Below are 112,402 nucleotides of genomic sequence, written 5' to 3'. Positions count from 1 at the left end.
GTATCGCTGGTTTAGAAGTTGAGCGTATCATTAACGAGCCAACAGCAGCAGCACTTGCTTACGGTTTAGAAAAACAAGACGAAGAACAAAAAATCTTAGTATATGACTTAGGTGGCGGTACATTTGACGTATCTATCCTTGAGTTAGCAGACGGCACATTTGAAGTTATTTCAACTGCTGGTGACAACCGTCTTGGTGGCGATGACTTTGACCAAGTTATCATCGATCACTTAGTAGCTGAGTTCAAAAAAGAAAATAACATTGATTTAAGCCAAGATAAAATGGCGCTTCAACGCTTGAAAGATGCAGCTGAAAAAGCGAAAAAAGATCTTTCTGGTGTAACACAAACTCAAATTTCATTACCATTCATTAGTGCTGGAGCTGCTGGTCCATTACACTTAGAATTAACGTTAACAAGAGCGAAATTCGAAGAGCTTTCAGCAGGTCTTGTTGAAAGAACATTAGAGCCAACTCGTCGTGCATTAAAAGACGCTGGTTTTGCTCCAAGCGAATTAGATAAAGTTATTCTTGTTGGTGGATCTACTCGTATCCCAGCTGTACAAGAAGCTATTAAACGTGAAACTGGTAAAGAGCCATATAAAGGTGTAAACCCTGATGAAGTTGTAGCATTAGGTGCTGCAGTTCAAGGTGGCGTACTTACTGGTGATGTAGAAGGCGTTCTATTATTAGACGTAACTCCACTTTCTTTAGGTATTGAAACTATGGGTGGCGTGTTCACGAAATTAATCGAGCGTAACACTACAATTCCAACAAGTAAGTCACAAGTATTCTCGACAGCTGCTGATAATCAACCAGCAGTAGACATTCACGTATTACAAGGTGAGCGTCCGATGTCAGCTGACAACAAAACGTTAGGTCGTTTCCAATTAACTGACCTTCCACCAGCACCACGTGGTATTCCACAAATCGAAGTAACATTCGATATTGATGCGAACGGTATCGTTAACGTACGTGCGAAAGACTTAGGAACAAGCAAAGAGCAAGCTATTACAATCCAATCTTCTTCAGGTCTTTCTGATGAAGAAGTAGAACGTATGGTACAAGAAGCGGAAGCAAATGCTGACGCTGACCAAAAACGTAAGGAAGAAGTTGAACTTCGTAATGAAGCTGACCAACTTGTATTCCAAACAGACAAAGTTGTAAATGATTTAGAAGGTAAAGTAGATGCAGCTGAAGTTGCAAAAGCAACAGAAGCGAAAGAAGCATTACAAGCTGCAATCGAGAAAAACGAGCTTGAAGAAATTCGTGCGAAAAAAGATGCTTTACAAGAAATCGTACAACAATTAACTGTTAAATTATACGAGCAAGCTCAAGCAGCTGCTGGTCAAGCAGAAGGTGCGCAAGGTGCACAAGACGCTGGCGCGAAGAAAGACAATGTAGTTGACGCTGAGTTTGAAGAAGTAAAAGAAGACAAGTAATTCAACTGTAAACATAATAAGTAAGATGACAAAAAGTCAAAGTCAAGCGTGCCTTGACTTTGGCTTTTTTCACGAATGAGAAGCGATGTGTGAGGATCTTAAGTTTTTCGCTTTGCATACTGTAAGTGAGGAAACTTTGTTGCAAAGCACTTTCTTTCGGTGTTAAAATTACGTTTATGTGAAAGATTCGGGGGTTGTAAATTTATGAGTAAACGAGACTATTATGAGGTCCTTGGACTTAGCAAGGGCGCTTCAACAGATGAAATAAAAAAAGCGTATCGTCGTTTGGCTAAAAAATACCATCCAGACGTAAGCAAAGAAGAAAATGCAATTGAAAAGTTTAAAGAAGTACAAGAAGCATACGAAGTGTTAAGTGATGATCAAAAGCGTGCGCAGTACGATCAATTTGGTCATGCTGGTGCAAATCAAGGATTCGGTGGATTTGGCGGCGGAGGAGACTTCGGCGGTGGCTTCGGTTTTGAAGATATATTTAGTTCTTTCTTTGGCGGTGGTGGCGGCAGACGTCGTGATCCAAATGCTCCGCGCCAAGGCGCTGACTTACAATATCAAGTCACTTTAGATTTTGAAGAAGCTATTTTTGGTAAGGAATTAAATGTGGAAATTCCAGTAGAAGATCCATGTGATACTTGTAAAGGTAGTGGAGCAAAACCAGGAACTTCAAAAGAAACATGTAAACATTGTTCAGGTTCTGGTCAAGTGAGTGTTGAACAAAACACACCGTTTGGTCGTATCGTAAACCGTCAAGCTTGTGGTCATTGTTCAGGAACTGGACAAATTATTAAAGAAAAATGTACGACATGTCACGGTTCAGGTAAAGTTCGTAAACGTAAAAAAATTAATGTTAAAATTCCAGCGGGTATTGATAATGGTCAACAAATTCGTGTGTCTGGAAAAGGTGAAGCCGGCGTAAATGGCGGACCAGCAGGAGACTTATATGTTGTTGTTCATGTAAGAAATCATGAATTCTTCGAGCGTGAAGGAGACCACATTATTTGCGAAATGCCATTAACATTTGCACAAATGGCACTTGGTGCTGAAGTGGAAGTCCCTACTGTTCATGGTAAAGTGAAGCTGAAAATCCCAGCAGGAACACAAACTGGAACAGAGTTCCGCTTAAAAGGAAAAGGTGCTCCGAACGTACGTGGATACGGTCAAGGAGATCAATATGTAGTCGTTCGTGTTGTTGTACCGACGAAATTGACTTCACAGCAAAAAGATTTATTACGTGAATTTGCAGGACAAGAAGAGCAGGATGATAGTTTATTCGGAAAGCTTAAACGTGCTTTCAAAGGGGAATAATGGAAATAAAAAATGGAGTTGGTAAATTGTGAAATGGTCAGAAATTAGTATTCATACAACAGAAGAAGCAGTAGAAGCTGTCTCTCATATTTTACATGAAGCTGGTGCTAGCGGAGTTGCGATTGAGGATCCAGCGGAGTTAACGAAAGAGCGCGAGCAACAATATGGTGAAATTTATGCATTGAATCCAGATGAATATCCGGCGGAAGGTGTATTAATAAAAGCATATTTCCCGCAAACCGATTCTTTACATGAAACGATTGCAAGTGTAAAATCATCTATTGATGTGCTTCCATCTTACGACATCGAAATTGGTACTGGAAATATTACCGTTAACGAAGTCAATGAAGAAGATTGGGCTACTGCTTGGAAAAAATATTACCATCCAGTACAAATTTCTGATACATTCACAATCGTACCGACTTGGGAAGAATATACACCATCTTCTCCTGATGAAAAAATCATTGAATTAGACCCGGGTATGGCGTTTGGTACAGGAACTCATCCAACAACAACGATGTGTATCCGTGCTTTAGAAAAAACAGTACAGCCAGGTGACGCTATTATTGATGTAGGAACAGGTTCTGGTGTACTTAGTATTGCAGCAGCAAAATTAGGTGCGTCTTCTGTTCAAGCGTATGATTTAGATCCGGTTGCGGTTGAAAGTGCAGAAATGAATGTACGTTTAAATAAAACAGATGATATCGTGTCTGTTGGACAAAATAGTCTTTTAGAAGGTATTGAAGGTCCTGTTGATTTAATCGTAGCTAACTTATTAGCAGAAATTATTCTATTATTCCCTGAAGATGCAGCAAGAGTTGTGAAGTCAGGTGGATTATTTATTACATCGGGCATTATTGCTGCGAAGGAAAAAGTAATTTCTGAGGCGCTAGAAAAAGCTGGATTTACAATTGAAGAAGTGTTACGAATGGAAGATTGGGTAGCAATTATTGCACGAAATGCGTAATATAGATTTTAGTCTATAATGAAAAGGGGAGTCTCTCACTATAAGGTGAGGGACTTGCCGTTTGTTATATGAAAAATGATAACGTTTCGTTCTTTTCGTAAGTGTTGACTTACGAAAGGAACGAAACTCTACTAAGGTGATTATATGCAACGTTATTTTGTAGAAGAGAAATATGTAAATGAGACAAGTATTCGCATTGTAGGTGATGACGTACATCATATCGCAAGAGTGATGCGTATGTCAGCTGGTGATCATATTTATTGCTGTGTAAATGGAAAAACAGCAGTATGTTCAATTGATGAAATTACCAGTGAATTTATTAATACGGCTATTGTAGAATGGGTAGAGGCGTCAAGTGAACTTCCTGTTTTCGTGACGATTGCAAGTGGACTGCCAAAAGGAGACAAGCTAGAGTTAATTTTTCAAAAAGGAACTGAGCTTGGGGCAGCTGCATTCTTACCATTTCAAGCATCTCGCTCTATCGTAAAATGGGATGCGAAAAAAGCTGATAAAAAAGTTGAGCGTTTAAGAAAAATTGTGAAAGAAGCTGCGGAACAATCACATAGAAGTGAAATTCCAGAAGTACATGCTCCAGCATCATTTAAGCAATTGCTTTCAATGAGTGGTGAGTATGATGCTTGTCTTGTTGCTTACGAAGAGGAAGCAAAACAAGGCGAGAAATCTAATTTTGCGAAAGCTTTAACGACAATGAAACCAGGTCAAAAGCTATTGATTGTATTTGGCCCAGAAGGCGGTTTAGCTGAGGAAGAGATTACAGCGCTTCGTGAACATAAATTTGTACCATGTAGTTTAGGACCAAGAATTTTAAGAACAGAAACGGCGCCGTTATACGCGTTAAGTGCTGCTTCGTATCATTTTGAATTGATGGGGTGATGATCAATGTCAACTGTTGCGTTCCATACGTTAGGTTGTAAAGTAAACCACTATGAAACAGAAGCCATTTGGCAATTGTTTAAACAAGGTGGTTATGAAAGAACAGAATATGAAAAGAAAGCTGATGTATATGTTATTAACACATGTACAGTAACGAATACTGGGGACAAAAAAAGCCGTCAAGTAATCAGACGTGCTGTGCGTCAAAATCCAGATGCAGTTATTTGTGTAACGGGATGTTATGCACAAACATCTCCAGCTGAAATTATGGCGATCCCGGGTGTGGATATTGTAGTTGGTACACAGGATCGTGAAAAGATGTTAGGTTACATCGAAGAATTCCGTAAAGAGCGTCAACCAATTAATGCTGTCCGCAATATTATGAAAACACGTGTGTACGAAGAACTTGATGTACCTTATTTCACGGATCGTACACGTGCGTCTTTAAAAATACAAGAGGGTTGCAATAACTTCTGTACATTCTGTATCATTCCTTGGGCGCGCGGTTTAATGCGTTCTCGTGATGGAAAAGAAGTTATTAAACAAGCGCAACAATTAGTGGATGCAGGCTATAAAGAAATCGTATTAACGGGTATTCATACAGGTGGATACGGCGAAGACATAAAAGATTATAACTTAGCTGGATTACTTCGTGATATGGAAGCGGAAGTAGGCGGATTAAAACGTCTTCGTATTTCTTCTATTGAAGCGAGTCAAATTTCAGATGAAGTAATTGAAGTGTTAGATAAATCTGAAGTAGTTGTACGCCACTTGCATATTCCGTTGCAATCTGGCTCTAATACTGTATTAAAACGTATGCGTCGTAAATATACGATGGAATTCTTCCAAGAGCGTTTAGATCGTTTGAAAGAAGCGTTACCAGGCCTTGCGATTACATCTGACGTAATCGTTGGTTTCCCAGGTGAAACAGAAGAAGAATTCATGGAAACATACAATTTCATTAAAGAGAACCGCTTCTCTGAGTTACATGTGTTCCCTTACTCAAAACGTACAGGAACACCTGCAGCGCGCATGGAAGATCAAGTTCCTGAAGATGTGAAGAACGATCGTGTTCATCGTTTAATTGAGCTATCTAATCAATTAGCGAAAGAGTACGCATCAGCGTTTGAAGGTGAAGTGCTTGAAATCATTCCGGAAGAGCAATTTAAAGAGGGCGACCGTGAAGGGTTATATGTAGGTTATACAGATAACTACTTGAAAATTGTATTTGAAGGATCAGAAGAATTAATTGGTAAGCTAGTGAAAGTGAAAATTACGAAAGCTGGTTATCCATATAACGAAGCGCAATTTGTTCGTGTTCTTGAAGATGATGTGAAAAAAGAATCAGCTAGCGCATAAAAAGAGCGTGCAACCGGAAACGGTTTGCATGCTTTCTTTATTTGAAGCGGTTAAGTAATAGAAGGTGGGGAGGCGTTTCATGCATCCCTGTATGAAAAAAGATGAAATGATAAAAATATAGTTGTCTTCATCAGTGAAGGATACTAGTTATTTGCATAACTTTTGAAAAGGAAATGCTTCTATTCTTCTTTTATTCTGCCAAATAGTTGACCTGAAGTGATAAAATGTATTATAATCGTAAAAGACATGCTGAAGAAGTGTTTCTTTTTGCATGCTGAAGTTAGTATGTAAGTGTGATGTTTCGGAGGGAGGGAAAGAGAATGTCAAAAACAGTCGTTCGTAAAAACGAGTCTTTGGAGGATGCACTTCGCCGTTTTAAAAGATCGGTTTCTAAAACTGGTACACTTGCTGAAGCAAGAAAGCGCGAGTTTTATGAAAAACCAAGTGTAAAACGTAAGAAGAAATCTGAAGCGGCAAGAAAGCGTAAATTCTAAGAGAGGGTGTAAGTTATGAGTCTTCTCGGTCGTTTAAACGATGATATGAAACAAGCGATGAAGAATAAACAAAAAGAAAAATTAACCGTTATTCGTATGGTTAAGGCTGCTTTACAAAATGAAGGTATTAAACTGCAACATACTCTTACTGAAGAAGAGGAAATAACAGTTTTAGCTCGTGAAGTAAAACAGTATAAGGACTCCCTCCTTGAATTTAAAAAAGCTGGTCGTGAAGACCTTGTTAATAAACTGCAAAGTGAAATTCAGATTTTAAGCGCATATTTGCCAGAGCAATTAACTGAAGAAGAACTAGTTGATGTAATCAAGCAAGTTATTTCTGAAGTTGGTGCGACTTCTAAAGCAGATATGGGTAAGGTGATGACTGCTGTTATGCCGAAAGTAAAAGGTAAAACAGACGGATCACTTGTGAATAAGCTGGTTATCCAGCTATTAGCATAAAAAAACGTCTCATTTCGTATGAGACGTTTTTTTATTGTTCTGATTAAGGAGAAACGCTATATTGCTTAAAAAGCGTTTCTGTAAGTGATAAAAACCCCTCTAGTTAAAGTTTCAATTTATTATTTCCTTGTATAATTCCGATTCTACACCTATTCTTACTTCCTTGACTAAAACTTCTTTCGCGAATAAAAGCTAAGTACCGAGCCTTCTGAAACTCAGATTGAAGTTTTATAGCTTGCTCTTCAGCATAATCCTCAAAGGTAACGAAAGAGATTCTAACTATTTTAGATTTTGCATCAGTTGCATAAAATGGCTGGATATTACTGTCGGTAACTTGTTTTATAACATTCAAAACTTCTTGACCAAAGCCGATTTCCTTTCGTATTTCCTCATTTATTAATTCATTTTTTAATGAACCCTAATATTTTTTGAAATTCATATAACAACCATCTATAAAATATTCTTACTTACAACGTAACATTCAGAGTGAAGAAATTTTCTTTTTTTTGATTTTATCCCGCATTAACGGGTAGCCCGATTGGTGAGGATTGATTATAGTTTTACTTTATCTCAGTTGTCCAATAAATGACAACTACTTATTCTATGGTCAGTATGTCACGTCCAGAACGAATTGTAACAGGTTTTTTCAAGTTTCCCACTTCTCGCTAGGCTCAATTTCTTAATGTAACTTGTACTGATATCCTGTAGGGGCGCATATTCTTGTATTAATACTTCTATTATTAAAGGTAACATCCTCTGATCCATCATTGTCCTGACAAATATGATTTCATATAGCGACTGTTTTAATTAACATGATATGAACTCTTGCAGAATATAGTTATGTTAGTGAAGTCGTTATAACACGATAGGCACTTGTGAAGAAATACATATATATGGGATGAGAGGGGGTCTTTCGAGATGAAGAAATTAGAACAAATGAAAAATTGGTTGACAAAACAAGTAGACCTACCAGTGGATGTATTAATGGATCTACCTCGGATTACTCTTGTTGGGCAAATACATATTTATATAGAAAATCATCGGGGGTTATTAGTGTTTTCAGATAAAGAAGTGCGATTGCTTTTAAAACACGGTCAATTATTAATTAAAGGACAATCCTTTGTTATTAAAACGATTCTTCCAGAAGAGCTTTTACTCGAGGGGATAATTGAGCAAGTAACATTTTTAGAAAATGAAAAAAAAGGTGATTGAAGTGAAACTTCCATTTGTGAAGTTTTTCTTCTTTATCCTGTAAAAGTTCCGTTGATAGAGACTGATTACAGTTTTACTCTGTTTTATTTTAGTACGAGCTATTTTAATGCTTCAAATAAAAAGTAGTATATCTACTTTTAGAAAGGTAGTGAAGGTGGTAAATGAAAAATAAATGGTTTATAAAGTGGCTTGGATATGTAAAAGTGCGAATTGAAGGTAGAGGAGCGGAACGGTTTGTTAATGAATGTGTACGGAGGAATTTATTAGTTTGGGATGTTAAAAAGATAGCTGATGAAACGTTAGTTTTTTGTATGTTGTTACGCGATGTGAAAAAAATAAAACCAATTTATAGAAAAAATGAATGTAAATTATATTTTATTGGACGTTATGGTTTTCCTTTTTGGAATAAACGTTTAATTAAAAACAGTGGATTTTTAATTGGTTTTTTAATTTTCTTTTTTGGTGTGATTGCAATGTCAAATATGGTTTGGAAAATTGAAATTACAGGAGCTAAACCTGAAACAGAATATATATTGATGAAAGAATTGGATAAAATGGGTATTAAAAAAGGGAAACTACAATTTCAAATGCCGAATGTAGAAGATGTACAACGCCATTTGACAGATAATATTAATGCCATTACTTGGGCGGGACTAGAAGTAAGGGGAACGACTTATCATTTTAAAATTGTTGAAAAAAACGAACCGAAGAAAGAAAAGGAACAAAGGCCGCAAAATTTAGTAGCAAAAAAAGAAGCGATTATTACAAAAACGTTTGTAGAAGTTGGAAAGCCGGTTGTACTGAAAAATGATCATGTAGAAAAAGGACAGATTCTCGTATCGGGAATATATGGTAATGAGGAAAGTCCGACGATTGTTTCAGCGAAAGGTATTGTATATGGCGAAACGTGGTATACATCTAAGGTGGATGTCCCGTTAAAGACGCAATTCCAAGTGTATACTGGTAATGTATACAATGAACATTTTCTTAAATTTGGGGATACGAAAATAAAAATATGGGGATTTCAGCATGATAAGTATAAACGCTCTCGTACTGAAAGTGTAAAGCATGATGTGAAATTATTTGGTTTTACACTGCCGATTGCATATGAAAAAGATGTTGTGAGAGAAGAGGAAGAAGCGAATCGAGAATATACAGAAAAGCAAGCGCTGAAAGTAGCGAAGGAGATGGCCGAAAAAGAACTAAAGAAAAAATTGGATGAACATGCTATGATTGTAAGTGATAAGATTTTGAGTAAAGAGGTTGAGGCGGATCAACTAAAAGTTACATTGCATTATACTGTGGTTGAAAATATTGCAGAGCCACAACCAATATCCGAATCCGATATTCAAGGAGACTGAGTAATGGCAGAACAATTAGTAGAAATGAACCAACAATTGGAAAATGCTAACGAAGCAATCGCTCTTTTTGGAGTTAATGATGCGCATTTAAAAGTAATTGAACGAGAACTGAATGTATCGATCGTAACTAGAGGAGAAACTGTTCATGTATCTGGGGCAGTTGAAACGGTGGCACTCGTAGAAAAAATCTTACAGCAATTACTTGTTGTAATTCGTAAAAGTATATCAATTTCAGAGAGAGATGTTGCGTATGCGATTCAGCTTGCACAACAAGGGAAAATTGCTCAATTTGAAGAGTTATATGAGGAAGAAATTTTCAAGACTGCAAAAGGTAAATCCATTCGTGTAAAAACAATGGGGCAAAGAAGATATATTCATGCGATGAAGAAGAATGATATTGTCTTTGGGATAGGGCCTGCAGGAACTGGAAAAACATATTTAGCTGTAGTAATGGCTGTGAGGGCTTTAAAACAAGGATATGTAAAGAAAATTATTTTAACAAGACCTGCTGTAGAAGCTGGAGAAAATTTAGGTTTTTTACCAGGGGATTTGAAAGAGAAGGTAGATCCATACTTACGCCCGTTATATGATGCTTTACATGATATTCTTGGACAAGAATATACGCAGCGTATGATGGAGCGAGGAGTAATTGAAATAGCTCCGCTTGCTTATATGAGGGGGCGTACGCTTGATGATTCATTTGTTATTTTAGATGAGGCTCAAAATACAACGGGTGCTCAAATAAAAATGTTTTTAACAAGATTAGGTTTTAGTTCTAAAATGGTTATTACAGGGGACCCTTCACAAGTAGACTTGCCAAAAGGGGTAAAATCAGGGCTATCTATAGCTGCTAATATTTTATCTGGTGTATCAGGTCTGTCATTTATTACATTAGAACAAACGGACGTTGTGAGACATCCATTGGTGCAACGTATTATTGAGGCATATGATAAAATGGAATGATCCTATTTGTCAGGATCATTTCTTTTTGTATGATAAGGTTGGCGAACGTCATATTTTTTACTATCATGAAAGATAAGGAAAATAAACTATTGGTACTAGTGTATAAAATATTGCCTCAAAGTATCGTTTGGTAGAAGAAATGAAAGCTATAAATAGTTTCACTTTATTTCTGGAGAGGAGAAGGTATTGAAATCATGTCAAGATCTCAAGAAATTTCTAAGTGGTTTCGTAATTTACAACATTCGAAAAAACTAAGTTGGATTTCTTACGTTGTGTTAGGAGCAGTGCTGTTTTTTGCGCTTATGAATAATGTAAAACCAGAACAATTAGATGTTAATATGTATTCTATTGCGAAAAAGACAATCCATTCTCCTATAAAAATTGAAGATAAAGTTACAACGGATAAAAAGAAAAAAGAAGCCGCTACAAAAGTTGAAGATCAATATACATATAAAAGTGAGTATAAACAAAACAAAGTTGATATTGTGAATGACGTCTTTGCTAAAGTGGATGAAGTGGTGCAAGAGATTAAAGCTGTTGGACCGGATGATCAAAAAAAGATGACTGATGCTGAGAAAGTGGACAAGTTAAAAAAGAAACTACCCGCTGACTTAACGAAAGAGTTATCTGATTCAAACTTACTGAATTTGATTAATGCAGATCCGAGCCAATTAGTATTAGCGAAAGATGCTGCGGTCACAGCGATTAATAGTATCATGACTGAGCATATTAAAATGGACGAATTGAAAGATGCGAAAGAACGATATGTAAGTGAGATGAATAGTGTTAATGTTGATAATGGTTTAAAAGAATCAATTAAGGCGCTAGGAAGATATGCAATTTCAGCTAACTATTTTTATGACCCAATCTTAACGAAAGAGAAGAGAAAAGCAGAGGAAGATTTAGTTCCACCTGTTTATATTCTTCAAGGACAAGTTCTTGTTAGAGAAGGTGAAACAATTTCAAGTGATGTGTATAATCAGTTGAAATTAGTTGGTTTGTTAGAAAAAGGGAACGGTTTTCAACCTTATGTTGGATTAGCGGTACTCATTGGTGTGTTACTATACTTTATGCATAAACAATTTGAATTATTTTTAAAGAGAAAAAGAGAAGATAGACCGTATGTTTTAGCGTATATTACAATTTTGTCTATCACAATCGTCTTAATGAAAATCATTAGTTTGTTTCAAAAACTTGAATACGCAGGGATTGCATATGTTGTCCCAGTTGCGATGGGAACAATACTTGTAAAACTAATGATTGGTGATCGATTTGTCTTTTTAACGAGTATGATTTTTTCTGTATGCGGAAGTATTATGTTTAATGAAGGAGTAACGAGTACATTAAATTATAGTGTAGGGATTTACGTATTGTTAAGTTCGTTATCGGTTAGTATTTTCTTGCGAGAAAAAAATCGTCGTACAATGATTTTACAAGCTGGTATACTCGTTTCTGTATTAAATGTAGTCGTATTGGCGGCGCTTTTATTATTACGTAATGGGAATTTTTCGCCTCTTGAAATTGGTACGCAATTATTAATGGCTTCACTTTCAGGGATTATATCATCCGTTTTGGCTATGGGGATTTTACCATATTTAGAAAGTGGACTTGGAATCGTATCAAGTATGAAGCTTATGGAACTATCAAGTCCAAATCATCCGCTTTTACGCAGAATTTTGTTAGAAGCGCCAGGGACATATCATCATAGTGTAATGGTAGCGAACCTTTCTGAGGCTGCTTGTGAAGCAGTTGGGGCAAATGGTGTATTAGCGCGTGTAGGGGCATATTATCATGATGTAGGAAAAACAGTACAACCGCAATTCTTTATTGAAAACCAAATGGGAATTAAAAACCCGCATGATAAATTAGATCCTGTAACGAGTAAAGATATTATAATTGCTCACGTAACGGATGGAGTAAGAATGCTCGAAGAATATCATATTCCACAAGAAATTATTGATATCGCTGGGCAACATCACGGTACAACGTTACTGAAATATTTTTATTATAAAGCTATTAAAGAAGATAAAGAAAAATATACAGAAGAGATGTTCCGTTATCCAGGTTCAAAAGCAACTTCGAAAGAATCGGCAATTGTTGGTATTGCTGATAGTGTAGAAGCTGCGGTACGTTCTATGAATCACCCAACGCCAGAACAAATTAATAATTTGGTGCAAAGTATTATTAAAGATCGACTGCAAGACGGTCAATTTAGTGAATGTGATTTGACGTTTAAGGAACTACAAATCGTTGGAAAAACGTTGTGTGAAACGTTAAATGGTATTTTCCATTCGCGTATTACATATCCGGAACCTCCGGAAGAAAAGGAGAAAGAATGAGTTTGTTAATTGATTTTATTGATGAAACAGAAGAAGTAAAAGAAGAGTATATGAGTTTAATTCGTGAAGTGTTAGAAAAAGCAGCTCAAATGGAAAATATCGAGGATGGTGCGGAGGTATCGGTGACATTTGTAGATAATGAGCGCATTAGAGAAATTAATCGTGATTACCGAGATAAAGATCAACCTACAGATGTAATATCCTTTGCCATGGAAGAGATGGGAGAAGGAGAAATGGAGATTGTTGGTGCAGAGATGCCGCGCATGTTAGGGGATCTTATTATCTCTATTCCAAGGGCGAAAGAGCAAGCTGAAGAGTACGGACATTCTTTCGATCGTGAACTTGGATTTTTGGCGTTACATGGCTTTTTACATTTACTTGGTTATGATCACATGACAGAAGAAGATGAAAAAGAAATGTTCGGAAGACAAAAAGAAATTTTAGAAGCTTTTGGATTAGGACGATGAAAAAAGGAAAACTTATAGATAGTTTTGGATATGCTATAGCTGGTATATTCTTTTGTTTTCGTCATGAACGAAATATGAAAATCCATTATTTAGCCGCAGTCATTGTTATATGCTGCGGCTTTTATTTCCATATTACGAAAATAGAGTGGATGATATTACTTATTGTAATAGGGAGTGTAATGAGTTTAGAGATGGTAAATACGGCTGTGGAAAAAACGGTAGATTTAGCGACTGCCGATATTCATCCGTTTGCAAAAATTGCAAAGGATGTTGCGGCAGGAGCGGTTTTATTGTTTGCAATTATAGCTGTTATAATTGGTGCTATTATCTTTTTACCGTATATGGTATAGTTGCATTCCGAAGCTTTTATTAAGCTTTGGAAGTGCCGTAAGGGCCTTTAATGAGAGAGTGTATCTCTTCATAGCTGTGAACAGGAAGGATGCGGGAATATGAATAGTAAACAATTAATTCTAGAAGCAATCGAAGCGCGTAAACAAGCGTACGTACCATATTCTAAATTTCAAGTAGGTGCAGCATTATTAACGCGCGATGGGAAAGTGTATCGTGGATGTAATGTTGAGAATGCATCATATGGCTTATGTAATTGTGCTGAAAGAACAGCTTTATTTAAGGCGGTTTCTGGAGGGGATAACGAATTTGTAGCCATTGCGGTTGTAGCAGATACAAAGCGTCCAGTACCTCCTTGTGGAGCATGTCGACAAGTTATGGTAGAATTATGTAAACAGGATACGAAAGTATACTTATCAAACTTACATGGTGACGTTCAAGAGACGACAGTCGGAGAATTGTTACCAGGAGCATTTTTAGCGGAGGATTTACATGAATAGAAAAGGTTATAAATCAGGTTTTGTCTCTATTATTGGCAGACCGAATGTTGGAAAATCTACATTTTTAAACCGTATTATCGGCCAGAAAATTGCTATTATGAGTGATAAGCCACAAACGACTCGTAATAAAATTCAAGGTGTATATACAGAAAATGATGCACAAGTTATTTTCATTGATACACCAGGAATACATAAACCTAAACATAAATTAGGCGACTTCATGGTAAAGATGGCGCAAACGACATTAAAAGAAGTTGATATTGTTCTGTTTATGGTTAATGCAGTTGAAGGATTTGGTCGTGGTGAGGAATTCATCATTGAGAAATTAAAAGAAACAAAACAACCAGTATTTTTAGTCATTAATAAAATTGACCAACTTCATCCAGAGCAATTACTAGAGTTAATTGATCAATATCGTAAACTACATGAGTTTGCAGAGATTGTACCAATTTCTGCGTTAGACGGTAATAATGTGGACGCTTTAATTGGGACAATTAAAAAGTATTTACCAGAAGGACCACAATACTATCCAGAGAATCAAGTAACGGATCATCCGGAGAGATTTATTATTGCAGAGCTTATTCGTGAGAAAGTACTACATTTAACACGTGAAGAAGTGCCGCATTCTGTGGCTGTTGTTATCGATGCGATTCAAAAGCGTGAGGGCGGGGCAGTTTATATAAATGCAACGATTGTTGTTGAACGTGCATCACAAAAAGGAATCATCATCGGAAAACAAGGAAAAATGTTAAAAGAAGTTGGTAAGCGAGCTCGTTTTGATATTGAAGCGCTACTTGGTTCTAAAGTATTTTTAGAAGTATGGGTAAAAGTGCAAAAAGATTGGCGTAATAAAATGTCTCAGCTTCGTGACCTAGGTTTCCGCGAGGATGAGTACTAAAATAGAGTAAAGTTGTAATCAGTGGATGGTTGGTTCATCCACTGATTATTGGTTTTTATGAACTTTGATAAATTAGGAAAAATTTTTCTCACATGAAAATGGACAAAATGGGTCAATTTAATAACAACAAAGGAAATTGGTTTATAGGCTACGCTTATTGAGAAAGGTGGATTCTTATGCTAGATTTTACCTGGAAGTTTTTCTCCAAAACAGGAAGCATTGAAACGTACTTGCTTTTGAAAGAAATGGAAAAAGACGTAAACGATGAGATGGATCAACATGAAGAGGAGCTAGCGCATCTAGACTCTCCAATTTCTTGACCCGTTTTGTTCAAACCTTGGATGGTGACGAACATGTTTCAAAAAGTTGAGGGCATCGTTATCCGTACGACAGATTACGGAGAAACGAACAAAATTGTTACAATATTCTCAAGAGAACTTGGTAAGGTAAGTGCAATGGCAAGAGGGGCAAAAAAACCGAAAAGCCGATTAGCATCTGTGTCGCAATTAATGACACATGGCCATTTTCTAATTCAAATGGGATCTGGGCTTGGAACATTGCAACAAGGCGAGATTATTTCAACTATGAAAGAAATTCGCGAGGATATATTTTTAACTGCTTATGCATCATTTATTGTTGAGTTAACTGATAAAGCAACAGAAGATAAAAAACATAATCCGTATTTATTTGAAATGTTATATCAAACGTTGCATTATATGTGTGAGGGTGTTGATCCAGAAGTATTATCATTAATTTATCAAACGAAAATGCTTCCGGTATTAGGGATGCGCCCGTACTTTGATACATGTGCGATTTGTCATCAAGAAACAGACTTTGTCGCCTTCTCCGTCAGGGAAGGCGGTTTTCTGTGCTCACGTCATGCAGAGCAAGACCCATATCGTATACCGGTAGGAGAAGCTGTTCATAAATTATTACGTCTTTTCTTCCATTTCGATTTACATAGGCTCGGAAATGTATCGGTAAAGGATAGCACAAAAAAACAAATGCGTTTAGTATTGAATACATATTATGATGAATATTGCGGAATTTATTTGAAATCAAGACGTTTTTTAGAACAACTTGATAAGTTTCAAATATAATTTTGGGCCGTATACGGTCCTTTTTACATACTTTCTTTTTCGAATAGCATATTTAGTATATAATATTTAAGAGATAGTATAACTTTTTTCGTTGTGCATTAAAGGTGGTGATTATCATAGAGCTGAATAAACGGCAAGAACATATCATTCAGATTGTAAAAGATCACGGTCCTATTACAGGGGAATCAATTGCAGCGCAATTGGGTCTAACACGTGCGACGCTAAGACCAGACTTAGCAATTTTAACGATGGCTGGTTATTTAGAAGCACGTCCACGCGTAGGTTATTTTTATACGGGTAAAACTGGGGGGCAGCTATTATCTGAAGCTGTTAAGAAAATTAAAGTACAAGATTATCAATCTAGACCGGTTGTAATTGATAAAAATGTTTCCGTATACGATGCAATTTGTACGATGTTTTTAGAGGACGTTGGTACATTGTTCGTTGTAGATCAGATGACTCTATTAGTTGGTGTTGTGTCTCGTAAAGATTTATTAAGAGCGAGCTTAGGAAAGCAGGATTTAACCTCTCTTCCGGTTAATATTATCATGACAAGGATGCCAAACATTGCGATGTGTCGTAGAGAGGATTCTTTATATGATATTGCGATGGAATTAATAGAAAGACAGATTGATGCAATGCCAGTTGTAAAAGATACGAAACAAGGTTTAGAAGTGATTGGGCGAATTACAAAAACAAATATTACACGTGCGTTTGTAAATTTAGTAAATAACGAATAAGTGTAATTTGTTTAAAGTGAGGTAATGTAATGGATAATAAAATCGTATATGTCGTATCTGACTCTGTAGGGGAAACGGCTGATTTGGTTGTTCGAGCAGCAATGGGGCAATTCCCGTTTGCTCCTGATATTAGACGTGTACCGTATGTAGAAGATACAGGGACATTAAAAGAAGTGATTTCGATTGCTAAGAGTAATCAAGCACTTATATGTTTTACGTTAGTTAAGCCTGATATGCGCCAGTATTTAGTAACAGAGGCTGCAAAAGAAGGGGTAGAGGCATACGATATTATCGGCCCTCTTATTGATCAAATTGAAGAAATTACGGGGCAAGTGCCGAGATATGAGCCAGGTGTTGTCCGTAGGTTAGATGAAGAATACTTTAAAAAGATTGAAGCGATTGAGTTTGCTGTGAAGTATGATGACGGCAGAGATGCACGAGGTATTTTAAAAGCAGATATCGTGTTGATTGGTGTTTCGCGTACATCAAAAACACCACTTTCCCAATATTTAGCTCATAACAAACGCTTGAAAGTTGCGAATGTACCACTCGTGCCAGAAGTTGACCCACCTGAAGAACTATATCAAGTGGCAAAAGAAAAATGTTTCGGTTTGAAAATTACGCCAGATAAGTTAAATCATATTCGAAAAGAACGATTAAAATCACTTGGATTAAGTGATGGAGCAACATATGCAAATATTAATCGTATTCAAGAAGAAATTGATCACTTTGAGGAAGTAATTAGTAAAATAAATTGCCAAGTAATCGATGTATCGAATAAAGCGATTGAAGAAACAGCAAATATTATTGTGAATGCAGTGCAAAACCAAAAAATGTTTTAGCACATTTACCAAAGGTGAATGTGCTTTTTTCGCTCGTGTGAAATATGATACCTATGGATTTTGTAATAGATTGTAGTGTAATGGTTATACTTATACTCCTTTGTCTTTTAGTATATTCAAGGTGTGAGTTTGTCATCCTGAAATGTAAGATGAAAAAATAAAGGGATATGTAGCGTAGTTGAAGAAAATATATTATAATAAAAAATTGTGATAAAAACCTATATTTTACGTTTAGACTTTAATTTTTCAGAATAAACTAGGGATAGGATTTACGAAAAAGACATGTAATTACGTTAAATCGACAAAATCTATACAAGAAAACGCACATTATGGAAGGATTCACAGAAGGGATGTAGAATACAGAAATATGCAAAACATCAACAACATATTAGTTGGTGTAGATGTATATCCCGTGAAGGCTGAAATTGTGCAAGTTGGAGCGGAATTTCATGTCGGAATTTTGTTTGTCGCATCATATGCTCATCCTTTAAGGAAATAGCAAGGCAATTGGATCATTGTAGATACTGAACAAAATGGAGTTGATTGTTATATGGATCAACATGAAAAAGTTACAGATCTCAAGATCAAACAGTATATGTGGCTTGCTACTCTTCTTGGAAAAAGGTGTATATGTATTGTTTCTAAGAGATACATTTGTAACAGATGAGCAAATGTATACAATTTTATATAGCAAGTATGTATATGCGATTTATGCAGATAAAGGACCTATAGGAAAGGTTCAAAATCGTTTATACAATGTAATCGGCAACACTTTCTAACAAGTTTAGAAAAATATTGTCGAATTATAAAGGAATTTTTTAATTTATATCGAATACAAAATACGACACGGAGATGGAGTTATGGGGAACAGAATTCCCGAAGAAGTTGTTGAACAGATTCGGACATCATCCGATATTGTAGAAGTCATTGGTGAATACGTTCAACTTAGAAAACAGGGGCGTAACTATTTCGGCCTTTGTCCATTTCATGGTGAGAATTCTCCTTCATTCTCTGTTTCATCTGATAAGCAAATTTTTCATTGCTTCGGATGTGGAGAAGGTGGAAATGTATTTTCCTTTCTAATGAAAATGGAAGGACTGGCTTTTACCGAGGCTGTTCAAAAGCTAGGCGAAAGAAATGGAATTGCGGTTGCAGAGTACACATCAGGACAAGGACAACAAGAAGACATATCTGATGACACTGTCATCATGCAACAAGCTCATGAATTATTGAAAAAGTATTATCATCATTTATTAGTAAATACGGAAGAGGGAAATGAAGCACTTTCATATTTATTAAACCGTGGTATTACGAAAGAGATGATTGAGAAGTTTGAAATTGGTTATGCATCACCTGCTTGGGATGCGGCGACGAAAATTTTACAAAAAAGAGGTTTATCGCTGTCTAGTATGGAACAAGCTGGCCTTCTAATAAGAAGTGAGAAGGATGGTAGTCATTACGATCGCTTCCGTGGAAGAGTTATGTTCCCGATCTATACGTTACAAGGTAAGGTGATAGCGTTTAGTGGAAGGGCGTTAGGGGATGACACTCCGAAATATTTAAATAGCCCTGAAACACCGATTTTTCACAAAAGTAAATTGTTGTATAACTTCCACCAAGCAAGACCGTTTATTAGAAAGCGTGGGCAAGTGGTTCTTTTTGAAGGATATGCCGATGTACTAGCTGCGGTAAAAAGTGGTGTGGAAGAAGCTGTTGCGACAATGGGAACAGCTTTAACTGAAGAACAAGCAAAACTTCTGCGACGTAACGTTGAAACTGTTGTTCTTTGCTATGATGGTGATAAAGCAGGGCGAGAAGCGACGATGAAAGCAGGGCAATTATTGCTAAAAGTTGGTTGCCAAGTGAAAGTCACATCCTTGCCAGATAAGCTTGATCCTGATGAATATGTGCAACAATATGGGACTACCGCTTTTGAAAATCTTGTGAAATCAAGTGTGAGTTTTGTTGGTTTTAAAATAAATTATTTGCGTTTAGGGAAAAATTTGCAAGATGAGTCTGGCAAAGAAGAATATGTGAAAAGTGTTTTAAAAGAGTTATCGTTGTTACAAGATGCGATGCAGGCAGAGTCATATTTGAAGTCATTATCGCAAGAATTTTCGTATTCAATGGAAACACTTTTGAATCAATTGCACCAATATCGCAAAGAACAAAAGGTACAGCAAAAACAAATAAAGCAGGTTGCTAAACCGTCTCAAGTCGTTCAAACAAAACCGAAGTTAACAGGTTTTGAAAGAGCGGAAAGAGAAATTATTTACCATATGTTGCAAAGTGCAGAAGTAGCTGTTCGTATGGAATCCCATATAGAAGATTTTCATACAGAAGAACATAAAGGGATTTTATATGAACTATACGCATATTATGAAAAGGGAAATGAACCTTCAGTCGGAACATTTTTAAGTTGGCTCTCTGATGAAAAGTTGAAAAATATTATCACTGATATTTCGACGGATGAATTTATTAATCCAGAATACACAGAAGAAGTGTTGCAAGGCCATTTGGAGACGCTTAGGCGGCATCAGGAAAAACTTGAAAAGATGGAGATCATCTTTAAAGTGAAACAAATGGAAAAAACAGATCCTGTAGAGGCTGCTAAATATTATGTAGCATATTTACAAAATCAAAAAGCGAGAAAATAGCTTTTTTGATAAAGTTTTAGTATAATGAATGTTTGTATCTCGCGTAAGGAGGGGAACAGATGGCTGACAAACCAGCTCGTTCTAAACAAATTGAAACTGAAATGACCCTTGAGCAAGTGAAAGAACAACTCACTGAGCTCGGAAAAAAACGTGGCGTTCTTACATATGAAGAGATTGCAGAACGCATGAATGGATTTGAAATTGAATCCGATCAAATGGATGAATACTATGAATATTTAGGTGAACAAGGCATTGACTTAGTTGGTGATAATGACAACGAAGAAGGCCCTAATAATCGCCAAATTTCAAAAACAGAAGAAGAGTTTGACCTCAATGATTTAAGTGTACCACCAGGGGTTAAAATCAACGATCCTGTTCGTATGTATTTAAAAGAAATTGGTCGTGTAGACTTACTATCTGCAGAAGAAGAAATTCGACTTGCAACGCGTATTGAAGAAGGCGATGAAGAAGCGAAACGTCGTCTTGCAGAAGCAAACTTACGTCTTGTAGTAAGTATTGCAAAGCGCTATGTAGGCCGTGGTATGCTTTTCTTAGACTTAATTCAAGAAGGTAATATGGGTCTAATTAAAGCTGTTGAAAAGTTCGATTATCGTAAAGGTTTCAAATTTAGTACGTATGCAACTTGGTGGATTCGCCAAGCTATTACACGTGCCATTGCAGACCAAGCGCGAACAATTCGTATTCCAGTCCATATGGTTGAAACGATTAACAAGTTAATTCGTGTACAACGCCAATTATTACAAGATTTAGGTCGTGAACCGTCTCCTGAAGAGATTGGTGAAGAAATGGATCTTGCTCCAGAAAAAGTACGTGAAATCTTAAAAATTGCACAGGAGCCAGTTTCTCTTGAAACACCAATTGGTGAAGAAGATGACTCCCATTTAGGTGACTTTATTGAAGACCAAGAAGCAACATCGCCTGCGGACCATGCAGCCTATGAATTGCTAAAAGAACAATTAGAAGATGTGTTAGATACGCTAACAGATCGTGAAGAAAATGTTCTACGTCTTCGTTTCGGTTTAGATGATGGACGAACTCGTACGCTTGAAGAAGTTGGGAAAGTATTTGGCGTAACGAGAGAGCGTATCCGTCAAATTGAAGCAAAAGCACTTCGCAAATTAAGACATCCAAGCCGTAGTAAGCGTCTTAAGGATTTCTTAGAATAGGTTATTTTTTAAGTTTACTTCACCATTGTGAAGTAAACTTTTTTATTTTGTTAATTTTTGTTAAAATTTAGCTATCGGCAACGATTACAATTTCTTGTAATTTATTTTACAGAATTGTCTTTTGATTTGCAAATGCTCATTTTTCGATTTTTCGATTAATTTTGTTTATTCTATACAAAAATATATGTAGAAAAGCGAAAAATATGATGAGAAACGTTAATAATTATCGAAATAATAAGCGATATGACAATAAAAAACAATAAACTGAATTTGTGGAATATTTTTAACAAGTGGTAGTTTACTCTTTTCTGATAGAGCGTTTTCAAGTACAATGGAAATGACTGAATCATCTAACTATTTAGGGGTATAGAGGGGGGAGAAGAGATATGAAACGTAATCCGCTGATTCCGTTCGCTCTTATTGCAGCATTGGGTATTATCGTTATGTTTGTATTTTCATTTCAGGGGCTAAATAAATCTAAAGAGTTAGCTGATGCAAAAAATGGCGGGAAGCCAGCACAAACGGCATCAAAACCAGAAGATATTGTGAAGCAAAGCTGTACGAGCTGCCATGGTGATCAGTTACAAGGGGCAGTTGGACCTAACTTGCAAAAAATTGGTGGGAAACTTTCAAAGGATGAAATTAAAGAAATTCTTTCGAAAGGAAAAGGCAATATGCCTGCCAATATAGTTCCAGCTGATCAAGCCGCTAAAGTAGCTGATTGGTTATCGAAGAAAAAATAAAGTTCCGTATGACAAGCCTTTTGCTTATGCAAAGGGCTTGTTTTTCTATATTTTCTAAAATACGATGAATGATAGAGCAGTGAATTGTTGTTATGGGCTTGCAACAACTACTATAAATTCATTATCATGGAGACAGACTGACAAGAGAAGGAGTAATGGAAATACATGAATGAAGTAAAGCTTTCAAAACGATTAGAAGAAGTTGTACGTGAAATACCAGTAGGATCTACAGTCGCTGATATTGGATCGGATCATGCGTATTTACCGTGTTATACAATTATAAATAATATTGCTACAAAAGCAGTTGCAGGAGAGGTCGTAGATGGACCATTTCGCTCTGCGCAAGCAACTGTAGCTGAAAGTGGTTTACAAGATAAAGTAGATGTGCGTAAAGGGAATGGATTAGCTGTTATCGCACCAGGAGAAGTAGATGTAATTACAGTTGCCGGAATGGGCGGAGCGTTAATTCGTGACATTTTAGAAAGTGGTAAAGAAAAATTAGAAGGTGTAACACGTTTAATTTTACAGCCTAATATTGCAGCGCATCATATTCGTGAATGGTTTATTGAGAATGGTTGGGAGCTTATCCATGAAAAAATCGTAAAAGAAGATGGGAAAATTTACGAAATTTTAGTAGGGGAGCGAGGAAATGTTGCAGCGCCTTACTCTGAAAATAAACAAGCTGAATTGTTTATGGGACCATTTTTAATAACAGAAAAAAGTGAAGCCTTCGTTGAAAAATGGGAAGGAGAATTAAAAAACTTCCAAAATATTTTAAAACAGTTAGAACGTGCAGCTGATTCTGAAGAAACAAAAGCGAAGCGTGGGGAAGTAGAAGCGAAAATGAAAATGATAGGGGAGGTTTTATCATGAGTAAAATTCCAAATGGCCATGAAATTATTTCTTTATTTGAAAGTATGTATCCGAAGCATTTGGCGATGGAAGGAGATAAGATTGGCCTGCAGATTGGAGCGCTTAATAAACCGGTGCGGCACGTATTGATTGCGTTAGATGTAACGGAAGAAGTTGTGGATGAAGCAATTCAATTAGGGGCAAATGTCATTATTGCTCATCATCCTTTAATTTTTAACCCGTTAAAAGCGATTCATACAGATAAGGCGTATGGGAAAATTATTGAAAAGTGTATTAAAAATGATATTGCAATCTATGCAGCGCATACAAATGTGGATGTTGCTAAGGGCGGGGTAAATGATTTACTTGCTGAGGCGTTAGGATTGCAAAATACAGAAGTTTTGGCACCGACATATGCAGAAGAAATGAAAAAAGTTGTTGTGTTTGTGCCAGTCACTCATGCAGAAGAAGTAAGGAATGCATTAGGAGACGCAGGTGCTGGTCATATCGGCAATTATAGCCACTGTACGTTTAGTAGCGAGGGTACAGGCACATTTGTACCTCAAGAGGGGACAAATCCTTATATCGGGGAAACTGGACAGTTAGAACGTGTAGAAGAAGTGCGAATCGAAACGATTATTCCAGCTTCATTACAGCGGAAAGTGATTAAAGCAATGGTAACGGCGCACCCTTATGAAGAAGTAGCATACGATGTGTATCCGCTTGATAATAAAGGTGAAACGTTAGGCCTAGGAAAAATAGGATACTTACAAGAAGAAATGACGCTTGGTCAATTTGCAGAACATGTGAAACAATCATTAGACGTGAAGGGCGCAAGAGTTGTCGGTAAGTTAGACGATAAAGTGCGTAAAGTAGCTGTACTTGGTGGAGATGGTAATAAATATATAAACCAAGCGAAATTTAAAGGAGCAGATGTATATGTAACTGGTGACATGTACTATCATGTTGCTCATGATGCGATGATGCTCGGTTTAAATATAGTTGACCCAGGACATAATGTTGAAAAAGTAATGAAACAAGGTGTACAAAAGCAATTACAAGAAAAAGTAGATGCAAAGAAACTCAATGTACACATTCATGCTTCGCAGTTACATACAGATCCATTTATATTTGTATAAGAAAAATAAAAACCGTTGCTCATGCAAGCAACGGTTTTTATTATTGTTCTTTTTTCACTTTCACGCGAGGTAATATTTTTTGTAACGGTACTTTTCGAACTCTTTCCCATGTAGCGGGATTCATTGGGTTATATTGCTCTAAGAAAGCGATAACTTCTTTCGTAATTGGCGTTGGAGTAGAAGCACCTGCTGTAACAGCTACGTTTTCTACACCTTGTAGCCACTCTAATTGAATTTCGCTTACATCAGCAACTCGATATGCTTTTGTACCCGCGATTTCTTGTGATACTTGTGCTAAGCGATTTGAATTGTTACTTTTCGGATCACCAACAACAATTGTTAAGTCTGCAACATCAGCTTGTTTAGCGACAGCTTCTTGGCGAACTTGAGTTGCTAAACAAATTTCTTTATGGAATTCTGCTGTTGGGAATTTTTTTTGAATGTCCTCCATTAAATGTTGAACATCCCATTGACTCATCGTTGTTTGATTTGTTACTAAAATTTTATCTGTTGGGATTTCTAATGTTTTTAAATCATCGGCTCTTTCGATAAGGTGAACGATGTCAGGTGCAATACCAACTGCGCCTTCTGGCTCTGGATGATTTTTTTTACCGATATAAATGACATGATACCCTTCCGCTTTCTTAGCTTCGATAAGGTCATGCGTCTTGGTAACATCTGGGCAAGTAGCATCGATTGTTGTTAAACCTTTTTCTTTTGCGCGTTGTTTAACTTCTGGAGAAACACCGTGTGCAGTGAAAATAACAGTACCAGAATCAATTTTATCTAAAATTTCTAAGCGACTTGGACCGTCTAATGTGATGATTCCATCTTCTTCAAAAGCGTCTGTAACATGTTTATTGTGAACAATCATACCTAAAATATAAATGGGTCTCGGCAATGATTTATCTAATGCGGCGTTACGTGCAATTACCATTGCATCGACAACACCGTAGCAATAACCACGAGGGGAAATTTTAACAATTTTCATATGAGTAATCCTCTCCTTCTAAACAAGGGATACTTTTGTGCATAGTCTTTTACATTATAAAGGAGGAGTGGATAGAAAACAAAGGATTGTTACACATATAGTTTTGGTTTTGTTGCTGTTTGTTGAACTGGTTCTTTCGGTAACTCTTTTTCTATTACAGGTTCAATCACTATTTTCTTTCGTTTTCGTTTCTTTTTTTGAGGTGCAGGAGGCGGACTTTCTACTTCAACTGGCTCTGTTACATTTTCCGTTTGATTTTCTTCCGTGCTTTTTCCAGAGGTGAGGATTTTAACAATGCTTGGTAGACTACGCATAATAGGACCGTACTGTTCGACGACAGGACCTACAGATTGAACGACTTGGGATACTTTTTCGATGTTATTTATCATATTAGTTGGATTTGAAATTAAGTTCGAAAAAAAACTGCCGATGCCACTGCTTGCTGTTGCCGCAGCTGTAGTTGTGCCCCCGCGCGTTTCAGTTGATTCATACATTTGAGGCGGTATCATTTGCTCAGGATATTGCTGCATGTATGGTTGATATTGTGGATGTTGCTGCGGATATTGTTGTTGGTATTGCTGCGGATATTGCTGTTGATATTGGGGCGGTGGTGGTTGCTGATGCATCATCGGTTGCCCTTCCATTTGTCGGTAAGGTGGAACCATTTGCATAAAAGGCTCGGTTGGATCGTGTTTTTTAAAAAGCTTAGCAAGAAAACCTTTCTTTTTTTGTGCCATTGGTGGTAGTTGTGGAATTGGATATGGTGTATAAGGTTGCTGCCCTGGATTCGGATACATTTGCCTTGTAGGGGATTTCGGAAACATGTGAGAAATCCTCCTTTCTTCAGTTAGGTATATACACATACAATATGCAATAAAAGGGAAGAAGGTTAGTTTTTGAAGTGAAAACCTAAACTAAAGATGGATTTTACTTGTAGATTTCGATATAATGTAGACTTGACTGATTTGTGCGCGCAGTAGAAATTTTAGAAAGAAGGTGTAACTTATGACACAACAAACTTTTACACAGTATGATTTTAAACCATTTTTAATAGATGCAGTTCGTGAACTACGCTTTACAGAGCCGACAGGAATTCAGCAGAAAATTTTCCCAGTCGTGAAAAAAGGTGTAAGTGTAATTGGACAATCCCAAACAGGTTCTGGGAAAACACATGCATACTTACTTCCTACATTAAACAGAATTAATGCAAGTCGTGAAGAAGTACAACTTGTTATTACAGCGCCTACTCGTGAGTTAGCACAACAAATTTACGAAGAAATCGTGAAATTAACAAAGTTTTGTGCGGAAGACCAAATGATTACAGCACGTTGTTTAATTGGTGGAACTGATAAACAACGTTCAATTGAGAAATTGAAAAAACAACCTCATATCGTAGTTGGGACACCAGGACGTATTAAAGACTTAGTTGAAGAACAAGCATTATTTGTTCATAAAGCAAATACGATTATTGTCGATGAAGCAGACTTAATGCTTGATATGGGATTCATTCATGATGTAGACAAAATTGCAGCACGCATGCCTAAAAACTTGCAAATGTTAGTTTTCTCTGCAACAATTCCTCAAAAACTAAAACCGTTTCTGAAGAAATATATGGAGAATCCAGAGCATATTCATATCAATCCAAAACAAGTTGCAGCTGGAAACATTGAACACTATTTAGTGCCTTCTAAACATCGTAATAAAATTGATTTAGTGCATAAAATGCTACTTCAATTTAAACCGTATTTAGCAGTTGTTTTCACGAATACGAAAAAGATGGCAGACCAAGTTGCTGATGGATTAATGGAACGTGGCTTAAAAGTTGGACGAATTCACGGGGATTTATCACCACGTGATCGTAAAAAAATGATGAAACAAATTCGTGACCTTGAATTCCAATATATTGTTGCGACTGATTTAGCAGCACGTGGTATTGATATTGAAGGGATTAGCCATGTTATTAACTATGAGCTACCATCAGATTTAGATTTCTTCGTTCACCGCGTTGGAAGAACAGCACGTGCGGGGCATTCTGGTATTGCAGTGACGATTTATGATCCAGCAAACGAAGAAGCGTTAGATAGCTTAGAAAAACAACGTCATATCGAGTTTAAACATGTAGATTTACGTGGAGATGAGTGGGCAGATTTAGGTGAGCGTCGTCGTCGTAAGAGCCGTAAAAAACCAAATGACGAACTTGATGTTATGGCAACGAAAGTTATTAAAAAACCGAAAAAAGTAAAACCAAACTATAAACGTAAACTTGCAACAGAACGTGACAAAGTGAAGAGAAAATATAGCAATAAAAAAAGATAAGGGGTTTCCCTTATCTTTTTTTAATCCCGCTAATTTAAATGAAGAGTATAGTCTGTCTAAATAGTCATATGAATTTGTGTAGTGCGTCTTTTGTGAACAAACAATTCACTACATATTTCTACAAATTATGCTATCATTATATCTATTGTATATTGAAGAGGTGATTGTATGTTAAAGATTGGATCTCATGTTTCTATGAGTGGTAAGAAAATGTTATTAGCAGCAAGTGAAGAGGCTGTTTCATACGGTGCAACAACGTTTATGATTTATACAGGTGCACCGCAAAATACACGAAGAAAACCAATTGAAGAATTGAACATAGAAGCAGGAAGAAAACATATGGAGCTGAACGGAATTGAGGAAATTATCGTCCATGCGCCGTATATTATTAATGTTGGGAATACGACGAAGCCAGAAACATTCCAATTAGGCGTAGACTTTCTTCGCATGGAAATTGAAAGAACATCGGCATTAGGTGTAGCGAAACAAATTGTTCTTCACCCAGGAGCGCACGTTGGTGCTGGAGCAGATGCTGGTATTCAACAAATTATTAAAGGGCTTAATGAAGTATTAACGCCAGAACAGACGGTTAACATTGCGTTAGAGACGATGGCAGGAAAAGGAACAGAATGCGGTCGTAGCTTTGAAGAAATTGCGAAGATTATTGATGGTGTAAAATATAATGAAAAGCTATCTGTATGCTTTGATACGTGTCATACGCACGATGCAGGATATGATATTGTAAATGACTTTGACGGCGTATTAAACGAATTTGATAAGATTGTTGGTATAGATCGTTTACAAGTACTTCATATTAATGATAGTAAAAATGTACGCGGAGCAGGAAAAGACCGTCATGAAAACATTGGATTTGGTCACATTGGGTATAAAGCATTGCATCACATTGTACATCATCCACAGTTAATGCATGTACCAAAAATTCTTGAAACACCGTATGTAGGGGAAGATAAAAAAGATAAGAAGCCACCATATAAATTGGAAATCGAAATGCTGAAAAACGGCACTTTTGATGAAGGGCTTCTTGAAAAAATTAAAGCGCAATAAGGAGGGGAAATCCCCTCCTTATTTTAGTAGTTGCTGAAATAATGTATTTACTTGTTGGGCAGTGGCAGGGGAAGTTACTTTTGCGATCTGTTTTAAGAGCTCTAGTCGCTCGTTGTTATCGTAAATATTAATATTTTTACCCTTCATAAGTAAAACGATTTGGTCAGCTTGTGCGGCTGTAATAGGAACTTCGTATTCTTTGCTATATTTTAATAACTCTTTTGTAGAAATATGATTTAATTTTTTATTAACAATTTGTTTAATGAGGTTCATCTTATTATCCTCCTTCACGCGTTCTTCTATCGAAATATATGAGCATGTAGCTTGTACATATTCGTATGGAGTTTCTTTTTTCATGAGGAAAAGAAGCGTATGTTATAATATAAGGACAAAACTACAGAAAAAGAGTAAAGGGAGGACTTATGGAGCAAAAGCAACATCGAAAAGAAAGTGTTATTCATCTCATTTATCGTTTAGTTATGATTATTTTTGGAGCAGCATGCGCGGCGGTAGCAATTGAACTATTTTTAATGCCAAATAAAATTATTGATGGTGGAATTATTGGTATTTCTCTTATATTAGATTATCTTACTCCTAACATTTGGTGGTTAAGTTTTTCTACTTTAGTCGTTGTTCTCAATATCCCATTTATGTATTCCGGTTATAAGCAAATTGGAAAAACATTTATGTTATCTTCGACATTTGGTATTGTAGCGTTAGCTTTCATTGAGTCAACGTTACATGCGGTACCACCATTTACAACAGAACCTATTTTAGCGACAGTGTTTGGTGGTCTTATTTTAGGTCTTGGTGTAGGACTTGTAATTCGTCATGGTGGATCGCTAGATGGAACTGAAATTATGGGGATTTTATTAACGAAGAAATTACCATTCTCTGTTGGTGAATTCGTAATGTTTGTGAACTTATTTATTTTTGCATGGGCAGCATTTGTGTTTGGTGTGGAACAAGCGATGTATTCTGTTATGACGTACTATATCGCATTTAAAACAATCGATACAGTAATTCAAGGGCTAGATGAAACGAAGGCGGTTTTAATTGTATCTGATCAATATGAGGAAGTATCAAACGCGATTTTGCATCGTCTTGGCCGTGGAACGACAAAGCTTGTAGCAAAAGGTGGTTACACGGATAAAGAAAAAGAAGTTATTTATGCAGTTGTAACGCGTCTAGAAGTGACGAAATTAAAGTCAATTGTGCATGAAATTGATGAAAATGCGTTTGTTACGATTATGAGCACGCAAGAGACAAATGGTGGTAAGTTTAAATCGGCTATTCACTAAAAGTTTATAGGAATATTTTTTGAAAGCAGATAATTTTTCTCTGCTTTTTGTTATATTAGTAAGGTTTCTTGAAAAAATAGATATATTTTAGGCAGATTGGTTTACAACTATAATAAGCTGTACTATAATTCAAATAGATATAAATCGGAATCATTCTGAATTAAAATAGGTGAGATGCTATGAATAATATATTAGAAATTGAAGGTTTAACATTCCGATATGAAGATCGGAATGTGTTAGAAAATATTAATTTGCAAGTTCCGAAGGGAGCTTTTTTAGGTTTAGTGGGACCGAATGGTTCAGGTAAATCAACTTTACTTAAGTGTTTATTAGGCGTTTTAAAGCCAAAAGAAGGAAGCATACGCGTGTTTGGCGTTGATAGTAAGAAGTTTAAGGAATGGAACAAAGTTGGTTATGTATCCCAAAAGGCAAATAGTTTCAATTCTGGTTTTCCAGCAACTGTTTCTGAAGTTGTCTCAATGGGACTTGTTTCGAAAAAAGGGCTTTTTCGCTTTTTTACAAAAGAGGATAAAAAAAAGGTAGAAAAAGCAATTGCTGATGTAGGGATGAGTGAGTTTCAAGGTCGTAACATTGGAGAGCTTTCTGGTGGACAGCAACAGCGTGTATTTATTGCTCGTGCGCTCGTTAGTGATCCTGAATTGCTTATTTTGGACGAGCCTACTGTTGGAATCGATGTGAAAAATGTGGAAAGTTTTTACGAAATATTAGAGGATTTAAACAAAAGGCTCGGGATCACATTAATTCTTGTTACTCATGATATGGGAGCTGTTACTGAAAAAGTAACACATGTTGCATGCCTAAACCAACATCTACATTTCCATGGAAATGTAGAGAAGTTCCGAGAGTTAGAAGATGCAGAAATGTCCGTCTTATATGGACATCATGTTCATCGTTTAGAACACGAACATGAGCATCACGGGAGGATATAATGATACAAGATTTTTTACAATATGACTTTTTACGTAATTCTTTATACGCAGGTATTTTAATTGGACTTGTTGCACCGCTAATTGGTGTGTTTGTTGTTATTCGTCGTTTATCTCTTATTGCGGATGCATTAAGTCACGTGACGTTATCGGGTATTGCAGCAAGTTTATTACTTGAAAAAACCATTTTTACAGGTGGATTTTTAAACCCCTTATATATGGGGATGATTTTCTCGATTGGTGGAGCGCTACTAATCGAAAAGTTACGAACTGTATATAAGCACTATCAAGAATTAGCAATTCCAATTATCCTTTCGGCAGGGATGGGGGTTGGAGTTATTTTCATTTCACTTGCAAATGGATTTAACACAGACTTATTTAGTTATTTATTTGGTAGTGTCAGTGCTGTAACAAGTACAGATTTAATTATTATTGGGATTGTAGCAATTGTTGTTGTTGCGACAATTATTTTATTATATAAAGAGCTGTTTCTATTATCATTTGATGAGGAATACGCAGTATCAACTGGTTTAAGAGCGAAATGGATTCACTTTATTTTCATTATATTAGTTGCTCTTGTCATTGCAGTATCAATGCGTGTAGTGGGGGTTCTTCTCGTATCATCATTAATGACATTACCAGTTGCAGCAAGTATTCGTATTGCTAAAGGATTTAAACAAACAATTTTCTTTTCCATTTTATTTGGTGAAATTGCAGTAATTGGTGGAATGTTTGCTTCGTATCAACTTGATCTAGCGCCAGGTGGTACAATTGTTATGATAGCAGTTCTTATTTTAATCGGTGCGATTTTATGGAAGAAGAAAAAAACTGCATAAAGTAGGGATAGGTATGAATCTAACAGAAGCTTTACGCCTAATGAAAGAAAAAGGATACAAACATACTGGAAAAAGAGAAGAGATGCTCAGATTATTTGCAGCACATAATCGTTATTTAACTGCGAAAGACGTTTTAGAACATATGAAAGACGATTATCCAGGGCTTAGTTTTGATACGATTTATCGTAACTTAACAGTTTTTGCTGAGATTGGTGTTTTAGAACAAACGGAATTAAATGGCGAAAAACATTTTCGTTTTACTTGTTCTATTATGGAACATCATCATCATTTTATTTGTTTGGATTGTGGGGGGACGAAAGAGATTACTTCCTGCCCAATGGATTTTATGAATAAAGATTTTACTGGTTATGAAGTAACGGGTCATAAGTTTGAAATATATGGTCGTTGTCCAAAATGTGCAAAGTAAAAGCTCGTCGGTTATGTAACTGACGAGCTTTTTTACGTAGAAAAGAAGGTTGCTCACAAATATTGTGGCAACCTTCTTTTTATTGTTCTTGTGTCTCTTTTTCTTTTTCTCGTTCAGCAGCCATTTCAGCAGCAATTACGTCGATTTCTTTTTTCAGTTCTTCTACCATTGTTTCTTCTGGTACTTTACGAACGACTTGCCCTTTACGGAATAATAATCCCTCTCCACGTGCACCGGCAATACCGATATCAGCTTCACGAGCTTCACCAGGGCCATTTACAGCGCAACCAAGTACTGCAACTTTAATTGGTACTTGAAGTGTAGAGATGTATTCTTCCACTTCGTTAGCAATGCTAATTAAATCGATTTCAATACGACCACAAGTTGGACAAGAGATAAGTGTTGCTGCATTAGACGCAAGACCGAATGATTTTAATAATTCGCGAGCAACTTTTACTTCTTCAACTGGATCAGCACTTAATGAAATACGTAGTGTATTTCCGATGCCTTTATTTAAGATTGCTCCAAGACCAGCAGCACTTTTTACAGTTCCGGCAAACAATGTTCCAGATTCTGTAATACCTAAATGTAATGGATAATCAAAAGCACGAGCAGCTTTCTCGTATGCTTCGATTGCTAAGTTAACATCAGAGGCTTTCATAGATACGATAATATCGTGGAAATCTAAGTCCTCTAAAATTTTAATATGATGTAGCGCGCTCTCAACCATACCATCTGCAGTTGGGTACCCGTACTTTTCTAAAATGTGTCGCTCTAATGAACCAGCGTTTACACCGATACGGATTGGAATACCGCGCTCTTTTGCTGCATTTACAACAGCTTCTACTTTATGGCGACGACCAATATTACCTGGATTGATACGTACTTTATCGATGCCACCTTCAATTGCTTTTAAAGCAAGGCGATAATCAAAATGAATATCAGCAACAAGTGGAATGTTGATTTGTTTTTTTATATCAGCAATAGCATCTGCTGCGCGTTCATCTGGAACGGCAACGCGGACGACTTGACAGCCGGCTTCTTCTAAACGCTTGATTTCAGCAACTGTTGCTTCAACATCATGTGTTTTTGTTGTTGTCATACTTTGTATAATTAATTCATTATTACCGCCGATTGTTAAATTACCGACTTTAACTGGACGTGTTTTTGTACGATGAGTCATTTCATTCACGAATAGATCGCTCTCCTTATAAAAGAAGTTTCTTATTTAGTCCCTCATATCAATGATAGTATACGTGATATAGGGCTATAGAAACCGAAGTACTCGGTTTCACTTTTACTATTGTATCAGCGCCTTTATGTAATTGACAAGGATTAAGTGATAGCTTATTGATATAACGGGAATTTATAAGACTTTCCAATTTGTATTTTTGTAGCAGATGTACTTTTGTTTAATTGTTTAAAGTCGTCAATGACTTTTTCTATGGAAGGAATTTTTTTCTTGTTAATTTGTTCTGTAATAGAAAGAACTGTCTCACCAGTTTTTACTTCAATTGTTTTATAAGATACATCCGTTTCTTTTTCTGTTTTGTTCGCTTTATTTTGTTGACTGTCTGTGTTTTCTTTTTTAATTGTTTGAGCAGCAGTTGTTTTTTTATATGAACTTAACATCGGTAAAGTACCGATTTTTATATCGTAATAAAATATATAACCGAGAACAAGCACGAATAGGAATATACCTAATCTCTTCATATTCTTCACTCCTTTGCTAGGAATATATGCTTGTCCAAAAAAAAAATGCCTATTTAGGCATTTTTTATTTTTCTTTCGGTTTGGGTACCTCTTTAATCGTTAAGTATAGAACGATTAAAACAACAGCGATATAAATGAACGTTGCTCCAGGTACGACGATTTTGAATAAATCCATAATCATGAAGAAAATGGTTGGGATCGTGTAGCTGTATGCAGTTAGTGTCCAAACTTGTTTATAGGATAGTTTACGTTGACCGCTCATAGCAGAACCGATGAACGCAAGTAAAGTCACGCCTACAAAAGTTATGAATAATTGGAATAGGTACACTAAGAATCCAATAACAAATAATAAAATTGGATAAATATTATCGAATAAAGAAATAAATTCTTGTAGATCTTTTTTCTCAAGAGATGCACCTAACAAATCGTTATAAGAATACGTTTGTGTTTGACCATTTCCCATAGAGACTACTTTATCTTTTAAAACAAATAAACCTGTTTTATTTTGATATTTTTCTAGGTCTGTTGAATTTGGATCAAATACGAAAAGTGTATTTCCTTCTTCTTTTTCAATAGGTTGATCAATATCGGCTTTTAGTTCGCCATTTTCGATTTTAAAATCAGGTAAATCTTTATCGATGACTTGATTTACCATGCCAACACCATCCTGGATAAAACTACCGTACAAAAAAGTTCTTGGAATAGTAGTAATTAAGCAAAGTAGCATAATATACAAAATGGTTTTACCGATTTTTTGAAAACGGAATAGCGCCATATCTTTAGGCGAGTATATGCTTTTTACGAATTGGGTAAATATGGACATAGATTCACTTCCTTTATGTATGTATAAAATCATTGTAACGTAGGAATCTAGAGAATCTCAAGATATATTATATTTACATATAGTGGAGATAACTAAATTTCTTTTATTAACTTTCTTCTTTTAAATAAGAAAAATACAATTGACACTTTTCTTTTCTATATGGTAAATTTATCTTACATTTCTTAAAGAGCATATCCGATAGGAATTCCTCTATTTGATATGTTGTTACATACATAATTGTGGACCCTTAGCTCAGCTGGTTAGAGCAGACGGCTCATAACCGTCCGGTCGTAGGTTCGAGTCCTACAGGGTCCATATCCATTTCGCATGTTTATTATGTTAGCAGGAAGCTTCCTTGTAGAAGGAAGCTTTTTTTACGGAATATATGAGCATTTTAATTGAAAAGAAGTGGGAATTTTGCTACTTTAATGATAGCAAGACAATGTGATTTATTTGTTTGCACCCTATGGCAATTAGGGTAGAATGAAGTTGTATGTCACTTAAGTGGCAATACATAAACTGGGAGGAATATAACAATGGCAAAACACGAATTACCAAATTTACCTTATGCGTATGATGCTTTAGAGCCTCACTTTGACAAAGAAACAATGAACATCCATCATACAAAACATCACAACACGTACATTACAAACTTAAACGCTGCTTTAGAAGGTCATGCAGAATTAGCTGACAAAAGCGTAGAAGAATTAGTTGCAAACTTAAACGAAGTACCAGAAGCAATCCGTACAGCAGTACGTAACAATGGTGGCGGACATGCTAACCATACATTCTTCTGGACAATCCTATCTCCAAACGGCGGAGGACAACCTGTAGGTGAACTTGCAACTGCAATTGAAGCAAAATTCGGTAGCTTCGATGCATTCAAAGAAGAATTCGCAAAAGCTGGCGCAACTCGCTTCGGTTCTGGTTGGGCTTGGTTAGTAGTAAACAATGGTGAGTTAGAAGTAACAAGCACTCCAAACCAAGATTCTCCTTTAACTGAAGGTAAAACTCCAGTTATCGGTTTAGATGTTTGGGAGCATGCTTACTACTTAAACTACCAAAACCGTCGTCCAGACTACATCGGCGCATTCTGGAACGTTGTAGATTGGAACGCTGCTGAAAAACGTTACCAAGAAGCAAAATAATCGTAATAAATATAGAAAAAGCTAGGGGAGAGCTCCTAGCTTTTTTCTATGCTTTCCTTTTACATAATTGGGCTTGTCTTTGGAAGACTAGAACATGAAGTAAAGGAGAGTTGTGTATGAAATGGAAACATATAATTGGTGACGTTGAAGTGAATCGGGATTTAGTGTTATTGCTCCTTATAGGAGGTTTATACACGCTCGCAATTTCTTTATCGAATACGTTTGTAAATATTTATTTATGGAAACAAACACAAAATTATGTGAATCTTGGCTTGTATAATTTAGCCAGCGTGGTATTACAGCCTCTCACATTTCTTGTAGGGGGAAAATTAGCGAAACGTATCGATCGCTCGATTTTATTACGAATAGGAGTAGGGACGCTCGCAATTTTTTTTATTGTTGTCTTAGTAGCAGGGAAAAGTGCTTCTCAGTATATTTTATTAATGGGGGCTCTTTTAGGAGTAGGATACGGTTTTTACTGGTTGGCTTTTAACTTATTGACATTTGAAATTACAGAACCAGAAACAAGAGATTTCTTTAATGGGTTTCTTGGACTTCTTACATCCTTCTCTGGAATGATTGGACCAATAGCAGCAGGATACACAATTTCACGTATGGAGAAATGGAGTGGCTATACTGTTATATTCTTTCTTTCATTAGTTCTATTTGCAATTGCTGTCGTCTTAAGCTTCTTTTTATCTAAAAGAGAATGTGAAGGGCGTTATGAAATCGTGCAAGTATTGAAAGAACGACGGATTGATAAAAATTGGGGAAAGATTACACGAGCTCATTTTTTCCAAGGATTGAGAGAAGGAACGTTTATTTTTGTCATTTCAGTATATGTTTATTTAGCAACTAATAGTGAGTTTGCATTAGGGAAATACAGTTTAGTGAACTCTGCTGTATCCTTTGTATGTTACTACTTAGTTGCTCGTATGTTAAAGAAGGAGTGGCGAAAAAAAGCAATTTTACTTGGAGGCATTATTTTATATGCTGTCGTCTTTTTAGTTATTTTCAATGTTACATACACGAAATTACTTATTTATGCGGCATGTATTGCAATTGCATATCCTATATTACTTGTTCCGTACGGATCAATGACATATGACGTAATTGGTAGAGCGAAAAATGCGAGAGAATGGCGTGTGGAATATGTCGTTGTTCGGGAGTTGTGGTTAAACGCCGGAAGAATCTGTTCCATTTTAAGTTTTTTATGTGCTGTACTATTCTTTCCACCTGAAAAAAGTTTACCTTACTTATTATGTATTTTAGGTGCTGGACATTTTCTTATTTATTTTGCAGTTAAAAATGTCAAATATGATGAGGGAAATGCGAGTAAAGCAAGTGTTGTAACGCAAGGGAACGCGCAAAATCAAACTGAACCAGAAGGTTAACTTCTCGTTTGTTTTATGCTAGAATAGAAAAAGATGTAAGACAGCAGTGAGGACACCTGTATGAAGGTGTCCCTTTCACATTACATAGCTGTTGGTAGAGGGGGTTTGTATGAGCAAGAAGCAGAAGCAAAATAAGAAAAAGACCCACGTTCCTTTTCGGTTAAACGTGCTGTTTTTCTGCGTGTTTTTAATGTTCTCCGCGGTTATTGTAAGGCTCGGATATGTACAAATTGTTCGCGGTGAAGAATATAAGAATGAAGTGGAGAAGAAAGAAAACTCAACGATAAGTAATCCTGTACCGCGTGGGAAAATATTTGACCGTTATGGGCGACCTGTAGTAGATAATGCAGCCGTTCGTACTATTACATTTACAAAAATGAAAGGATCAACTGCAGAAGATCGCTTAGAAACAGCGAAAAAGCTAGCAGATTTGATTGAAGTACCGACAGATAAATTAACAGATCGCGATAAAAAAGATTATTGGCTTGCTATGCATAAAGAGGAAGCTAAAGAAAAAATTACGAATAAAGATCGTCAAGAGTTTAAAGATAAAAAAATTGATGATAAAGAATTAGACGAGCGTCAGCGAAGTCGTGTAACAGAAGAAGAGATTAATCAATTATCCGCAAAAGATCTAGAAATACTAGCGATTAAAAGTAAGATGGACGGCGGATATGCAATGACACCTCAAGTTATTAAAAAGGATGCTACAGAAAAGGAATATTCGATTATTAGTGAAAACCTAGCAGCATTACCAGGTGTAGATACGAATGTTGATTGGGAGCGAAAATATACGTACGATGATTTATTCCGAAGTGTACTAGGTGGGGTGTCGACATCTGATGAAGGCTTACCGAGAGAAAGACTAGATTACTATCTTGTTCGTGATTATAATCGAAATGACCGAGTAGGAAAAAGTTATCTTGAACAACAGTATGAAGATAGTCTGCACGGTACGAAAGCAGAAGTTAGAAATGTTACAGATAAAAACGGTAATATTTTAGAAACGATTAATGTATCAAAAGGACAAAGTGGTAATGATCTGAATTTAACAATTGATATGGAATTACAAAAGCGTGTGGAAGATATTCTTGCGAAGAATTTAATGAGATTTAAAGGAAGCGAACCTCTTTTAGATCGCGCATTCGTTGTAATGATGAACCCAAAAAATGGTGAAGTTTTATCTATGGCGGGGAAACAATTAGTTAACGAAGATGGTCAAACGAAAGTAAATGACTTTGCATTAGGTACCATGACAAGTTCTTATCCGATGGGATCAACTGTAAAAGGTGCAACAGTACTTACTGGATATCAAACTGGTGCGATTCAACCAGGATCGGTGCAATTGGATGAACCAATTAAATTAAAAGGTACACCTACGAAGTCGTCTTGGAAAACGATGGGATACATTAATGACCTTACAGCTTTAAAAATGTCTTCTAACGTTTATATGTTTAAAACAGCGATGAATATCGCCGGTGTTAAATATGTGAGAGGTGGTACGTTAGATATACCTCAAAAAGCATTTGATACGATGCGTTATTATTTTGGACAGTTTGGACTTGGTGTAAAAACAGGAATTGATTTACCGAATGAATCTGCTGGTCAGATGGGTAGAAGTAGTCAACCAGGTTTCTTACTAGATTTATCAATTGGACAGTATGATACGTATACACCGCTTCAATTAGCGCAATATATTTCGACGATTGCCAATGGCGGATATCGCATGCAACCACAAGTTGTAAAAGAAATTCGTCAACCGGCAGTGAAACCAGATGAAGTTGGGAAAGTTGTTCAATCTATGGAACCGAAAGTATTAAATCGTATTGATATGCCGGAATCGCAAATTAAACATGTTCAAGAAGGATTTAGACAAGTGTATAATGATTCAGGTGGTACAGCTACAAAATACTTTACAGGTGCAAAATATAAAGCGGCAGGGAAGACGGGTACGGCGCAAACTGTGTATGGTGGAGATAAAGAGATTGGTAGAAATGCAAAAGGTGAACGTGTGGAAACATATAACTTAACATTAGTAGGTTATGCGCCACTTGAAGATCCAGAAGTAGCATTCTCTGTTGTCGTTCCATGGGTACATGATGATAAGACTGGTATTAATGGATATATTGGTCGTGAAATTATGGACGCTTACTTTGATTTGAAAAACAAGGAAGTAAATGGTGAAGCTCCAAAAGATGATAAAGACAATAAAAATAAAGAGCAAGATGATGAATAAAAAAGTTGTAAAAAAGCACACTATCTGAAAAGATAGTGTGCTTTTTTTTATGGTTTATGCATATCGTGTAATAAATGTGGACAAGTATACAACATTGAAAAAACGCGGCCGTATAAATGATACTTGTATATGATGGGATAGGGGATAACTGTTTTATAGGGAAATCATCAGAGGAAATGAATAGCTACTACTGAATTAAAATTGTACCGTATGTTGATTTTTGTGGAACTTTACAAAACTTTTACAAACAATTAAAACCGAATTAATAGTTTAGCAGTATTCTTATATCTGTAATCCTGTTATTTCCGGTTACTTCTAGGAGGAAGAACACGTGAAATGGATGCGTACACCGATTAAAGTTTTCGTATTATCAATATGGTTCCTCTGTTTTGAAATGTCTACTGCATTTGCTTTAAATGATACGGGAGAAGTGAGAGTTGATGGATCCTCAACGGTTTTTCCTATTATAGAAGCAGTAGCGGAGGAATATACAAAGGTGCATCCAGACGTGAAAATTTCCATCAGTATTTCTGGAACTGGGGGAGGATTTAATCGTTTCAGTAAAGGAGAAGTAGATATAAATAATGCTTCGAGAGTAATGAAACAAGTCGAGAAAAATGAAATGAAGAAAAACTCTATTCAGTTCACACCTTTTGAGGTTGCTAACGACGGTCTTACGATTGTTGTGAATCGCCATAATACATGGGTAGACGATATGTCAGTAGACGAGTTACGACTACTTTGGAGTGAAGATGGAAGAGAGAAGCGATGGTCACAAATTCATTCAACATGGCCACGTGAACAAGTGAAGTTTTATGCACCAGGCGTAGACTCTGGTACGTATGATTATTTTCAAAATGTCATCTTACAAAATCATCGCATTGTAAAAAAAGTCTCTTTGTCTGAAGATGATCAAGTTATTATGCAAGGGGTAATGAATGATAAACATGCCATTGCTTTTGTAGGATATGCTTATTATATGGCTAATCGAGATAAGGTGAAAGCAATAAAAGTAAATGGTGTATTTCCGACGAAAGAGACCATTCAATCAGGTAAGTATAAGCCGTTATCTAGGCCGCTACTTACTTATGTGAATAATGCATCTATCCGAAATAAAATGAATGTAGCAAACTATGTTGAGTTTATGATTCAGCATGTCGGTAACCTCGCTGAAGAGGTCGGATATGTAAAATTAAGAAAAGAAAAATACAATGAACAGCTGCGTATGTTAACAGAAATAAAAAGGTAATGTCAGGGTGGAAAGGGGTTTTCATCTTTGGCTCATAATGACAAAAGTCAAATTACATTTTCTGTACAACATTTGATTGAAAGAAATACAAAACAAAGAAAAAAAACGCAGCGAATCAATCGAATAGTGCCTTTATTACTAAAAATAATTGCTAGTGTTTCTATTGTGACGACACTTGGAATTGTTTTTACGCTCTCTAATGAAACAATCATGTTTTTTCAAAAAATATCATTATATTCCTTTTTAACGGAGAAAGAATGGTTACCATTTTTTGAAGATCCTAAATTCGGTATATTACCACTTATATGTGGAACGTTCCTTGTAACAGCAATTGCTATGTTTGTAGCAATTCCTATCGGTTTAGCGTGTGCCGTATTTTTAAGCGAATATGCTTCAAATAGTGCACGGAAAATATTAAAGCCGATGTTAGAGCTATTAGCAGGTATCCCGACAATTGTATATGGTTTTTTTGCATTAACAGTTGTTACACCGCTTTTACAAAGGATTATACCAGATTTACAGTTTTTTAATGCGATTAGTCCAGGAATCGTTATCGGATTTATGATGATGCCTACAATTGCATCTCTATCTGAAGACGCGATGAGAGCTGTGGCGAAAGGGACGAAAGAAGCTTCATTAGCACTCGGAGCGACGCGGTTTGAAATGGTAAAACAAGTGGTGTTTCCGTCCGCTTTTACAGGGATTATGGCAGCAATTATATTAGCAGCTTCTCGTGCAATTGGTGAAACGATGATCGTTGTAATTGCAGCAGGATCCACACCAAATGTATCGCTTGATCCGACACATTCTATTCAAACGTTAACAGCCTATATTGTGCAAGTAAGTTTAGGTGATGCTCCGCATGGAACGATTACGTATTACAGCATGTATGCTGTAGGCGCAACGTTATTTTTGTTTACCTTTATTATGAACATCATTTCGCAGTCAATTATGCGTCGTTTTAGGAGGATGACATAATATGCGAATGTTGAATCATAAAAAAATACAAAAAAATATGGCATCACGCTTTTTAAAAGATCGAATTTACAAATTGTTATTTTATATAGCAATTTTATTTTCAATCGTAATTTTGTTTTTGTTACTGTTTCAAATTGTTGAAAAAGGTATAAGTTATCTTTCAATAGATTTCTTTACAAATTTCGCTTCACGTAATCCGAAAGAAGCTGGTATTGCTGCAGCTTTGTCAGGGACAATATTATTTATGAGTATTGTTATACCTGTTTCTTTTATATTTGGAGTTGGAACAGCACTTTATTTAGAGCAATATGCGAAGGAATCTATATTAAAAAAAATAATAGAGATTAATAATCAAACGTTAGCAGGAGTACCATCCGTTGTATTTGGATTGCTTGGTTTAACTATTTTTGTATATGCTCTTCATTTAGGAGAGAGTATAGTTGCAGCAGCATTGACGATGAGTCTACTCGTTTTACCAACAGTTGTTGTGGCGAGTCAAGAAGCAATTCGATCAGTACCAAGTGTTTTATTAGAGGGTTCTTACGGATTAGGTGCTACGAAGTGGCAAACGATGTATCAAATTGTATTGCCATATGCTTTCCCAGGGATTATAACGGGCTGTACGTTAGCGATATCAAGAGCAATTGGAGAGGCTGCACCACTATTAGTTATTGGGGCACTTGCGTTTGCAAATTATGTTCCATTTAGTATGTTTGATAGATTTACAGTTCTACCAATTCAAATTTTTAATTGGATGAGTAGGCCACAAGAAGAATTTCAGTATGTAGCAGCAGCTGGGATGATTGTTTTGTTAGGTTTGTTGCTATTTATCAATATATTTGTTTTATGGTTACGAAATCGAAAATAAGTTGGAAGTGGATGAAAGGGGAATTCAAATGGTAGCAACAGTAGTAAATGTACAGGTGAAAAACGAAGAGGAAATCGAGACTGCGCCAAAGAAGGTAGTATTTGATACGAAAAACTTAAATTTATGGTACGGGGAAGACCATGCTTTAAAAGATATTAATTTAAGTATTCATGAGAATGAAGTTACAGCCATTATCGGTCCAAGTGGCTGTGGTAAATCAACGTACTTAAAAACATTAAATCGCATGGTAGAGTTAGTACCGATCGTTCGAACTACAGGTGTAATTGAGTATAGAGAACGCAATATATTTGATAAATCATATCCAGTTGAAGAATTAAGAACGCATGTAGGAATGGTGTTCCAAAAGCCAAATCCATTTCCAAAATCTATTTATGAGAATGTAACATACGGTCCAAAAATCCATGGTATTCGTGACAAAAAGACATTAGATGAAATTGTTGAAAAAAGTTTACGTGGAGCAGCGATTTGGGATGAGTTAAAAGATCGTTTGCACGATAATGCATACGGTTTATCTGGTGGACAGCAACAGCGTCTATGCATCGCACGCTGCTTAGCTATTGAGCCAGACGTTATTTTAATGGATGAGCCAACATCGGCATTAGACCCAATTTCAACATTAAAAGTAGAAGAATTAATTCAAGAGCTAAAGAAAGATTTTAGTATTGTTATCGTAACGCATAATATGCAACAAGCAGCGCGTATTTCAGACAAAACAGCTTTCTTCTTAAGCGGGGAAGTTGTGGAGTATACAGATACAAACAAATTATTTACGACTCCTTCAGATAAGCGTACAGAAGATTATATTACAGGTCGCTTTGGTTGATATCGTTTCAAAGCTAAGAGCAAATGCCCTCTTAACAGAGGGCATTTCTTATTTTATCTTACTGTTAATAAAGAAGTAATACTTCTCCTTATCTTAAGTTTTATTACAAGCGTAAGAGGCTATGTAGGAGATTTACCCCGCTATTTGCGGGCAGTAAGCCCCCCACCTTAAAATTTAGCGAAAGCAAAGAAGTTAGGGAGGGGATCTTGCTGCCTATCAAATCCCGATTGATGAGGGTTGATTAAAGTTTCACTTTTATATAATGGCACATAATATTGAGGGGGAAGAAAAATGGTAAGAGAACAGTTTCAAGGTGATTTAAAAGCGTTACAGCAAAAGGTGATTGAGCTTGGAGAATTAGCAAATGCGGCTTTATTGATTGCTATGGAAGGTCTGCATACAAGAGATGTAGAGAAAGCGTTAGAGGTCATTGATGGTGATTACCGCATGGATAATTTAGAAGAGGAAATAAACGATCTTGCGCTTATGCTCATTACGAAGCAGCAACCTGTAGCAAGTGACTTAAGAAGGATTTTTATTTCAATTAAAACAGCGACAGATTTAGAGCGCATTGCAGATCATGCTGTTAATATTGCAAAGGCTACAATTCGTCTTGGGGAAAAAGAAGTGGCTGTTAGTTTGCACAACCTAGATGAAATGTTTGCGGTTGCAAATGAGATGTTGCATTTAGCGTTAGAAGCATATGAACAAGAAAATTTAACTTTTGCGAAACAAATTGCTGAAATGGATGATTCAGTTGATGAAATATATGGAAAAGCAATTCGTGAGTTTATATCTTCAGTTCCGGAACAACCAGAAGCAATTACGCAAATTACACAATTATCATTTGTCGCGAGATATATTGAGCGTGTAGCAGATCATATTACAAATATTGCTGAAAATGTCTTTTATTTAGTAAAAGGAAAGCATTATTTATTGAATGAGTAGGAATGAAAGTAGGTGATGAGAAATCACCTGCTTTTTTTAGTCAAAACATGACAAAAAAAGCTCGTTGTTTCCTTTAGTTTATGATGATAAGATGTATCATAATGTAATGGAAAAATTAGTATATATGTTTGTCGTTAATAAGTATTATTTACCAATTTATAGTAAGCGCTTTCTTGTTGTTTGAAATGTACGTTTTTATAGGTTAGAAATTTAATTATATAGTCTTCTAAATGAGGATGTGTTTAACTAATCAAGTTTATGCTGCTAGTTCATGTGGGATAGGGAATATACATATGGTATATGGAGTTACTGAACATTATATAAGTGGAGGCTGAAGTATATGAAGGGGGTTATTTTAGCTGGAGGAAAAGGAAGGCGCCTTAGACCATTAACATGTAATACTCCAAAGCCGATGTTACCATTATTAGAAAAACCAGTTTTAGAATATAATATTGAGTTATTACGCCAGCATGGTATTCGTGAAATTGCAATTACTGTTCAATATATGAGTACGACCATTAAGCAATATTTTGGTGACGGTAGTAAATGGGGAGTTAACTTGTATTATTTTGAAGACTCTCCTCCGCTTGGCACAGCAGGGAGTATTAAACAAGCAGAACAATTTTTAGATGAAACATTTGTTGTGATAAGCGGGGATGCATTAACTGACTTTCAATTATCAGAAGGAATTAGGTTTCATGAACAAAAGAAAAGAATGGTAACAATGTTTGTGAAAGAAGTAGAAAATCCACTCTCATTTGGATTGGTTGTAATGAATAAAGACCAGGAGGTTACACGATATATAGAAAAGCCGGGCTGGAATGAGGTAGTATCTAATGTTGTGAATACAGGCATATATATTATGGAGCCAGAAGTCTTTTCTTACATACCGCCTAGGCAATTTTTTGATTTCAGTCATGATGTGTTTCCGTTATTGGCAAACAAAAATGTGTTATTCGCATATTTGTCAGAAGGTTATTGGTTAGATATCGGCACATTTAATCAATATCGACAAGCACAATTTGATTTGTTAACGAAAAAGTTACAAGTACCTATTCCTTATACAGAAGTATTACCGATGGTATGGATGGGAGAAGGGGTGACGATTGGTAAAGGGACGAAAATTCATGGCCCCTCTTTTATTGGAGAAGGAGCAAAGATTGGTACAGGAGCTGTAATTGAGCCATATTCTATTATTGGGAAAAATAGTATCGTTTCAAATTATTCTCATCTTCAAAAAAGTATTGTTTTTGCAAATGCCCACATTGGGAAGTATTGTGAACTATTAGAAACGACAATAGGAGAGCGTACAATAGTTGAAGATGATGTTACACTGTTTCAAAAAAGTGTTGTAGCGGATCACTGTCACATCGGAAGAAGTACGGTAATTAAGCAAAAAGGAAAACTATGGCCTTATAAGGCGATTGATAGTCATTCGATAGTAGGAGCGGCTGGTATTCAAGAGAGTGAAATGAGTGCAGGGTGGTTACAAAAAAGCCGCATTGTAGGAAGAGGGAATGTTGAAATTACTCCCCAGTTTATCGTGAAGATTGCGATGGCGTATGGTTCTCTTTTTAAAAAAGGAGAAAGTATATTAATTGGAAGTCAAGAAAATATAGAAACAACCTCTTATAAAAATTTATTTTTACATGCTATTCATGGTATAGGGATTCATACGATGGAATGTAAAGAAATGAACGAGTCACTTTTTCAATATAGTGTTCATCATTTGCAATGTGCAGGTGGGGTTTTCATTCAAGTGGAGAATGAGAATGAGATTGTTATAAAGTTGTATGGTCAAGCTGGCATGCCGTTAACGTATAAGCAGCAAAAAGAGATAGAACAAGTATATATGTCCGAATTGTTTTATTACGTGCATGAGAAAGAGATGGGGCGAAATAAGCTGGTTCATGTTTCTATGAATGAGTATATAGAAGTTATATTGGGGCATATTGATATCGAGAAAATACAGATGCAGAAGTTTCATCTTCTTATTAATAAGAGAAATGATACGTTGCAACATTTACTTATGCTCTTTCTACAAAGACTTGGTTGTACAGTTACATGGATTTATGCAAGCGAACAAAAAGATCATGTGAAAGCTTTGATGAAATCAAGTAAAGCGAATATGGCTCTTATGTTTTCTGAGCAAGGAAATCATTTCGAGTTATACGATAAACATAGTAATATTTACCAAGGTACAGATTTGGAAGAGGTCGATATTCCAGATTTCTTACTCGAATCGACAGGAAATATTTACCCAATGTCTTTGAAGTTAGGAGAATGTTATCTTCTATTTTATACGCAGGATGAAAGAAAGTCGTTTCAAGTAAGGTGGAAGCGAGATATTTTATATCGGATTGGAAAATTATTCGAGCTAATAGCATTGCAAGGAAAAACGTTTCTCAGCATAGTAGAGCAATCACCTCCGCTCTATTTACTTTATGATGAAGTGGTATGTTCATGGAATGAAAAAGGGGAAATTATGAGGAAATTATTGGATGATATAGAAAGAAAGGGAGAAGGTATATTTGAAGGAGTACAGTTCAAATATACTGAAAAAGAGTGGTCTTATATCGTTTCTGACACAAAACAACCAAAATTTTTGGTGTATTCACATGCTAGAAACCCAGTAATAGCAAGGGAAAATATGAAAAATCTTATAGAAAAAATTAGACAATATCAAAAGGTGTAGAATTTTTATTTTAAAAGTGGTATTATAGTATAGTCTGATTTAAGTTATTAGTACTGGAGGGAAATAAGAATGCGTGTGAATATTACTCTAGCATGTACAGAATGCGGAGATCGTAACTATATCTCAAAGAAAAATAAACGTAACAACGCTGAGCGTATCGAGCTTAAAAAGTATTGCAAGCGTGACAAGAAGTCTACGTTACACCGTGAAACAAAGTAAGCAGTAGGAATATTTTCCTACTGTTTCTTTTTTTATTCGATTCCTATGTTAAAAGTGATACACTATCAGCATAGAGTAAAGTGTCACTGTAAGGGGGGAGAATGTGTGAAAGCAGAGAAAGTACGTTTACGTAAACAAATAATAGAACACATGAATTCTTTATCAGAAGAACAGTATACAACTTTATCAGAACAGATTGCATTTTCGTTGTATGCGCAAAAAGAGTGGGTTGAAGCTAAAACAATTGGAATTACTCTTTCAATGGAAAATGAAGTGAATACATATCCTATTATCGAAAAAGCTTGGGAAGAAGGAAAGAAAGTTGTAGTTCCTAAGTGTAATAAAGGAACTAGAACGATGTCCTTCCGGCAAATTAATGATTTTGATCAATTAGAAACGGTGTATATGAATTTACGTGAACCGATTCCCGGGCTTACGGAAGAAGTGAATATGGATGAAATTGATCTTCAAATTGTCCCAGGCGTAGCTTATACAGAACGAGGAGAGCGAATTGGGTACGGCGGTGGCTATTATGATCGTTATCTCGTGCATTATAAAGGGAAAACGCTGTCATTAGCGTATGATTTTCAAATGGTAAAACACATTCCAGTAGAGCCATTTGATAAAAACATAGAAAAAATTATTACAGAAAAAGGAACACTGCTTATAAATAAGCTTGTATAGACAAATAAAAATTGACGAGACTTTTTCTTCTTGATTATAATAAAATATGTGAACGTTTTCTTATTATAATTTTTTATAGTAAGTGAGCATAGAGGGTGATGAAATGGTATCTATTTATGATATTCAGCAATTGCTAAAGAAATTTGGTACGATTATTTATACGGGAGATCGAATTGCAGATTTACAATTAATGCAAGATGAATTGCGTGAATTAAATCAATCACAGCTAATCGATCCACAAGACTATCAAACAGCTTTATTTTTATTGAAGCAAGAAATTCAAAAAGAGCTAAATAAGAATTAGATAAAGGTAGGTAAGCAACATGGAAGAGAAATGGTTAGTTGGTGTTGACCTTGGTGGTACAACGATTAAATTAGCATTTATTAATGTATACGGTGAAATTTTACATAAGTGGGAAATCCCTACGAATACAGGTGAGCAAGGAAAACATATTACACTTGATGTTGCGAAAGCAATTGATAAAAAGCTAGAAGAATTAGGCGAATTGAAGAGCAAATTAATTGGTATTGGTATGGGAGCTCCTGGTCCTGTACATGTGGCGTCTGGAATGATTTATGAAGCGGTTAATTTAGGATGGAAAAACTATCCGCTAAAAGATTTATTAGAAGTAGAAACAGGATTACCTGTTGTTATTGATAATGATGCGAACTTAGCAGCGCTTGGTGAAATGTGGAAAGGTGCTGGTGAAGGTGCAAAAGATTTAATCTGTATGACACTTGGTACGGGCGTTGGTGGTGGTGTAATCGCCAATGGTGAGATTGTACACGGCGTGAGTGGTGCTGCTGGTGAGATTGGACATATTACAGTCGTTACAGAAAATGCTTTCCCATGTAATTGCGGGAAGTCTGGTTGCTTAGAAACAGTAGCATCTGCGACAGGTATTGTACGTGTTGCTATGCAAAAAATACAAGAGACTAATAAAGAGAGCGTGTTGCGTTCTATGTTAGCTGAAGAAGGACGTATTACATCAAAAGATGTCTTTGAAGCACTTGGACAAGGTGATGAATTAGCAGGTGAAGTAGTAGAAAAAGTAGCGTCTTATTTAGGATTAGCTGTAGCGAACCTTTCTAGTACATTGAACCCAGAGAAAATTGTTATTGGTGGAGGCGTGTCTAAAGCTGGAGATGCGCTATTAGAACCAATTCAACGCTATTTCGAGCAATACGCTTTCTCACGTGCTGTAAAGAGCACGAAGTTAGCTATTGCAACACTTGGTAATGATGCAGGTGTTATCGGAGGAGCTTGGCTTGTAAAAAAGCACAAATACGAAGCGAAGATGATATAAGTTGTGAAATATGAAAAGAGGAAGGGGGAACCCTTCCTCTTTTTGTGTAAAATCTCGATGAAGAATAAAGTGTAAACGAATTAAGCTGCTGGTGGATACCCGTTATATAGAACAGTCATGATCGTAAACCATCCGAAAACGAGTACAGTTGCAATTGCAAAGCCGCTCGCGAAAAAGTTTTTTTCACGAAGTGTTCTAAGCGTAGCAAATACAGCTAACAGAGTGACAAGTGTAAAAATAATAACAAGGCCCATACAATATCCTCCTCTGTCTACCCATTTCTTATTATGAGTTTTTGGAATATTTACTCTTTTATATTGTACATGTTTTAAAAATGATTGTCGAGATAGCATCCTTTCTTTTCCTCAGAGAAAGAAATGTTGTATCATTAAAAGTAAGTTTTTAATAACTGGAGGAGATTTTTATATGAAATGGATACAAATGCCGTTAGGCCCATTACAAACAAATGCTTATATTTTAATGAACGATCAAAAAGAGTGCATTATCTTTGACCCTGGTCATGAAGGTGAAAAGCTCGTTACATATTTACAAGAAGAACAATTAAAACCATTGGCTGTTTTATTAACACATGCTCACTTTGATCATATCGGTGCTGTTGATGCCGTAAGAGACGCTTTTTATATTCCTGTGTACGTACATAAAGAAGAAGCAGATTGGTTAGGAGATGCAACTGTAAACGGCTCTCAAATTTTTATGATGAACCGCAGTATTACAGCAAAACCAGCGGATCATATTATTGATGCAGAAGGTACATTAACAATTGGATCATTTAATTTTGAAGTTTTTGAGACACCAGGACATTCTCCAGGAAGTATTTCTTATTATAGTAAAGAAGCGAATGCTGTATTCTCAGGAGATGTATTGTTCCAAATGAGCATTGGAAGAACAGATTTGCCTGGTGGAAGTTTTGCTGAATTAATTGGAAGTATTGAAGAGAAATTATTTGTATTACCAGATGAAACAGCGGTGTTATGTGGACATGGTCCAGAAACAAGCATTGGCTTTGAAAAAGAAAATAATCCGTTTTTACAATAAGGAGTTATTATGGGAATGGAGCTCATTTTAAGAGAATGGATGGGGAAAGAAAAGGATTATTCAATTTCATATAGTACGTATATGAACCTTGTATTGTATACGGAGGGTCATGGATATTATATGAAAGAACGTGAAAAGATTGGAAGACAAGGGGATTTTTTTACAAGTAGCAATGTATCCTCTGTTTTTGCAAAAACTTTTGCTAAACTTTTTATTCGTCTTGTTGAAAATGGTGAAGTTGCTTCGAATATTTGTGAGGTTGGTGGGGGAACAGGGAAGTTTGCCTATGATGTTTTACAAGAATGGAAGCAATTATCTCCAAACACCTTTATTAATTTAAACTATTCAATGATTGAAGTGAGCCCTTTTCATAGGAAATTACAGCAGGAGCAACTTGGCTCATTTTCTAATGTATCGTACTATACCTCCTATAGTGAAATGGGAGATTCTTTCGAGGGAATTCTTTTTTCGAATGAGTTGTTTGATGCATTTCCTGTTGAAGTAATTGAGAAAAGAAATGGTATATTGTATGAAGTACGTATTACATATACAGAGGAAGGAAACCTTTCAGAAGTATGTAGGCCGTTAAATAAAAGAATTGGTCGCTATTTATTGAAATATAATATTTATATTGCTGAAGGGCAACGTTTTGAAGTACCAATTGTTATGGAGGAGTATATAAAAGAAATTTCGAAATGGTTTCAAAAAGGTATATGTATTACAGTTGATTACGGATACACAAAAGAAGAATGGATGCATCCAGCACACCGCGAAGGAAGTTTGCGAGGATATTATCAGCATAAGCTAATGCGTAACCCACTAGCGCATCCAGGTGAAATGGATCTTACTACTCATGTTCATTGGGACGAGCTAAAGGAGATCTTTAGTATGCAAGGAATGAGTGCAGTATGGCATAAGAAACAATCTGAGTTCTTGTTAGCTGCAGGGATATTAGAACAGCTTACGAGCCATCAAGATACGAATCCTTTTTCTGAAACGCAAAAACAAAATCGAGCAGTTCGTTCTATGATTTTAAATGGAGGAGTAGGGAGTTCGTTTGATGTTGTTATACATACAAAAGATATGCAACATTTACATTTGGATCAGTATGTAACAATATAAAAAACAAGACACAGTATATACTGTGTCTTGTTTTTTAATACGACTTATGTAGTATTATATATTTCCTCTCATGATATATATTTATATTAAAGATATGAGATAAAAAATATAGAATACGTTCTTTTTCTGCGATTATTAGTCCCTAACCTAATAATACACGAACGAGTTGAATGATTGTTTCATTCTCTACTTTGTAATAAATTTCCAATCCTTTTCTTTCACTAGAAACGATTTTAGCGCTTTTTAATTTTGCTAAATGCTGTGAAATTGTAGATTGTGGCATGTTTAAGCCAGTATACATTGTAGAAACGTTGCTTGGACCGCGCTCGATTAATCCTTTTACGATACATAAACGAACAGGATGAGCTAGCACTTTTAATAATTCTGCATTACTTTCATATAGTTCTAATTCTTTTTGAAAGGTTTCTAACATGTTCTTTTCCACCTCCGTGTGAGCTATTATACCATACTATACATACCAAAAATTTAAAGAAAAGAAAATAGTTGTTGCAGAAAAAAAGTCCTAAAGTAAAGAAATTGTAAGAAAAGAGACCCGGATGTAAATAAAATAGGTAAATTAGCATGTTTTTGTAAAATGACATTTTTGGGTGAAAATTTCGATGCGTTTTAAAAATTGAAAGATATAGATATATTTGTAACACAATTTTATCATGATTTTCTTATTCTTTCAAATGAATATACGAAATTTTTAAAATAATATGACAAAGGAATTATAATGATATATATAGAATATAAAACAGGTTAAAAGAAAAGAAGCTGAATGTCATTCGCTTCTTTATGGTGATAATGAAATATTTGATTACGGCTGATAAATCTTAGGATGATCAAGTCATTAGTCATTTATTCTAAAATTCATCTTTTAGCAACGTTAAAAATCTGTGATTCCATATGTTCTCATAAAAATCAATTGTCTCTTTTGCGGACATAAAAGGATTATTCAACGTAGAGGTTGTTTTCTGTCCCATAAAGTTTTCGTATCCTAGTCCGTGGGCAAACTTAATCGTTGCATCCATACAGTACTCTGTTTGGGCGCCACAAAATTCAATGCGATTTACAGATAATTGATCTAAAATTTCTTTTAAGTTTGTTTTATAAAATGAATTTGCATGTGTTTTTCTTACAAAAAAATCTTGTTCTTGAACATCTAGATCGGTATGAATAGCCCAAAGTTCTTTCTCGGGTACTAAATCATCATCACAATGTTGAACAAAAAGGATTGGTTTATTTAATTTTCTATATGAATAAATTCTTTTATTTACTTTTTTTAGTAAGTTCTGTAAATCAAATAAATGCTCCTCGCTATAACATACGCCATTTTGTAAATCGATAACGATTAAAATATCTGCACAAGTATCCATTATTTTCACCCCTTTTTATTTCTTAATATATCAATTAATCCATTATTTAGAAATAGATGATATACTTTTATTTTTTATGGACTATAAGAAAAGAAGAAATTCAAATGAATATAGCTAAACCGCATAAAAAGAAGATATGAAAACCTAATCTCATATCTTCTTTTTCTCTATGCATTTACAGGTTCTTCTACATAAGAAAGGGCATTTTCAAAATCGGATATTAAATCGTTAACATTTTCAAGACCGACTGATAACCGAAGTAATGAATTAGAGATTCCTCTTTTATCACGAGCTTCTTGCGACAGTGCTGCATGTGACATTTTTGCTGGATAAGAAAGAATTGACTCTACAGCTCCTAAACTAACTGCAAAAACAGGCAATTTTACTTTTGATAAAAATTTGCGGAGTGCATCTTCTGACTGCAAAGTAAACGATAAGACCGCTCCAGCTGATGTTGCTTGAGATTGTTGAATATCAAATCCGAGATGAGTTTGTAATCCCGGATAATAGACATTTTTTACTTTAGAGTGCTCTTGTAAATAATGTGCGATTTTATTGGCATTTTTAGCTGAATGTTCGAGGCGTACATGCAATGTTTTTAGACCGCGAAGTACGAGAGAACAATCTTGAGGTCCTAAAATAGCACCGAATGCATTTTGTAAAAATCCAAGCTTTTGAGCGAGTTCTGAATCTTTTACTACTGCTAATCCGGCAGTAACATCACTATGACCAGCAATAAATTTTGTAGCACTATGAAGAACGACATCAGCTCCAAGTTCAAGTGGTTTTTGGAATAGTGGTGTCAAAAATGTATTATCAACAAAAGTAAGAGCCCCAATAGATTTTGCGAGTTTAGAAACCTCGCGAATATCTGTCACTTTTAAAAGTGGGTTAGAAGGTGTTTCTACATAAAAGAGCTTTGTATTTGGTTTAATGTTTTGTTTTATTTCTTCTAAATTGGTCATATCAACAAATGTATGTGAAACACCGTAACGGGAGAGTACCTCAGTTATCACTCGGTAAGTGCCTCCGTACACATCTTCTGAAATGAGTACGTGATCACCTTGTGAAAGAAGGAGGAATGCAGTGGAAATCGCTGCAATGCCTGATGCAAAGGCGAATCCTTTTGTTCCGCCTTCTAATAAAGCAATGATATCTTCAAGAGCTTCACGAGTTGGGTTTCCTGACCTGCTATAGTCATATTTTCCGAACGTATCTACATCAAACTGGTGAAAAGTTGATGTGTTATAAATAGGAACGTTCACAGCGCCTGTTTGCGAGTCGTGTTTATATTGGTTGTGTAGTAAGAGTGTATCTATAGAATAGCTCATATTCTTACACCTTCTTTTACGAGTTTAATTGCTTGCTTTAAGTCTTGAATTAAATCGTTACTATTTTCAATGCCAACTGAGAATCGAAGAAGACGATTGCATACGCCGTTTGCTGTTCTAATTTCTTCAGGAATATCAGCATGTGTTTGCGTTGCTGGATAAGTCATTAAACTTTCTACACCACCAAGACTTTCGGCAAATGTAATTAAGGATAAAGATTGTAAGAATGGATTAATCCAAGCTTCATCTTTAAGGCGGAATGAGATCATGCCACCTCTTCCTGGATAAAATACATCTGTCACCCCGTCTTCATCATTTAAATACGCAACAACTGCTTTCGCATTTTCTTCATGTTGCCTCATGCGAAGCGCTAACGTTTTCATACCGCGAATTAATAACCATGAGTCAAATGGGCTTAAAACTGCACCTGATGCATTATGATAATGAGCGATTTCCTCGCAAAGTTCCTTTCCTTTTGCAACGACAAGCCCGCTTAGTACATCGTTATGTCCCCCTAAATATTTCGTTGCGCTATGAAGTACAATGTCAGCACCTTCTGTTAATGGTTGCTGTATATAAGGTGTGTAGAAAGTGTTGTCTACAATAAGGAGTAGTCCGTTCCTTTTCGCTACAGTTGCGACAGCAGCAATATCAGTAACTTGCATTAATGGATTAGTTGGAGTTTCTATGAAAATAGCCTTCGTTTCAGTTGTGATAGCTTGCTCAATTTGTTTAATAGACTGTGTATTTACGTATCTACATCGAACATTCCACTTTTTTTCATGCTCAGAAAATAATCGATACGTTCCCCCGTATAAATCTTCAGATACAATAAGTTCGTCTCCAGAGCGGAATAGAGAAAGGACGAGGAGAACAGCCGCCATCCCTGAACTACAGGCATAACCTTGTTCGCCATATTCTAAGTCTGCGATCGCCTGTTCTAAAAGACCTCGAGTTGGATTGCCAGTTCGTGAATAGTCAAAGCCAGTAGATTTACCAATTCCTTCGTGACGATAAGCGGTTGAGAAATAAACTGGTGGATTAACCGTTCCGGTTGTAGTTTCACTGCGATTTCCGATTTGTGCTAGTTTTGTTTCGATTGTTGACATATGAAAATTCCTCCTTTTTAAATTGAAACATTAAGTGAATATAAAATAAAAAAAGCCTTCTAAGAAGAAGGCTTTCGGTTTGAATAGAGTCTTCTTCTCATCTGTCAAATCTTTCACAATTTGCTGGAATTAGCACCTTATTAACAAAATGTTAATGGTTGCTGAGGCGTCACAGGGCCAGTCCCTCTACCTCTCTAGATAAGAATGTTCGTATGAAATTTTTATTATGTTTTTAACTTTACAATAAAATATAACTGAATTGCAACTTTATTTTAAATAATTTTTATTTTTCCGCAAGTGTCATTGACTTTTACTTTTGTGCATGCTAAATTTATTAAAAAATTAACAAACATTGTTAAAAGGGGAACGCATTTCCTTTTAGCTACATAAATAAAATAATAAAGACAACTCTTATTGAGAGCGGTGGAGGGAAAGGCCCTGTGAAACCCGGCAACCTTCAAACGAAATGTTTGAAACGGTGCTAATACCTGCAAAACGAATGTTTTGCATAATAAGAGGAGGAACGATTATGTCCCCCTCTTCAAAGTGAAGAGGGGGTTTTTATATTGATAGAAATGAGGGAGAGTCGTGAAATTACTAGATTTATTATCAAAAGGAATTGTAATAGGTGATGGTGCGGTTGGGACGTTATTGCATTCACATGGTTTGCAAAGTAGCTTTGAAGAATTGAATGTATCTGATCCAGACTTAATTATATCGATTCATAAACAATATGTAGCTGCTGGAGCAGATGTAATTCAAACGAATACGTATGGAGCAAATGAGGCGAAATTACGTATGTATGGTTTAGAAAATCAAGTTACAGAAATTAATAGAGCGGCAGTAAAACTAGCGAAAGCATCTGTGACAGATAAAAATGCAATTTTAGGAACAATTGGTGGTATGAAACATATCGGAGCTGTTACAACGACTGATATGGAAAGAGAGTTTATGTTACTTGAACAGGCAGGGGCTTTACTAGAAGAACAGGTTGATGGATTACTATTAGAAACTTTTTACGATGAATTTGAATTACTTCATGCCGTTAAAGTATTGCGTAAGCAAACGAATATTCCAATTGTTGCGCAATTAGCGTTACATGAAGCAGGTACGACTCAAAATGGAAATGATGTCAATGAAATATTAAAGCAACTTATAGATTACGGTGCAAATGTTGTTGGATTGAATTGTCAACTAGGGCCGCTTCATATGACGGAAGCTTTCAAAATGATATCGATTCCTCAAAATGGCTATTTATCAGCATACCCAAATGCAGGCCTCCCGAATTATGTGGATGGACGTTACGTATATGAGGGAAGTCCAGCTTATTTTGAAGCGATGACACCGAGATTTATTGAGCAAGGTATTCGGTTATTGGGTGGTTGTTGTGGTACGACTCCAGAACATATTCAAAGTATGAAGCGCGCTGTTGCGAATATTACCCCTGTAATAGAAAAAGACACGATTCAAAGGCCGAAAGTCGTTCATACGCATGAGAAACGTTCGAAGGCTCACGTCACTCTAGCAGAGAAAGCGAAAAAACAAACAACAGTTGTAGTGGAATTAGATCCACCGAAAACGTTAGATACACAGCGTTTTTTTGAAGGAGCAAGAGCGTTAAAAAGAGCGGGAGCAGATGCTATTACTCTAGCAGATAATTCATTAGCATCGCCTCGTGTTTCTAATATGGCGATGGGTGCGTTATTAACGAAGCATGATATCCCAGTATTGACGCATTTAACGTGTAGAGATCATAACGTCATTGGACTACAATCTCATTTGTTAGGTTTATCGGCGTTAGGGATGGAAGAAGTGTTAGCTTTAACTGGTGATCCAGCGCGCGTTGGTGATTTTCCCGGTGCCACTTCTGTATATGATTTATCCTCTATTGAGCTTATTAAAATGATTAAAGAAATGAACGATGGACGTTCAATTTTAGGGAAATCAATTGGACCGGCGACAAGGTTTTCTGTAGGCGGCGCATTTAATCCTCACGTGAGGCACTTAAAAGCAGCGGTTAAGCGAATGGAACGAAAAATAGATGCTGGAGCGGAGTATTTTTTAACTCAGCCAATTTACGATATCAAGTTAATTGAAGAAGTGTATGAAGCGACAAAGCATTTGGAACAACCTATTTTTATTGGAATTATGCCGTTAGTAAGTAAGCGGAATGCAGATTTTCTTCATTTTGAGGTGCCGGGTATTACTCTTCCTGAAGAAATAAGAGAGAGAATGGATGGACATGAAACGAAAGAGGCAGCAATTGAGGAAGGGATCCGCATTTCACAAGAATTGGTCGACGCAGCGATGAAATATTTTAATGGTATTTATCTTATTACACCATTTTTAAAGTATGAAATTACAGAACATCTTGTTAAATATGTAAGAGAAAAGCAAGAAGTGAAAGAAGGTATTAATTGATGAAGTGTATAGAAGAAAAATTAAAAAATAGCATTTTAATATTAGATGGTGCAATGGGGACAATGATTCAGCAAGAGGATTTAACTGCTGAAGATTTCGGAGGAGAAGAGTACGAGGGCTGTAATGAATATTTAGTGGAAACAAGACCAGACGTTATTTTAAAGATTCATAAAGCTTATATTGAAGCTGGAGCGGATATTATTGAAACAAATACATTTGGGGCAACGAATATTGTACTAAGTGATTATGATCTGTCTCATTTAGATGAAGAACTAAATGAAAAGGCAGCACTTTTGGCGAAGCAAGCTGTTAAAGAAAGCGGGAAGGAAGTATATGTTGCGGGAGCGATGGGACCAACAACGAAAGCAATTAGTGTTACAGGTGGTGTGACTTTTGAAGAATTGATTGAGGCTTATACAAGGCAGGCACGAGGATTATTAAAAGGAGCAGTTGATGTATTACTCGTTGAGACGAGTCAAGATATGCGTAACGTGAAAGCAGCTTATATTGGAATTCAAGCCGCTTTTGAAGAACTGAAAAAAACGGTTCCTATTATGATTTCAGGAACGATTGAGCCAATGGGAACGACTCTGGCTGGGCAAACAATTGAAGCTTTTTATTTATCAGTAGAACATATGAAACCATTATCTGTTGGGTTAAACTGTGCGACTGGTCCGGAGTTTATGAGGGACCATATTCGTTCACTATCTGATTTATCGGAGTGTTACATTTCTTGTTATCCAAATGCAGGTCTTCCTGATGAAGATGGACATTACCATGAATCTCCATCTTCTCTTGCTGAAAAGGTGAAGCGATTTGCTGAAGAAGGATGGGTTAATATTATTGGTGGTTGTTGTGGCACGACACCAGAACATATAAAAGCAATGAAATCCGCGCTAGCATCTCTTAGGCCTCGTGACCATCATGAGAGAGAAGGACATGGAATTAGTGGATTAGAAGCACTGCAATATGATGAGTCTATGAGACCGTTATTTGTAGGTGAAAGAACGAATGTTATTGGGTCACGTAAATTTAAACGCTTAGTAGCAGAAGGGAAATTTGAAGAGGCTGCTGAAGTGGCAAGAGCGCAAGTGAAGAAAAATGCTCATATTATTGACATTTGTATGGCAGATCCTGATCGCGATGAAATAGAAGATATGGAAAACTTCTTAGCAGAAGTTACGAAAGTTTTAAAAGTACCGATTATGATTGATTCAACAGATGAAAATGTGATGGAGCGAGCTCTTACTTATATTCAAGGAAAAGCTGTTATTAATTCAATTAATTTAGAAGATGGAGAAGAACGATTTAAAAAAGTGACACCGCTTCTTCAAAAGTATGGTGCCGCTATAGTTGTAGGAACAATTGATGAAGACGGTATGGCGGTTAGTGCGGAACGAAAGATAGAAATTGCGAAAAGAAGCTATGAATTACTTACAAAGAAGTATGGGATACGCCCGTCAGATATTATTTTTGATGCACTTGTGTTTCCAGTAGGGACAGGTGATGAAGAATATATTGGCTCAGCGGCAGCGACTATAGAAGGAATTCGCCTTATTAAAGAAGCGTTACCAGAGTGTTTAACGATTTTAGGTGTAAGTAACATATCATTTGGTTTACCACCGGCTGGACGTGAAGTATTAAATTCAGTCTTTTTATATCATGCTACGAAAGCAGGATTAGATTACGCGATTGTGAATACGGAAAAATTAGAACGCTATGCGTCGATTCCAGAGGAAGAAAAACGCCTTGCAGATGCATTACTGTTTGAAACGACGAAAGAGACGTTAGAAGAATTTACAAACTTTTACCGAGTTGCTAAAAAGAAAGATGTCGTTGTGCAAGAAACGTTAACGCTTGATGAAAGACTAGCAAATTATATTGTAGAAGGTACGAAACAAGGATTACACGAGGATTTAAGTCTTGCACTTGAAGAAGGAAGAAAACCTCTTGATATTATTAACGGTCCGCTTATGACAGGGATGGACGAGGTAGGACGACTATTTAATAATAATGAACTTATTGTTGCTGAAGTATTGCAAAGTGCCGAAAGTATGAAAGCCGCTGTAAGCTATTTAGAGCCACATATGGAATCTAGTGATAGTGCGAAAAAAGGGAAAGTATTGTTAGCAACTGTAAAAGGTGACGTGCATGATATTGGGAAAAATCTCGTTGAAATTATTTTAGCGAATAACGGATATGAGATTATTAATTTAGGAATTAATGTACGTTCGGATCGAATTGTTCAAGAAGTACAAGAAAAGAAGCCGGACATTATAGGCCTTTCAGGTTTATTAGTAAAATCAGCTCAACAAATGGTAACGACTGCTGAAGATTTAAAAGCGGCAAATATTGATGTGCCCATTGTTGTAGGTGGTGCAGCGTTAACGAGAAAGTTTACAGATAATCGGATTTCACCATCATATAAAGGACTCGTTTGTTATGCGAGTGATGCGATGACGGGGCTCGATATTATTAATAAGCTTCAAAAAGAAGAAGAGCGTGAGAAGATGAAGCAGGATAAAAAAGAACGTCATCTTCATATCGTAAAAAAAGAGGAGAAGAAAGTAGAAATTCCAGCAGTAATTGAGCCATTACCAAAATCAGAGGTTATGGTGCCTGATTCAACAAAACGAATTGTATTACGAGATGTTCCCGCCCTTCATCTCGCACCATTTCTGAATAGACAAATGCTACTTGGGCATCACCTTGGATTAAAAGGAAATGTGAAGAAGCTTTTGAAAGAGGGAGATAAGAGAGCACATGAATTAAATGATTTAATAGATGAATTATTGCAGGAAGGACAATCTTGGTTAAAGCCGAAAGCAGTGTATCAATTTTTCCCAGCGCAAAGCGACGGACAAAACATTGTAATATATGATCCAGAAGATCATACGCGTGTTATAGAGCGTTTCACATTCCCTAGACAAGGAAAGGCTCCCTATCGTACTTTAGGTGATTATTTGCGCCCAATAGGAGATGAGATGGACTATGTTGCTTTCTTATCTGTTACGGTTGGGGAAGGAGTTCGGGATATTGCTGAAGAGTGGAAGGCGAAAGGTGATTACCTACGTAGTCATGCCATTCAATCGTTAGCGCTTGAATTAGCGGAAGGACTTGCTGAAAAAACACATATGCTCATTCGTGACCGCTGGGGCATTCCGGACTCACCTGAACTGACGATGGAAGAACGTTTCCGTACGAAATATAGAGGAATACGAGTGTCATTTGGTTATCCGGCGTGTCCAGAACTTGCAGATCAAGAAAAGCTATTTCGCTTAATTCATCCAGAGGAAATAGGTATTTCATTAACAGAAGGATTCATGATGGAGCCAGAAGCGTCCGTAACGGCTATGGTATTTTCTCACCCTGAGGCAAGATATTTTAGTGTATTATAGTCTAGAAGGGGGAGACGTATGAAGAAAATAGTCTTTACAGGTGGCGGTTCGGCAGGACATGTAACACCTAATTTAGCCATTATCCCATATTTACAGGAAGACAACTGGGATATCTCTTATATTGGTTCTCACCAAGGTATTGAGAAAACGATTATAGAAAAGGAAGGCATTCCCTACTATAGTATTTCGAGTGGAAAGCTACGTCGTTATTTTGATTTAAAAAATATAAAAGATCCTTTTCTTGTAATGAAGGGTGTTATGGATGCGTATGTAAGAATTCGAAAACTAAAACCAGATGTGATTTTTTCAAAAGGCGGTTTCGTATCTGTACCAGTCGTAATTGGCGGATGGCTAAATAGAGTACCAGTTTTATTACATGAATCTGATATGACGCCAGGACTAGCAAATAAAATTGCGCTTCGTTTTGCTTCGAAAATATTTGTTACATTTGAAGAAGCAGCGAAACATTTACCGAAAGAAAAAGTAATATATACGGGGTCTCCTGTACGTGAAGAAGTGCTGAAGGGAAATCGTGAAAAAGGTTTAGCGTTTTTAGGTTTTTCACGTAAAAAGCCAGTTATTACGATTATGGGAGGCAGCTTGGGCGCGAAAAAAATTAATGATACGGCTCGAGAAGCATTACCAGAACTTCTTAAAAAGTATCAAATTGTTCACCTTTGCGGAAAAGGTAACCTTGATGAAAGTTTACAAAATAAAGAAGGATATAGACAATTTGAATATGTACATGGAGAACTGCCAGATATATTAGCGGTAACAGATTTTGTTATTTCACGCGCGGGCTCCAACGCAATTTTTGAATTTTTAACATTACAAAAGCCGATGGTTTTAATTCCATTATCGAAATTTGCAAGCCGTGGAGATCAAATATTAAATGCAGAGTCCTTTGAAAGACAAGGATATGCCTCCGTATTATATGAAGAAGATGTAAATGTAAAATCTCTTATAAAGTATGTCGAAGAATTAAATCAAAATAATGAGAAGTATAAAACAGCACTAAAAAAATATAATGGAAAAGAAGCAATTAAAACAATCATTCAAAATATTTCAGAGGCATGATGAAATAATCATGCCTCTTTTAGTAGGGTGAAAGATTCCAAGAATTGATATTTTTATGTTACAATAAAGTGAAACTTTAATCAGTTGGGTGCATCCCACATCTAACTTCTTTACTGTTACTGAATTTTGAGGAGGGAGTCTTACTGCCCTCAAATAGCGGGATAACAAATGGGTTAATAGGGAAATTCCAATTAATGAGGCGTGAAAATACGAATGGATTAGGAGTGACTGTGTTGGAGCTAAGTCTCTATGAAAATACTGCACTTATTATATGCTTTGTGTTGTACGTTGGTAGTGTTATTGTTTATATTTCAAGGAAATTTTCGCAAGAAAGAGAGCTTGAAAAGTCGGAGATAACAGCTGAACTAGAAATGTTAGCTGATGAAAGTTATAAAAAACAAAAAATAAAAGAAGACCATGAAGCATCCCATCATTTAAACGCAAATAAGTTTTAAAGATGGGGATTTTTTTTGAAGTTGTTCTTTATTGTAGCTATAACAAATAACGCTAAAAAGGAGTTTCCCTATACATAATGAAGGAGTGTATATAAATGAATTTTTATATCGCCTCAGGTTTCCAAAATAAACATCTTGTACGTTCCGTAGCAAATGAACTGAAACATGCAGGATGGCACCATACATATGATTGGACCAAAAACGAAAAAGCAGCAAATGAAGAACAATTAAGAGAAATTGGTCAGGCAGAACAAAATGCTGTAAAAGAAGCGGATGTATTTTTACTTATATTAGATGGCGGAAATGGGAGCCATACAGAGTTTGGAATGGCGATTGCACTAGAGAAAACGATATATGTATATCATGCAGGAAGCCCGCTCCAAACAACGTTCTATCACTTGCCAGAAATAAATATTTTTGAAGGAGATGTAGCTGAGTTTGCATCTTATGTTATGAATCATATGAAATAATAGTAACTACCTAAAAGGTTATAAAAGTGATCTTTTGGGTACAGTGATGATAAGAAACGTATATAAAGGAGTACATAATATGAAATTAGAAAATGGATGGGAAACGAGCTTTTTAGAAGTCGTACAAAATAGTGAATTTAAGAAAGAGGCACTTCTTAGTCAATTGCTTTGTCAGGATAGTGAAGAAGTAGAAGAGCTTGTGGATGATTACGGCTACGAAGAACTTGTTGAACGTGAACATGATGATGAGTTAGCTGAAATCTTAGGAGAAGAACTTTTTAGTGAGATGGAACGCCAAGTATTCTTATCTTCAAACCCAGAAGAAAAATTGATTTCATTCGTCAATGGATTAGGTTTTCATGTGTTAGATTGGATCGTTCTTCTTGAAACAGAATTTGGCATTGATAGTGCAAACTTTACATCAGATGCTGTGAAGGTGTTAGAAAAGCGTTTCAGACAGTTTCCATACATAGAGGACAAGACAATTTTTGATATGACATTTGGAGAATCGATGGATGTATTAGAATCTGTTACAGGATTACAACTAAAGGAAAAGATGAACGTATAATGAAAAAAGAACGTGATTGGATCACGTTCTTTTTTTACATAATAATAATTTTATCATCTAGTTTTGTCTGCCCGGTAAGAAGTGCGTTTAAATATTCCACTTTTCTTATACAAGCTTGTATATGTCTTTCAATCTCTTGTAACTCTGCTTGGTGATGTGTTTCAATTGGATGAATTTGTACGTTGAATTTTTCAAATTGACTACTATATGTTATTTCTGCATAGCCGCTCATAATATCGGTTTCGTTATGAAATAAAAATTGCCTCGTTTTGTCACAGAATGATACATCCTGAAAGCCATATACTTTTAATGCTTCAATTACTTTTTTAATCATTTTTGTATTCATTTTTTAACCCTCTTTACGAAGTTCTACTTATATATTATAACATAAAAAATTACATAGAAAGCGCTTCCAAGTGTATTTTATTATAAACTTTACGTTTCAATCACAAAAATGAAACAAAGAAAAAATAATTGTAAAGAAGGAAGGACTCTTTTATTGTTTCGTCATATATATAGAGAAATAGTGCAATGAAAGGAAATTTTCCGAGGTGGAGATCGTATTTCCAATTTGAGCGCAGTAAAAGAGGTGAGAATTTTGAACTTTGATATTGTAGGACAAAAAGCATATATAAAAGATGGACCGCATCGGAACCGAATTGGAATTGTAAAGAAAAATGAGACAAAATTAGCATCGCAGTTTGCTATTGTAATTGGAGAACAAGTCATTGATGTAGAGCTAAAGGATATCGTGTTAGTTGGAGTAGACGTAGGACAATTTCATAAATGGTGCGAACAAAATGGTTATTTGTGAAAAGGACGGGCTGTGAGATAATGAAATATATTTGAGGAAAGAGGATATGTTATTGTATTCTCTTTTTCTATGTTTAAGGAGGCGAAAATGAAATATAAAGAACAGGAGTTTACGTTGGAGTTAAAAGAGAACATTCAATGTATGGAGAAGGAAATAGAGCGAATATCACTTAAACTGCATAAAGAGTATTCACATTTATACATAGAAAAACACATGGAATTAGATATGGGATTTGCAAGAGAAAAAGAGAATTCCTTTGAGGTGGGTTATTATTCATCAGTTGCTATAGCTATATTAGATGAAGAAAAAGAGCTGATTGGATTTCATAATATTCCAATTTGGAAATGTGAAAGAATCTTTTTAGGAATGCCAATTCAATCAAACATTTTGGGGAGTAAGAAAGTAGGGGAACTCGCTGATGAATCTTGTTATGAGATTGGGGAAGAGTTAAAAGAGCAACTAGAAGAATACTTAGAGTGATAATTCTCAAGATAAAATCTATAAAGAGGGGACGGAATAAAAAAGACGCTAACAATTGTATGTTAGCGTCTTTTTTCATTATGAAGCAATTTCACCAGTTTTTGTATCATCTTGATTGTACGTATCTTGATCTAATTCACCAAGCCATTTACTTGAAATAAGACCTGCTGTCATAGAGCCACTTACGTTAAGAGCTGTACGCCCCATATCGATTAATGGCTCAACCGAGATAACTAGAGCAACAATACCGATTGGTAAGTTCATTGTAGATAGTACGATTAAAGCTGCGAATGTTGCGCCGCCACCAACTCCGGCAACACCGAATGAGCTAATAGCAACAACAGCGATTAAAGTTAAAATAAATTGTGGTTGTAATGGATCAATTCCTACAGTTGGAGCGACCATCATTGCAAGCATTGCTGGATAAATACCTGCGCAACCGTTTTGTCCGATAGATACCCCAAATGAAGCTGCGAAGTTTGCAATTCCTTCGGAAATACCAAGCTTTTCTTTTTGCGCTTCAATATTTAATGGCATCGCACCAGCACTAGAGCGAGATGTGAATGCAAATGTTAATACAGGGAACACCTTTTTTAAATATTGAATTGGATTTAAACCAGATAGCGCAATTAATAATAAGTGGATAACGAACATTACGATAAGTGCTACGTAAGACGCTAACACGAAGTTGCCAAGTTTTAAAATAGCATTTATGTCGCTACCAGCAACTGTTTTTGCCATAAGAGCTAATACGCCGTATGGAGTAAGGCGTAAAATTAATGTTACCATACGCATTACGATTGCATATACAGCATCAAGCATCTTCTTAAATAGCTCTGCTTGTTCTGGATATTTTCGTTTTACACCTATAAAGGCAATGCCGATAAAGGCTGCAAATATTACGACAGAAATTGTTGATGTTGGACGAGCGCCTGTTAAATCAAGAAACGGATTTGTAGGTAATAGCTCTAATAATTTATCTGGAATTGTTGTCTTTTCAATAGAAGTAAATCTTTCTTCAACTAGTTTCAGACGAGCAGATTCTGCATCACCTTGTTGTAGGCCGGTTGCAGATACATCAAATCCTGCACTTGCAGCGATACCGACAGCTGCAGCGATTCCTGTAGTAAGAATTAAAATACCGATAATAAGGCCACTAATTTTACCAAGGTTTTTCGTTAACTGTAATTTTGTAAATGCTGAAATAATAGATACTAAAATAAGTGGCATAACGATCATTTGAAGTAATTTTACATAACCGTTACCGATTAAGCCAAACCAAGTATTTGATTCAATAATTACTTTAGAAGTTGGCTCATAAATAAATTGTAATATAAGACCGAATAAAATTCCGACTCCTAAAGCGGTAAATACACGTTTATTAAAAGATACATGCTTACGTTGCATATAATATAATACGCCAACTAAGATGAGCATGACTGCAACGTTAATTCCGACAAGCAGTGTATTCATGTTGATTCCCCCTAATTCCAATCTGTTATATAGAATATAAGGTAATAAAACCTATAAGTCAACTAGGAAATTCCGGAATTAAAAAAAAGATGGCAAAATGCCATCTTTTAATGTCCAGCCCCAGGCACAAGTAAGAATGTCGTGTAGTATGTAAATCCTATGAAGAAAACAGTTAAATATGCCCCAAATACGTATATATACATACGCTCTGTTAATTTTAAATAGCTTAAAAGTACGAAGAAACCTGTTTGTCCTAAAAATAGTAGTGCGGCCGGTTGCATATCCCCTACGTAAAACATAACCGAGAAAATTCCAGTCCAAAAGCCGAGAACGCGAAACATGCGCTCCATGCCATCTCCCTCCTTTTCTAAAAAAAGTAAACCTCACCTCATTATAGTTTATTTTTCTTACTATTGTAAATATTCGTTCATATAAAAAGAAGCCAATTATTATTGGCTTCTTTTTATATGAAAAATTAAATTGTTAGTTTATAATTACAAGATTTACATCCATCTAATAGACTATCATTTCGAGTTAATTCCATGTTAGGGAATAGGATTTCAAAAATCCCTTTCATCATATCTCCGTGCATGTTACAAATTTCAGTTGGATGATGAACAGCAACTTCTTTAAATGGACAATTGTGTACATCATAGAAAATTTTTGTTCCATCTGCACTTAATTCAAATGCAGGTGATAAGCCAGCTGTTGAGAAAGCTTCTTTTGCAATTTGAACTTTTTGTTCCACTGTTAAAGCATCTTCACTCACATTTAAACGTTGCATATGTTGTTGCATTAATTCAGCTCCGAATTGTTTTCCTGTTTCGTATAGCGCTTTCTCACCAGCAGCACCAAGACTAAGTAAAGAATTAAATGCGATTCTTGCTAACAATTGATAATCACGGAATGGAAATTGTAATTGGATAACATCTTCAGATAAGACATACAATCTGCTCGGTCGTCCGCCTTTTCCAGTTTTCTTCGTTTCCGATTTTAGCATATGAACATCTTCTAATTTAGATAAATGTAAACGCGCTACGTTTGGATGAATGTCAAACTCATCTGCAATTTCTTGTACCGTTACGTAACTATGTTTTTGCGAAATATATTTATAAATGTAATAACGAGTTGGGTCAGATAATACACCTGTAATTTTTAAAGCTTGTTCCATGAGGATCTCCACCTTTATCACTTTATCCAAGATAATAACATTATAATACAGATAAACATGAGTATAGGTAATTTCAGACAATAATTCGGAAATTGTTCATAATTTCACAAACATATTTTTCCTTTTTCCTCTATTGAAAATACAAAAGTCCAAATTTTTATTGCGCATGTTTTCATGCTATATACATAGTGAGGAGGGAAAAGTGATGAATGGGATTGAAATTTTTGCGAATGCAATTTTAAAAGAAGCGTGTAGGGTACAAGCGTCAGATTTACATATTGTGCCCCGGCAGAAGGATGTAGCGGTTCAACTACGTATAGGAAAAGATTTAATGACGAGACAGTGTATTGAAAAGGAATTTGGAGAAAAACTTGTCTCACATTTCAAATTTTTAGCATCTATGGACATAGGCGAGAAACGGAAGCCACAGAATGGTTCGTTGTATTTGCAAATTGATGGACAAGAAGTGTATTTACGGCTTTCAACACTTCCAACAGTATATCAAGAAAGTCTCGTTATTCGCCTTCATTTACAAGCATCTGTTCAGCCCTTATCACATCTTTCGTTATTTCCAAGTACGGCAGCAAAACTACTCTCGTTTTTACGCTATTCACAGGGGCTACTTGTGTTTACTGGACCGACTGGATCTGGGAAGACGACGACAATGTATGCATTATTAGAGGTAATTAGAAAAAAGAAAACACGTCGCATCATTACACTTGAAGATCCGGTTGAAAAAAGAAGTGACGATGTATTACAAATTCAAATAAATGAAAAAGCGGGTCTCACATATGAAACAGGATTAAAGGCTATTTTACGTCATGATCCAGATATTATTTTAGTCGGTGAAATCCGTGATGAAGAAACAGCAAAAATAGCTATAAGAGCAAGTTTGACAGGACATTTAGTAATGACAACACTGCATACGAATGATGCGAAAGGAGCAATCATTCGCTTCATGGATTATGGTATAACGAAGCAAGAGATTGAACAGTCTTTATTGGCTGTAGCTGCACAGCGACTTGTCGAATTGAAGTGTCCGTTTTGCAGAGGAAAGTGCTCAACTTTATGTAAATCAATGAGGCAAGTAAGGCAGGCTAGCATATATGAGCTACTATATGGATATGAGTTAAAACAAGCGCTTAAAGAAGCTGGTGGAGAATGTGTTACTTACAAACATGAGACTTTAGAATCGTCAATACGAAAAGGATATGCTTTAGGTTTTTTAGAAGAAGATGTTTATGTTTAAGAAAACTTGGAGTTTAAGTGATCAAGTAGTATTGTTGAAACGTTTAGGAGAATTATTAGAAAAAGGCTACTCTCTTTTACAAGCATTAGAATTTTTACAGTTTCAATTACCTGTAGAAAAGAAAGTACAATTGCAGCGCATGATTGAGGAGTTAAAAGATGGGAAAAGTCTACACGATTCTTTTCATCAGTTAAAGTTTCATCAGGACATGTTAAGTTATTTATTTTATGCCGAGCAACATGGTGATATTTCTTTTGCTTTGCAACAAGGAAGTGCACTTCTTTATAAGAAAGATAAGTATAGGAGAGACATGATGAAAATAATGCATTATCCTATGTTTTTGATGTTTTTTCTACTAATCATGCTCTTTATTTTTAAACTCATTTTATTACCTCAGGTTGAAATGGTTTATAGTTCGTTCGGTTCTAATACACCACTACTTACAGAAAAAATTTTAAGTGCAATAAAACTGCTACCTTACATTATTTTAACCGCTATTTTAACTGTTATTATTGGAGGTATTTTATACATGTTATATTTTAGGAAACTTCCACATATTAGACAGGTAAAAATTATGCTTCGTATTCCCCTCATCAAAACATTTCTTATTTTAAAGCATTCACATTATTTTGCTACTCAGTTGAGTGGTTTATTAAATGGTGGACTATCAGTATGTGAAGCTTTAACAATAATGATGGAGCAAAGATATCATCCGTTCTTTAAATATGAAGCGAGCCGGATTGAAAGACAATTAATTGGAGGAGAACAGTTACAATCTATCATTGCTAAAAGTGGGTATTACGAGAAAGAACTTTCTTATGTTATTACGCATGGACAAGCAAACGGCAATTTAGGGATTGAATTAGGTGACTATAGCGATCTTATTATGGAAAAGATGGAACGGAAAATTAAACATATGTTAGTTATCATTCAGCCTATTTTATTTACATGTATTGGAGGAATCGTTGTCCTTATGTACTTAGCGATGATTATGCCGATGTTTCAAATGATGAATTCTATTTAGGGGGCATTTGTATGCAGAATGAGGAAGGGTTTACTCTGTTAGAGATGCTATTAGTAATGGTTGTCATAACTATATTATTACTATTAATTATTCCGAATGTAGTTACACAGCGCTCATCGGTCCAAGGAAAAGGTTGTGCAGCTTACGTGAAATCTATAGAAGCGCAAATACAAGTATATCAATTACAACATAATAAAATTCCATCGTTAAAAGAACTGACAGATGAAAAGTATATTACAACTGATAAGTGCCCGAATGGCGACTCTATTCATATTTCAGATGATGGCGCAGTATCAATTAGGGCATTGTGAAACAACAGGGGTTTACTTTTTTAGAAATGTTACTCGTTTTATTTGCTATTTCTGTATTAAGTATAGTTACGTACTTTAGTGTTCATTCCTTATACGAGCGACAAAAAGTTGAACAATTTTTGAGACAGTTTTCAAATGATATTTTGTATATGCAGCAATTAGCGATAAACCGTCAAAAGCACTATACATTACGTTGGCATAAAGATAGAAATATGTATGCTATAAAAGAGTCAGGTACAAAGTATTATATCGTCAAGCGAGAGTATGAAGAAGATATACAAATTGATTTGCATACGTTTCCAAATCCGATGACATATAATCCAAGTGGAAATATTAATAGAGGTGGTACGATTATAATTTCGTATCGAAATTATAAATATGAAATTGTATTTCAGCTTGGAAGAGGGAGATTTACGTATCGTGAAATGTCAAAAAGGATCCATAATGGCTGAAATGATTGTATCGTTAAGTGTTTTAATGATGGCTGTATCGTTACTACTACCGCAAACAGTATTAGTTATGCAAGAAAGAAAAAATATACAAATTCGTTATAAGGCAACTGGATTATTAAAAAAAGAAGCAGCTATATATATGTATGGAAATGAAGACAAGCGAATAATAGAAAAGAATATAAATGGAATTGTGTATTACACATATTGGGGAGGCAATGAAGTTTGTACTATGTGGAGAGATGTGAAAGACAGAATGATGGAACAATGCTTTTATGTAGGAGAAAAAGTAAATTAGAATTTGGTTTTTCATTAATAGAAATGATTGTATGTCTGTTTCTATTATCAATATTTTTTTTGCTCTTTCCCCGCCTACATTTCATTGAAATGGAAAATAAACAGTCGAAAGGGTTAAATGATTGGGAGTGGGATGTGTATTTAGGGCAAATGCAATTGGAGTTTCGTGAAGTATCATCTGGAGAACAGCTAGCATTTGAAAATGGAGAAAGTATTTTACGATTCCGATCGCGTAATGGGAGTGAAGTATCGTATGAAAAAGAGAATAGTCGTCTTATAAGAAAGGTAAATAGGCGCGGGAGGGAAGTTGTTTTACAAAATATTGGAACGGTTTCTTACAAACTAACACCTCATGTACTCATTATAAATGTGAAAGATACTAGTGGGAAAATATATGAAGGTGTAGTTATGCGATATAGCGAAATAGGAATAAACGTATGAGAAAGCAAAATGGATTTACAATGCCTGGAACGATTATCTTTCTTATTTTATTAACTTCTTTTTTTATATACGAAACAAATATGTTGTTTACAAATAAAAAATTTTATATAGAAATAGAACAAAAGTTTTTATTGGATGAATTACTTAACCGATCTATTACAGATATAAAAAAAGATTTACAGCAAAAAGAAAAAGAAGGTACATTTTTCTTTCAGTATGAAAAGGGAGAAGCGAGTGGAAATTATGTCTTTGAAAATGATTTAATTCTCGTTACGTTGCAGTGCACACTCAAACAGGAAGCTTTCTATACGGTAGGTTTTCGGTATAGAAAAAAGGATGGGAAAATAGTCGATTGGATAGAAGGATAATATGTAAAATATATGTAAATAAATCAAGGTTTCCTATTGTAAATTAAATTGATTTTTTAGAAGAAATGGATAAATATAATGATTAAAAGTTTAAATTTTCTCAAAAAAGAGAAAGGTAGAAAGAATATGATATATTCATGCTATCCAATCATTATTTTTAGGGAGAATAGGGAAATGACAAACAACAATCAAATAGGTGAAAATAAGGAACAAACTATTTTTGATCATAAAGGAAATACGATTATGACAGAAGATAGAGAAATACACATTATTTCAAAATTTGAAGAACCTCTTATTGTCGTATTAGCAAATGTACTAAGTGATGAAGAATGTGATGAATTAATTGAAATGTCTAAAAATAAAATGGAGCGTTCTAAAATTGGTTCATCACGTGATGTAAATGATATTCGAACAAGTAGCGGTGCATTTTTGGAAGATAATGAATTTACTTCAAAGATTGAAAAACGAATTTCATCTATCATGAATGTTCCTGCGTCGCATGGTGAAGGATTGCACATTTTAAATTATGAAGTGGATCAACAATATAAAGCACACTATGATTATTTTGCGGAACATAGTAGATCAGCTGCTAACAATCGTATTAGTACGCTTGTAATGTACTTAAATGATGTAGAAGAAGGCGGCGAAACGTACTTCCCAAAATTAAATCTTTCTGTACACCCTAGAAAGGGAATGGCAGTATACTTTGAGTATTTTTATCAAGATCAATCATTAAACGAGCTTACGTTACACGGAGGAGCACCTGTAACGAAAGGCGAGAAATGGATTGCAACGCAGTGGGTGAGAAGAGGTACTTATAAGTAAAAGCGAATGTTACGTTTTGTTCTTCATAGTATAAGAACAAAACGTTTTTTTATTAAACAAAGTAGCATCTTTCGTTATAATAACAATTAATAAATGACGATTGAGAGGACAGAAAATGAAATCTATATACATAACCGGCTATATGGGAGCAGGGAAAACAACAATTGGAAAAGCGTTAAGTAAAGAACTTCAAATAGATGTTGTAGATACTGATCAAAAAATTGAAGAGAAGCAAGAGAAGGCAATTCGAAATATTTTTGCCGAAGAAGGCGAAATGGCTTTTCGGGAATATGAAAGCGAAATGTTACGTGCGCTACCAGTCCATAATGTCATTATTACAACTGGTGGGGGAATTATTGAACGAGCGGAAAATCGCAAGTGGATGAAAGAGAACGGAACTGTCGTGTATTTATATTGTGATCCGCATGTAATTGCAGAAAGGCTTCGTGAAGATACGACACGTCCACTATTTCAAAAGAAAGATATAGATGCATTTGTAACGAAATTTGAATCACGCCGAGCTTATTATGAAGAGGCTCACATTCATATCGATACGACAAATAAGTCTGTAAAGCAAATTATGAATGAATTAAGGGAAAAGATTAATGTATAAAAAAGTGGACATACTAATCAAGTAGAGGTGATGATAATATGTCTACTAATGATTATGTTCGCTTTGTGACGCAGCAGTTTGTGTCGTATATGGATGCTCCAAAAGAAGATCGAAAACAAAAGAAAGAACAACGCCGTGCTGAAAAAGAGCCATTTATGAATAAGTGGTTTGGTGTTATGCCGCTGAGTGCTGCTTTGTTTTATCGAAATGTAAAAAGTAAAAGAAAAAAATCAAGTTAAATTTTAGTCATATGTCTAGCAAAATAAAGATGCCCTAGTGTCGTAATACACTAGGGCATCTTTGTTTACTGCACGGATTCTTGTTCTTCCGTAACGGCATGTATTTTATTGTTCACCCATACAAATCCTATTCCGATACAAATAGAAATGCCCCATCCGACAGCGGTCATAATCGCTCTCATTTCACCATAGCCATCTACACCAAAAACAGAGATGAAATAAATTTTTAAAAAGCTTTTTAATATAAATTGTAGCCCGAAAAATAACGTTAAATATTGCAGTGCTGAATATATACGACTATCACGATAAAGCTCACGACTTTTATCGCGATCATGGCCTTGCAGCGCTGCAATATCTGCTGCGAAATATAACATAAGTGGTTTTTTTATAAAAATTGTACATATAACAATAATGCCGAGTACGATGTGATAATACGCATCGTTCCATAACATTCGTTCAGCTGATCCAGATAATAGATCTACCGTTGTATTAGAAATGAGTGTAATTAAAATAAAGAACCCTGTTACGTTAAACTGTTTTTCTTTTTTAAAGGTATACAGTGTATAAATAATCCCCGGAACAGAGGAAAGTAACATCGCGTAATAAGGATCGATATAAGGTTTTGCAAATTTCCAAATGAGGAATGGGATTACGAGATAAAAGACAAGATCTAATATAGCTTTTTTATTTTGATTCATACAAAGCCTCCTTAAGTCATACATATATTTTATAATATAATTTCTGAAAATTGTATAAGGTTTAATGGGAAAAGAAAAAATATATCAATTTTCGAGGGGGTAGTAGATTGAAAAAAATTGCCCCTAGCGTAGTAAGTTTTTTTAGTATATAATAAAGGAAACGCTTTCATTTTTAATTTGTTCACAAAATGGACGGAAAATCACATATTTACTATCGATATGTTGCTTTATAATGAAACTAATTAAATATACATGCATACAATATTGTGAAATAAATAACATAAATAATCTATATAAATGTAAACGTTATCAAAAGAGAGAGGTGGAGACAATGAGTAAATTTTTCTTCAATCATAATCCAGCAACAGTAGAGGATGGAAGGCTTGTTAAATATGCTGAAATTATTTATGGAGAAGGTGGCCGTTCTGTATTAGAAAATTTAATGGTGAAGGCATCTATCAGATTGCGTGATCGTTATCCGAATAAATCTGACGAGCAGATCTCGAACCTAGTAAATAAAGGCATCCATGATATGTTTCAAAAATATGTGAGCGAGTAAGAGTGGCCAATGGCTGCTCTTATTTTTTTGTATAAGGATTGTAACTCTAGCTGAAAATAAACATGTATTCTGAAAAACGTAAAAAGGAGTGGGAAAGATGAGCAATGGAATTGGACGTTCGAAAGAAAATCTTCCAACTGATGCAAATCATGTGAGCGCGAAGGATTGTGCGTATCAAAAACGCATGGCAAAGCAAAAACAACAAGAGCGTAATGAGGATAGAGAGTAACTCGAAATAAAGCTCCTTCTAAAGCAGAAGGAGCTTTATTTTGATAGAAAATGATTCGCGGTAACATAAAAGAGTCCACCGTTAATAATTTGCACTGTAATACGTGGTTCATACTGTTCTTGCAGAGCTTGTTTTTCAATTTCATAGCTCTCAGGAAGTTCGTCACTTTCTTCATAAAAACGGTTTAAAAGGTCTAAATCATGATTCCAACGCACTCTTGCTTCTTTTGCCCACGTATGGTCATCTTCTGCAATTATATTTTTTAAAGCGTCTTCTATGCGTTGTAAACCACTTTGAGGTTTAATGATGGGCGAGAGCGTAAAACAAAAATCAGGTATTTTTGGTGTAAGTTTAATGTTTGTTAATGTTTCATGAAAGTTTGCCATCATTGTTCCAGAAATGAGATGAATACCAATCGAGTGAAGGATGTCTTTTTTTCGATCACATTGATAGGAAACTTTTATATTAATACCGAGCCAAGGGTGGAGCGGTGTATGTGTTGCCCCATTATGTCTTACATCCTCATATAAACGTATGTATGAGCCTAATTCTTTTGTCGTTTGGAAAATTTGATGTAGACGTGGTGAACCGTAGTGAATAAGCTCACCATCATTTTCTTCATTTTCTGGATTTGTAATAAGAGTAAGGCGCATCGGATTCGGTACGCCTCCTGTTTTCTCAAGATAGTGCCAATAAAAAGGGCGATTCATTAATAATTTATCCATCTCAATTGTTAATTGTACATCTAATAAATGAGGAGAACGTTCTAAAATCTCACAGTTATTCGCCTCAAAGAAATTGTATAAGTAATTATGAATTTCATGTTGCTGCATAGCCCTGCACCTCAGCTTCATTTCGTTTCGCAAAGTCGATAATAGATGTTAAGTTTTCCATCTTAATTCTAATTTCACCTTCGCTTTTTGATTGCGCAAATATTTCTTGAATGTGCGCGTCGATGTTTTTCATATTAATTCTCGTTAAAATTTCATCCAGTTCACCGATAACACGCTCAAATAAATTGATTTTTTCATATAACAATTTCAAAATATGTTCTTCAACAGTGTGTTTTGTAGCTAAGTTATAAATATGAACATCATTCTTTTGACCGAGACGGTGAATACGCCCGATTCTTTGTTCAAGACGCATTGGATTCCATGGCAAATCATAATTGATCATATGGCTACAAAACTGTAAGTTAATCCCTTCACCACCAGCTTCAGTTGCAATTAATACTTGTGCGTGGTTTTGGAAAAGCTCCTTCATCCAATCTTTCTTCCCGCGTTTAAACCCGCCGCGGAATGGAACGGAAGAAATACCGTGTTGTTGTAAAAACCATTGTAAGTACATTTGTGACGCTCGATATTCTGTGAAGATAACGACTTTATCGTCAATTTCTTTTATAAGCTCAAGAGCTTTATTTGCTTTTGAGTTGAAAGGAATATGATTAATTTTGTCCATTAGCACATCGATATGTGGATCTTTTATATAATGTTCGTTTTCTTTCTGTCTTTTTTCTACATGCTTTTTCAATGAATAGTAAACAGCCTCACGACTACTACATGCTTCCCGTTTTAACGTTAACGATGAGAAAGCAGATGTGAAGGCGTCTTGTCCTCGCCAATTTTCGATATCATTATATAGAGCTTGTTCTTGTTCATTAAACTCAACAAAAATTGTACGTACATGTCTCTTCGGCCAATCGATACCGGTATTATGTCGTCTATTTCGCACCATTACTTTATTAATGAGAGCTTTTAAGTCTTCATCTGATTCGGCTGAACGATTTTTGGAAGCGTAATATTCTTCAAAGTTGGATTGATTGCCTAAATGTCCTGGTTTTAATAAAGAAACAAGGTTAAAAATTTCATCAATCTTATTTTGAACAGGAGTAGCGGTTAGTAATAAACAAAACTTCTTTTTTAATCGTTGTGCAAATTCATAGTTTTTTGTTTTATTATTTTTCAGTTTATGTGCTTCATCGATAATAATAAGGTCATATTCTAAGTTCAACACGATATCGCGATGTGGTGAACGTTTCGCAGTATCAATTGATGATACGATTACGTCAGCTTGTTCCCACGAGTAGCTTTTCTTTTGTGCTACAGCGGGAATGAAAAACTTTGTATTCAGCTCGTATGCCCATTGTGATACGAGAGAAGCTGGGACAAGTATAAGTACCTTTTTCACAAGCCCGCGGACCATGTATTCTTTCAAAATAAGTCCAGCTTCGATTGTTTTTCCAAGACCTACTTCATCTGCTAGAATCGCTTTACCATTCATTTGTTCAATTACATTTTGAGCGACTTCTAATTGATGCGGAAGCGGTGTGAAATGGGATAAATGTTTCGGTGCTTGTAGTCCATCAAAAGTAGGAACAAGTAACGATTTTTCTGTTTCATAAGCTAAGTGATATAAATCCCAGTTTGTCCAAGGACCATCTTCATCAATTCTATTTAAAAAATTGTTTTGCCACGTCCGATCTACGGAAATATCGACATTCATTACGACTCTCCCACCTTTTATAAACTAAAGTAATTATTTTTTAATGTATGATGATTTGCCTTAAAAGAAGGCATAATTATCGTTATTAAAGGCTATATGATAGACAATAATAAAGTATTAAGTCTCAAAAGCTGTATTTATTGTGTTTTAACATAAAAAATTCTAAATTATTTTTTATGCTAGAATATTGATGAAATATAGCGAATGATGTTAGGATAATGGTGTGAAATGTGTGGAATCTTTCGTATTTTATCCAAGAAAGTGATTTTTTATTTACGCTTTCATAAAAAAATATAATGAGATTCCGTATATCCTATCTTTTCAGAATGAAAATGTTTAGAAAAGGGAAGCAACTTTTATTGATTTGTCAAAGCATAAGGGGGAGAGAGCATGATTACATTACAACGTACACCGTTATTTGATGTATACGCGAAGTATGGTGGGAAAACAATCGACTTCGGTGGTTGGGAATTACCAGTTCAATTTTCAAGCATTAAAGAAGAACACGAAGCTGTACGTACAGCTGCAGGTTTGTTCGATGTGTCTCATATGGGAGAAGTTGAAGTAAAAGGTGTAGATAGTTTAGCATTTTTACAACGTGTTGTTACAAATGACGTATCTACCTTAAAGGTAGGGGGCGCACAATATACAGCTATGTGCTACGAAAATGGTGGTACAGTAGATGATTTATTAATCTACAAACGTGGTGAAGAAGACTATTTATTAGTAATCAATGCATCAAATATCGAGAAAGATTACGAATGGTTAGCAAGTCATGTAATTGGCGATGCGACAGTAGTCAATGTTTCTAGTGAAGTTGCACAGCTTGCAATTCAAGGACCAAAAGCAGAAGGCATTTTACAAAAAGTTGTGTCAGAAGATTTGAAAGAAATTAAGTTCTTTAAATTTAAAAACGATATTCTTGTAGATGGAATTCCAGCACTTGTATCTCGTACAGGTTACACAGGTGAAGATGGATTCGAAATTTACTGTAAGAGTGAAGATGCTGCAAAACTTTGGGAGAAACTTCTTGAAGTTGGAGCAGAAGAGGGCTTAAAAGCATGTGGTTTAGGTGCTCGTGATACACTTCGATTCGAAGCAACATTACCACTTTATGGACAAGAATTATCAAAAGATATTACACCGATTGAGGCTGGAATTGGCTTTGCGGTAAAAACAAATAAAGAAGCAGACTTCTTTGGAAAAGCAACGTTAAAAGAGCAAAAAGAAAACGGTGCGCCTCGTAAATTAGTCGGCATCGAAGTAATCGAACGTGGAATTCCTCGTACGCATTACCCTGTATTTATTGGTGAAGAAAAAATTGGGGAAGTAACAAGTGGTACACAATCTCCAACGTTAAAGAAAAGCATTGGTTTAGCACTAATTGATGTAAAATACGCAGCAGTTGATACAGAAGTAGAAATTGAAATTCGTAATAAACGCGTCAAAGCAGTAGTTGTTCCAACACCATTTTACAAACGTTCAAAGTAACGGGGAGAGGGGTAGATTTCATGTTGCATCGTTATCTTCCAATGACAGAAGAAGACAAAAAAGAAATGTTACAAACGATCGGCGTTCAAACGATCGATGAATTATTCTCTGATATTCCAGAGAGTGTTCGTTTTAAAGGGGATTTAAAAATTAAAGAAGCAAAATCAGAGCCAGAGCTTTTAAAAGAGCTATCTCAAATGGCTAATAAAAATGCTAACTTAAAAGAATACGCTTCTTTCTTAGGAGCAGGCGTATACGATCATTATGCTCCAGTAATTGTAGATCATGTTATTTCTCGCTCAGAATTTTATACAGCTTATACACCATACCAACCGGAAATTTCACAAGGGGAATTACAAGCAATCTTTGAATTCCAAACAATGATTTGTGAATTAACAGGAATGGATGTAGCAAACTCTTCTATGTATGACGGGGGTACAGCTTTAGCTGAAGCGGCAATGTTAGCAGCTGGCCATACTCGCAAAAAGAAAATTCTTGTATCTAGCGCGGTTCATCCAGAATCAAGAGCAGTACTTGAAACGTATGCAAAAGGTCAAAATCTTGAAGTTGTTGAAATTAATCATAAAGATGGTGTAACAGATTTAGACGTATTACAAAGTGAAGTAGATGATACAGTTGCTTGTGTAATCGTTCAATATCCAAACTTCTTCGGACAAGTTGAAAAATTAGCTGATATTGAAAAAATCGTTCATCAACAAAAATCATTATTTATCGTTTCTTCAAATCCATTATCATTAGGCGCATTAACACCACCAGGGAAATTTGGTGCTGATATTGTAATCGGTGATGCACAACCATTCGGTATTCCAACGCAGTTTGGTGGACCGCACTGTGGTTACTTTGCAACAACGAAAGCATTTATGCGTAAAATTCCAGGACGTCTTGTTGGACAAACTGTAGATTCAGATGGTAAACGTGGATTTGTATTAACGTTACAAGCACGTGAACAGCATATTCGTCGTGATAAAGCGACATCTAACATTTGTTCAAACCAAGCGTTAAATGCATTAGCAGCTTCTGTTGCAATGACGGCACTTGGCAAACAAGGTGTGAAAGAAATGGCACGTCAAAACATTTCTAAAGCACAGTATGCAAAACGTCAATTTGAAGCGAAAGGCTTCACAGTAACATTTGCTGGACCATTCTTCAATGAGTTTGTTGTAGATTGCAAACGTCCAGTGAAAGAAGTAAACGATGCATTATTACAAAAGAATATTATCGGTGGTTACGATCTAGGCCGTGATTATAAAGAGCATGAAAACCATATGCTTGTAGCAGTAACTGAGCTTCGTACAAAAGAGGAAATTGACACACTTGTAAACGAAATGGGGGCTATCCAATGAAGAACCAAGACCAAGCACTTATCTTTGAAGTGAGTAAAGAAGGACGCATAGGATATAGCTTACCCAAATTAGATGTAGAAGAAGTGAAACTAGAAGATGTGTTTGAGAGCGATTATATTCGAGTAGAAGATGCAGAGCTACCAGAAGTATCTGAACTTGATATTATGCGCCACTATACAGCACTTTCAAACCGTAACCACGGTGTTGATTCTGGATTCTATCCACTTGGATCTTGTACGATGAAATATAATCCGAAAATTAATGAGAGTGTAGCTCGTTTCGCCGGATTTGCAAATATTCATCCACTGCAAGATGAAAAGACAGTACAAGGTGCAATGGAATTAATGTACGACTTACAAGAGCATTTAATTGAAATTACAGGTATGGATACTGTTACTTTACAACCAGCAGCTGGTGCACACGGAGAATGGACAGGTTTAATGTTAATTCGTGCATACCATGAAGCGAATGGTGACTTTAACCGTACGAAAGTAATTGTACCTGACTCTGCTCACGGAACGAACCCAGCATCTGCAACTGTAGCTGGTTTTGAAACAATTACAGTAAAATCAAATGAAAATGGCCTTGTTGACTTAGAAGACTTAAAACGTGTTGTAAACGAAGAAACAGCAGCACTTATGTTAACAAATCCTAATACATTAGGTCTATTCGAAGAAAATATTTTAGAAATGGCAGAAATCGTCCATAATGCAGGCGGTAAATTATACTATGATGGTGCAAACTTAAATGCGGTATTAAGCCAAGCACGCCCAGGAGATATGGGATTTGACGTTGTGCATTTAAACCTTCATAAAACATTTACAGGTCCTCACGGCGGTGGTGGCCCAGGTTCTGGTCCAGTAGGTGTGAAAGCTGATTTAATTCCGTACTTACCAAAACCGATTTTAGAGAAAACGGAAAGTGGTTATCACTTCAACTACGACCGCCCAGAAGCAATTGGTCGTGTGAAACCATTCTATGGTAACTTCGGAATTAACGTTCGTGCATACACGTATATTCGCTCTATGGGTCCAGATGGTTTGCGTGCAGTAACGGAGTATGCTGTATTAAATGCGAACTATATGATGAGAAGATTAGCGCCATTCTACGATCTTCCATTCGATAGACATTGTAAGCATGAATTTGTATTATCAGGTCGTCGTCAAAAGAAACTTGGTGTACGTACATTAGATATTGCAAAACGTCTGCTTGATTTTGGTTACCATCCACCAACAATTTACTTCCCATTAAATGTGGAAGAATGTATTATGATTGAGCCGACAGAAACAGAATCAAAAGAAACATTAGATGGTTTCATTGATAAGATGATTCAAATCGCTAAAGAAGTAGAAGAAAATCCAGAAGTTGTACAAGAAGCACCGCATACGACAGTCATTAAACGTTTAGACGAAACGATGGCTGCACGTAAACCAGTTTTACGTTATGCAAAGCCAGCTCCTGTACAAGTTTGATTAGAATAACAAAAGAAGAACTCGCTGAGGCGGGTTCTTTTTTTGTATGGATAATTTGTCCCGCATTAACGGACAGTAAACTCCCAACTCAAAACTTAGCTGGTGCAAAGAAGCCAGGTGGGAGATAAACTGTCCGTAAATGCCCGATTGGTTCAACTAATAATCAGTGGGGATGAACAAAAATCCCCACTGATTAAAGTTTCACTTTATGCAGAAATAGTGAAGAAAATGTTAAAAAAATATATTTTTTGTTTCCTAATGGTGTAAAGGTGTAGTTTTATAGGTAGTTTTGTTGAAAAAGTCGGTTTGATAAAAGTATTTATTTTTGTTAGAATTTTATTGAAATTAAGAAGATGTGATGAGGCAAAGATTACTCATTTTTATGTATATGTGAAAAAACGAACAAGACGGGGGTGAAAGTGTGGGATATCGATGTTATAGAATGGTATACCATTTAGAAAATGGAGAAACAATTAAAGATGTAAAAGAATTTTGCTATCGAGACCAAGGAAAAGTGTTAGAAAGAGTAGCAAATCGTGTAATGGATAATAGAGAAGTGACGGCGATTGATAAACAAGGAACAATCATTTCAATAGCATGTGAGGACATTGTAAAGGTAGAACTTGATTACATAACAGAAAGTTAACCTTGAGTCATATCGAATTATTCGATAAAATAAACTGTTGAATGGTGAAGTGAGAAGAGAGGAGTTTATCATGGGTAGTACAAGACACTTTTATATGTTTATCTTAGCGTTTGTTCTTGTTGTGGCATTAACGATTTACTTAATTGTTGACAGCAGCTGGTACAACACAGTTCATCCGGCATTCCTTCTGTTTATGTATATAGGAATTGCAGTAGTAAGTTTCGGAATGAGAGACGAGATGTTAGATCGCTTTGAAAAGTGATACATATACGAAAGACCAACAGGAAAATGTTGGTCTTTTTTTCTTGGGGAAATTTCAAAAAGGCACCTTCTTCAATAACGACAATACGAGAGCAGTAGTTTATAAAAAGAAACGCTATTTGGTACATCTTTTGGAGTATGTAATATAAAGCTGAAAACGATAACGAGAATAAGAAAGAGGAAAAATAAAAATAGAATTTGCTTATGTATAGAATTTTGCATATTATCCACTCCTTTTTTAGGTAGTATGTCCAAAAGAAAGGAGTGTATGAAAAATGTTAGGAGGGGAGAATGATGAACAAAAGAAAATGGTTATATAGAATAGGAATATTTTTATTTTCAATCGGTCTCATATTAGCAAATGTTTACTCGGATATACCACCGTTATTTCCAAGTTTACATAAAAGGGTTGGTATAAGTATTGCCATAGTTGGTCTGTTTTGTCTTATCACATCTAACTTCTACAGAAAGTCTGAATGAATATAAAAAAGGACAGTTACTCTTTTTCAGAAGTACTGTCCTTTTTTAATAACTTATTCCATAGTTTGGCGATACTCCATATAATGACGATTGCAATGGAGGCGATAATGGACCAAACAATTGATATAATTTCAAGTGTCATGTTAGGAAGGAATGTGAGAATGGATAATACTTTATGAAACAATGATTCTATTATATGAAAACTTATTTGTAATAGAATGACGATACCAAGTGTGATCCATGCTAATATTTTCTTTCCTTATTCTTTCCACATGACATTTACCTCACGTTAGCTTAATAGTTTTAAGCCAACAGCGCCGCATAGAATACAGCTTAAGAAAGCAAGACGACGCCAATCCGCTGATTCTCGGAAAATGAGAATGCCTAGAAGTGCACTTCCAGCAGTTCCGATTCCAGTCCAAATTGCGTAAGCAGTTCCCATCGGTAATGTGTTCATCGCAAGAGATAAGAAGAAGAAGCTTACGCCGAAGTTAGCGATTAAAATAACTTTTGGTGCCCAGCCTTTCTTTTCAGTGGCTACTTTCATAAAGAGTACACCAATAATTTCACAAATACCAGCTAGAATTAAAAATACCCAAGCCATTTTATGCGGCCTCCTTCGCTTCTTTTTCTTCTGTTACTCGTTTTAAACCAATTACTCCGAAGAAGATTAAACCGATTAATAAAACTTTTACGATAGAGAAAGGTTCTCCGAAGATGAAAATCTCTGTAAGAACGATTCCACCAGCTCCGATTCCTGTAAAGACTGCGTATACAGTGCCGACAGGTAAATCTTTATAAGCTCTAAATAATAAGACGAAACTAATTGTAATTAATAGAGCAACACCAGCCCATTCAAGTGGTGCCTCTGCTTTTTTTAGTCCAATCACCCAAAATATTTCAATAATACCAGCGATGATTACATAAATCCATGCCATATGTCATTTCTCCTTCCTACCAGTCGTTAGGTAAAGGGCTTAAAAACGACGCATTGCAAAGGAGCAATCCGTCAGTTTGAAAGTCCGCGCCAAAATACTTTCCAAGAAGCGTCTAAACGTGTCTCAAAACGATTTAAACCTGCGTATAATAGTTCAACCATAAGACCGTCGAGTAAGCATAGAAAAGCCTCTAAGGCGTCTTTTACTTCAATGTTATGCAGCTCATCTTGTTCGCTTGCTCTTTTAAATACAGGGAATAAAAGTTTTCCGACGTTTTCAATGTGTACATTTGCTTTATTAATAATTTGTTCGCGAAATTCATCAGGCGGAAAATAAGAAGTTCGTAACCAAAACATTGATTCTTCACTTTCACCAAATCGTTTTGCATACCCTTTTAATAATTTTAAAAGCAATTCTTCAGTGGACGAATTGGAAAAGCTTTCGATATCGCCTGTGAAGCTCTGCAAATCTTTTTGAAGAGCAGATTCTAAGCATATGAAATATAGCTCTTCTTTTCCTTTAAAGTGTGCGTAAATCGATGGTTTTTTAATCCCAACTTCTTGAGCAATATTTGCCAATGAAGTTCCTTCATAGCCGTAGCGTGCGAAATGAGAAAGTGCTACAGCTTTAATGCGGTTTGCTGTCATTTTCATCCCCTACCTACCGTTCGTTAGGTTCATTATATGAGATGGGAAATATAAAGTCAATAGGTGAAGAGCTGAGAAAGAGCGTTATAAGTAACGCTCTTTTTAGACAGTCTCTCGCTCAATTAAATGGAATGAAAGTTCTTTTGCACTGCCGACAATTTGCTCGCTTTGGATCTGCTTATGGAATAAAGAAAAAGCATGTGAGCCCATTGCGAGACCGGGATGTTCAATTGTGGAAATTTCTAATGCCTTTGAAATTTCATGATTATCAAATCCAAGGATAGCAAGGTCTTCAGGTACTCGAATACCATGTTTTCGAGCCTCTGTTAATAAACCAGCTGCAACTTGATCGTTCGCTGTGAAAATAGCAGTTGGACGATTTTTCATATTTAAAATACGATGGAGTATTTGTGCTCCGTCCTGCATTGTATAGCATTGGTGGAAAATCCATTCAGGATGCAACGTTTTCCCTTCGTTACGAAGTGTATCGGCGAACGCTTTTTCGCGCTCCATGGAATTTACACTTGTTTTTCTTGCTAAACAAATTCCGATTTTTTCATGGCCTCTACTTAGTAAATAGGCAGTACCAAGACGGAAACCTTCATAATGATCTACGTAGATGGATGAAATGAGGGGATGCTTCATTTTTTCACATGAAATAATAGGGGCAAATTTTGCAAAAGGTTCGATTTGTTCCCAAGAGCTCGTTCGGGAGCAAATAATCATCCCATCAAATTGTTTCATTTTCATCATTTCAAGAACACGAATTTCTTCAATGCTATCGTAATTCGTTTGACATAAATTAATATGATACCCAGCTAATAACGCTTCGTTTCCGATTCCTTCAATAATCGTACTGAAGTAGGGGAGGTTAATGAAAGGAAGCATAACGCCAATTGTATATGTTTTCCCTCTTATTAAATGGACAGCATTTATATTTTTTGCGTAGTTTAATTCTTCAACAGCATCTAGAACACGCTTACGCTTTTCTTCTTTTACGTAAGGGTGATTATTCAGGACACGAGAAACAGTTGATATCGATACACCAGCAGTTTTAGCAATTTGTTTTATATTGGCCATATGTATCACCTCTTTCCCTTATTATAAAGGGAAAATAATAAGAAAGAAAAAATCTTGACCTGAAAAGCTTTTCACAAACTATGGTATTAATAAGACTTCTTTTTATTCGCGTAACCTTTTCACTTGGGCGTAAGAATGATAGGGGTCTTTTTTGTTTGCAAAAAGTGTTGTCAAAATGTGTGAGAATAACGTGGAAAGTTTTCAAAGGTGGAGTTTGGTGACAAAGCGAATATGAAGAGAATATCAACGCTTCGTTCGTTAAGAGAGCGATATGAAAGGGCGGAAACAAATTGAAAAAAAGAATCATTTGTTTCGTGTTTTCTAGTTTCGTGCTTAGTTCGTGTTCGTTTCAGCAAACGATGCAAGAAGAAAAACACTTTGTGGGAACAACGGGAGGAGCTATGGATCGTGTTACGGATCCTATTCCGCTAAAGGAACTTCCAAAATATTTTCCGGTGAAGTTTAAAGTTCCAACGTTTTTACCGTACGATATTACAAGTGATGTGAAGGGGGAAGTAAGAACGCTTGGGAAAAAGAACACTGTCTTAACGATTAAATATAAACAGAAAGAACCAGGTAGAAATGAGTATATTGAGTTAAATGTCGCGAACTTTCCTTATAGTTTTCCGGATCTTGTGGAAGAGAAGCGATTTCAAGAACAAATGAAACTGAATAATGGAACGTCTGCTTATTTTAAAAATAAAGATGATTATGAACGTGGTGACGAATTTGCTACGCTTATATGGAAAGAGAAAGGAATTGAATATCAACTGCTGTATCGGAATGTAGAAGAGAACGATGAAAAGGTAATCAAGCAGAATTTATTATACATTGCGAATAAGATGAAATGAAAAAACTAGCTGATTTATTCAGCTAGTTTTTTGTATGTTATTATTTCTTTTTAATTTTGCCTGTCCAAGATTTAAATCCACCTTGTAATTGGTAGAAATCTTTGTAGCCTTGTTTTTTTAAGTATTGCGCTGCACGACCTGTACGGAATCCGCTTTGGCAATATAAGTAAACAGGTTGATCTTGACGAAGTTCTTTATGGCGAAGGCGAATTTGTGATAACGGAATGTTACGTGCACCTAAAATATGCCCTGCGTTATATTCGTCTGCTTCACGAATATCGATAAGCTGTGCTTTACGGTAGCCAGCGCGAAATTCTTCTTCTGTAAGAGTTTTAATTAATTTTTTCTGATAGAAGTACATCCATACAGTGTAGCCGATAAATGCTACGATTACGGCTAATAAAATAATCCAAGTTGTTGACACGATTCTATCGCTCCCTTTTTTCTTATCCTACTTTCAATATTATAATGCCCTTATGTATTTATGCAACAGATTCATTTGCATATAAGAAGAAATTTCGTATTCTTTCACAAATTTTGTCGAATTTGGTAGACTAGAGAATGTGAAAAATAATTGGTTATATGAGGTGCAGGATGGGAAAAGAAAAATGGTGTTATATTAACTCTGGTCAATGTTCACCGGCATTTAATATGGCGTTAGATGAATGTTTATTAAATTGGCAAAGTGAAAAGAAAATGCCACCAACAATTCGTTTTTATGAATGGGAAGTACCAACATTAACAGTTGGGTATTTTCAACGTGTTGAAAAAGATATTAATATGGATGTAGTTAACGAAAAGAAATATGGATTCGTTCGTCGTCAAACAGGCGGCAGGGGTGTACTACATGACAAAGAGTTAACGTATAGTGTTATTGTGTCTGAAGATCATCCGAATATGCCGAAAACAGTTACAGAAGCGTATCGTGTTATTTCGCAAGGTTTATTAGATGGTTTTAAGGCATTAGGGTTAGAAGCATATTATGCAGTTCCAAAAACAGAAGCAGATCGTGAAAATTTAAAAAATCCACGTTCCGGCGTATGTTTTGATGCACCATCTTGGTATGAAATTGTAGTGGAAGGACGAAAAATTGCTGGTAGTGCTCAAACGCGTCAAAAAGGTGTTATTCTACAGCATGGATCGATTCCATTAGAAATTGATTTAGATGAACTATATGATCTATTTTTATTCCCAAATGAACGTGTGAAGGAACGCATGAAGAGTATGTTCTCTTCTAAAGCAGTAGCAATTAATGAATTAACAGACCGTACATTTACGATAGAACAGTTAATTAAAGCGTTTGAAGTTGGCTTTGAAAAAGGATTGGATGTAGAACTTGTTCCATATGAATTAACAGAAGAACAGTTACATGAAGTTCAAACGTTAGCGAAAGAAAAGTATGAAAGTAATGAGTGGAATTATAAAAAATAAGAGATGGCAATTGCCATCTCTTATTTTTTTATAGTAAATTAAGTACTTTTTCTACTTTGATTCCTTTATCTTGTAAAGAACGAAGGCGACTTACAACGTCCATAATTTCTTTGTCAAATGTAACGCTAATACCTTGGCTTTGTAGTTCTTCTTTTAAGCTTTCAATAGAATCATCTATGTCGATGCCAAGCTCGTAATCTTGACAAACTTCAATTGTCTTTTTCACGAGTTTAACATAATTTTCTTGTAGTTTTGAATTTGTTTCAGTCAAAGCAGGCTGCTTCGGTTTTGCAGGAGCAACCGGTGCTGTCTCTTGTTTTGTAACTGGAGTAGGGACCGCTTTTTTCACAGGCGCTGGAGTAACTAGTTCTACAGCTGCTTCTACGCTTACTGGCTTCGGTGTCGGTACCGGAGTAGGCTTAGGTGCCATAGCAGGTGTTTCCACACGCGTAACAGGCTTAGGAGCAGGCGTAATTGCTTTTGGAGCTTCTACAACTACTTCCTTTTTCAGTGCTGCTTCTACCTGTGTTTCTTCTTGCTCGGCAGCTTCTTTATTTTCTTTACTCCACATAACGCGTTCAATTTCTAGAGAAACATTGTTTTTGTTCATCGCTGTTAATGTAACTTTACCAACTTCAGCGTTTCCAGTGAAATCAACAATTTTATAAATAACACTCTTGTTCCAATCCACGTTTCCGCTCAAAAATAATTCTTCGTTACATTTCGGCGTTAAGCCCTCGATTTTAATTTCTGCGTTTACACCGTTTTCACTATATACCATAATTAGCGAAGCATTTACATCTTCGTCTGCTAACATTAGTTCACGTACCATTTTGCCGGTGCGTACTTGCGTTTTCTTCTTAACTGACATCTAATTTCTCCTCTCAAAAATTCAGTAATAATAAAAAAATCGTATAACGAAAAATAATTGCTCACGAAGATTTATGATACCGATAATAAAAGCATCACGTCAACAATTAACTTTAATTATTTTGCATTTTTCTTATTTTCTTTATGAAATTTTTCAATTTGTAAAATTAGACAGAAGAAAAAACAGCCTTTTGAAGGGCTGTTAAAAATTTGATTTTTTATATAGTAATTTATATAAAATAAAAAATAAGATAGCAATTAAAGCATTTTGCCAAAAGTTTAGATGATAAATGAGATAAGGTTGCTTTTGGAAATAAATATTTAAGAATACAGCGGAACAAAATGGAGTAGCAAATGCGAATCCAAATAGAATTCTTCTTTTCCAATTCATTTTCTGATTAAAGGAGTAACGCTTTAATAAATATAAAATAAATAGTATACCTAGTATAATTATTGAAACAGACAAAGTAGTTCCAAGGATGCTAAAAGGCGGACTTGATAATGTATTGTTTTTTTCAAAGAAAAACATAAAAAATGAAATAATTGCATTTATGCCAAACTGTATAGCAAGAAGTAAGCTAATAGAAAATCCAATTAAAGAGGCTTTTTCTAACTTTGTTTGAGTTGGTAAAGCTGATATAAGTTCATCGCAATAAGATTGTAAATTATCTCCAAAGATGCCATAAGCGTTTTTATTTTCTGCTTGTGCTTCGATGAGGTGATCTAATATTTCTAGTAACAGTTCTTCCATTTGTTGCTCTGGCACGTTAGATAAACAAAGATAAACTAACATATCGCTATAAGCAACTTCATTTTCAGGTGTTAGAAGCTCACGTTTTTTATTATTCAATTCAATCATGTCTTGTGCATTCATCCCTATCACTCCCCCTGTAATAAGTTATTTACCGTAGTTGAAACCATTCCCCAGCTTTGTTTAAATTCTTCAAGCTGCTCTAATCCTTTATCGGTTACGTGATAATATTTTCGTTTTGGACCGAGTGAGGAGGCTTTTAATGTTCCTTCAATCAATTTTTCTTTTTGCATACGTAACAATAACGGATATATGCTTCCTTCGCTTACGAATGTAAATCCGTGTTTATTTAATTTTGTGCTCAGCTCATATCCGTACACTTCTTCTTGTGAAATGATGTATAGGATGCAACCTTCTAGTACACCTTTTAACATTTGGCTGTGCATGATTTCACCACCTTTTACTCAGGTAACTTGCGTTGCAAGGTAGATGTTATCCAAATTATAACATTCAGTAACTTGCAACGCAAGTTACTGAAGTGGAAAACTTTAATGCGTGTTAATTTTTCAACGTTTCCCATACTAACGAGAGGGAGGGAAGCACATGAAACCATTTATGCCAAAACTCGTTTACTTTGAACCAAAGGCACTTGAATATCCGCTTGGAAAAGAGCTTTATGAGAAGTTTACGAAGATGGGATTAGAAATTCGTGAAACGACATCACATAATCAAATTAGAAATTTGCCAGGAGAAAATGATTTGCAAAAGTATCGTAATGCAAAGGCTACACTTGTCGTTGGAGTAAGGAAGACGCTAAAGTTTGATACGTCAAAACCGTCAGCTGAATATGCAATTCCGCTCGCAACAGGGTGTATGGGACATTGTCATTATTGCTATTTGCAAACAACACTTGGGAGTAAGCCTTACGTTCGTGTGTATGTCAATCTTGATGAAATATTTGAGAAGGCAAAGCAATATATGGATGAAAGGGCACCTGAAATAACAAGATTTGAAGCAGCGTGTACATCAGACATTGTTGGGATTGATCATTTAACACATGCATTAAAGCGGGCGATTGAATTCATTGGAGAAAGTGAATATGGGCGCTTACGTTTCGTCACGAAATATTCGCACGTTGATCATTTATTAGATGCAAAGCATAATGGGAAAACTCGTTTCAGGTTTAGTATAAATTCACGATATGTAATTAAAAATTTTGAACCAGGGACATCGCCATTTGAGGAGCGAATTGAGGCGGCACGTAAAGTAGCAGGTGCAGGTTATCCACTTGGTTTTATAGTCGCGCCACTTTATATGCATGAAGGATGGGAAGAAGGATATCGTGAACTATTTGAGCGACTGTACAATGCGCTGAAAGATATGAAGATACCAAATTTAACGTTTGAATTAATTCAGCATCGTTTTACGAAACCAGCGAAAAAGGTTATTCAAGAGCGTTATCCAAATACGAAGCTTGAAATGGATGAAGAGAAGCGGAAGTATAAATGGGGACGATATGGCATCGGAAAATATGTATATAAAAAGGATGATGCAGCAGTATTGGAAGAAACGATAAGAGGTTATATAAATGAATTTTTTCCTAATGCAGAAATACAATATTTTACTTAAGGGGGGTCTGTATGCAAATACAGATTCTTTTTTGTTTTATATATTTAGGCTCGTTTTCAACTTGTCACGTTATTCTTTCTGGTGTATCATTTTATTGATTGCTTCGTACGGAATAAGCAAAATGAACTTGGATGGAGGAAACCGATGCCTACCCCTAGTATGGAAGATTATATTGAACAAATTTATTTGTTGATTGATGAAAAGGGTTACGCCCGCGTATCTGATATTGCTGAAGCGCTTAGTGTACATCCATCCTCTGTAACAAAAATGGTGCAAAAATTAGACAAAGATGAATATCTAATTTATGAAAAATATAGAGGGCTTGTATTAACAACAAAAGGTAAAAAAATCGGAGAACGTCTCGTATATCGTCATGACTTGCTAGAGCAATTTATGCGTATTATCGGTGTGGATGAAAGTAAAATTTACAATGATGTAGAAGGAATTGAACATCATTTAAGTTGGGAAGCGATTGATCGCATTGGTGATTTAGTGCAATACTTTGAACAAGATGCATTCCGAGTGGAAACACTTCGCGGTGTTCAAAGAGCAAATGAAGAGAAAAGTAATTAAGGGGAACGTATGGCGTTTCCTTTTTTATTTCAATTCGAAAAGGATGGGAGAATTATGAAAGCAATTATTTTTGATTTTGATGGATTAATTGTGGACACAGAAACGATATGGTTTCACTCTTTCAGAGATGCTGTTCGTGAATACGGCGGGGAACTACCTTTAGAGGAATTTGCGAAATGCATTGGAACAACAGATGAGGTACTTTATACATATCTAAATGATCAATTAAAAGAGAAGTTTAACAAAAGTGTATTAAAAGAAAAAGTGGCAACTTTACATAAAGAGAAAATGAGAATACCAGAAGCTCGTGACGGGGTAAAAGAATATTTAGAAGAAGCGAAAGAAATGGGATTAAAAATCGCACTAGCTTCTAGTTCTTCTAGAGAATGGGTTATTCATTTTTTAGAAGAGCTACAAATTCGAGAATATTTTGAAGTAATTAAAACGAGAGAAGATGTTGAGAAGGTAAAACCAGATCCGGCTCTTTATCGAGTTGCAATAGAAGAATTAGGAATTAAGCCATCTGAAGCTGTTGTATTTGAAGACTCATTAAATGGATTGAGAGCAGCAGTTGCAGCGGGATTAACGTGCGTTGTGGTACCTAATGATGTGACACGGAATTTACCGTTTGAAAATCATCATCTTCGAATTGAAAGTATGAGAGAGAAAAGTTTAAAAGAAGTGCTTCAAAGTATAAAAAAAGACCGTATTTCCTAAAAGGAAGCACGGTCTTTCTTTTTGCTTTTTTTGCCTTCAATGACAGTTAAATGAGACTGTTTTCTTTTTCGTTTCAAAGTGGAAGAATTCCCTTTTTTACTTTTGTCATTAGAAGTATTTGACTTAAAGAAAGAATTGCCTAGGGGTGCTACATTTTGTTTCCCATGTTTGCGGTTCGATTGTTTTGCCGCACGCTTATATGAGCTTTGCGAATTTGCGGAACCACTGGAATTTGTAAACATCTTGTATAGCAAGTAAAAGATACCGACAACAAGTAACATGTACCCGATATTTCTTAATACACCCATGGGATTTGTAATAACAGATGAAACAAGGCCGAATATTGCCAATCCGATAATAAGCACAAATATAGCGAAAGTAAACGAACGACCGTTCATAAGGGACACCTCCTAAAAACATATATTGAAATTAGTATATTAACGATGAGGAAAGGAGTTGAACACCATTTTTAAATAATTATTGTTTGTTCTCTAAACGTAATAATTCTTCAAACGATGCAATTGCTACTTCCACTTGATCATCTGTTGGTTCTTTCGTTGTTAATAGTTGTAGCCATAATCCAGGATATCCAAGTACGCGTAATACGGGAATGTCTCGTAATCGATTTGTAAATTGCAATACTTCAAAAGAAATACCAAGTACAACTGGAATTAATAAAATTCTGTTTATAACTCGTGCCCAAAGAGGATCTGTAGGGACTAGGAAATAAACGAACATTCCAATAATGACTGTAAATATAATAAAGCTACTGCCGCATCTATAATGGAGACGAGTTTGCTTTTGAACGTTTTCTACAGTCAGAGGAAGGTTATTCTCGTAAGCATTGATTACCTTATGCTCTGCACCGTGATACTGAAATACCCGCTTAATAAGTGGGGTTAAAGAAATAAAGTATATATAGCTCAATAATAGCATGAGCTTAATGACACTTTCGACAATGATTTGCCCAGTATGAGATGGGAAAATCGGTCTCGTTAATTCAGCTAATAGTGCAGGAACTGCTGTGAAAATGACTTTACCGAATATAAAAGATAAAACGCCAACAGCTGCAACTCCTAATACCATCGTTAATTTTGATTGTTCTTCTTTTTTATTTGCAATTTGTTCATCATCTTCTGGGTGGACGTCAAATCGTTCTGAAGCGAAGTTTAAATGCTTTGCTCCATTCGCACTTGCATCCACAATAGCGGCAATCCCTCGTAAAAATGGAATTTTTTTTAGGGTAGATAGTACTTTATTACGAACGCGTGGTAATCGATAAAATTCAATCGATTTATCTTTACGACGAACCGCTGTAACAGTATATTCTCTACCGCCAAACATAACTCCTTCTATGACCGCTTGCCCGCCATATATTTGTTTTGACTCTTCTGCCATGTTAACACCAACCTGTATTTGTTTCTCTCTTATGTAGAAAAAGAGGCAATTGTCATACTGGGTTCTGTCGTTTTGAAATAAGACAATCACCGAGTTTCCTTTATTTTATCGGCAAATACAAGTAGATGACAAGGGAAAATGTTATGAGAGTCGGACATTTCTTATTCTTTTTATAGACAAATTTCGCAGGATTTAAACATGCTTCAAAATAGTTTCGGGCATACTATTGAGCGGAGGTGTCGATGTGAGTCAAGAACAATTAGGAACAAGGAATTTTGTGCAGATTGGTTTGTTTGGTGGAATCTTTTGGGGCGGGATCTGGTATTTCCTTCATATATTTTCATTCACGGAGGCGGGACCGAATTATTTCCTTTTACCATTTGCGTTTGGAAGTTGGAAAGAGGGGGTATGGGGCAATATGTTCGGAATAGTGTGTATGGGACTTCTTTCAATTTTGATCGCCTTTTTGTATAAAGCATTTTTTGCGAAGTTTGAAGGGATTATAGCGGGAATTATTTATGGGCTATTTTGGTGGGCACTACTGTTTTTGGGGATGGGTTTAATGGCTCCTGTTATTAAAAGTGCGCTCCATTTACCAAAAGAGACAATTGTGACGACAATATGTATTTTTATATTGTATGGTGTGTTTATAGCATATTCTGTTTCTTACGCAGTAAATAGCAATAAAGCAGAACAAGAAGGGTAAGAGAAGACGAACTATTCAAATAAGTAACTCCTATGTTAAAATATTGTATAGATATTTAATATTAAGGAGTTTTAAGAATATGAAAAAGTTACTCCTCGTAAACGGTCCTAACCTAAATCGCCTCGGTGTTCGTGAGGTAAATGTATATGGAAAGGGCACGCTAGCGACACTTGAAGCAGATATGAAGCAAGAAGCAGAAACAATGGGAGTGGAGTTAGAATGTTTCCAATCGAATCATGAAGGTGCCATTATCGACATTATTCATGAAGCGGAAGATATATATGAAGGGATCATTTTAAATCCGGGAGCATTTACGCATTATAGCTATGCGATTCGTGATGCCATTGCGAGCATTTCGATTCCTGTTATTGAAGTACATATTTCTAACATTCATCAGCGTGAATCGTTCCGTCATGAATCTGTGACGGCAGCTGTTTGTGCAGGTCAAATTGTAGGATTTGGTTTTTATGGCTATAAGTTAGCATTATTTGCATTAATGGAGAAATTGAGGGAGGCATAAAGTAATGGAGAAAATTGAAAGATTACGAAGTGCATTTGATGAGGCTGGCATTGACGGTATTTTGTTAACAAATGAACATAGTCGTAGATATATGGCTAACTTCACAGGAACAGCAGGCGTTGTTCTTATTTCAAAAGATCGTGCTCAATTTATTACAGATTTCCGTTACGTCGAGCAGGCAAGTAAACAAGCGGTTGGATATGAGGTTGTACAGCACGCAGGATTGATCATTGATGAAGTGGCAAAGCAAGTGAAAGAGCTTGGAATTCAAAAACTTGGTTTTGAGCAAGATACTCTTACATATAGTTCTTATTCAGTGCATAAGGAAGCGATTGATGCTGAATTTATCCCGACTTCTGGACTTGTAGAAAAGTTACGCTTGATAAAGACTGATTCAGAGATTAAGATATTAAAGGAAGCTGCACAGATTGCAGATGCTGCCTTTGAGCATATTCTATCATTCATTCGCCCGGGAGTATCTGAAATTGAAGTGTCAAATGAACTTGAATTTTTCATGAGAAAACAAGGAGCAACATCTTCTTCGTTTGATATTATCGTTGCTTCAGGTCTTCGTTCGGCATTACCGCACGGCGTGGCATCTGAAAAAGTGATAGAAACAGGAGATTTCATTACATTAGACTTCGGCGCTTATTACAAAGGATATTGTTCTGATATTACTCGTACGATTGCAGTCGGTGAACCATCTGATAAATTAAAAGAAATTTATAATATCGTTTTAGAAGCACAACTACGTGGTGTGAACGGTATTAAAGCTGGTTTAACAGGTCGCGAGGCTGATGCGCTAACGCGTGACTACATAACGGAAAAAGGATATGGTGAATACTTTGGACACTCTACTGGTCATGGAATAGGTCTTGAAATCCATGAAGCACCAGGTTTAGCGTTCCGTTCTGATACAGTACTTGAACCAGGTATGGCTGTAACAGTAGAGCCAGGTATTTATATTCCAGGTATTGGCGGCGTACGTATTGAAGATGATATCATTGTGACAAGTGAAGGTAATGAAGTAATTACGAAATCACCAAAAGAACTTATTATTTTGTAATACACAGGAGGATTTTTTTACATGATTTCAGTAAACGATTTTCGTACAGGTTTAACAATTTCAGTGGACAATGCCCTTTGGCAAGTACTTGATTTCCAACACGTAAAGCCAGGTAAAGGTGCTGCATTCGTTCGTTCTAAACTACGTAATCTTCGCACAGGTTCTGTTCAAGAGAAAACATTCCGTGCAGGTGAGAAAGTAGAAAAAGCACACATCGAAAACCGTCGTATGCAATACTTATACGCAAGCGGTGAGGCTCACGTATTTATGGATAACGGAACTTATGAGCAAATCGAACTTGGTGAAAAACAAATCGAGCGCGAGCTTAAATTCCTAAAAGAAAACATGGAAGTAGCAATTATGACTTACCAAGGCGAAGTACTTGGTGTTGAACTTCCAAACACAGTTGAATTACAAGTTACAGAAACAGAGCCTGGTATTAAAGGTGATACTGCTTCTAACGTAACAAAACCAGCTACATTAGAAACTGGTCTTGTTGTACAAGTACCAATCTTCATTAACGAAGGCGAAATGCTTATCATCAACACTGGTGAAGGTAAATACGTTTCTCGTGCATAGTAAAAAAACACTCGTGATAATTCACGAGTGTTTTTTTTATAGGAAATAGGGTAGATAGTAAATAGCTGTTACTATAAAACTGACTAAAACAAGTGAAAGAGTACCCATAATAGATGGAGTCAAAACAATTTGAAATGGTTTTATTTCGCCAGTCTCAACGCCAGTTAATGTTTTGCTTATTGCGTGATCTGTAATGTTATTTCTATGGTTACTCATAATAATTAACCACATAATTGCAAATATTGCTAAACTACCAAGGAAAAAGGTCTCTATAAATGACCAACCGACTAATAATGAAAAAAGATAAATAAGAGCTAATTCTACTACAACGGTTAAACTAATTTTCAATGCCTTCATATTTTTCCTCCTCATTCTGTAATTTCAACCAGTTTAAAAAATTTTCACGTGACACGACATGCAGAGAGCAAGGTGACCTTACTTCTTTCTCTAGTGCAGCGTGTTCGTCTGGAAACTTGTTTTCCACATGCAATGAAATATAGGGTAGTTTTTCTTGTGCTTTTAGTGAGCGGATATTATTCGTTTTAGCACCAGCAAATACGTAGGAAAGTTGTAAGTCTAAAAAGGCGATTTTAAAGATTTCTTTTTTAGCAGCCTCGTTATAGCCTTTTCCCCAGTATGGATAGCCAATCCAACTACCAATGTGAGATTGCTTTTTTTCATTATTAATATGTTTAAGTGTGGTGAGGCCAATTATTTCATTTTCTTCATTCACAATCATTCTCGATAAGGATTTCTTTTGACGCTCTTCTTCTATTGCGAAAAGAAGAAATGTTTTCGTGTCTTCGATGTTTTCTACCGTTATCCCCAATGCATTTTTTATATGTGGATCACTTGATAGCTCGAAAATCACATTTGTATAGCATAAATCTAGTGGTAATAAAGTGACGTGCTGCATGGTTTAAACCCCTTTCAAACTAAATATACCATAATATGCCATAAAATAATATGAATATTCAGATTCTAATTCAGACTTTAGAGAAAAATTATGTTTTTACTTCTGAAATAGACAACCTCTGCATATGGTTGTACAAATATATTCTTTTTTAGAATACGAAGTTAGTAACTGTTACGGGAGAAGGTGGAAGAATGAAACAGTGGCTAGCGGCAATGGAAACATCCGTGCTTGTTATGGGGGCACTTCGATTATTTTCAGGTAGTGCGGAGATATTTGCTGCTTTGCTTATGCTTTATGTGAATGATGCGAAGAAAGCGTTGTTTATAAATGGTATGTTGGCGTTTGTTGGACCTACCGTATTAATTTTAACAATGACAATTGGGATAGCGAGTGTAGCAAGTGAAATTTCTTTCTTGAAGCTCTTTTTTCTAGCGCTTGGAATTTGCTGTATTTTTATCGCATTACTGAAATAGTAAGTCGAGTATAGTGGGGAGAAGCCGATGAAAGAGGTATTAGAAGTTTTACCAAAAACGATGAAGTACTTAATTGAAGAATGTAAGCAATACGATGCTTTAGAGGAAATTCGTGTTCGAATTGGAAGGCCGCTAGAGTGTATTGCACACGGAAAGGTGTTTTTTTATGACTATATCACTACTGCAGAGGATGCTATTTACTTATTGAATAAATTAAGTCAATTCTCAATTTATACGATGGAAGAGGAATTAAAACGTGGGTATGTGACGCTTCGCGGGGGGCATAGAATCGGGTTAGCAGGAAAAGTCATTACAGAAAAAAGCGCAGTGAAAATGATTCGTGATGTCTCTTCCTTTAATATTCGTATTGCTCGTCAAAAAATAGGGATTGCTGAACCGCTTTTGCCATATTTGTATGAAAAAAGGTGGTTAAACACGATGGTAATTGGCCCTCCCCAAACGGGAAAAACGACACTTTTAAGAGATGTAGCACGTTGCATGAGTCAAGGGGTAAGTGCTTCGGAAATTCCTTCCTGTAAAGTGGGGATCGTTGATGAACGGTCAGAAATTGCTGGCTGTGTGAAAGGAATCCCGCAATATGATTTTGGTACCCGAGTCGATGTGTTAGATGCATGTCCAAAGGCAGAAGGAATGATGATGATGATTCGTTCTATGAGTCCTGATATTTTGATCGTAGATGAAATTGGCCGTAAAGAAGATAGTGAAGCAATTATGGAGGCAGTGCATGCAGGTGTTCAGCTTTTTATAAGCGCACACGGATTTTCCTATGAGGATGTTGTGAGACGTCCATCGCTCAAGGCAGTGCTAGAGCTTGGTATATTTGATAGGTTTGTGGAGTTGTCAAAAGCGAGGGGTCCAGGAACGGTTATGCAGGTGAAAGATAAATATGGAAAACCAGTGTTATCAAATAGAAAGGCTGAGGGCGTATGGTGAAAATATTTGGTGCAGTGTTAATCGTTGCGGTCAGCACCTTTTTCGGGTTTTCGTACGCTAAAAGATACAGTGAGAGGCCGAGGCAACTTAGGTTATTAAAATCAGCACTTCAATCATTAGAGGCAGAAATTATGTATGGACACACACCTTTATCTGAGGCTGCCGAGCGATTAGTTAAACAAATGCCAAAGCCATTAAATTGGATATTTCAAAGTTTCGCTAAAAAACTAGAAAGTGGAGAACAAACGGTAAGGGAAGCTTGGATAGATAGTTTGAAAGAGAATTGGAAGTTGACGGCTTTTCAACAAACCGAGTATGAAATACTGCAGCAATTTGGTGAAACGCTCGGGCAACATGATCGTGAATCACAACAAAAACATATTCGCTTATGTATTACACATTTGGAGAGAGAAGAAGAGGAAGCGAAAGCTTTACAACTGCAATACGAAAAAATGATTAAGAGCTTAGGGGTACTAGCAGGGCTACTAATTGTAATTTTACTGCTATAGGGGGGGAGAAAGGCGATGTCCATTGATGTTGGATTAATATTTCAAATCGCCGGAATCGGCATTGTTTTAGCTTTCATTCATACTGTACTAAAAGAATTGAAGCGTGAGGATATTGCAAATTGGGTTATCCTTGTCGGTTTTGTCGTCATTTTATTTCATGTTGCATTTTTAATTAATACGCTATTCGACAAGATTAAAAGTGTCTTTCTCTTCCAGTAAAGGAGGCGGTTCGAATCGAAATTATACAAATTGTCGGATTAGGCCTCGTTGCTACGTTTTTAGCTGCTGTTTTGAACCAGCATAAATCTAGTATTACATCTTTATTTATTGTGTTCGTAGGTAGCGTGATGTTTCTTATTTTAATCGATCAAATTCATTCTATTTTACAAATGATTGAGAGAGTAGCGAGTGAAGCGAAAGTTAGTAACGTCTACGTGGAAACGTTACTAAAGATTATTGGAATTGCTTATATTGCCGAGTTTGGAGCTCAAATTACAAAAGATGCTGGTCAAGGTGCCATCGCTTCGAAAATTGAACTTGCTGGGAAAATCTTAATTCTCGTTATGGCAATTCCTATTTTGACGGTTGTAATTGAAACTATTCTCGGATTTTTACCGACGGGATAAGGGGGAGTGAATGTTGAGGAGGTTTGGAGCTAAGCTGCTATTTGCTTGCTTCCTTTTCTTTTCTTTACCGGTTGTTGTACAAGCTTCTCCTGTAGAAACAAACGTCGTTGATCAACAATTGGATAAGCTCGGAATTGAAGATGTGAAGCAATTTTGGGACGGGCTTGTTACAAAATATGGAGGCTATTTGCCAGAGAGTCAAAAAGGGAGTTTTATGGAGTTTGTAAAGGGAGAAAAAGAATTCTCTCTAAAAGAGTGGATGATAGGGTTATTAAAATATTTATTTCATGAGCTTGCAGCTAATGGAAAACTGCTTGGCACACTCATTATGCTCACAATCTTTAGTGCATTGTTGCAATCACTGCAATCCGCTTTTTCAAAAAGTAGTGTAAGTAAAATTGCTGATGCTGTTGTATATATGGTACTTATTATTTTTGCTTTAAATAGTTTTTATGTCGTTATGACATATGCAAGAGAAACGATACAAACAATGGTAGATTTCATATTAGCGCTATTGCCAATTTTATTGGCGCTTATAGCGACTGGTGGCGGGGTTGTATCTGTATCTTTCTTTCATCCGATTATCATTTTCTTAATGAATACAAGCGGGCTTCTTATGAATTATATCGTTCTACCGCTTTTATTACTGGCAACGATATTAAGTATTGTAAGTACAATGAGTGATCAATATAAAGTGACGAAATTGTCCAAGCTTCTGCAAAACGTTAGCGTTGGGATTATCGGTATTTTCTTAACGATTTTTTTAGGAGTATTATCTGTACAAGGAACAGCAACAGCCGTTGCTGATGGAATAGCTGTGAAAACTGCTAAATTTGTAACAGGGAACTTCATTCCAGTAGTCGGAAGGATGTTTACAGAAGCGGCAGATACTGTTATTAGCGCATCAGGATTATTGAAAAACACAGTCGGAATTATTGGGCTCGTCATTTTATGTTTAATTGTTGCTTTTCCAGCGATTCAAATTTTCTGTATCGCATTTATTTATAAATTCGCAGCAGCAGTATTGCAACCGGTTGGCGGCGGAGCAATTATTCAATGCTTAGACATTATTGGACGAAGCATCATTTACGTATTTGCTTGCTTAGCTATCGTATCATTTATGTTCTTTTTAAGTATTACAATTATTATTGCTGCGGGGAATATTACACTTATGATGCGGTAGGAGGTGAAGAGTATGCAATTTGTTACAGAGTGGATCAGAAATATTATCGTTTTTTTGCTCTTAGCGACAATGCTTCATCTTATTCTTCCAAATTCGAATTTGCAAAAATACGTTAAATTCGTTGTAAGTCTTTTGTTAGTCGTATTAATTTTAACACCCCTTTTTAAACTATTGCAGACAGATGTAAATGAAGTAATTGCAAATTTTAATGAAGAAAAGTACGTAGCAGAAGGATCTGTAAAAAATTCAATAGATTCGAAGAAAAAAGAAATACAAGCTCTAACACGTGCATATAGTTTAGAAGAGATGGCTACCAAAATGAAAAAAGAAGTAGGAAAAGAGTTTGAGAAACAGTATGGTATGTCAGTCTCTGAAATACAAATAGTCGCAGCGGAAAGCACAGCGGAAGTAAAGTCAGCGAAAGATATTCAATCTGTTGTTGTGACGTTAAAAGAAAAAGAACGTAGTAAAAATGATGCAATCGAAACAGTAAAACCAGTTGAAATTAACACGAAAGAACCACCGAAAAAAGTAGAGGAAACGAATGTAGAAATGAAAGACTTCTTTTCAAGCAGGTGGCAACTAGAGAATAAACAAATCCAAGTTCAAATGGAAGGGAGGACAGGTAGAGTAAATGGACAATAAAGATAAAAATTCGAAGTTCTCATTTTTTCGAAACTTATTGAATGGAGATGAAAAAGAAAGTAATGAGAAGGGAAGAAAGGTAACACCTAAGTTCTTACTTGTCCTACTCATACTTGGAATTTTGCTTATGTTTTCTAGTAGTTTTTTTTCAAGTAAAAAAGAAGAAGTACCTGTATTTAAAGAACAAAAAACTCAAAACCAGGAAAAAGATGTACCAACTTTTGGACAAAAAAATAATGATAATATGTCAAATGTAGAAAAATATGAAAAAGCGTATGAACAAGAATTAAAAACTGCTTTAGAAGAAATAGCAGGAGTAAAAGACGTAACGATTAAAGTGAATTTAGATTCATCTGAAGAAAAAATTTTAGAAAAAAATACAGTGAAACGCTCACAAACAACAGGTGAAACAGATAAAACAGGCGGTAAGAGAGAAGTAGAGGACGAGTCTCTTGATGAAAAGACTGTCATTATACGTGAAGGGGATAAAGAAACTCCTGTTGTTTTACGAACAGAGAAGCCGAAAGTACGTGGTGTTCTTGTCGTAGCAAAGGGAGTGGATAATATACAAGTTAAAGCAATGGTAAAAGAAGCTGTGATAAGGCTGCTAGATGTACCGGCCCATCGCGTTTCAGTTTCACCGAAAAATTGATAGGGAGGAAATAAAGTGTTAAAAAAACAAACAGTTTGGTTATTAACGATGTTAAGTTTAGTTGTTGTACTATCTGTGTATTACGTGACAACTCCTGACAAAATGAATACAGCATCGCCGGCAACAGGTGAAAAGATTGGACAAGAAAAACAAGGTACTGATAAAGCAGTAACAAACGAAGCGCCTAAAGAAACTCCGAAAAAAGAAAATACAAGCAAGGAAACAACAAATAAAGAAACAGACAAAAAAGAAAATGCAAAAAAAGAAACAAGTAAAAAAGAGGGCAATGTATCAGTTCAATCAAGTGATGAGAATTTCACAGCTTTACGTATGCAAATGGAAGATCAGCGTAGTGAACAAAAAGCAAAATTACAAGAAGTGATGAGTTCAACAAAAGCTTCAGCAACAGAAAAGAATAAAGCGAAAGAAAATTTTGATGCCATTACGACAATGGAAACGAAGCAAGAATTACTTGAGACAGTAATTAAATCTCAAGGAGGATATCCAGATGCTCTTGTAAGAGCTGATGGCACTGATATTAGAGTAACGGTTAAAGCGGCAAAACATTCACAGAAAGAAGCAAATAAAATTATTCAACTTGTAAGAAGTGAAGGCGGATCAAAAGATGTAGGTGTGAAATTTGATCCACCAGCGAAATAAGTGAAACTTTAATCCGTAGGGATTTCCCTGCGGATTATTATCTTTTACTAAGCAAAGGGTATGCAAATAGTAAAATAGAGTATGTAAGTAAATGTGTGAATAGAAAAAAGCTATCATTTTCGATAGCTTTTTTCTATGTCGTCTTTGTAATTATTTTTACTATGTTCAACTCGGAATGGAGAAACACGTTGTGAGTAAAAGATTAATGGTTCATGGTACTGATGATTACTTTTTCCGGATTTGACGTGGATGAAAAGAACGCATGCCCAAACGATTACGGCAGGTAAAAAGAGAATGAGCCATATCATATTTCCACACCTCAACACAATATATTTTCTACACTTTGAACATACTATTCTTATATGAAGGAATGATGAACGGCGTGTAAACAAAAAAATAATATTTGGTAAAAATATGTTATTGACTATAGGTGTGGTGAAGAGTGAGGAGGGAATGGCATGTTTGCTTTGTAACGTTTTGCAAAAGTAGTGAATGTTTTTTAAGAAGTGGTCTTGCCAATTTCATGTGAAACTTGGTATTATTACTAGGTATTAAATTTTTATTGGAATAATATTTTTACAGGAATTTCGATTTATTATAAAGAAATATAAATTGGAATGTTTAAAAAATTTATCGTAAGATGGAAATAGTAAATATTTCTATTAGTTAATGAAATATATTTTCTAATAGAGTACATCGTATTTTTACAGTCAATCTAGTTTTCGTGACGAGAATCTGTAAAAACGGGACAAACAAGAGTATGGGAGTGGATTTTACATGTTTAAAATTCAAGAAGTTCGTGAATTAATTAAATTAATTGATAGCTCTAATATTGATGAATTTGAATACAAAAAAGACGGTACAACAATCAAAATGAAAAAGCGTGGTAATGAAGTTGTTGCTGTGCAAGCACCTGCAGCAAAACAAGCTATGCAACCAGTAGCGCCTGTTGAAGTTGAAACGACAGTAGCAGCAGCGCAAGCAGAAGTGCCAAAACAAGAAGAGAAGAAGGTTGTTCAAAATGAAAACCTACATAAAATCACATCACCGATGGTAGGTACATTCTATTCTTCTTCTTCGCCTGATACACCTCCATATGTAAGTGTTGGGGATAGAGTATCGAAAGATTCTATCGTATGTATTGTCGAGGCTATGAAGTTATTTAACGAAATTGATGCTGATGTAGAGGGCGAAATTGTTGAAATTCTTGTTAATAACGGACAGCTTGTTGAATATGGACAACCGCTATTTCTTGTAAAAGCGTAATAAGGGAGTCTTTGTGATGATAAAAAAAGTATTAATAGCCAATCGTGGGGAAATTGCTGTACGAATTATTCGTGCTTGTAAAGAAATGGATATTGAAACAGTTGCAATTTATTCAGAAGCAGATAAAGAGTCACTTCACGTACAGATTGCAGACGAGGCGTATTGTGTAGGACCAACGATTTCGAAAGAAAGCTATTTAAATTTGACAAACATTATTAGCGTTGCGAAGTTAACAGGCTGCGATGCTATTCATCCGGGATACGGATTTTTAGCAGAGAATGCAGATTTCGCAGAGTTATGCCGTGAATGTAACTTGATTTTTATCGGTCCAAGTCCAGAAGCTATTTCAAAGATGGGCACAAAAGACGTTGCTCGTGATACAATGAAAGAAGCAGGGGTTCCGATTGTACCAGGTTCACAAGGGATTATTAAAAATACCGAAGAAGCGATTGAGCTTGCTAATCAAATTGGATATCCAGTTATTATTAAAGCGACTGCAGGTGGCGGCGGAAAAGGTATTCGTGTTGCACGCCATGAAGAAGAGCTTATAAAAGGAATTCAAATTACACAGCAAGAAGCTAGTACCGCTTTTGGGAACCCTGGTGTATACTTAGAAAAGTACGTTGAAGATTTCCGCCATGTTGAGATTCAAATAATGGCAGATACACACGGAAATGCCATTCATTTAGGAGAGCGTGATTGTACAATTCAGCGCCGTTTGCAAAAACTATTAGAAGAAAGTCCATCACCTGCACTTGATGAAGAGATTCGCAAGCAGATGGGTGAAGCGGCAGTTAAAGCGGCGGTAGCGGTTGATTATACAGGTGCTGGTACGGTTGAGTTTATTTATGAATATAAAACGAAAACCTTTTACTTCATGGAGATGAATACGAGAATTCAGGTTGAGCATCCGGTTACTGAAATGGTAACAGGAATGGACTTAATTAAAGAACAAATTCTTGTTGCTTCAGGAGAAAAGTTATCGTTACAGCAAGAAGAAGTACAATTTAATGGTTGGGCAATTGAATGTCGAATTAATGCGGAAAACCCTGCCAAAAAATTTATGCCATCTCCAGGTAAAGTAGAAATGTACTTACCACCAGGAGGATTTGGTATTCGCGTCGATTCAGCTGTATATCCGGGATATTCAATCCCACCTTTCTATGATTCGATGGTTGCTAAATTAATTGTTCACGGAAAAACACGTGAAGAGGCAATTGCAAAAATGAAGCGCGCACTTAGTGAATTTGTCATTGAAGGCGTACATACAACAATCCCGTTCCATTTGCAATTGCTAGATCATCCTGATTTTGTAAAAGGTGAGTTTAATACGAAATTTTTGGAAGAGCATGAACTTGTGACGCAGTGATACATTAAAGGAGGTTTTTTTCATGGCTGAACATATGTTAGATATGGGTCAAGATACAACTCTTGGTAAAGTAGAAATTGCACCAGAAGTAATTGAAGTAATTGCAGGTATTGCAGCTGCTGAAGTAGAAGGTGTAGCGGCAATGCGCGGTAATTTTGCTACAGATGTTGTTGAGAAGTTAGGTAAGAAAAATCATGGTAAAGGTGTAAAGGTTGAATTAGCAAACGAAGATATTATCGTTGACCTTTATGTTGTAATGTATTTTGGTGTAGCAATTCCAGTTGTTGCACAAAAGATTCAAGACAATATTCGCCAAGCACTCTTTACAATGACAGGACTTGAGCCAAAAGAAGTGAATGTTCACATCGTTGGCGTAACATTCGAAACACAAAAAACAGAAATCGAACCAGTGTAAGAATGAAAAGGTGCCTAGTAACATAGGCATCTTTTTTATCGTTTCATTTCTTCACAAATTACAACCCTCTAATTATTATACTATTTCAAAAAATAAGAAATAAACAAGAAAATGTGTCGTTTTTCCAAAAAACGTACATTGTGATAAGATATGGAACTTGAAGTTAATCTTTTTATTATTTTTCAGCCTTGTAACCCGTGTGTGAAACGATAAATTGTGTTATTATCATTGTATTATAAGGTTGGAAAATCAATGAAAACTGTAAGAGTAAGTGAATTGACGGCTTATAAATTATAATAATATAACAAAGTATAAGGAAAGACTTGAAGCATAAAGGAGAGTTACAATGAAACGTAGGACGGCTAGAGAAAGAGCAATGCAAGCATTATACCAAATGGATATTACAGGTGAATTAGAACCGAAAGTAGCAGTGGAAAACACGCTAGATGAAGGCGAAGAAACAAATGAGTTTCTAGAGTCACTTGTAGTAGGTTTTGTAGAAAATAAAGAAGCAATCGATGAAGCGATTCGTCAAAATTTAAAAAAGTGGAAGCTTGAGCGTATTAGTATTGTTGATCGCAGTATTTTACGTGTAGCTGTGTATGAAATGAAATACATGGAAGAAATTCCACACAACGTAACAATTAACGAAGCAATTGAAATTGCTAAAACATTTGGGGATGAGGAATCTCGTCGTTTTATTAACGGCGTTTTATCTAATATAAAAGATACACTGTAAATTCTTTAAGGGGGAATCTTAAAATGGTAGCAGTAATCATCAAAGGAAATGAAGTTGCGGAGAAAAAACGAGCACAATTAACAGAAGAAGTTGTGAAGTTGAAAGAGCAAGGTATTGTACCAGGATTAGCAGTTATTTTAGTTGGAGAAGATCCAGCATCTCGTTCTTATGTGAAAGGAAAAGAAAAAGGCTGTGAACAAGTAGGGATTTACTCAGAGCTAATTGAACTTCCTGAAACAATTACTGAGGAACGTTTGCTTGCTGAAATCGATCGCTTAAATGGCGATGACCGTATTAATGGCATATTAGTGCAATTACCTTTACCAAAACATATTGAAGAAAAAGCTATCATTGAAAGAATTTCACCAGAAAAGGATGTAGACGGATTTCACCCAATCAGCGTGGGACGTATGATGACGGGACAAGATACATTCCTTCCATGTACACCGCATGGTATTGTAGAATTAGTAAAAGAAACAAATCTTGATATTTCTGGAAAACATGTAGTAGTAATTGGAAGAAGTAATATTGTCGGTAAACCAGTGGGGCAATTGTTTTTAAATGAAAATGCCACTGTCACATATTGTCATTCTAAGACGCAAAATATGAAAGAGTTATCGAAGTTAGCTGATATTTTAATCGTAGCTGTTGGACGACCTAAAATGATAACAGCGGATTATATTAAAGAAGGGGCGGTTGTAATTGACGTTGGTGTTAACCGTTTAGAAACAGGAAAACTTTGTGGTGATGTTGACTTTGACAACGTGTTAGATGTTGCGGGTTACATTACACCTGTGCCAAAGGGTGTTGGTCCAATGACAATCACAATGCTTCTTCATAATACTGTTGAATCTGCCAAACGTGCAGGTGTCGTTTGTAAATAATTTGAGTCGGCTATGAGGAGAGAGAAATGGAGAAGCAATATTTAACCGTTACAGCGTTAACACGCTATATAAAAACAAAAATAGAATATGATCCGCATTTGCAGTCTGTTTGGTTAAAAGGTGAAATTTCCAACTTTAAAAATCATAGCCGTGGCCACATGTATTTTACATTGAAAGATGAAAATGCAAGAATCGCAGCGGTTATGTTTGCGGGCCATAATCGTAATATTAAATTCAAACCTGAAAATGGGATGAAGGTACTCGTGAAAGGAAAAATCTCTGTTTACGAGGCGAGTGGTTCTTATCAAATTTATATTCAAGACATGCAGCCTGACGGAGTCGGAAATTTACATTTAGCGTACGAACAGTTAAAAGTTCGTTTAGAAGAGGAAGGACTTTTTTCTCAAGTTTATAAAAAAGCGATTCCTCCTTACGCTAAAACAATAGGTGTGATTACGTCGCCAACAGGAGCAGCGATTCGTGATATTATAACAACGATTAAACGTCGTTATCCAATTGGGAATGTTATTGTATTTCCGGTACTTGTACAAGGGGAGTCAGCGGCTCCCTCGATTGTACAAGCGATTCGTACAGCGAATGAAATGGGAGAGATAGATGTACTAATCGTTGGTCGTGGTGGAGGTTCTATTGAGGAATTATGGGCTTTCAATGAGGAAATGGTTGCAAGAGCAATCTTTCAGAGTGAAATTCCTATTATTTCGGCAGTAGGCCATGAAACAGATTTTACAATTGCAGATTTTGTTGCAGATTTACGCGCGCCAACACCGACCGCAGCAGCTGAGCTGGCAGCACCTAATATTATAGAGTTACAAGAAAAGGTATTACAAAGAACTCTGAGATTGCAAAGAGCGATGAGAGAGTTAGTACATAAAAAAGAAGAAAAACTACAAGTGTTGCAAAAATCGTATGCGTTCCGTTATCCAAGACAAGTATATGAGCAAAAGGAAGAGCAATTAGATAGAGCGCTAGAACAGCTTGTTTTAGCGAAAGAGCGCTATATTGATAAAAAGGTGAATCAGTTAAAGCAACTTTCATTTTATTTAGAGAAGCACCACCCATCTCAAAAAATTATGCAAACGAAGGTAGCTGTGGAAACGTTGCAAAAGCAATTACAACGTGAAATGCAAACGTTACTTCAAACGAAAGAATTTGCCTTTGTAAGAGCTGCTCAAAAACTTGAAGCATTAAGTCCGCTTAAAGTAATGATGAGAGGGTACGGGCTTGTATATGATGAAGAGAAGCAAGTGTTAAAAAGTGTGAAAGATGTAAGCCTTGGAGATGCTGTTTCAGTTCAATTACAAGATGGAATACTAGATTGTAGCGTATCAGGCATAGAGGAGCGTGAATTGAATAATGGAAAATAAATTAAGCTTTGAAGAGGCAATTTCGCAACTTGAGCATCTTGTTTCTAAGCTAGAACAAGGTGACGTACCTTTAGAAGAAGCGATTTCTTATTTTAAAGAAGGTATGGAATTATCTAAGCTTTGTGATGAGAAGCTGAAGAATGTACAAGAACAAATGGCAGTTATTCTTGGGGAAGATGGAGAGCTTGAACCGTTTACTGCTTTAGGAGATGAAGCATAGTGACGATTGCTTTTGATACTTTTTTGAAAGAAAGTAAAACTTTCGTAGAAGAAAAACTTGTAAGCTATGCAAATGGATTACAATGTCCAAATGTACTTCGTGAAGCGATGGCATATTCTTTGGAAGCGGGTGGAAAACGTCTCCGCCCGTTACTTTTGTTTGCAACATTACAAGCGTTTGGGAAAGAAAGAAATCTTGGAGTAGGTGCAGCTTGTGCTCTTGAAATGATTCATACATATTCGTTAGTTCATGATGATTTACCTTGTATGGATGATGATGATTTAAGAAGAGGAAAGCCCACAAATCACAAAGTATTTGGTGAAGCGATGGCAGTTTTAGCAGGAGATGGCTTATTGACATATGCTTTTCAAGTTATTATGGCATATGAGCAACAAGAAATTTCTGCTGAAAAAAAAGTAAGACTTGTACTTGAACTCGCAAAAGCAGCAGGACCAGAAGGAATGGTTGGCGGACAAGTGGCAGATATGGAAGCGGAAGGGAAACGCCTTACGATTGATGAATTGGAGTACATCCATAAACATAAGACCGGAAAACTACTTGAATTTGCTGTACTTGCGGGTGCGATACTTTCTGATGCGACAGAAGAGCAAGAAGAAAAGTTGCTTACGTTTGCCAAATATATCGGTCTAGCTTTCCAAATTCGAGATGATATTTTAGATGTCGAAGGAACTGAAGAAGAGATTGGAAAACCGATTGGTAGTGATCTTTCTAATGAAAAGAGCACATATACGACGTTGTTTACTGTAGATAGAGCAAAGGATATTTTAGAAGAAACAATTGCAGAAGCAAAAGGTGCGATTAGCTCCTTGCAATTACAAGATGAATATTTACTATCTATTTGCGATTTGATTGCAAAACGTAATAACTAATATAACAGCGTTTTCATTTGTTGAGTCATTCATCATTTTATGATATAAATGTAGGAAAAGGTTTTTCTTTTCTTGTTATTGGCAAAAATATATGTAGATTACATTGCCGTTATCACTTCGTGTTAGCGGCTATTTTTTTCATCGCCTAAAGAAATATGGTTTATAATAGGATTAAGGCGCAATAGACTGGTTAATAGCGGGACAAGACGAAAAATAGAAAAGAGAATTTCTTGTTTTGTGTAAATGTTTTTTATAATATTTGACATGTTGACAGATTATGAAATGAAAGTGAGTGATCCGTGTGGATCTAACGCAAATTCAAAACCCTAGTTTTTTGAAAGATATGTCTATCAGTGAACTAGAGGGATTGAGTGAGGATATTCGTAAGTTTTTAATTGAAGAGCTCTCTCAAACAGGTGGACATATTGCACCTAATTTAGGTGTAGTAGAACTCACAATTGCTCTGCATAAATTATTTGATAGCCCGCAAGATAAATTTTTATGGGATGTAGGACATCAATCCTATGTACATAAAATTTTAACTGGACGCGCGAAAGAGTTTGGTACATTAAGGCAATATCAAGGTCTATGTGGTTTCCCGAAACGTTGTGAGAGTGAGCACGATGTATGGGAAACTGGTCATAGCTCGACTTCGTTATCGGCTGCAATGGGAATGGCTCTGGCACGTGATTTAAAGAAAACGAAAGAATATGTTATACCAATTATTGGAGATGGTGCTTTAACAGGCGGAATGGCTTTAGAGGCATTGAACCATATTGGACATGAAAAAACAGACATGATTGTTATTTTGAATGATAATGAAATGTCAATTGCACCAAACGTTGGTGCGCTTCATAATGTGCTCGGTCGTTTACGTACCGCAGGAAAATATCACTGGGTAAAAGATGAATTAGAGTATATATTAAAGAAAATCCCAGCAGTTGGCGGGAAAGTGGCTGCGACAGCAGAGAAAATAAAAGATAGTCTTAAATATTTACTAGTATCTGGTGTCTTTTTCGAAGAGTTAGGCTTTACATATTTAGGTCCAGTCGATGGGCATGATTATGAAAAGTTATTCGAAACGTTGCAATATGCAAAGAAAACAAAAGGCCCAGTACTCGTTCATGTTATTACGAAAAAAGGAAAAGGTTATAAACCGGCTGAGAGTGACGTTATTGGAACTTGGCATGGAACAGGACCTTATAAAATTGAATCAGGTGACTTCGTTAAGCCGAAAGAAGTTGCACCAGCATGGAGTGCTGTCGTTAGTGAAACAGTACTTAAGCTAGCGAGAGCAGATGAGCGTATCGTAGCAATTACACCTGCAATGCCTGTGGGATCAAAACTTGAGAAATTCCAAAAAGAATTCCCAGATCGTATGATTGATGTAGGTATTGCAGAACAGCATGCTACAACAATGGCAGCAGGTATGGCAACGCAAGGAATGAAGCCATTCTTAGCGATTTATTCAACATTTTTACAAAGAGCATATGACCAAGTTGTTCATGATATATGCCGCCAAAATTTAAATGTTTTCATCGGAATAGATCGTTCGGGATTAGTAGGAGCAGATGGTGAAACGCATCAAGGCGTATTTGATATCTCATTCTTACGTCACTTGCCGAATATGGTGCTTATGATGCCGAAAGATGAAAATGAAGGGCAACATTTAGTTTATACGGCGATGCAATATGAAGATGGACCAATCGCATTGCGTTATGCGCGCGGTAATGGACTTGGCGTTCATAT

General features: G+C 35.9%; 132 protein-coding genes, 1 tRNA gene and 2 riboswitches (2 of these 135 only partly in view). Of the genes, 100 read left to right on the top strand and 33 right to left on the bottom strand.

Going from position 1 to position 112,402, the window contains the following annotated elements:
* From dnaK to ACTFR3_RS12515, 25 genes are all read left to right on the top strand, one after another.
* Window positions 1–1,439 carry the 3' portion of a chaperone protein DnaK gene (gene dnaK / locus ACTFR3_RS12635; RefSeq protein ID WP_440044455.1) on the top strand. 397 nt of this gene lie to the left of the window's left edge, so only the last 1,439 of its 1,836 coding nucleotides appear in the window; its start codon lies beyond the left edge, outside the window; its stop codon occupies window positions 1,437–1,439.
* Between the two features lie 204 nt (window positions 1,440–1,643).
* Window positions 1,644–2,759 (top strand): chaperone protein DnaJ, encoded by a 1,116-nt coding sequence (gene dnaJ, locus ACTFR3_RS12630; protein ID WP_000043946.1) that lies wholly within the window; start codon window positions 1,644–1,646, stop codon window positions 2,757–2,759.
* Window positions 2,760–2,787: 28 nt separating this feature from the next.
* Complete coding sequence (gene prmA / locus ACTFR3_RS12625; protein WP_440044454.1) at window positions 2,788–3,726, top strand: 50S ribosomal protein L11 methyltransferase; 939 nt, start codon at window positions 2,788–2,790, stop codon at window positions 3,724–3,726.
* Between the two features lie 144 nt (window positions 3,727–3,870).
* Entirely contained in the window at window positions 3,871–4,620 is a 750-nt protein-coding gene (locus ACTFR3_RS12620; protein ID WP_001190154.1) for a 16S rRNA (uracil(1498)-N(3))-methyltransferase, read from the top strand.
* Window positions 4,621–4,626: 6 nt separating this feature from the next.
* Entirely contained in the window at window positions 4,627–5,979 is a 1,353-nt protein-coding gene (gene mtaB, locus ACTFR3_RS12615) for a tRNA (N(6)-L-threonylcarbamoyladenosine(37)-C(2))-methylthiotransferase MtaB (protein WP_000108680.1), read from the top strand.
* A 320-nt stretch (window positions 5,980–6,299) separates the two neighbouring features.
* Complete coding sequence (gene rpsU, locus ACTFR3_RS12610; protein ID WP_000048061.1) at window positions 6,300–6,473, top strand: 30S ribosomal protein S21; 174 nt, start codon at window positions 6,300–6,302, stop codon at window positions 6,471–6,473.
* Between the two features lie 15 nt (window positions 6,474–6,488).
* Window positions 6,489–6,932, top strand: coding sequence for a GatB/YqeY domain-containing protein (locus tag ACTFR3_RS12605; RefSeq protein WP_000054562.1), 444 nt, complete (start codon window positions 6,489–6,491; stop codon window positions 6,930–6,932).
* A gap of 918 nt (window positions 6,933–7,850) precedes the next feature.
* Window positions 7,851–8,144 (top strand): sporulation protein YqfC, encoded by a 294-nt coding sequence (yqfC, locus tag ACTFR3_RS12600; protein WP_000732269.1) that lies wholly within the window; start codon window positions 7,851–7,853, stop codon window positions 8,142–8,144.
* 161 nt (window positions 8,145–8,305) lie between these two features.
* On the top strand, window positions 8,306–9,505 hold the full coding sequence (gene yqfD / locus ACTFR3_RS12595; RefSeq protein ID WP_000792498.1) for a sporulation protein YqfD: 1,200 nt from the start codon (window positions 8,306–8,308) through the stop codon (window positions 9,503–9,505).
* Window positions 9,506–9,508: 3 nt separating this feature from the next.
* A complete protein-coding gene (locus ACTFR3_RS12590; RefSeq protein WP_000840501.1) occupies window positions 9,509–10,468 on the top strand; it encodes a PhoH family protein in 960 nt (319 codons plus the stop codon).
* Between the two features lie 194 nt (window positions 10,469–10,662).
* Window positions 10,663–12,807, top strand: coding sequence for an HD family phosphohydrolase (locus ACTFR3_RS12585; protein ID WP_000091510.1), 2,145 nt, complete (start codon window positions 10,663–10,665; stop codon window positions 12,805–12,807).
* Complete coding sequence (ybeY, locus tag ACTFR3_RS12580; protein WP_000054684.1) at window positions 12,804–13,274, top strand: rRNA maturation RNase YbeY; 471 nt, start codon at window positions 12,804–12,806, stop codon at window positions 13,272–13,274. Before ACTFR3_RS12585 ends, ybeY begins: the two co-directional genes overlap by 4 nt.
* Window positions 13,271–13,624, top strand: a complete 354-nt coding sequence (locus tag ACTFR3_RS12575; RefSeq protein WP_000715464.1) for a diacylglycerol kinase family protein — start codon at window positions 13,271–13,273, stop codon at window positions 13,622–13,624. The genes ybeY and ACTFR3_RS12575 overlap by 4 nt, the downstream gene beginning before the upstream one ends.
* A 99-nt stretch (window positions 13,625–13,723) precedes the next feature.
* Window positions 13,724–14,122 (top strand): cytidine deaminase, encoded by a 399-nt coding sequence (locus ACTFR3_RS12570; RefSeq protein WP_440044453.1) that lies wholly within the window; start codon window positions 13,724–13,726, stop codon window positions 14,120–14,122.
* Window positions 14,115–15,020, top strand: a complete 906-nt coding sequence (gene era, locus ACTFR3_RS12565) for a GTPase Era (protein ID WP_001080230.1) — start codon at window positions 14,115–14,117, stop codon at window positions 15,018–15,020. The genes ACTFR3_RS12570 and era overlap by 8 nt, the downstream gene beginning before the upstream one ends.
* 176 nt (window positions 15,021–15,196) lie before the next feature.
* Window positions 15,197–15,340: a YqzL family protein gene (locus ACTFR3_RS12560; protein ID WP_000883924.1), complete on the top strand. Its 144-nt coding sequence runs from the start codon at window positions 15,197–15,199 to the stop codon at window positions 15,338–15,340.
* A 33-nt stretch (window positions 15,341–15,373) separates the two neighbouring features.
* Window positions 15,374–16,120, top strand: coding sequence for a DNA repair protein RecO (gene recO / locus ACTFR3_RS12555; RefSeq protein WP_000487009.1), 747 nt, complete (start codon window positions 15,374–15,376; stop codon window positions 16,118–16,120).
* Between the two features lie 107 nt (window positions 16,121–16,227).
* Window positions 16,228–16,860: a helix-turn-helix transcriptional regulator gene (locus ACTFR3_RS12550; RefSeq protein WP_000583756.1), complete on the top strand. Its 633-nt coding sequence runs from the start codon at window positions 16,228–16,230 to the stop codon at window positions 16,858–16,860.
* 29 nt (window positions 16,861–16,889) lie between these two features.
* Window positions 16,890–17,702 (top strand): pyruvate, water dikinase regulatory protein, encoded by an 813-nt coding sequence (locus tag ACTFR3_RS12545; protein WP_000368944.1) that lies wholly within the window; start codon window positions 16,890–16,892, stop codon window positions 17,700–17,702.
* Window positions 17,703–18,337: 635 nt separating this feature from the next.
* On the top strand, window positions 18,338–18,481 hold the full coding sequence (locus ACTFR3_RS12540) for a hypothetical protein (protein WP_000479733.1): 144 nt from the start codon (window positions 18,338–18,340) through the stop codon (window positions 18,479–18,481).
* An 81-nt stretch (window positions 18,482–18,562) separates the two neighbouring features.
* Window positions 18,563–20,359, top strand: a complete 1,797-nt coding sequence (gene dnaG, locus ACTFR3_RS12535; protein WP_000528221.1) for a DNA primase — start codon at window positions 18,563–18,565, stop codon at window positions 20,357–20,359.
* A 59-nt stretch (window positions 20,360–20,418) separates the two neighbouring features.
* A complete protein-coding gene (rpoD, locus tag ACTFR3_RS12530) occupies window positions 20,419–21,546 on the top strand; it encodes an RNA polymerase sigma factor RpoD (RefSeq protein WP_000764065.1) in 1,128 nt (375 codons plus the stop codon).
* Between the two features lie 386 nt (window positions 21,547–21,932).
* Window positions 21,933–22,289 (top strand): cytochrome c550, encoded by a 357-nt coding sequence (gene cccA / locus ACTFR3_RS12525; RefSeq protein WP_000828141.1) that lies wholly within the window; start codon window positions 21,933–21,935, stop codon window positions 22,287–22,289.
* A 165-nt stretch (window positions 22,290–22,454) separates the two neighbouring features.
* Window positions 22,455–23,162 (top strand): tRNA (adenine(22)-N(1))-methyltransferase, encoded by a 708-nt coding sequence (locus ACTFR3_RS12520; RefSeq protein WP_001006542.1) that lies wholly within the window; start codon window positions 22,455–22,457, stop codon window positions 23,160–23,162.
* On the top strand, window positions 23,159–24,280 hold the full coding sequence (locus tag ACTFR3_RS12515; RefSeq protein ID WP_000036243.1) for a Nif3-like dinuclear metal center hexameric protein: 1,122 nt from the start codon (window positions 23,159–23,161) through the stop codon (window positions 24,278–24,280). The genes ACTFR3_RS12520 and ACTFR3_RS12515 overlap by 4 nt, the downstream gene beginning before the upstream one ends.
* A gap of 40 nt (window positions 24,281–24,320) precedes the next feature.
* Here ACTFR3_RS12515 and ACTFR3_RS12510 read toward each other — a convergent pair whose 3' ends face one another.
* Both ACTFR3_RS12510 and ACTFR3_RS12505 read right to left on the bottom strand, forming a co-directional pair.
* The gene (locus ACTFR3_RS12510) at window positions 24,321–25,271 is read right to left on the bottom strand and encodes a 4-hydroxy-3-methylbut-2-enyl diphosphate reductase (RefSeq protein WP_000706662.1); all 951 of its coding nucleotides are present in this window, start codon (window positions 25,269–25,271) and stop codon (window positions 24,321–24,323) included.
* 89 nt (window positions 25,272–25,360) lie between these two features.
* Window positions 25,361–26,095 carry a YqfQ family protein gene (locus tag ACTFR3_RS12505; protein WP_000484167.1) on the bottom strand — a complete coding sequence of 245 codons (735 nt, stop codon included), beginning with the start codon at window positions 26,093–26,095 and terminating at the stop codon, window positions 25,361–25,363.
* A 181-nt stretch (window positions 26,096–26,276) separates the two neighbouring features.
* On the opposite strand from ACTFR3_RS12505, the gene ACTFR3_RS12500 reads away from it, so the two are divergent.
* The gene (locus tag ACTFR3_RS12500) at window positions 26,277–27,587 is read left to right on the top strand and encodes a DEAD/DEAH box helicase (RefSeq protein ID WP_000194017.1); all 1,311 of its coding nucleotides are present in this window, start codon (window positions 26,277–26,279) and stop codon (window positions 27,585–27,587) included.
* 168 nt (window positions 27,588–27,755) lie between these two features.
* Window positions 27,756–28,652 (top strand): deoxyribonuclease IV, encoded by an 897-nt coding sequence (locus ACTFR3_RS12495; RefSeq protein ID WP_000912460.1) that lies wholly within the window; start codon window positions 27,756–27,758, stop codon window positions 28,650–28,652.
* A gap of 18 nt (window positions 28,653–28,670) precedes the next feature.
* Here the strand turns inward: ACTFR3_RS12495 and ACTFR3_RS12490 are convergent, their stop codons facing one another.
* The gene (locus tag ACTFR3_RS12490) at window positions 28,671–28,925 is read right to left on the bottom strand and encodes a DUF2624 domain-containing protein (RefSeq protein WP_001048954.1); all 255 of its coding nucleotides are present in this window, start codon (window positions 28,923–28,925) and stop codon (window positions 28,671–28,673) included.
* Window positions 28,926–29,074: 149 nt separating this feature from the next.
* Here ACTFR3_RS12490 and ACTFR3_RS12485 point away from each other — a divergent pair, with 149 nt between their 5' ends.
* The 4 genes from ACTFR3_RS12485 (at window position 29,075) to ACTFR3_RS12470 (ending at window position 32,163) form a co-directional block, all read left to right on the top strand.
* Complete coding sequence (locus ACTFR3_RS12485; RefSeq protein WP_000435963.1) at window positions 29,075–29,953, top strand: YitT family protein; 879 nt, start codon at window positions 29,075–29,077, stop codon at window positions 29,951–29,953.
* Window positions 29,954–30,132: 179 nt separating this feature from the next.
* Entirely contained in the window at window positions 30,133–30,903 is a 771-nt protein-coding gene (locus ACTFR3_RS12480) for a metal ABC transporter ATP-binding protein (protein ID WP_001059662.1), read from the top strand.
* Window positions 30,903–31,736: a metal ABC transporter permease gene (locus tag ACTFR3_RS12475; protein ID WP_000613815.1), complete on the top strand. Its 834-nt coding sequence runs from the start codon at window positions 30,903–30,905 to the stop codon at window positions 31,734–31,736. The genes ACTFR3_RS12480 and ACTFR3_RS12475 overlap by 1 nt, the downstream gene beginning before the upstream one ends.
* Window positions 31,737–31,749: 13 nt before the next feature.
* Window positions 31,750–32,163 carry a Fur family transcriptional regulator gene (locus ACTFR3_RS12470; RefSeq protein WP_001054516.1) on the top strand — a complete coding sequence of 138 codons (414 nt, stop codon included), beginning with the start codon at window positions 31,750–31,752 and terminating at the stop codon, window positions 32,161–32,163.
* A 79-nt stretch (window positions 32,164–32,242) separates the two neighbouring features.
* Here the strand turns inward: ACTFR3_RS12470 and ispG are convergent, their stop codons facing one another.
* From ispG to yqgB, 3 genes are all read right to left on the bottom strand, one after another.
* Window positions 32,243–33,346 (bottom strand): flavodoxin-dependent (E)-4-hydroxy-3-methylbut-2-enyl-diphosphate synthase, encoded by a 1,104-nt coding sequence (gene ispG / locus ACTFR3_RS12465; RefSeq protein WP_153577907.1) that lies wholly within the window; start codon window positions 33,344–33,346, stop codon window positions 32,243–32,245.
* A gap of 164 nt (window positions 33,347–33,510) precedes the next feature.
* Window positions 33,511–33,876 (bottom strand): protein YqfZ, encoded by a 366-nt coding sequence (gene yqfZ, locus ACTFR3_RS12460; RefSeq protein ID WP_000825414.1) that lies wholly within the window; start codon window positions 33,874–33,876, stop codon window positions 33,511–33,513.
* A gap of 64 nt (window positions 33,877–33,940) precedes the next feature.
* Window positions 33,941–34,699, bottom strand: a complete 759-nt coding sequence (gene yqgB, locus ACTFR3_RS12455; protein WP_000021898.1) for a protein YqgB — start codon at window positions 34,697–34,699, stop codon at window positions 33,941–33,943.
* Window positions 34,700–34,940: 241 nt separating this feature from the next.
* On the opposite strand from yqgB, the gene ACTFR3_RS12450 reads away from it, so the two are divergent.
* The 14 genes from ACTFR3_RS12450 to glcK all read left to right on the top strand — a co-directional run bounded on the left by ACTFR3_RS12450 (window position 34,941) and on the right by glcK (window position 49,269).
* Window positions 34,941–35,014, top strand: a tRNA-Ile gene (locus tag ACTFR3_RS12450).
* Between the two features lie 221 nt (window positions 35,015–35,235).
* The gene (sodA, locus tag ACTFR3_RS12445; RefSeq protein ID WP_001052031.1) at window positions 35,236–35,847 is read left to right on the top strand and encodes a superoxide dismutase [Mn]; all 612 of its coding nucleotides are present in this window, start codon (window positions 35,236–35,238) and stop codon (window positions 35,845–35,847) included.
* A gap of 116 nt (window positions 35,848–35,963) precedes the next feature.
* On the top strand, window positions 35,964–37,241 hold the full coding sequence (locus ACTFR3_RS12440) for an MFS transporter (protein WP_000871384.1): 1,278 nt from the start codon (window positions 35,964–35,966) through the stop codon (window positions 37,239–37,241).
* Window positions 37,242–37,350: 109 nt separating this feature from the next.
* Complete coding sequence (locus ACTFR3_RS12435; RefSeq protein ID WP_000038992.1) at window positions 37,351–39,477, top strand: peptidoglycan D,D-transpeptidase FtsI family protein; 2,127 nt, start codon at window positions 37,351–37,353, stop codon at window positions 39,475–39,477.
* A gap of 331 nt (window positions 39,478–39,808) precedes the next feature.
* Window positions 39,809–40,726, top strand: coding sequence for a PstS family phosphate ABC transporter substrate-binding protein (locus tag ACTFR3_RS12430; protein ID WP_000871830.1), 918 nt, complete (start codon window positions 39,809–39,811; stop codon window positions 40,724–40,726).
* Window positions 40,727–40,753: 27 nt separating this feature from the next.
* Window positions 40,754–41,704 carry a phosphate ABC transporter permease subunit PstC gene (gene pstC, locus ACTFR3_RS12425; protein WP_000940918.1) on the top strand — a complete coding sequence of 317 codons (951 nt, stop codon included), beginning with the start codon at window positions 40,754–40,756 and terminating at the stop codon, window positions 41,702–41,704.
* 1 nt (window position 41,705) lies between these two features.
* Window positions 41,706–42,572 carry a phosphate ABC transporter permease PstA gene (pstA, locus tag ACTFR3_RS12420; protein WP_048656858.1) on the top strand — a complete coding sequence of 289 codons (867 nt, stop codon included), beginning with the start codon at window positions 41,706–41,708 and terminating at the stop codon, window positions 42,570–42,572.
* A gap of 28 nt (window positions 42,573–42,600) precedes the next feature.
* Window positions 42,601–43,416 (top strand): phosphate ABC transporter ATP-binding protein, encoded by an 816-nt coding sequence (gene pstB / locus ACTFR3_RS12415; RefSeq protein ID WP_440044452.1) that lies wholly within the window; start codon window positions 42,601–42,603, stop codon window positions 43,414–43,416.
* Window positions 43,417–43,707: 291 nt separating this feature from the next.
* Window positions 43,708–44,364 carry a phosphate signaling complex protein PhoU gene (phoU, locus tag ACTFR3_RS12410; RefSeq protein ID WP_000251240.1) on the top strand — a complete coding sequence of 219 codons (657 nt, stop codon included), beginning with the start codon at window positions 43,708–43,710 and terminating at the stop codon, window positions 44,362–44,364.
* A 340-nt stretch (window positions 44,365–44,704) separates the two neighbouring features.
* The gene (locus ACTFR3_RS12405; protein ID WP_000679342.1) at window positions 44,705–47,059 is read left to right on the top strand and encodes a sugar phosphate nucleotidyltransferase; all 2,355 of its coding nucleotides are present in this window, start codon (window positions 44,705–44,707) and stop codon (window positions 47,057–47,059) included.
* 69 nt (window positions 47,060–47,128) lie between these two features.
* Window positions 47,129–47,278, top strand: a complete 150-nt coding sequence (gene rpmG, locus ACTFR3_RS12400) for a 50S ribosomal protein L33 (protein ID WP_001265616.1) — start codon at window positions 47,129–47,131, stop codon at window positions 47,276–47,278.
* Window positions 47,279–47,383: 105 nt separating this feature from the next.
* A complete protein-coding gene (locus ACTFR3_RS12395) occupies window positions 47,384–47,962 on the top strand; it encodes a 5-formyltetrahydrofolate cyclo-ligase (protein ID WP_000642749.1) in 579 nt (192 codons plus the stop codon).
* Between the two features lie 103 nt (window positions 47,963–48,065).
* Window positions 48,066–48,266: a YqgQ family protein gene (locus tag ACTFR3_RS12390; RefSeq protein WP_000253699.1), complete on the top strand. Its 201-nt coding sequence runs from the start codon at window positions 48,066–48,068 to the stop codon at window positions 48,264–48,266.
* Between the two features lie 19 nt (window positions 48,267–48,285).
* Complete coding sequence (gene glcK, locus ACTFR3_RS12385) at window positions 48,286–49,269, top strand: glucokinase (RefSeq protein ID WP_000391704.1); 984 nt, start codon at window positions 48,286–48,288, stop codon at window positions 49,267–49,269.
* Between the two features lie 80 nt (window positions 49,270–49,349).
* Here glcK and ACTFR3_RS12380 read toward each other — a convergent pair whose 3' ends face one another.
* A complete protein-coding gene (locus tag ACTFR3_RS12380; RefSeq protein WP_000524852.1) occupies window positions 49,350–49,523 on the bottom strand; it encodes a DUF2759 domain-containing protein in 174 nt (57 codons plus the stop codon).
* Between the two features lie 172 nt (window positions 49,524–49,695).
* Here ACTFR3_RS12380 and ACTFR3_RS12375 point away from each other — a divergent pair, with 172 nt between their 5' ends.
* Both ACTFR3_RS12375 and ACTFR3_RS12370 read left to right on the top strand, forming a co-directional pair.
* Window positions 49,696–50,325, top strand: coding sequence for an MBL fold metallo-hydrolase (locus ACTFR3_RS12375; RefSeq protein ID WP_000871231.1), 630 nt, complete (start codon window positions 49,696–49,698; stop codon window positions 50,323–50,325).
* 9 nt (window positions 50,326–50,334) lie between these two features.
* Window positions 50,335–51,447 (top strand): class I SAM-dependent methyltransferase, encoded by a 1,113-nt coding sequence (locus ACTFR3_RS12370; protein WP_000525154.1) that lies wholly within the window; start codon window positions 50,335–50,337, stop codon window positions 51,445–51,447.
* A 142-nt stretch (window positions 51,448–51,589) separates the two neighbouring features.
* On the opposite strand, the gene ACTFR3_RS12365 is transcribed toward ACTFR3_RS12370, so the two are convergent.
* The 4 genes from ACTFR3_RS12365 to metI form a co-directional block, all read right to left on the bottom strand.
* Complete coding sequence (locus ACTFR3_RS12365) at window positions 51,590–51,880, bottom strand: ArsR/SmtB family transcription factor (protein WP_000894377.1); 291 nt, start codon at window positions 51,878–51,880, stop codon at window positions 51,590–51,592.
* Window positions 51,881–52,313: 433 nt separating this feature from the next.
* Window positions 52,314–52,826, bottom strand: coding sequence for a cysteine hydrolase family protein (locus ACTFR3_RS12360; protein ID WP_000379156.1), 513 nt, complete (start codon window positions 52,824–52,826; stop codon window positions 52,314–52,316).
* Between the two features lie 167 nt (window positions 52,827–52,993).
* Window positions 52,994–54,157, bottom strand: a complete 1,164-nt coding sequence (gene metC / locus ACTFR3_RS12355) for a cystathionine beta-lyase (RefSeq protein WP_000122299.1) — start codon at window positions 54,155–54,157, stop codon at window positions 52,994–52,996.
* Window positions 54,154–55,266, bottom strand: coding sequence for a cystathionine gamma-synthase/O-acetylhomoserine thiolyase (gene metI / locus ACTFR3_RS12350; protein ID WP_000103897.1), 1,113 nt, complete (start codon window positions 55,264–55,266; stop codon window positions 54,154–54,156). Before metI ends, metC begins: the two co-directional genes overlap by 4 nt.
* Window positions 55,267–55,360: 94 nt before the next feature.
* Window positions 55,361–55,471: riboswitch (SAM riboswitch) on the bottom strand.
* Between the two features lie 203 nt (window positions 55,472–55,674).
* Window positions 55,675–55,784: riboswitch (SAM riboswitch) on the top strand.
* Window positions 55,785–55,854: 70 nt separating this feature from the next.
* Between metI and ACTFR3_RS12345 the strand changes: the two genes are divergently transcribed.
* From ACTFR3_RS12345 to ACTFR3_RS12320, 6 genes are all read left to right on the top strand, one after another.
* Window positions 55,855–57,687, top strand: coding sequence for a bifunctional homocysteine S-methyltransferase/methylenetetrahydrofolate reductase (locus tag ACTFR3_RS12345; protein WP_000770352.1), 1,833 nt, complete (start codon window positions 55,855–55,857; stop codon window positions 57,685–57,687).
* Window positions 57,687–61,085: a methionine synthase gene (gene metH / locus ACTFR3_RS12340; RefSeq protein ID WP_000649674.1), complete on the top strand. Its 3,399-nt coding sequence runs from the start codon at window positions 57,687–57,689 to the stop codon at window positions 61,083–61,085. Before ACTFR3_RS12345 ends, metH begins: the two co-directional genes overlap by 1 nt.
* 18 nt (window positions 61,086–61,103) lie before the next feature.
* Window positions 61,104–62,162 (top strand): undecaprenyldiphospho-muramoylpentapeptide beta-N-acetylglucosaminyltransferase, encoded by a 1,059-nt coding sequence (gene murG, locus ACTFR3_RS12335; RefSeq protein ID WP_000724776.1) that lies wholly within the window; start codon window positions 61,104–61,106, stop codon window positions 62,160–62,162.
* A gap of 194 nt (window positions 62,163–62,356) precedes the next feature.
* Complete coding sequence (locus ACTFR3_RS12330; protein ID WP_001250699.1) at window positions 62,357–62,617, top strand: DUF3966 domain-containing protein; 261 nt, start codon at window positions 62,357–62,359, stop codon at window positions 62,615–62,617.
* A 95-nt stretch (window positions 62,618–62,712) separates the two neighbouring features.
* Entirely contained in the window at window positions 62,713–63,087 is a 375-nt protein-coding gene (locus ACTFR3_RS12325) for a nucleoside 2-deoxyribosyltransferase (RefSeq protein WP_001012342.1), read from the top strand.
* Between the two features lie 79 nt (window positions 63,088–63,166).
* A complete protein-coding gene (locus ACTFR3_RS12320) occupies window positions 63,167–63,655 on the top strand; it encodes a hypothetical protein (RefSeq protein WP_000764267.1) in 489 nt (162 codons plus the stop codon).
* 34 nt (window positions 63,656–63,689) lie between these two features.
* Here the strand turns inward: ACTFR3_RS12320 and ACTFR3_RS12315 are convergent, their stop codons facing one another.
* Window positions 63,690–64,001, bottom strand: coding sequence for a hypothetical protein (locus tag ACTFR3_RS12315; protein ID WP_001093239.1), 312 nt, complete (start codon window positions 63,999–64,001; stop codon window positions 63,690–63,692).
* Between the two features lie 252 nt (window positions 64,002–64,253).
* Between ACTFR3_RS12315 and ACTFR3_RS12310 the strand changes: the two genes are divergently transcribed.
* Together ACTFR3_RS12310 and ACTFR3_RS12305 are read left to right on the top strand one after the other, a co-directional pair.
* A complete protein-coding gene (locus tag ACTFR3_RS12310) occupies window positions 64,254–64,469 on the top strand; it encodes a DUF3912 family protein (RefSeq protein WP_001008327.1) in 216 nt (71 codons plus the stop codon).
* Window positions 64,470–64,556: 87 nt separating this feature from the next.
* The gene (locus ACTFR3_RS12305) at window positions 64,557–64,949 is read left to right on the top strand and encodes a hypothetical protein (RefSeq protein ID WP_440044451.1); all 393 of its coding nucleotides are present in this window, start codon (window positions 64,557–64,559) and stop codon (window positions 64,947–64,949) included.
* A gap of 78 nt (window positions 64,950–65,027) precedes the next feature.
* Here the strand turns inward: ACTFR3_RS12305 and ACTFR3_RS12300 are convergent, their stop codons facing one another.
* From ACTFR3_RS12300 to ACTFR3_RS12290, 3 genes are all read right to left on the bottom strand, one after another.
* Window positions 65,028–66,422 (bottom strand): L-cystine transporter, encoded by a 1,395-nt coding sequence (locus ACTFR3_RS12300; RefSeq protein ID WP_001094345.1) that lies wholly within the window; start codon window positions 66,420–66,422, stop codon window positions 65,028–65,030.
* Between the two features lie 107 nt (window positions 66,423–66,529).
* Complete coding sequence (locus ACTFR3_RS12295) at window positions 66,530–66,772, bottom strand: DUF2626 domain-containing protein (protein ID WP_000440716.1); 243 nt, start codon at window positions 66,770–66,772, stop codon at window positions 66,530–66,532.
* Window positions 66,773–66,897: 125 nt separating this feature from the next.
* Window positions 66,898–67,593, bottom strand: a complete 696-nt coding sequence (locus tag ACTFR3_RS12290; RefSeq protein ID WP_000434125.1) for a helix-turn-helix transcriptional regulator — start codon at window positions 67,591–67,593, stop codon at window positions 66,898–66,900.
* A gap of 205 nt (window positions 67,594–67,798) precedes the next feature.
* Between ACTFR3_RS12290 and comGA the strand changes: the two genes are divergently transcribed.
* The 10 genes from comGA (at window position 67,799) to ACTFR3_RS12240 (ending at window position 73,409) form a co-directional block, all read left to right on the top strand.
* Window positions 67,799–68,842 carry a competence type IV pilus ATPase ComGA gene (gene comGA, locus ACTFR3_RS12285; protein WP_440044450.1) on the top strand — a complete coding sequence of 348 codons (1,044 nt, stop codon included), beginning with the start codon at window positions 67,799–67,801 and terminating at the stop codon, window positions 68,840–68,842.
* The gene (comGB, locus tag ACTFR3_RS12280; RefSeq protein WP_440044449.1) at window positions 68,829–69,866 is read left to right on the top strand and encodes a competence type IV pilus assembly protein ComGB; all 1,038 of its coding nucleotides are present in this window, start codon (window positions 68,829–68,831) and stop codon (window positions 69,864–69,866) included. The genes comGA and comGB overlap by 14 nt, the downstream gene beginning before the upstream one ends.
* Before the next feature lie 11 nt (window positions 69,867–69,877).
* Window positions 69,878–70,177, top strand: a complete 300-nt coding sequence (gene comGC, locus ACTFR3_RS12275; protein ID WP_440044447.1) for a competence type IV pilus major pilin ComGC — start codon at window positions 69,878–69,880, stop codon at window positions 70,175–70,177.
* Window positions 70,174–70,629 carry a competence type IV pilus minor pilin ComGD gene (gene comGD / locus ACTFR3_RS12270; protein ID WP_000813141.1) on the top strand — a complete coding sequence of 152 codons (456 nt, stop codon included), beginning with the start codon at window positions 70,174–70,176 and terminating at the stop codon, window positions 70,627–70,629. Before comGC ends, comGD begins: the two co-directional genes overlap by 4 nt.
* Window positions 70,622–70,924 carry a competence protein ComG gene (locus ACTFR3_RS12265; protein ID WP_103622330.1) on the top strand — a complete coding sequence of 101 codons (303 nt, stop codon included), beginning with the start codon at window positions 70,622–70,624 and terminating at the stop codon, window positions 70,922–70,924. The genes comGD and ACTFR3_RS12265 overlap by 8 nt, the downstream gene beginning before the upstream one ends.
* Window positions 70,894–71,364 (top strand): competence type IV pilus minor pilin ComGF, encoded by a 471-nt coding sequence (gene comGF / locus ACTFR3_RS12260; protein WP_440013342.1) that lies wholly within the window; start codon window positions 70,894–70,896, stop codon window positions 71,362–71,364. Before ACTFR3_RS12265 ends, comGF begins: the two co-directional genes overlap by 31 nt.
* The gene (gene comGG / locus ACTFR3_RS12255; protein WP_440044446.1) at window positions 71,361–71,732 is read left to right on the top strand and encodes a competence type IV pilus minor pilin ComGG; all 372 of its coding nucleotides are present in this window, start codon (window positions 71,361–71,363) and stop codon (window positions 71,730–71,732) included. Before comGF ends, comGG begins: the two co-directional genes overlap by 4 nt.
* A gap of 174 nt (window positions 71,733–71,906) precedes the next feature.
* Window positions 71,907–72,557 carry a 2OG-Fe(II) oxygenase gene (locus ACTFR3_RS12250; RefSeq protein ID WP_000183856.1) on the top strand — a complete coding sequence of 217 codons (651 nt, stop codon included), beginning with the start codon at window positions 71,907–71,909 and terminating at the stop codon, window positions 72,555–72,557.
* A 115-nt stretch (window positions 72,558–72,672) separates the two neighbouring features.
* Window positions 72,673–73,170, top strand: coding sequence for a shikimate kinase (locus ACTFR3_RS12245; protein ID WP_103622332.1), 498 nt, complete (start codon window positions 72,673–72,675; stop codon window positions 73,168–73,170).
* Between the two features lie 38 nt (window positions 73,171–73,208).
* A complete protein-coding gene (locus ACTFR3_RS12240; RefSeq protein WP_000106083.1) occupies window positions 73,209–73,409 on the top strand; it encodes a YqzE family protein in 201 nt (66 codons plus the stop codon).
* Between the two features lie 65 nt (window positions 73,410–73,474).
* Here the strand turns inward: ACTFR3_RS12240 and ACTFR3_RS12235 are convergent, their stop codons facing one another.
* A complete protein-coding gene (locus ACTFR3_RS12235) occupies window positions 73,475–74,107 on the bottom strand; it encodes a VC0807 family protein (RefSeq protein WP_440044444.1) in 633 nt (210 codons plus the stop codon).
* 141 nt (window positions 74,108–74,248) lie between these two features.
* Entirely contained in the window at window positions 74,249–74,365 is a 117-nt protein-coding gene (locus ACTFR3_RS12230) for a hypothetical protein (protein ID WP_001987222.1), read from the bottom strand.
* A 73-nt stretch (window positions 74,366–74,438) separates the two neighbouring features.
* On the opposite strand from ACTFR3_RS12230, the gene ACTFR3_RS12225 reads away from it, so the two are divergent.
* Window positions 74,439–74,666 (top strand): hypothetical protein, encoded by a 228-nt coding sequence (locus tag ACTFR3_RS12225; RefSeq protein WP_000032702.1) that lies wholly within the window; start codon window positions 74,439–74,441, stop codon window positions 74,664–74,666.
* A 97-nt stretch (window positions 74,667–74,763) separates the two neighbouring features.
* Window positions 74,764–74,895 (top strand): hypothetical protein, encoded by a 132-nt coding sequence (locus ACTFR3_RS12220; RefSeq protein WP_277752261.1) that lies wholly within the window; start codon window positions 74,764–74,766, stop codon window positions 74,893–74,895.
* 35 nt (window positions 74,896–74,930) lie between these two features.
* Here the strand turns inward: ACTFR3_RS12220 and ACTFR3_RS12215 are convergent, their stop codons facing one another.
* Window positions 74,931–75,728, bottom strand: coding sequence for a YqhG family protein (locus tag ACTFR3_RS12215; protein WP_001183964.1), 798 nt, complete (start codon window positions 75,726–75,728; stop codon window positions 74,931–74,933).
* The gene (locus tag ACTFR3_RS12210; RefSeq protein WP_001100037.1) at window positions 75,715–77,397 is read right to left on the bottom strand and encodes a DEAD/DEAH box helicase; all 1,683 of its coding nucleotides are present in this window, start codon (window positions 77,395–77,397) and stop codon (window positions 75,715–75,717) included. Before ACTFR3_RS12210 ends, ACTFR3_RS12215 begins: the two co-directional genes overlap by 14 nt.
* A 390-nt stretch (window positions 77,398–77,787) precedes the next feature.
* On the opposite strand from ACTFR3_RS12210, the gene gcvT reads away from it, so the two are divergent.
* The 6 genes from gcvT (at window position 77,788) to ACTFR3_RS12180 (ending at window position 83,111) form a co-directional block, all read left to right on the top strand.
* A complete protein-coding gene (gcvT, locus tag ACTFR3_RS12205; protein ID WP_000631769.1) occupies window positions 77,788–78,888 on the top strand; it encodes a glycine cleavage system aminomethyltransferase GcvT in 1,101 nt (366 codons plus the stop codon).
* 20 nt (window positions 78,889–78,908) lie between these two features.
* Window positions 78,909–80,252 carry an aminomethyl-transferring glycine dehydrogenase subunit 1 gene (gene gcvPA, locus ACTFR3_RS12200; RefSeq protein WP_000903228.1) on the top strand — a complete coding sequence of 448 codons (1,344 nt, stop codon included), beginning with the start codon at window positions 78,909–78,911 and terminating at the stop codon, window positions 80,250–80,252.
* On the top strand, window positions 80,249–81,724 hold the full coding sequence (gene gcvPB, locus ACTFR3_RS12195) for an aminomethyl-transferring glycine dehydrogenase subunit 2 (RefSeq protein ID WP_000795703.1): 1,476 nt from the start codon (window positions 80,249–80,251) through the stop codon (window positions 81,722–81,724). Before gcvPA ends, gcvPB begins: the two co-directional genes overlap by 4 nt.
* A gap of 442 nt (window positions 81,725–82,166) precedes the next feature.
* Complete coding sequence (locus tag ACTFR3_RS12190) at window positions 82,167–82,370, top strand: DUF3929 family protein (protein ID WP_000262496.1); 204 nt, start codon at window positions 82,167–82,169, stop codon at window positions 82,368–82,370.
* Between the two features lie 70 nt (window positions 82,371–82,440).
* Complete coding sequence (locus ACTFR3_RS12185; RefSeq protein ID WP_000535933.1) at window positions 82,441–82,632, top strand: hypothetical protein; 192 nt, start codon at window positions 82,441–82,443, stop codon at window positions 82,630–82,632.
* Between the two features lie 290 nt (window positions 82,633–82,922).
* Window positions 82,923–83,111 carry a hypothetical protein gene (locus ACTFR3_RS12180; protein WP_002164431.1) on the top strand — a complete coding sequence of 63 codons (189 nt, stop codon included), beginning with the start codon at window positions 82,923–82,925 and terminating at the stop codon, window positions 83,109–83,111.
* Between the two features lie 16 nt (window positions 83,112–83,127).
* Here the strand turns inward: ACTFR3_RS12180 and ACTFR3_RS12175 are convergent, their stop codons facing one another.
* The 5 genes from ACTFR3_RS12175 to ACTFR3_RS12155 form a co-directional block, all read right to left on the bottom strand.
* On the bottom strand, window positions 83,128–83,361 hold the full coding sequence (locus ACTFR3_RS12175; RefSeq protein WP_440044460.1) for a DUF3975 family protein: 234 nt from the start codon (window positions 83,359–83,361) through the stop codon (window positions 83,128–83,130).
* Window positions 83,362–83,400: 39 nt separating this feature from the next.
* Window positions 83,401–83,715: a DMT family transporter gene (locus ACTFR3_RS12170; protein ID WP_000312623.1), complete on the bottom strand. Its 315-nt coding sequence runs from the start codon at window positions 83,713–83,715 to the stop codon at window positions 83,401–83,403.
* A gap of 1 nt (window position 83,716) precedes the next feature.
* Complete coding sequence (locus ACTFR3_RS12165) at window positions 83,717–84,049, bottom strand: DMT family transporter (protein WP_000312339.1); 333 nt, start codon at window positions 84,047–84,049, stop codon at window positions 83,717–83,719.
* A 71-nt stretch (window positions 84,050–84,120) separates the two neighbouring features.
* Window positions 84,121–84,702, bottom strand: coding sequence for a TetR/AcrR family transcriptional regulator (locus tag ACTFR3_RS12160; RefSeq protein WP_440044443.1), 582 nt, complete (start codon window positions 84,700–84,702; stop codon window positions 84,121–84,123).
* A gap of 96 nt (window positions 84,703–84,798) precedes the next feature.
* A complete protein-coding gene (locus tag ACTFR3_RS12155; protein ID WP_001273985.1) occupies window positions 84,799–85,776 on the bottom strand; it encodes a LacI family DNA-binding transcriptional regulator in 978 nt (325 codons plus the stop codon).
* 314 nt (window positions 85,777–86,090) lie between these two features.
* Here ACTFR3_RS12155 and ACTFR3_RS12150 point away from each other — a divergent pair, with 314 nt between their 5' ends.
* Entirely contained in the window at window positions 86,091–86,627 is a 537-nt protein-coding gene (locus ACTFR3_RS12150) for a hypothetical protein (protein WP_033666640.1), read from the top strand.
* 40 nt (window positions 86,628–86,667) lie between these two features.
* Here ACTFR3_RS12150 and ACTFR3_RS12145 read toward each other — a convergent pair whose 3' ends face one another.
* Window positions 86,668–87,051, bottom strand: a complete 384-nt coding sequence (locus ACTFR3_RS12145; protein ID WP_000108653.1) for a rhodanese-like domain-containing protein — start codon at window positions 87,049–87,051, stop codon at window positions 86,668–86,670.
* Between the two features lie 170 nt (window positions 87,052–87,221).
* On the opposite strand from ACTFR3_RS12145, the gene ACTFR3_RS12140 reads away from it, so the two are divergent.
* On the top strand, window positions 87,222–88,058 hold the full coding sequence (locus ACTFR3_RS12140; RefSeq protein WP_000514081.1) for a lipoate--protein ligase family protein: 837 nt from the start codon (window positions 87,222–87,224) through the stop codon (window positions 88,056–88,058).
* A 28-nt stretch (window positions 88,059–88,086) separates the two neighbouring features.
* On the opposite strand, the gene ACTFR3_RS12135 is transcribed toward ACTFR3_RS12140, so the two are convergent.
* The 3 genes from ACTFR3_RS12135 to ACTFR3_RS12125 form a co-directional block, all read right to left on the bottom strand.
* Complete coding sequence (locus ACTFR3_RS12135; protein WP_440044442.1) at window positions 88,087–88,929, bottom strand: hypothetical protein; 843 nt, start codon at window positions 88,927–88,929, stop codon at window positions 88,087–88,089.
* A 201-nt stretch (window positions 88,930–89,130) separates the two neighbouring features.
* Window positions 89,131–89,802 (bottom strand): DUF1129 family protein, encoded by a 672-nt coding sequence (locus ACTFR3_RS12130; RefSeq protein ID WP_440044441.1) that lies wholly within the window; start codon window positions 89,800–89,802, stop codon window positions 89,131–89,133.
* 5 nt (window positions 89,803–89,807) lie between these two features.
* Window positions 89,808–90,125, bottom strand: a complete 318-nt coding sequence (locus ACTFR3_RS12125) for a PadR family transcriptional regulator (RefSeq protein WP_000556083.1) — start codon at window positions 90,123–90,125, stop codon at window positions 89,808–89,810.
* Window positions 90,126–90,282: 157 nt separating this feature from the next.
* On the opposite strand from ACTFR3_RS12125, the gene splB reads away from it, so the two are divergent.
* From splB to ACTFR3_RS12110, 3 genes are all read left to right on the top strand, one after another.
* A complete protein-coding gene (gene splB, locus ACTFR3_RS12120) occupies window positions 90,283–91,308 on the top strand; it encodes a spore photoproduct lyase (protein ID WP_440044440.1) in 1,026 nt (341 codons plus the stop codon).
* 144 nt (window positions 91,309–91,452) lie between these two features.
* Window positions 91,453–91,881, top strand: coding sequence for a transcriptional regulator MntR (gene mntR, locus ACTFR3_RS12115; protein ID WP_075677907.1), 429 nt, complete (start codon window positions 91,453–91,455; stop codon window positions 91,879–91,881).
* Between the two features lie 54 nt (window positions 91,882–91,935).
* Window positions 91,936–92,598 carry an HAD family hydrolase gene (locus ACTFR3_RS12110; protein ID WP_025687934.1) on the top strand — a complete coding sequence of 221 codons (663 nt, stop codon included), beginning with the start codon at window positions 91,936–91,938 and terminating at the stop codon, window positions 92,596–92,598.
* On the opposite strand, the gene ACTFR3_RS12105 is transcribed toward ACTFR3_RS12110, so the two are convergent.
* Together ACTFR3_RS12105 and ACTFR3_RS12100 are read right to left on the bottom strand one after the other, a co-directional pair.
* Window positions 92,595–92,996 carry an SA1362 family protein gene (locus ACTFR3_RS12105; protein ID WP_001014463.1) on the bottom strand — a complete coding sequence of 134 codons (402 nt, stop codon included), beginning with the start codon at window positions 92,994–92,996 and terminating at the stop codon, window positions 92,595–92,597. The genes ACTFR3_RS12110 and ACTFR3_RS12105 overlap by 4 nt on opposite strands.
* Before the next feature lie 79 nt (window positions 92,997–93,075).
* Complete coding sequence (locus ACTFR3_RS12100; RefSeq protein WP_000807121.1) at window positions 93,076–93,996, bottom strand: DUF1385 domain-containing protein; 921 nt, start codon at window positions 93,994–93,996, stop codon at window positions 93,076–93,078.
* A 244-nt stretch (window positions 93,997–94,240) separates the two neighbouring features.
* On the opposite strand from ACTFR3_RS12100, the gene ACTFR3_RS12095 reads away from it, so the two are divergent.
* From ACTFR3_RS12095 to efp, 4 genes are all read left to right on the top strand, one after another.
* The gene (locus ACTFR3_RS12095; protein WP_440044439.1) at window positions 94,241–94,702 is read left to right on the top strand and encodes a YqhR family membrane protein; all 462 of its coding nucleotides are present in this window, start codon (window positions 94,241–94,243) and stop codon (window positions 94,700–94,702) included.
* 79 nt (window positions 94,703–94,781) lie between these two features.
* Window positions 94,782–95,222: a type II 3-dehydroquinate dehydratase gene (aroQ, locus tag ACTFR3_RS12090; RefSeq protein ID WP_000735140.1), complete on the top strand. Its 441-nt coding sequence runs from the start codon at window positions 94,782–94,784 to the stop codon at window positions 95,220–95,222.
* Window positions 95,223–95,226: 4 nt separating this feature from the next.
* On the top strand, window positions 95,227–96,288 hold the full coding sequence (pepQ, locus tag ACTFR3_RS12085) for a Xaa-Pro dipeptidase (RefSeq protein ID WP_440044438.1): 1,062 nt from the start codon (window positions 95,227–95,229) through the stop codon (window positions 96,286–96,288).
* 21 nt (window positions 96,289–96,309) lie between these two features.
* Window positions 96,310–96,867, top strand: a complete 558-nt coding sequence (gene efp, locus ACTFR3_RS12080) for an elongation factor P (protein ID WP_000626516.1) — start codon at window positions 96,310–96,312, stop codon at window positions 96,865–96,867.
* A gap of 36 nt (window positions 96,868–96,903) precedes the next feature.
* Here the strand turns inward: efp and ACTFR3_RS12075 are convergent, their stop codons facing one another.
* Both ACTFR3_RS12075 and ACTFR3_RS12070 read right to left on the bottom strand, forming a co-directional pair.
* Complete coding sequence (locus ACTFR3_RS12075) at window positions 96,904–97,224, bottom strand: hypothetical protein (protein WP_000645572.1); 321 nt, start codon at window positions 97,222–97,224, stop codon at window positions 96,904–96,906.
* Window positions 97,205–97,783 (bottom strand): GNAT family N-acetyltransferase, encoded by a 579-nt coding sequence (locus ACTFR3_RS12070; protein WP_001164986.1) that lies wholly within the window; start codon window positions 97,781–97,783, stop codon window positions 97,205–97,207. The genes ACTFR3_RS12075 and ACTFR3_RS12070 overlap by 20 nt, the downstream gene beginning before the upstream one ends.
* Window positions 97,784–97,974: 191 nt before the next feature.
* Here ACTFR3_RS12070 and ACTFR3_RS12065 point away from each other — a divergent pair, with 191 nt between their 5' ends.
* Genes ACTFR3_RS12065 through ACTFR3_RS12025 form a run of 9 tightly spaced genes read left to right on the top strand, consistent with a single transcriptional unit; the run spans window position 97,975 to window position 103,485 of the window.
* Entirely contained in the window at window positions 97,975–98,256 is a 282-nt protein-coding gene (locus ACTFR3_RS12065) for a YqhV family protein (protein WP_000816050.1), read from the top strand.
* Between the two features lie 27 nt (window positions 98,257–98,283).
* Window positions 98,284–99,210 (top strand): stage III sporulation protein AA, encoded by a 927-nt coding sequence (spoIIIAA, locus tag ACTFR3_RS12060; RefSeq protein WP_000665905.1) that lies wholly within the window; start codon window positions 98,284–98,286, stop codon window positions 99,208–99,210.
* On the top strand, window positions 99,204–99,719 hold the full coding sequence (gene spoIIIAB, locus ACTFR3_RS12055; RefSeq protein ID WP_000238702.1) for a stage III sporulation protein SpoIIIAB: 516 nt from the start codon (window positions 99,204–99,206) through the stop codon (window positions 99,717–99,719). Before spoIIIAA ends, spoIIIAB begins: the two co-directional genes overlap by 7 nt.
* A gap of 15 nt (window positions 99,720–99,734) precedes the next feature.
* Window positions 99,735–99,938 (top strand): stage III sporulation protein AC, encoded by a 204-nt coding sequence (spoIIIAC, locus tag ACTFR3_RS12050; protein WP_000020914.1) that lies wholly within the window; start codon window positions 99,735–99,737, stop codon window positions 99,936–99,938.
* A gap of 23 nt (window positions 99,939–99,961) precedes the next feature.
* Window positions 99,962–100,345 (top strand): stage III sporulation protein AD, encoded by a 384-nt coding sequence (spoIIIAD, locus tag ACTFR3_RS12045; RefSeq protein ID WP_077393170.1) that lies wholly within the window; start codon window positions 99,962–99,964, stop codon window positions 100,343–100,345.
* Between the two features lie 10 nt (window positions 100,346–100,355).
* Window positions 100,356–101,528 carry a stage III sporulation protein AE gene (gene spoIIIAE / locus ACTFR3_RS12040; protein ID WP_000946110.1) on the top strand — a complete coding sequence of 391 codons (1,173 nt, stop codon included), beginning with the start codon at window positions 100,356–100,358 and terminating at the stop codon, window positions 101,526–101,528.
* A gap of 12 nt (window positions 101,529–101,540) precedes the next feature.
* Window positions 101,541–102,173: a stage III sporulation protein AF gene (spoIIIAF, locus tag ACTFR3_RS12035; RefSeq protein WP_001161052.1), complete on the top strand. Its 633-nt coding sequence runs from the start codon at window positions 101,541–101,543 to the stop codon at window positions 102,171–102,173.
* The gene (spoIIIAG, locus tag ACTFR3_RS12030; protein ID WP_000368880.1) at window positions 102,163–102,825 is read left to right on the top strand and encodes a stage III sporulation protein AG; all 663 of its coding nucleotides are present in this window, start codon (window positions 102,163–102,165) and stop codon (window positions 102,823–102,825) included. The genes spoIIIAF and spoIIIAG overlap by 11 nt, the downstream gene beginning before the upstream one ends.
* Window positions 102,826–102,840: 15 nt before the next feature.
* A complete protein-coding gene (locus tag ACTFR3_RS12025) occupies window positions 102,841–103,485 on the top strand; it encodes a SpoIIIAH-like family protein (protein ID WP_000914710.1) in 645 nt (214 codons plus the stop codon).
* Between the two features lie 113 nt (window positions 103,486–103,598).
* Here the strand turns inward: ACTFR3_RS12025 and ACTFR3_RS12020 are convergent, their stop codons facing one another.
* On the bottom strand, window positions 103,599–103,793 hold the full coding sequence (locus tag ACTFR3_RS12020; RefSeq protein WP_002179810.1) for a hypothetical protein: 195 nt from the start codon (window positions 103,791–103,793) through the stop codon (window positions 103,599–103,601).
* A gap of 469 nt (window positions 103,794–104,262) precedes the next feature.
* Here ACTFR3_RS12020 and accB point away from each other — a divergent pair, with 469 nt between their 5' ends.
* The 9 genes from accB to dxs all read left to right on the top strand — a co-directional run.
* Window positions 104,263–104,751 (top strand): acetyl-CoA carboxylase biotin carboxyl carrier protein, encoded by a 489-nt coding sequence (gene accB / locus ACTFR3_RS12015; protein WP_000472866.1) that lies wholly within the window; start codon window positions 104,263–104,265, stop codon window positions 104,749–104,751.
* A gap of 16 nt (window positions 104,752–104,767) precedes the next feature.
* A complete protein-coding gene (gene accC / locus ACTFR3_RS12010; RefSeq protein WP_000592871.1) occupies window positions 104,768–106,120 on the top strand; it encodes an acetyl-CoA carboxylase biotin carboxylase subunit in 1,353 nt (450 codons plus the stop codon).
* Between the two features lie 22 nt (window positions 106,121–106,142).
* Entirely contained in the window at window positions 106,143–106,535 is a 393-nt protein-coding gene (locus tag ACTFR3_RS12005) for an Asp23/Gls24 family envelope stress response protein (RefSeq protein WP_000807630.1), read from the top strand.
* 346 nt (window positions 106,536–106,881) lie between these two features.
* On the top strand, window positions 106,882–107,274 hold the full coding sequence (gene nusB, locus ACTFR3_RS12000) for a N utilization substance protein NusB (RefSeq protein WP_000830247.1): 393 nt from the start codon (window positions 106,882–106,884) through the stop codon (window positions 107,272–107,274).
* Between the two features lie 23 nt (window positions 107,275–107,297).
* Window positions 107,298–108,158, top strand: a complete 861-nt coding sequence (folD, locus tag ACTFR3_RS11995) for a bifunctional methylenetetrahydrofolate dehydrogenase/methenyltetrahydrofolate cyclohydrolase FolD (protein WP_000226732.1) — start codon at window positions 107,298–107,300, stop codon at window positions 108,156–108,158.
* 26 nt (window positions 108,159–108,184) lie between these two features.
* On the top strand, window positions 108,185–109,543 hold the full coding sequence (xseA, locus tag ACTFR3_RS11990; RefSeq protein WP_000415251.1) for an exodeoxyribonuclease VII large subunit: 1,359 nt from the start codon (window positions 108,185–108,187) through the stop codon (window positions 109,541–109,543).
* Window positions 109,533–109,763, top strand: a complete 231-nt coding sequence (xseB, locus tag ACTFR3_RS11985) for an exodeoxyribonuclease VII small subunit (RefSeq protein WP_000428423.1) — start codon at window positions 109,533–109,535, stop codon at window positions 109,761–109,763. Before xseA ends, xseB begins: the two co-directional genes overlap by 11 nt.
* Window positions 109,763–110,653, top strand: coding sequence for a (2E,6E)-farnesyl diphosphate synthase (gene ispA / locus ACTFR3_RS11980; protein WP_440044437.1), 891 nt, complete (start codon window positions 109,763–109,765; stop codon window positions 110,651–110,653). The genes xseB and ispA overlap by 1 nt, the downstream gene beginning before the upstream one ends.
* A gap of 301 nt (window positions 110,654–110,954) precedes the next feature.
* Window positions 110,955–112,402 carry the 5' portion of a 1-deoxy-D-xylulose-5-phosphate synthase gene (gene dxs, locus ACTFR3_RS11975; protein WP_000366452.1) on the top strand. 445 nt of this gene lie beyond the right edge of the window, so 1,448 of the gene's 1,893 nt are visible here — the first part of the coding sequence; it begins with the start codon at window positions 110,955–110,957; its stop codon lies off the right edge, out of view.

This window comes from Bacillus cereus group sp. MYBK14-1 (assembly GCF_051916885.1).
GTDB classification, from domain to species: domain Bacteria; phylum Bacillota; class Bacilli; order Bacillales; family Bacillaceae_G; genus Bacillus_A; species Bacillus_A cereus.
Note: the sequence above shows the minus strand (reverse complement) of the source record. Positions and strands in the feature narration are given on the sequence as shown.

Excerpts from the sequence above, each read along its gene's own strand:
- spoIIIAC (WP_000020914.1), top strand. The coding sequence starts at position 99,735 with ATGTCCATTGATGTTGGATTAATATTTCAAATCGCCGGAATCGGCATT.
- ACTFR3_RS12185 (WP_000535933.1), top strand. The coding sequence starts at position 82,441 with ATGGGTAGTACAAGACACTTTTATATGTTTATCTTAGCGTTTGTTCTT.
- murG (WP_000724776.1), top strand. The coding sequence starts at position 61,104 with ATGAAGAAAATAGTCTTTACAGGTGGCGGTTCGGCAGGACATGTAACA.
- accB (WP_000472866.1), top strand. The coding sequence starts at position 104,263 with ATGTTTAAAATTCAAGAAGTTCGTGAATTAATTAAATTAATTGATAGC.
- spoIIIAG (WP_000368880.1), top strand. The coding sequence starts at position 102,163 with ATGGACAATAAAGATAAAAATTCGAAGTTCTCATTTTTTCGAAACTTA.
- ACTFR3_RS12160 (WP_440044443.1), bottom strand. The coding sequence starts at position 84,702 with ATGAAAATGACAGCAAACCGCATTAAAGCTGTAGCACTTTCTCATTTC.
- ACTFR3_RS12135 (WP_440044442.1), bottom strand. The coding sequence starts at position 88,929 with ATGTCAGTTAAGAAGAAAACGCAAGTACGCACCGGCAAAATGGTACGT.
- spoIIIAE (WP_000946110.1), top strand. The coding sequence starts at position 100,356 with ATGTTGAGGAGGTTTGGAGCTAAGCTGCTATTTGCTTGCTTCCTTTTC.
- ACTFR3_RS12305 (WP_440044451.1), top strand. The coding sequence starts at position 64,557 with ATGAAATATAAAGAACAGGAGTTTACGTTGGAGTTAAAAGAGAACATT.
- metC (WP_000122299.1), bottom strand. The coding sequence starts at position 54,157 with ATGAGCTATTCTATAGATACACTCTTACTACACAACCAATATAAACAC.
- pstA (WP_048656858.1), top strand. The coding sequence starts at position 41,706 with ATGCGAATGTTGAATCATAAAAAAATACAAAAAAATATGGCATCACGC.
- ACTFR3_RS12560 (WP_000883924.1), top strand. The coding sequence starts at position 15,197 with ATGCTAGATTTTACCTGGAAGTTTTTCTCCAAAACAGGAAGCATTGAA.
- gcvT (WP_000631769.1), top strand. The coding sequence starts at position 77,788 with ATGATTACATTACAACGTACACCGTTATTTGATGTATACGCGAAGTAT.
- ACTFR3_RS12005 (WP_000807630.1), top strand. The coding sequence starts at position 106,143 with ATGGCTGAACATATGTTAGATATGGGTCAAGATACAACTCTTGGTAAA.
- ACTFR3_RS12330 (WP_001250699.1), top strand. The coding sequence starts at position 62,357 with ATGAGGCGTGAAAATACGAATGGATTAGGAGTGACTGTGTTGGAGCTA.
- yqfZ (WP_000825414.1), bottom strand. The coding sequence starts at position 33,876 with ATGAAGAGATTAGGTATATTCCTATTCGTGCTTGTTCTCGGTTATATA.
- ACTFR3_RS12125 (WP_000556083.1), bottom strand. The coding sequence starts at position 90,125 with ATGCACAGCCAAATGTTAAAAGGTGTACTAGAAGGTTGCATCCTATAC.
- ACTFR3_RS12325 (WP_001012342.1), top strand. The coding sequence starts at position 62,713 with ATGAATTTTTATATCGCCTCAGGTTTCCAAAATAAACATCTTGTACGT.
- yqgB (WP_000021898.1), bottom strand. The coding sequence starts at position 34,699 with ATGTCCATATTTACCCAATTCGTAAAAAGCATATACTCGCCTAAAGAT.
- era (WP_001080230.1), top strand. The coding sequence starts at position 14,115 with ATGAATAGAAAAGGTTATAAATCAGGTTTTGTCTCTATTATTGGCAGA.
- ACTFR3_RS12075 (WP_000645572.1), bottom strand. The coding sequence starts at position 97,224 with ATGAAGGCATTGAAAATTAGTTTAACCGTTGTAGTAGAATTAGCTCTT.
- splB (WP_440044440.1), top strand. The coding sequence starts at position 90,283 with ATGAAACCATTTATGCCAAAACTCGTTTACTTTGAACCAAAGGCACTT.
- ybeY (WP_000054684.1), top strand. The coding sequence starts at position 12,804 with ATGAGTTTGTTAATTGATTTTATTGATGAAACAGAAGAAGTAAAAGAA.
- ACTFR3_RS12365 (WP_000894377.1), bottom strand. The coding sequence starts at position 51,880 with ATGTTAGAAACCTTTCAAAAAGAATTAGAACTATATGAAAGTAATGCA.
- efp (WP_000626516.1), top strand. The coding sequence starts at position 96,310 with ATGATTTCAGTAAACGATTTTCGTACAGGTTTAACAATTTCAGTGGAC.
- phoU (WP_000251240.1), top strand. The coding sequence starts at position 43,708 with ATGGTAAGAGAACAGTTTCAAGGTGATTTAAAAGCGTTACAGCAAAAG.
- folD (WP_000226732.1), top strand. The coding sequence starts at position 107,298 with ATGGTAGCAGTAATCATCAAAGGAAATGAAGTTGCGGAGAAAAAACGA.
- spoIIIAB (WP_000238702.1), top strand. The coding sequence starts at position 99,204 with ATGGTGAAAATATTTGGTGCAGTGTTAATCGTTGCGGTCAGCACCTTT.
- rpoD (WP_000764065.1), top strand. The coding sequence starts at position 20,419 with ATGGCTGACAAACCAGCTCGTTCTAAACAAATTGAAACTGAAATGACC.
- rpmG (WP_001265616.1), top strand. The coding sequence starts at position 47,129 with ATGCGTGTGAATATTACTCTAGCATGTACAGAATGCGGAGATCGTAAC.
- ACTFR3_RS12570 (WP_440044453.1), top strand. The coding sequence starts at position 13,724 with ATGAATAGTAAACAATTAATTCTAGAAGCAATCGAAGCGCGTAAACAA.
- accC (WP_000592871.1), top strand. The coding sequence starts at position 104,768 with ATGATAAAAAAAGTATTAATAGCCAATCGTGGGGAAATTGCTGTACGA.
- ACTFR3_RS12180 (WP_002164431.1), top strand. The coding sequence starts at position 82,923 with ATGATGAACAAAAGAAAATGGTTATATAGAATAGGAATATTTTTATTT.
- ACTFR3_RS12220 (WP_277752261.1), top strand. The coding sequence starts at position 74,764 with ATGAGCAATGGAATTGGACGTTCGAAAGAAAATCTTCCAACTGATGCA.
- pepQ (WP_440044438.1), top strand. The coding sequence starts at position 95,227 with ATGGAGAAAATTGAAAGATTACGAAGTGCATTTGATGAGGCTGGCATT.
- ACTFR3_RS12505 (WP_000484167.1), bottom strand. The coding sequence starts at position 26,095 with ATGTTTCCGAAATCCCCTACAAGGCAAATGTATCCGAATCCAGGGCAG.
- rpsU (WP_000048061.1), top strand. The coding sequence starts at position 6,300 with ATGTCAAAAACAGTCGTTCGTAAAAACGAGTCTTTGGAGGATGCACTT.
- aroQ (WP_000735140.1), top strand. The coding sequence starts at position 94,782 with ATGAAAAAGTTACTCCTCGTAAACGGTCCTAACCTAAATCGCCTCGGT.
- ACTFR3_RS12235 (WP_440044444.1), bottom strand. The coding sequence starts at position 74,107 with ATGAATCAAAATAAAAAAGCTATATTAGATCTTGTCTTTTATCTCGTA.
- ACTFR3_RS12155 (WP_001273985.1), bottom strand. The coding sequence starts at position 85,776 with ATGGCCAATATAAAACAAATTGCTAAAACTGCTGGTGTATCGATATCA.
- ACTFR3_RS12245 (WP_103622332.1), top strand. The coding sequence starts at position 72,673 with ATGAAATCTATATACATAACCGGCTATATGGGAGCAGGGAAAACAACA.
- ACTFR3_RS12230 (WP_001987222.1), bottom strand. The coding sequence starts at position 74,365 with ATGCATGTATATTTAATTAGTTTCATTATAAAGCAACATATCGATAGT.
- ACTFR3_RS12290 (WP_000434125.1), bottom strand. The coding sequence starts at position 67,593 with ATGGAACAAGCTTTAAAAATTACAGGTGTATTATCTGACCCAACTCGT.
- mntR (WP_075677907.1), top strand. The coding sequence starts at position 91,453 with ATGCCTACCCCTAGTATGGAAGATTATATTGAACAAATTTATTTGTTG.
- ACTFR3_RS12435 (WP_000038992.1), top strand. The coding sequence starts at position 37,351 with ATGAGCAAGAAGCAGAAGCAAAATAAGAAAAAGACCCACGTTCCTTTT.
- xseB (WP_000428423.1), top strand. The coding sequence starts at position 109,533 with ATGGAAAATAAATTAAGCTTTGAAGAGGCAATTTCGCAACTTGAGCAT.
- ACTFR3_RS12390 (WP_000253699.1), top strand. The coding sequence starts at position 48,066 with ATGGTATCTATTTATGATATTCAGCAATTGCTAAAGAAATTTGGTACG.
- ACTFR3_RS12165 (WP_000312339.1), bottom strand. The coding sequence starts at position 84,049 with ATGGCATGGATTTATGTAATCATCGCTGGTATTATTGAAATATTTTGG.
- ACTFR3_RS12510 (WP_000706662.1), bottom strand. The coding sequence starts at position 25,271 with ATGAAAATTGTTAAAATTTCCCCTCGTGGTTATTGCTACGGTGTTGTC.
- ACTFR3_RS12295 (WP_000440716.1), bottom strand. The coding sequence starts at position 66,772 with ATGGAGCGCATGTTTCGCGTTCTCGGCTTTTGGACTGGAATTTTCTCG.
- spoIIIAF (WP_001161052.1), top strand. The coding sequence starts at position 101,541 with ATGCAATTTGTTACAGAGTGGATCAGAAATATTATCGTTTTTTTGCTC.
- metI (WP_000103897.1), bottom strand. The coding sequence starts at position 55,266 with ATGTCAACAATCGAAACAAAACTAGCACAAATCGGAAATCGCAGTGAA.
- comGF (WP_440013342.1), top strand. The coding sequence starts at position 70,894 with ATGCTTTTATGTAGGAGAAAAAGTAAATTAGAATTTGGTTTTTCATTA.
- ACTFR3_RS12490 (WP_001048954.1), bottom strand. The coding sequence starts at position 28,925 with ATGAACCTCATTAAACAAATTGTTAATAAAAAATTAAATCATATTTCT.
- ACTFR3_RS12485 (WP_000435963.1), top strand. The coding sequence starts at position 29,075 with ATGGAGCAAAAGCAACATCGAAAAGAAAGTGTTATTCATCTCATTTAT.
- ACTFR3_RS12190 (WP_000262496.1), top strand. The coding sequence starts at position 82,167 with ATGGTATACCATTTAGAAAATGGAGAAACAATTAAAGATGTAAAAGAA.
- ACTFR3_RS12370 (WP_000525154.1), top strand. The coding sequence starts at position 50,335 with ATGGGAATGGAGCTCATTTTAAGAGAATGGATGGGGAAAGAAAAGGAT.
- dnaG (WP_000528221.1), top strand. The coding sequence starts at position 18,563 with ATGGGGAACAGAATTCCCGAAGAAGTTGTTGAACAGATTCGGACATCA.
- gcvPA (WP_000903228.1), top strand. The coding sequence starts at position 78,909 with ATGTTGCATCGTTATCTTCCAATGACAGAAGAAGACAAAAAAGAAATG.
- ACTFR3_RS12225 (WP_000032702.1), top strand. The coding sequence starts at position 74,439 with ATGAGTAAATTTTTCTTCAATCATAATCCAGCAACAGTAGAGGATGGA.
- cccA (WP_000828141.1), top strand. The coding sequence starts at position 21,933 with ATGAAACGTAATCCGCTGATTCCGTTCGCTCTTATTGCAGCATTGGGT.
- ACTFR3_RS12520 (WP_001006542.1), top strand. The coding sequence starts at position 22,455 with ATGAATGAAGTAAAGCTTTCAAAACGATTAGAAGAAGTTGTACGTGAA.
- ACTFR3_RS12575 (WP_000715464.1), top strand. The coding sequence starts at position 13,271 with ATGAAAAAAGGAAAACTTATAGATAGTTTTGGATATGCTATAGCTGGT.
- ACTFR3_RS12620 (WP_001190154.1), top strand. The coding sequence starts at position 3,871 with ATGCAACGTTATTTTGTAGAAGAGAAATATGTAAATGAGACAAGTATT.
- ACTFR3_RS12495 (WP_000912460.1), top strand. The coding sequence starts at position 27,756 with ATGTTAAAGATTGGATCTCATGTTTCTATGAGTGGTAAGAAAATGTTA.
- ACTFR3_RS12585 (WP_000091510.1), top strand. The coding sequence starts at position 10,663 with ATGTCAAGATCTCAAGAAATTTCTAAGTGGTTTCGTAATTTACAACAT.
- ispG (WP_153577907.1), bottom strand. The coding sequence starts at position 33,346 with ATGACTCATCGTACAAAAACACGTCCAGTTAAAGTCGGTAATTTAACA.
- ACTFR3_RS12590 (WP_000840501.1), top strand. The coding sequence starts at position 9,509 with ATGGCAGAACAATTAGTAGAAATGAACCAACAATTGGAAAATGCTAAC.
- ACTFR3_RS12500 (WP_000194017.1), top strand. The coding sequence starts at position 26,277 with ATGACACAACAAACTTTTACACAGTATGATTTTAAACCATTTTTAATA.
- ACTFR3_RS12375 (WP_000871231.1), top strand. The coding sequence starts at position 49,696 with ATGAAATGGATACAAATGCCGTTAGGCCCATTACAAACAAATGCTTAT.
- ACTFR3_RS12405 (WP_000679342.1), top strand. The coding sequence starts at position 44,705 with ATGAAGGGGGTTATTTTAGCTGGAGGAAAAGGAAGGCGCCTTAGACCA.
- ACTFR3_RS12300 (WP_001094345.1), bottom strand. The coding sequence starts at position 66,422 with ATGAATACACTGCTTGTCGGAATTAACGTTGCAGTCATGCTCATCTTA.
- ACTFR3_RS12480 (WP_001059662.1), top strand. The coding sequence starts at position 30,133 with ATGAATAATATATTAGAAATTGAAGGTTTAACATTCCGATATGAAGAT.
- yqfC (WP_000732269.1), top strand. The coding sequence starts at position 7,851 with ATGAAGAAATTAGAACAAATGAAAAATTGGTTGACAAAACAAGTAGAC.
- ACTFR3_RS12380 (WP_000524852.1), bottom strand. The coding sequence starts at position 49,523 with ATGGGCCTTGTTATTATTTTTACACTTGTCACTCTGTTAGCTGTATTT.
- ACTFR3_RS12070 (WP_001164986.1), bottom strand. The coding sequence starts at position 97,783 with ATGCAGCACGTCACTTTATTACCACTAGATTTATGCTATACAAATGTG.
- ACTFR3_RS12250 (WP_000183856.1), top strand. The coding sequence starts at position 71,907 with ATGACAAACAACAATCAAATAGGTGAAAATAAGGAACAAACTATTTTT.
- ACTFR3_RS12360 (WP_000379156.1), bottom strand. The coding sequence starts at position 52,826 with ATGGATACTTGTGCAGATATTTTAATCGTTATCGATTTACAAAATGGC.
- ACTFR3_RS12440 (WP_000871384.1), top strand. The coding sequence starts at position 35,964 with ATGAAATGGAAACATATAATTGGTGACGTTGAAGTGAATCGGGATTTA.
- ACTFR3_RS12475 (WP_000613815.1), top strand. The coding sequence starts at position 30,903 with ATGATACAAGATTTTTTACAATATGACTTTTTACGTAATTCTTTATAC.
- metH (WP_000649674.1), top strand. The coding sequence starts at position 57,687 with ATGAAGTGTATAGAAGAAAAATTAAAAAATAGCATTTTAATATTAGAT.
- gcvPB (WP_000795703.1), top strand. The coding sequence starts at position 80,249 with ATGAAGAACCAAGACCAAGCACTTATCTTTGAAGTGAGTAAAGAAGGA.
- ACTFR3_RS12105 (WP_001014463.1), bottom strand. The coding sequence starts at position 92,996 with ATGAACGGTCGTTCGTTTACTTTCGCTATATTTGTGCTTATTATCGGA.
- ACTFR3_RS12170 (WP_000312623.1), bottom strand. The coding sequence starts at position 83,715 with ATGGCTTGGGTATTTTTAATTCTAGCTGGTATTTGTGAAATTATTGGT.
- ACTFR3_RS12545 (WP_000368944.1), top strand. The coding sequence starts at position 16,890 with ATGGATAATAAAATCGTATATGTCGTATCTGACTCTGTAGGGGAAACG.
- ACTFR3_RS12065 (WP_000816050.1), top strand. The coding sequence starts at position 97,975 with ATGAAACAGTGGCTAGCGGCAATGGAAACATCCGTGCTTGTTATGGGG.
- comGB (WP_440044449.1), top strand. The coding sequence starts at position 68,829 with ATGTTTATGTTTAAGAAAACTTGGAGTTTAAGTGATCAAGTAGTATTG.
- comGC (WP_440044447.1), top strand. The coding sequence starts at position 69,878 with ATGCAGAATGAGGAAGGGTTTACTCTGTTAGAGATGCTATTAGTAATG.
- xseA (WP_000415251.1), top strand. The coding sequence starts at position 108,185 with ATGGAGAAGCAATATTTAACCGTTACAGCGTTAACACGCTATATAAAA.
- mtaB (WP_000108680.1), top strand. The coding sequence starts at position 4,627 with ATGTCAACTGTTGCGTTCCATACGTTAGGTTGTAAAGTAAACCACTAT.
- ACTFR3_RS12100 (WP_000807121.1), bottom strand. The coding sequence starts at position 93,996 with ATGGCAGAAGAGTCAAAACAAATATATGGCGGGCAAGCGGTCATAGAA.
- dnaJ (WP_000043946.1), top strand. The coding sequence starts at position 1,644 with ATGAGTAAACGAGACTATTATGAGGTCCTTGGACTTAGCAAGGGCGCT.
- comGA (WP_440044450.1), top strand. The coding sequence starts at position 67,799 with ATGAATGGGATTGAAATTTTTGCGAATGCAATTTTAAAAGAAGCGTGT.
- sodA (WP_001052031.1), top strand. The coding sequence starts at position 35,236 with ATGGCAAAACACGAATTACCAAATTTACCTTATGCGTATGATGCTTTA.
- ACTFR3_RS12320 (WP_000764267.1), top strand. The coding sequence starts at position 63,167 with ATGAAATTAGAAAATGGATGGGAAACGAGCTTTTTAGAAGTCGTACAA.
- spoIIIAA (WP_000665905.1), top strand. The coding sequence starts at position 98,284 with ATGAAAGAGGTATTAGAAGTTTTACCAAAAACGATGAAGTACTTAATT.
- ACTFR3_RS12605 (WP_000054562.1), top strand. The coding sequence starts at position 6,489 with ATGAGTCTTCTCGGTCGTTTAAACGATGATATGAAACAAGCGATGAAG.
- nusB (WP_000830247.1), top strand. The coding sequence starts at position 106,882 with ATGAAACGTAGGACGGCTAGAGAAAGAGCAATGCAAGCATTATACCAA.
- ACTFR3_RS12265 (WP_103622330.1), top strand. The coding sequence starts at position 70,622 with ATGGCTGAAATGATTGTATCGTTAAGTGTTTTAATGATGGCTGTATCG.
- glcK (WP_000391704.1), top strand. The coding sequence starts at position 48,286 with ATGGAAGAGAAATGGTTAGTTGGTGTTGACCTTGGTGGTACAACGATT.
- recO (WP_000487009.1), top strand. The coding sequence starts at position 15,374 with ATGTTTCAAAAAGTTGAGGGCATCGTTATCCGTACGACAGATTACGGA.
- ACTFR3_RS12515 (WP_000036243.1), top strand. The coding sequence starts at position 23,159 with ATGAGTAAAATTCCAAATGGCCATGAAATTATTTCTTTATTTGAAAGT.
- ACTFR3_RS12020 (WP_002179810.1), bottom strand. The coding sequence starts at position 103,793 with ATGATATGGCTCATTCTCTTTTTACCTGCCGTAATCGTTTGGGCATGC.
- yqfD (WP_000792498.1), top strand. The coding sequence starts at position 8,306 with ATGAAAAATAAATGGTTTATAAAGTGGCTTGGATATGTAAAAGTGCGA.
- ACTFR3_RS12315 (WP_001093239.1), bottom strand. The coding sequence starts at position 64,001 with ATGAATACAAAAATGATTAAAAAAGTAATTGAAGCATTAAAAGTATAT.
- ACTFR3_RS12140 (WP_000514081.1), top strand. The coding sequence starts at position 87,222 with ATGGGAAAAGAAAAATGGTGTTATATTAACTCTGGTCAATGTTCACCG.
- ACTFR3_RS12110 (WP_025687934.1), top strand. The coding sequence starts at position 91,936 with ATGAAAGCAATTATTTTTGATTTTGATGGATTAATTGTGGACACAGAA.
- ACTFR3_RS12130 (WP_440044441.1), bottom strand. The coding sequence starts at position 89,802 with ATGAATGCACAAGACATGATTGAATTGAATAATAAAAAACGTGAGCTT.
- ACTFR3_RS12215 (WP_001183964.1), bottom strand. The coding sequence starts at position 75,728 with ATGCAGCAACATGAAATTCATAATTACTTATACAATTTCTTTGAGGCG.
- pstB (WP_440044452.1), top strand. The coding sequence starts at position 42,601 with ATGGTAGCAACAGTAGTAAATGTACAGGTGAAAAACGAAGAGGAAATC.
- ACTFR3_RS12240 (WP_000106083.1), top strand. The coding sequence starts at position 73,209 with ATGTCTACTAATGATTATGTTCGCTTTGTGACGCAGCAGTTTGTGTCG.
- ACTFR3_RS12470 (WP_001054516.1), top strand. The coding sequence starts at position 31,750 with ATGAATCTAACAGAAGCTTTACGCCTAATGAAAGAAAAAGGATACAAA.
- comGG (WP_440044446.1), top strand. The coding sequence starts at position 71,361 with ATGAGAAAGCAAAATGGATTTACAATGCCTGGAACGATTATCTTTCTT.
- ACTFR3_RS12210 (WP_001100037.1), bottom strand. The coding sequence starts at position 77,397 with ATGAATGTCGATATTTCCGTAGATCGGACGTGGCAAAACAATTTTTTA.